Source organism: Ramlibacter cellulosilyticus (assembly GCF_014297465.1).
Lineage (GTDB): Bacteria > Pseudomonadota > Gammaproteobacteria > Burkholderiales > Burkholderiaceae_C > Ramlibacter > Ramlibacter cellulosilyticus.
Genome location: NZ_JACORT010000001.1, coordinates 109,578 through 219,530 on the forward strand (window position 1 = coordinate 109,578; position 109,953 = coordinate 219,530).

A 109,953-nucleotide genomic window follows, 5' to 3' on the forward strand; every position below is an offset into this window, starting at 1 on the left:
CTCCTCGCCCAAGCGCTTGTCCCGCCTGGCCAACGTGCCCACCGTCGCCGAAGCGGCCATCCCCGGCTACGAGGTCTACGAGTGGAACGGGATGTTCGTGCCCGCCGGCACGCCGGCGGACATCGCGGCGAAGCTGCAGAAGGCCGTCGCCGAGTCGCTGCAGGACGAGGACGTGAAGAAGCGCTTCACCGACGTCGGCGCCCAGCCGATCGGCTCGACGCCCGCGCAGTTCGCCGACTACCTGAAGAAGGAAGACGCGAAGTGGGGCGAGGTGGTGCGCAAGGGCAACATCAAGCTCGATTGACGGCAGCGGGACCCGCCGTGAGCCTCGCGCCGCTTTCCGAGCCCGTCCCGCATTCGGCCGGCACCCGCCGGCCGCGTCGCGCGCTGCCCCCGGGCGCGTGCGACGCGCACATGCACATCTTCGATCCGCGCTTCGCGCCGTCGCCGCACTGGCACCGCAAGCCGCCGGAAGCGGACGTCGCCACGTACCGGCGCCTGCAGCAACGCATCGGGACGGAGCGCACCGTCGTCGTCACGCCGTCCACCTACGGCGTGGACAACGCCTGCACGCTGGACGCACTCGACCAGATGGGCGACAGCGCCCGCGGCGTCGCGGTCGTGGATGCGGACGTGTCGCAAGCCCAACTCGAGCGGCTCGCCGCGCGCCGCGTCCGCGGCCTGCGCGTCAACTTCGTCTCGCCGCAGTCCTGGGGCGAGACGACGCCGGACATGCTCGCGACGCTGGCCCGCAAGGCGGCGCCGCTCGGCTGGCACATCCAGGTGTTCGCGCATCCCGAGCAACTGCTCGCGATGGAGCCGCTGCTCGCGTCGCTGCCGACGCCGCTGGTGATCGACCACATGGGCCGCATCGATCCGGCCGATGGCGCCGCGGGCCCCGGCCTCGCCGTGCTGCGCCGGCTGCTGGATGGCGGCAACACGTGGATCAAGCTCTCCGGCATCTACATGCGTTCGCGGGAAGGCGCGCCGGGCTACGGCGACACTTTCGCGGCCGGCGAGGCACTGGTGCGCCACGCGCCGGAGCGGCTCGTGTGGGGCAGCGACTGGCCGCACACGACGGAGACGCCGGGTTCCGTCGACGACGCCGACCTCGTGGACGTGCTGCTGGCCTGGTGCGGAACGGGCGACACGCTGCAGCGCGTGCTGGTCGACAATCCGCGCCGCCTCTACGGATTCGAATAGCCATGTTCTTCCTGCAAGCTCCCCAGGTGCGCGAACTCGCGCGCTTCACCTCCCTGCCGGAACGCTTCCGCACCCGCACGACAAGCGTGTGGGCCGACGCCAACCGCGCAGGCCGCCCGACGGACTCCTTCCTGGAAGGTCCGGTGTTCGACCGCCAGGGCAACCTCTACGTCTCCGACATCCCGTTCGGCCGCATCTTCCGCATCGACGCCGCGGGCGAATGGACGCTGGTGGCCGAGTACGACGGCGAGCCGAACGGCATGAAGTTCCTCGACGACGCCACGCTGCTCATCACCGACTACAAGAACGGGCTGATGCAACTGGACGTCGCCAGCGGACAGGTGCGCGGCTTCCTGGAGCGCCGGAACACGGAACGCTTCCGCGGCGTGAACGACCTCGTGTTCGACCGCGGCGGCAACCTGTACTTCACGGACCAGGGGCAGACCGGGCTGCACGATCCGACCGGCCGCCTGTACCGCCTGCGTCCCTCGGGCCAGCTGGACCTGCTGCTCGCCAACGTGCCGAGCCCCAACGGCGTGTGCCTCTCGCCGGACGAGTCGGTGCTGTACCTCGCGGTCACGCGCGGCAATTGCGTCTGGCGCGTTCCGCTGCTGGCCGACGGCAGCGTCGCCAAGGTGAGCCAGTTCTTCACCTCGTACGGGCCCAGCGGCCCGGACGGCCTGGCCGCCGACGCGCAGGGCCGCCTGGTCGTCGCGAATCCCGGCCTCGGCTACGTGTGGGTGCTCAACGCCCGCGCGGAGCCGGTCTGGGTGCTGCGCGGGCCGGAAGGGGCGTCGACGACGAACATCGCCTTCGGCGGCCCGGATCGCCGAAGGCTGTTCGTCACCGATTCGACGCACGGCGACGTGCTGTACGCCGACCTCGAGTCCGCAGGTTTGCCGCTGCACGGCAAGCAGAAGCTGTAGGGTGGCGCGGCGAAGCCGCGGCCGGTGAGCGATAGCGAACCCCACCGGCGGGCGTTCGCCAGCGCATGCGCCTAAGGCCTTCGCGCGATCGGCCGCAGCTGCGCGGGCCCCAGCTCCCGCAGCGAGTTCAGGCCCAGCAGCCCCAGGTCCCGTTGCACTTCGTCGGCGAGGATCCGCAGCGCGTGGCGCACGCCCGGCTCGCCCGACACGGCGGCGGCGTACTGGAAGGGACGGCCCACGAAGACCATCCTCGCGCCGAGCGCGACCGCCTTCAGGACGTCCGTGCCGCGGCGGATGCCGCTGTCCATCATCACGGGGAAGTCCGGTCCGAGGGCGGCAACCACTTCCGGCAGCACCCGCAGCGGCGCCACCGCGCCATCGAGCTGGCGGCCGCCGTGGTTCGACAGGATGATGCCGTCCGCGCCGCCATCGCGTGCCGCCCTGGCGTCGTCCACGCTCATGATGCCCTTGACCACCAGCGTGCGCTTCCACAGGCGCCGGATCAGCGCGAGGTGTTCCCAGCTCAGGTGGTCCTTGGCGCCGAAATCGCGCGTCACGCGCGACGACAGGATCGGTGCGCCGCGCGTCGCATAGGAGTTCTCGAAGTGCGGCATGCCGTGCCGCACGAGCGTGCGCAGCGCCGTTCCCAGGAGCCAGCGCGGATGCGTCACGCCATCGAGCGCCAGCCGCAGGTTGGGGCGCAGCGGCGTCGAGAAGCCCGCGCGGATGTTGTTCTCGCGGTTGGCGAGCACGGCGGTGTCCACCGTGAGCACCAGGGTCTCGACGCCCGCGCGGTCGACGCGGGCGATCAGCGGCTCGATCTTCTCCACCTCGCCGGGGAGGTAGGCCTGGAACCAGGTGGCGGGCGACTGGGCGACCACGTCCTCCAGCGCGATGAGCGAGGAGCCGCTCATGATCATCGGCACCTGCGCGGCGGCTGCCGCGCTCGCCAGCACGAGGTCGCCGCGGTAGGCGGACAGGGCGCTGATGCCCATGGGCGCGATGCCGAAGGGCGACGCATGCGTGCGCCCGAACAGCTCCACCTGCTGGCTGCGCGCCGACACGTTGCGCAGCACGCGCGTGACGAAGCCGATCTCCGCGAAGGCCGCGCGGTTGTCGTGCAGCGACGCGCAGTCCTCCGCCGCGCCCGACACGTAGCCGAAGATGGGGCGCGGCAGGTGCCGGCGGGCGGCATGCTCGAAGTCCTCGAGCGAAAGGTAGTGCCGGAGCGCACCCGGCGGCTGCACCCGGGCCACGGCCTTGCTGCTGGCCATGCCTCAGTCCAGGGTGATGTTCGCGGCGCGGATCACCTTCGCCCACTTCTCGGTGTCACGCGTGGTGATCGCGGCGAGCTCGTCCGGCGTGCTCTCCCGCAGTTCCACCCCTTGCGCTTCCAGCTTGGCCACGAGGGCGGGATCCTTCAGCACCTTGGCCAGCGCGGCGTGGATGCGGTCGACGACCGGCTTCGGCGTCGCGGCCGGCGCGTACACGCCGTACCAGGTGGTGAACTCGAAGCCCGGCACCACCGTGCCGATCACCGGCAGCGAGCGGGCCGCGCCGGTGCCGCCAGGCGCGCTCATTCCGAGGGGCTTCACCAGGCCCTTGTCGATGACGGCCTGCAGCGAGGGCGGGCTGCTGAAGAGGGCCTGCACCTGGCCCGAAGCCAGGTCGTTGATCGCCGCCGCCGTGCCGCGGTAAGGCACGTGCGTCATGTCGGTCTTCGTCAGCGCCTGCAGGTACTCCATGCCGAGGTGCGCGACGCCGCCGACGCCGGCCGACGCGTAGTTGACCTTGCCCGGATGGCTGCGCGCGTACTCGATGAACTCCTTCAGGTTGTTCACCGGCAGCTTGCTGGAGACGACGAGGACGTGCGGGCCGGTGGAGACCAGGCCGACGGGCCGCAGCTTCGCGACCAGCTCCTTGCCACCCGTCCTGCTCACCTGCGGCTGCAGCACCATGTTGCCGGAGGCGGCGAACAGCAGCGTGTGGCCGTCCGCGTCGGAACGCACGACCGTCGACAGCGCCGTGACGCCGGCACCCCCGCCCTGGTTGTCCACGACGATGGGCTGGCCCAGCTCGGTGCCCAGCTTCTGGCCCACTTCGCGGGCGACGACGTCGGCCGGCCCGCCGGCCGCGAACGGCACGACGAACTTCACCGGCTTGCTCGGGAAGGCCTGCCCGGACGCGGGCGCCATGAACCCGGTGGCGAGCGCGAGGAGGGATGCGAGGACGTAGTTGCGCATGATGGGTGTCTCCTGGAGGAAATGCGATCGGGCACTCTAGGAGCGGGGCGCGCTGCCTACAATCGCGTTTCATTCTTCGAAATGCGATGCCGAGGACGACGAAGGCCGTGATCGCGGGCCGCGATGGCGGGACTGCGGTGGAGGGCGAGCACGGCGTGCTGGCGGTCGAACGGGCGGCCCGCATCCTGCGCGCGTTCCACGCGGGCGAGCCCTACCTGGGCCTGGCCGCCCTGAGCGAGCGCGCGCAGTTGCACAAGACCACCGCGCTGCGGATCGCACGCACGCTCGCGGGCGCCGGCTTCCTGGTGCAGGGGGCGGACGGAAGCTGGCGGCTCGGGCCCGCGGCGGGCTGGCTGGGCGCGCAATACCAGCAGACCTTCGACGTCAACGATGCGGTGACGCCCTTGCTGCGGGAGCTCGCGCGCGAGACGGGGGAGAGCGCTTCGCTGTTCGTGCGCGAGGGCGATGTGCGCACCTGCCTGCTGCGGGTGGAGAGCGCATCGGAAGAACGCCCCGCGGTCCATCCGGGGACTTCCTTTCCCCTGGCCAAGGGCGCGCCCGGCCGCGTGATCCTCGCCTTTTCCGGACAGCCCGGCGCCTTGTACGAGGAGATCCGCCGCCGGGGCTACCACCTCGCCATCCGCGAGCGCGCCGCCGAAGCGGCGAGCGTCGCGGCGCCGGTGTTCGGCACGAACTGGCAGTTGCTCGGCGCCGTCAGCGTCTCCGGACCCGCATCGCGCCTGTCGGAAGCAAGGCTGCGCTCCTGCGCCGGTGCAGTGGTCACCACGGCGCGGCGGGCCTCGCAACTGCTGGGCGGAACCTACGTGCAGTCGCTGGCGCGACGCAGGCCGTAGCTACTGTCGAGGGCGTCGGCCTGCATCGAATGCAAGGCGCGCTGACGGGCGGCCCCCTCGGCAAGGCCCGCCGCGTGTCCGGCGGTGCTATCGTGAAGGCTTCTCCGGGTCGGCACCTCTCGTGCCTTCTGCCGACCGCATCCCGGGCGTGACAGCGCACCTCGTTCGAAAGGTGCGCCATGCCACCCTCGGAAGACACCTCCACTCCATCAGCGCTCGCGTTCCAGCTCATCGCGGCCCTGGACCTCTACAGGACGGATCTGGACGCGCTCGAGAAGCGCGGGACCGAGGCGTCGTCCGAGTGCCTCGCGGCCCTGCCCCTGGGCCTGACCGTCATCCGCTTGAAGTGCGCGCCGTTCGCCGCCCTGCGCGCCTGCTACGTCGAGTTCCTGATCGGCCACTCGGAGCTGGTGTTCCTGCTCGGGGAGGGTGGCGGGCATGCGGACGCGAGTCGCGGCAAGCACGGGTCGCTCCTGGTCGCGGCCCAGCGCAGGCGGGCAGGGAACCTGATGCGCCTCGCGCTGGAGCCGCTGGCAGCCCACGACGCGGCCAACGATGCCACGCTCGCCCGGGACGTCCCCGGCGAGCAGCACTGAGTGCGCGGCGAGGCCGGCCCATGGGAGATTCCGTGTCGCGGGACGTCGAGCTTCTTTACCTCGCGCAGGCCGACGAGCACGTACGGCACGCGAAGGAGGGCATCGCGCGCCAGCAGCGATGGGTGGACCTGCATGCCCGGGACGACCCGGACGAACTGCTGCGCGGGCAGCGGCTGCTGCAGGCGATGCGCGAAACGCTCGGCGAGTTGCTGGTGCATCGCGATGGGATCGTCCAGAGGCTGGGCAGCCCCTGACGCCGTCCCGTGCGGCACCGCGACAATCCTGATCGAAGCTGTCGATGCGGTTGGAAAGCCTAGGGTTTACCCGTAGACTGCCGTTTTCCACCGCTGTACCCCCATGACCCGCTTCTCCCTCCGGGCGCCGGCGCTCGCCGCGTGCGCCTCGGTCGTCCTCGTTTCGTCCGCCTTCGCCCAGGCGCCCGCCGACACGCTGGCGCGCGTCAAGGAGACGCGGTCGATCACGCTCGGCGTGCGCGAGGCCGCGCGCCCGTTCTCGTACCTGAACGAGCAGAAGCAGCCGGTGGGCTACTCCGTCGACCTGTGCCTCGCCGCCGTCGACGAGATCAAGCGCTCGCTGAAGCTCCCCGAGCTGAAGGTGAACTACAAGCTGGTGGCCGGTGCCGAGCGCATCCCGAAGCTGGAAAGCGGCGAGATCGACCTCGAGTGCGGTTCGACCACCAACACCAAGGCGCGCCAGGAGAAGGTGGCCTTCAGCTACACGATCTTCGTGGCCGGCATCCGCGTGCTCGTGCCCAAGGGCACGAAGGTCGAAACGGTGAAGGACCTCGGTGGCCTGCCGGTGGCCTTGAGCAAGGGCACGACCTCCGAGAAGCTCTTCACGCAGCTCCATGCGAGCGAGGTGAAGATGCAGCTCACCACCTTCGCGAGCAACGGCGAGGCTTACCAGGCGCTGAAGGAAGGCAAGGTGCGCGCGTTCCCGCAGGACGATTCGCTGCTCCTCGGCCTCGCTTCCCACGACAACGCGCTGGACCGCCTCGACCTGAGCAGCGCGGTGCTGTCCGTCGAACCGTACGCCATCATGATGCGCAAGGGCGACACCGCCCTGGCCGCCGTGGTGGACCGCACGCTGGCGCGCCTGTATGCCGGCGGCGAGATCGACGCGACCTATCGCAAGTGGTTCGCGACGGATCGGTTGAACATCGCGATGAGCCGGCTCACGCGCGACAGCTTCACGCGTCCGAACAAGGAGTCGGGCGTGGCGATGTTGCTGGGGTATTCGCTCTAGCATGATCCAGCTGAAAGCGCTGGCCGCGGCCCACATGCCCGACGTCCTGCGGATCCAGGATGGCTGCTACGTCGAGATCGAGCCGGAATCGCGCGAGTCGCTGCAGGCCAAGATCCTCGCGTCGCCGGGCACCTGCCTCGTCGCCGAATCGGCCGCCGGTGTCGTCGGTTACGTCATCGCGATTCCGGTGCGCTACCCGGACCTGCCTGCACTCAACGCCCCGACGTTCCAGCCTGCGACGGCTGCGGACACGCTGTACATCCACGACCTCGCGGTCGCCGATGCAGGACGAGGAACGGGTGCGGGGCGCGCGCTCGTGCGCTCGGCGATCGATGCTGCGAAGGGGCGCGGCCTGGCAAGCGCGTGCCTGGTGGCGATCCAGGGTTCCGTGCCGTACTGGGAACAGTTCGGGTTCGAGAAGGTCGCGGCGCCACCGGATCGCGTCGCAGCCAAGCTGGCCAGCTATGGTCCTGCCGCGCAACTGATGCGCGCGTCGCTCTGAGCGGCGCGTCGGCGTCGATCCACCAAAGGTCCGGCGGCCATGCCCGCTGCCGATGGCCCACCCCGCCGTCCTGCTCCTGCGCTACGCTTCCTCCTTTTGGGAGGAACTCCATGACACAGCCCAGCGAGGGAACCCCGGTCACCTTCGGCATGCTCCAGCAAGCCCTCGACGAGTGCGGCCAGGCCACGGGGTTCGCGCTGGCGGGGGCACTGAACACCGCCGGCACCGACCGCAGCCGGCTGCTCGCCATTGCCGAGAGCCTGCAGACGCTCACCATGGAAGGCCGCTTCCCCGGTGCCTCCGGCCACTGCATGGGCGGCATCGTGCACGGCATGCAGTCCTTCCTGATGGCCGGCGAGAAGGAAGAAGGCGCGCCGCTGCTGTAGCTGCCATGCAGCCCGACGCGCCCATTCCCTACCTCCAGCGCACGCGCGACTGGTACCTGGCGCTCGGCTACGAGCATCCTTACCGCTGGGCGCACTTCGAGGACGTGCCTTTCGCGCCCTTGCGCAAGCCTCTGGCGGATGGCGTGCTGACGCTGGTCACCACCGCCGCGCCGTTCCAGCCGGACAAGGGACCGCAAGGCGCCGGGGCGCCGTACAACGCCGCGGCCAAGTTCTTCGTGCCGTACACCGGCGACACGGCGCGGGACCACGACCTGCGCATCGCGCACGTCGCAGTCGACCGCAAGCACGCGAACATGGAAGACGCGAACTGCTGGTTCCCGCTGCCCCTGCTGCGCCGCTGGGCAGGGGAGGGGCGCCTGCGCCTCGCGCCCCGCTTCCACGGCGCGCCCACGAACCGCAGCCAGCGCCACACGATGGAAGTGGACGCTCCCCTCATCGTGCAGCGTTGCCAGGAGGACGGCGTCGACGCCGCCGTGCTGGTGCCCAACTGTCCGGTGTGCCACCAGACGCTCGCGCTCACCGCACGCGCGCTGGAAGCGGCGGGCATCGCCACCGTGATCCTCGCCTGCGCGCTGGACATCGTGGAGCACGTCGGCGTGCCGCGGCTGCTGTTCTCCGATTTCCCGCTGGGCAACGCGGCAGGCAAGCCGCACGATGCCGGATCGCAGCAGGCGACGCTGGCGCTGGCGCTGGACCTGCTCGCCAACGCGCACGCGCCGCGCACCACCTGGCGTTCGCCGCAGCGCTGGAGCGCCTCGGACGCATGGAAGCTGGATTACTGCAACCCGCAGCGCGTCGCGCCTGAGGAGCTCGCACGATTGCGCGCGGAGTTCGATGCGGGACGCGAGACCGGCCGCCGCTTGCGCGAACAAGGGCCGCAGTAAGCGCACACGGTGCTGCCCGACCGGGGCGCACTTCCCGGCGGCCTGTCGCCGCATTCCTACAAGGCGTAGCGCGAGCCGGCGACAGCCGGGCCGGCCCCACTGCGATGAAATGGTCGCAGCGGGCAGATCCTGCCCCATAACGACAGAGGACCGAGGATGGTGACGGAGACGAAAGCCCGCGTGGTGCTGGTGGAAGACAGCCCGCGCATCCAGGCGGAACTGCGCGAAGCGCTGGGCATGGTGTTCGACGTGGTGGCGGTGATCGCCACCGCGCAGGAAGCAGTCGAATGGCTGCAGGCGCATCCGCGCGGATGGGACCTGGCCGTGGTGGACATCTTCCTGAAGCAGGGCCACGGGTTCCAGGTGCTGCGCCACTGCGCGCCGCAGGCCCACCAGTCCGTGGTGGTGCTCTCCAACTACACGCGCGAGCCGGCGCGGTCGTCCGCCCTGGAGCAAGGCGCGTCCGCCGTTTTCGACAAGGGGCTCGAGATGGAGCAGTTCCTGGCGTACTGCGCCGCGCGGGCGGAAGTGCACGCGCGCCACCAGGCCAGGGCCGCCGCCGCGGAAGCGAAGGCTTCCTTGCCGCGCCGCATGCCCGTCGCGCGATCCAGCGGCATGTTGCACGAGGCGGCCTGAGCGGCGGGCTTTCCGGGAAACCGGCATGATGCCCGGGCACGACTCGGAGAACCCGCACGCATGAACTTCCCCGCAGTGGACGCCGCCTTGCAGGCGGCCCTGGCTGGCGAGCAGCTCGCCGGCGTTTCGTACACCGTCTTCCGCGGCAGCGAGGTGCTGGCCCGCAAGTGCCTCGGCTGGGCCGACCGGGAGGCGGAGGTGCCCCTGCGCGAAGACCATCTCTTCCGCGCGTTCTCCAACACGAAGCTGGTCACGAGCTGCGCCGCCCTGCAGATGCTGGAGCAGGGCCGCTGCCGCCTCGACGACCCGGTGGGGCAGTACATCCCCGCCCTCGCGAACCTGCGCGTGCTGCGCCCCGGCGCGACCGCGATCAACGATACCGAGCCCGCGCGCGAGCCGGTGCGCATCCGGCACCTGCTGACGCACACGGCCGGTTTCACCTATGCGTTCACGCAGCCCGATGCGCCCATCGCGAAGGCGTATCGCGATGCGCGCATCCTCGATCCGCAGCGCGACCTCGCGCAGACGATGGAAGCGCTGGGGACCCTGCCGCTGCTCTTCCAGCCGGGCAGCGCCTGGAACTACTCGGTGGCAACCGACGTCGTCGGACGCCTGGTGGAAGTGCTCTCCGGGCAGAAGCTGGACGACTACTTCCGCGCGCACGTCTTCGCGCCGCTCGGCATGCGCGACACCTTCTTCGCCATTCCCCCGGAGAAGCAGGAGCGGCTGGCCGCGCTCTACATCGGCAGCCTCCAGGAGCCGCTGCGCCCCGGGCTGCGCCGTGCGGACAACCTGCCGTACGAAGGCGCGTGGCTGCGGCCCATGGCTTTCCTCGGTGGAGGCGGCGGGCTGGTCACCTCGCTCGGTGACTACGCCGCGCTGGTGCGCGCGCTGCTGCAAGGCGGCGCGCCGCTGCTGCGCCCCGAGACGATGGAGCTCGTCACGCGCAACCAGTTGCCCGAAGGCATGTGGATCCAGTTCCCGGGCCTGCCGGTGCAGCAAGGGCGCGGCCACAGCCTGGCCGGGGCCGTCGTCGTGGACGGCTCGCACGCCGTCTCGCTGGGGGAAGGGCAGGTGGACTGGGGCGGCCTCGCAGGCACGAAGTGGGCCTTCTCGCCCCGGGAGGGCGTCGGGGCGGTGCTGATGACGCAGCGCTACATGGGCAGCGACCTGCCGTACTGGCCGGGCTTCCTGCGGGCGCTGCGCGAGGACTTGCGCAGTGCCTAGGCGTCCTGCACCACGATGCCGGAGAGGTTTCCGTGGTGCGCCAGTTCGCGCAGCAGGATGACGTCGGCCACGGCTTCGCGATCCGACACCTGGTCGCGCACGACGGCATCGTGGACGCGCGAGAACGCTCGTTCCACTGCATCCGTCGTGAACGAGGCCTGCGGGCCGAGGTGCCTGCGCAAGCGGCCCGTCGTGTCCCGGACCTCCAGTTGCAGCCCATCGAACGCCTTGCTGAAGCGCATGATCCAGTCTTCGGTGCGCTCGATGGCGACCTCGATGTCGATCTCCCGCAAACGCATCCCCGCGTCGGGTAGGAGGGCTGCCGCACCACGTTCGAGCCGGGCCAGGGGCGTCCCATCACGCCGGAGCTCGTAGGCGTCGGAGGCAATGATCAACCGGAGATCGGGCATCACGGGAACTCCACGGTGTCGGGGAGGGGCATCAGGCTTCGGGCGCTTCCAGCCACTTCATCGCGGCGCCCAGGTCGTTGTAGAAGACCCGGCAATGGTCCTCGCCGACCTGGCCGAACGCAATCCGTGCCAAGTAGGCGCTGCGCGTGTCGGCGACCAGGATGGCGGTGCGCAGCGATGCGGCACCCAGGCTGGCCCCGCGCTCGGCGGCCAGCTGCTGGTGCAGCAGCACCAGTTGCACCTCGGGCGCGACCAGTTCCAGCGCGTCGTACAGCACGCGCACGTGCTTCGTGTCCCGGGCGAGCTCCACCACGCGCTGCTCGCATTCGCGCAGCATCTCCGCGGTGGGGGCGCCGCGCAGGCGCGCGACGATGGTGGAGCCGACCGGCTCCACCCACAGGTTCGGGTCGCGCGCCGCGCGGGCCTCAGGCCGGCTGGCCATCGGCGCCTCAGCGCACGATGCGCGAGCTGGCCGTGGCGGCGAACGTCTCGCCTGCCGCGGCCGGACGGCCGGACAGGTAGGCCGAGCCGCTGTCCTCGCCGGTGAAGGCGGCGACCCGCTCGCGGTCCTCGATGTACTCGGACTGCACGGCCCGGCGGCCGCGGTCCGTCTGGAAGCCGGCCAGCGGGTTGTAGCTGGTGGACGAAGGGTTGTTCACGGACGAAGTCGCGGGAACGTCCTTGGCCAGCACCGCGACCGGGGACGCGGTCGACACGAAAGGCGTGTTGTATTCCGTGTAGCTCTCGGCGGAGACGGAAGCGGCGGCGGCAGCGATGGACAGGCCGAGGATCAGGGACTTGTGGTTCATGGTGGCTCCTTGGTTGGTGGTGCAGCGGTTTGCTGCGTCCGTGTAGTGAATGTATTGGCTGGGGATGAATAGATAAACAGCCGATGAATTGACTTACTGTTCATCTGGCGTGAACAATGGAGGGAAAGAGGGTTCCCCATGGACCGATTCCAGGAAATGCGGGTGTTCGCTGCCGTCGTGGACGCGGGCAGCTTCGTCGGCGCGGCGGATGCGCTGGGCCTGTCCAAGGCCGCGGTGTCGCGCATCGTTTCCGAGCTCGAGGCGCGCCTGGGCGTGCGCCTGCTCCACCGCACCACGCGGCGGCTCTCGCTGACCGCCGAAGGCGAGGTGTTCGTCGTGCGCTGCAGGGACGTCCTCGCTTCCGTCGAAGAAGCGGAGGCGGAGATCACGGAGCGCAGCGGCGATGCGGTGGGCCTGCTGAAGGTGAGCGCGCCCTTCTCCTTCGGCGTGCTGCGGCTCGGGCCGCTGTGGGGCGGTTTCCTGGCCGCGCATCCCCGCATCGAGCTGGAGATCACGCTGTCGGACCGCTTCGTGGACCTGGTGGACGAGGGCTTCGACCTGGCGGTGCGCATCGCGCGCCTGCAGGACTCGTCCCTGGTGAGCCGCCGGGTCTCCTCCACGCGCATGGTCCTGTGCGCCTCCCCGCGCTATCTCAAGGCGCATGGCAAGCCGAAGCATCCGTCGGAGCTCGCGAGCCATGCCGTGCTGGCGTACAGCCTGCTCGCCGCGGGCGACACGTGGGAGTTCGAGGGCCCGGACGGCACCGTCCCGGTGAAGGTGCATCCGCGGATGCGCACCAACAACGGCGACACGTGCCGTGCCGTCGCGCTTTCGCACGAAGGCATCGTGCTGCAGCCGGCGTTCATCGTGGACGAAGACCTGCGTGCCGGCACGCTCGTCGAGCTGTTGCCGCAGTACCGCGCGCCCGATCTCGGGGTGTACGCGATGTACCCCTCGCGCAAGCACCTGCTGCCCAAGGTGCGGGTGCTGGTCGACTACCTCGCCGCGGCCTTGCAGCGGGACGCGCCGGCAGCCCGGGCACGCTAGGCCGGCGCGGGCGACGCCAGCGGGGCGAGCCCGTGCAGCAGCGTCGGCAGCAATTCGGAGACGGTCGGATGGATGGGCACGGCCTTCTCGAGGGCGGTGCAGGGAACGCCCGCCGTCATCGCGTTGAGCAGGCTGTGCACCACTTCGTCGCCGTTCAGCCCGAGGAGGGACGCTCCCAGGATCTGCCGGCTGTCCGCGTCCACCAGCACCTTCATCAGGCCCTGCGTCTCGCCCGATTCCTTCGCCCGCCCCACGCGCCGCATCGGCAGCGTCGCGAGCAGCGCGCGTGTACCGTCGGCGCGCACCTCCTGTTCCGTCTTGCCCACGCGCCCCAGCGGCGGGTCGATGAAGAGGGCGTAGCACGGGATCCGCTGGCCGAGGCCACGCGTGCGGCTGCCGAACAGGTGGTCCACGACGATCTCGTGGTCGTTCCAGGCCGTGTGCGTGAAGCCGCCGCGGCCGTTGCAGTCGCCCAGTGCCCACACCCCTTCCACGCTCGCCCGGCACTGGTCGTCCACGACGACGTGGCCGCGCGTGTCGGTGGCGATGCCCGCGGCATCCAGCCCGAGGTCGTCCGTGTTCGGCGTGCGGCCCATCGCCAGCAGCACGTGGCTGCCTTCGACGGCCGGCTCGCCCGCCTGGCATTCCAGCAGCAGGCGCACGCCGGCGCCCGCACGCTCGAAGGCCATGCACTCGGCGCCCAGCCGGAACCGCACGCCCTCGGCCTCGAGGATGGCGCGGATCTCCGCCGCGATGTCCTCGTCCTCGCGCGGCAGGAAGCGAGGCGAGCGCTCGACCACCGTCACTTCGGCGCCGAAGCGGCGCAGGACCTGCGCGAACTCCAGCCCGATGTAGCTGCCGCCGACGATCACGAGGTGGCGCGGCACTTCCTCGAGTTCGAGCGCCGACACGTTGTCGAGCGTGGCCACGTCGGCGATGCCGGGCAACGGCGGATGCGCGGGCCGGGTGCCCACGTCCAGGAAGATCTTCGGGGCGGCCAGCAGGCGCTCGCCCACGCGAAGCTGGCCGGGCGCTGCGAAACGCGCGTGCCCGGTGATCCATTCCAGGCCCTGCAGGCCGCGCACCCAGGATTCCAGCCCGGTGCGCGCGGCGTCGACGATTTCATCCTTGCGCGCCTTCACGCGGCGCATGTCGACCTGCACGTCGCCGCAGGCGAAGCCGAACTCCGCGCCGCGCCGCGCGAGGTGCATGGCGCGCGCGCTGGCGTAGAGCGTCTTGGTGGGGAAGCAGCCGGTGTTGACGCAGGTGCCGCCGAGCCGGTCGCGTTCGACCAGGGCGACCCGCAGGCCTTCCTTGACACAGCGCGCCGCGAGGGCCGGGCCGGCCTGGCCGGCGCCGACCACGATGGCGTCGAAGTGCTCGGGTGCTGGCATGGTGGTGCCCCTAGGAAGCGCGCGCGCCACGGTCGGGGCCCAGCCACGCCGAAGCGGCGGCGAGCATCGCGCGCAACCCCGTGGCGAGCGTCGGGTGGATCACCGGCGCGAACATCGGCGAATGGTTGCTCGGGATGCGGTTGATGGCCTTCTCCTGCACGGCCCTGGCGTACACGTCGGGATCGGTGCCGCCGACGAACCAGAACACATAGGGCACGCCCCACGCACGGCCGAAGAGGCTGAAGTCCTCGCTGGCCGATGCGGGGTTGGGCGCCAGCGACGCGGCCCCGCCGAACTCCGCGTGGAAGGCATCCGCGAGCTTGCGGGTGGCCTCCGCGTCGTTCACCGTCAGGGGATACCGGTTCAAGGGCGTGAACTCCGGCGGCCGCTCGGCGCCCGAGGCTTCGCTCTCGGCGCAGCAGATGCGGTGGATCGCCTTCAGCATGGACTCGCGCGTGTCGTCGCTGAAGGTGCGCATGTTCAGCTTGATCGTCGCGTCGTCGGGGATGATGTTCTCCTTGGTGCCGGCCTGCAGCGAGCCGATGGTGAGCACCGCCGGCTCCGAGGGCGCGATCTCGCGCGACACGATGGTCTGCAGGCGCAAGGTGGTGGCCGCTGCCATCACCACGGGGTCGACGGAGGTCTGCGGCTGCGAGCCGTGCGCCCCCCGCCCGAACAGGCGGATCTTCAGGCTGTCGCCCGCCGACAGGGTCACGCCGGGCCGGAAGGTCACCGTGCCCGTCGCGCCGACCATCACGTGCTGGCCCAGGATGATGTCGGGGCGCGGGAACCGGCCTTCGCCCCAGTCGGCGACCATGCTGGCGGCGCCCTGCGCCGTCTCCTCGCCCGGCTGGAACACGAGCATGGCCGTTCCGGACCAGGCCTCGCGGTGCTGCGCCAGCACCCGTGCGGTCCCGAGCAGCCACGTCACGTGCATGTCGTGGCCGCACGAGTGCGCGACGCCCACGGTGGCGCCGTCCTCGTCCTTTGCCGTCTCGGTGCTCGCATAAGGAAGCCCGGTCTTCTCCTGCATGGGCAGGGCGTCCATGTCCGCACGCAGCATCACGGTGGGGCCCGCCCCGTTGCGCAGCACGGCCACCACGCCAGTCACACCGACGCCGCGCGTCACTTCGTAGCCGAGGTCCTGCACGTGGTCGGCCACGATCTGCGCGGTGCGGACTTCCTGCATCGACAGCTCGGGATGGCGGTGGAGGTCGGTGTAGATCGCGGCGAGTTCGTCCAGCAGCGGCTGCCCGAGCTGCTGCAGGGCTTCGGTCCATGGGCTCATGCGCTCTCCCCGAAGAGGATGTCAATCGCGCGGTGCCGACGTGCGCCCCGCCGGCAGCGACCAGCCGCTCAGCAGGGCGGCCGCCCGGAGGCCCGTGGCGCTGCCGGCCGCGAGCAGGAAGCCGGTCGCGGGCGGCACCTCGAACCGCACGGCGAAAACATACACCCACCCGCCCACGAACGCGCAGACGGCATAAGGGCGCCGGTCGCGCAGCGCCGTCGGGATCTCGTTGCACACCACGTCGCGCAGGATGCCACCGAACGTGGCGCTGATCACGCCCATCAGCACGGCCGGAAGCGCAGGCGTGCCGGCCGCCAGGGCGAGCTGCGTGCCGCTGGCCGTGAACAGCCCCAGGCCCAGCGCGTCCGGCCACTGGATGGCGCGCTCCGTGAATTCGTAGTGGGTGGTGCGCAGGAGGTAGATGGCAGCCACGGCTGTGCCTATCAGCACCCAGAGCCAGCCGGGATGGTCGACCCAGAAGAAGGGACGGCGGTCCAGCAGCACGTCGCGCAGCGTGCCGCCGCCGAACGCGGCGAGGCCCATCACCACGCAGATGCCGACCACGTCCAGCTGCTTGCGGATTCCCGCCAGCAGGCCGGACAACGCGAAGGCGACGTTGGCGCCGGCCTCCACGGCGGTGTGCACCCAGGTGAAGATCTCGTCCTGGTTCGGCATCATGGTTGCGCCCTTCGCTGCTCGTCGGTCGTGGCCACGGGCGTGACCAGCACCTGGTCGATGCGCAGGCTGTCCACGTCCAGCACCTCGAAGCGGAAGCCGCCCCATTCGGCGCGGTCCGTGCGGCGCGGCATGCGCCGCAGCAGCGCCATCATCAGGCCGGCCAGCGTGTCGTACTGGCCGCGCTGCGGCAGCGTGTCCCCGTCTGCCCCCAGGGCACGCAGGACGTCCCCCACGGGCGTCATGCCGTCCATCAGCCAGGAGCCGTCGTCCCGGCGCACGATCTGCTCCTCGTCCTGCGGGCCGACCAGGCTGCCCATCACCGTGCTCATCACGTCGTTGAGCGTGATCACGCCCAGCACGAGGCTGTACTCGTTGACGATCACCGCGAAGTCCTCGTGCGCCTGCCGGAACTCGCCGAGCACTTCCGACAGGGTCAGGCGGTCGGGGATGAACAGCGCCTTGCGCAGCAGGCCCTGGGACTCCTCGCCCTGCAGGCGGATCGGCTGCTGCCGCACCATGCGGGCGAACAGGTCCGCGGTATCCACGTAGCCGACCACGCGGTCGATGTCGCCGTCGCAGACGAGATAGGTGGAGTGGGGCTCCTGCGCGATGCGGGCGCGGATGCCTGCCTCGTCGTCGGAGGCGAGGAAGTACACGACGTGCTGGCGCGGCGTCATCGCGCTTTCCACGATGCGGGTGTCGAGCTCGAACAGGTTCTCGATCACCTGCTGCTCGCGCGCGTGCAGCACGCCCGCCTTGGCGCCCGCCGCCGTCATCGCCAGGATGTCCGCGGACGTGATCTGGTCGTGGCGCCTTTCGGGGACGCCGGCCGCGCGCATGAGGACGTCGGTCGTCCGCTTGAACACCCAGACGACGGGCCGCAGGATGCCCGTGAACCAGTGCATGGGGCGCAGCACGCGGATGGCCAGGCGCTCCGGTTCCGCCATGGCGAGCCGGCGCGGGAACAGGTCGGCGAAGAGGATGAAGCCCGTCGTGATCGCCGCGAACGAGAGAACGGAGGCCACGGGGGCCACGTTCGCCGCGGGCAGCACGCGGACCAGCGCCGCGGTGAACAGTGGCGACAGCACCCCGTCCCCGACGACGCCGGCCAGGATGGCCAGCATGTTCTGGGCGATCTGCACGACGGTGAAGTAGTTGCCGGGCTGTTCCTGCACCGCCAGCACGCGTTCGGCCCGTGCATCGCCCTGGTCGGCCAGCTGGCGCAGCCGCAGGCGTCGCGAGGAGGCGAGGGCGATCTCCGCCACGGAGAAGAAGGCGCTGCACGCGATCAGCAGCAGGATGACGAGGAGTTCGGCACCGGGCCCCATGCGGCCGAGTCTAGTGCAAGCGCCGCGGCGCGGGCCTACGACGCCATCTGCATGTCGTTGTCGATCGGGAACATCTGGCCCGAGATCGACTTGCCTGCATCGGAGGCGAGGAAGAATGCCAGCGCCGCGATGTCCTTCGGGTCGACGAAGCGCTGCAGCGACTGGATGGTCAGTGCCTCCTTGCGCTCTTCTTCGACGCTGCGCCCGGACAACTTCGCGCGCGCGGCGAGCACGTTCTCGATGCGGGCGCCCTCCACCGCGCCGGGCAGGATCGCATTCACGCGCACGCCGGCTTCGCCGAGTTCGCGCGACAGCGTCTTGGTGAAGCCGATCAGGCCCCACTTGCTGGTGGCATACGCACTGCGGTTGGGATAGCCGAAGCGGCCCGCGACGGACGACATCACGATGATCGAGCCCGCGCCCGACTTCTTCAGGTGCGGGATGGCCAGCCGCGTGACGTTGAACGTGCCGGTGAGGTTGATCTGCATGACCAGATCCCACGCTGCGGGATCGAAGGATTCGACCGGCGCCGTGGGGCCGGAAATCCCCGCGTTGTTCACGAGGACGTCCAGGCCGCCGAGCGTCTCGATCGCGGATGGAATCGCACGCTCGATCTCGGCGGACTTCGACAGGTCGCAGGCGGCGGTGCGGATGCCGGGCGTTTCGCGCTCGAGCGCTGCCAGCGCCTGGGCGTCGACGTCCACGACGAAGACGCTGCCGCCCGCCGCGGCAAACGTGCGCGCGATCTCGCGCCCGATGCCGGACGCGCCGGCGGTGACCAGGACCTTCTGTTGTGCGTTCATGTCGGCCTCCTGTCAGGGGCACGAGCATGCTCCTTTTTCGCGATCGCGAACTGCCGGTAGCGCTCGCTCTGCGCCCCACTGGCCACCGCCGCCCTCGAACTGGACGCCTGGGGTTTGTCCGGAGGCATGCGACAATCGACGGCACTGCGGGAGAGCGGGGCTGCGTGCCCCCGCCGAAGGCGCAAACTCCTATCATCGCTCAGGCACCCGGACCGCAGCCCGATCAATCGCCGACTGGAGAGCGGCCGTCCCCGCGACGGCCCACCGAAGGGGCTGGCTGCGACCGCAGCCGAAACTCTCAGGTTCAAGGGACAGGGGGAGAGGCGCAGCAGGTTTCGCGTTCCGCGTGGACGCGGGCCGCGTGCAACCCGTGGAGTTCCCTTGCTCAGCATCGTCTACCTCGTCGCCATCGCTGCCGAAGCGATGGCCGGCGCCCTCGCTGCCGGCCGGCGCCGCATGGACGTCTTCGGCGTCTGTGTCATCGCCTTCGTCACCGCCCTCGGGGGCGGCACCCTGCGGGACATCGTCCTGGGCCGTTTCCCGATCGGGTGGACCCAGCATCCCGCCCACGTCTACCTGGTGGTCGGTGCAGGCCTGCTCACGGTGCTGCTGGCGCGCCACCTGCATCGCGTGCGGCGCCTGTTCCTCGTGCTCGATGCCATGGGGCTGGTGGCGTTCTCGCTGATCGGCAGCGACGTCGCGCTGCGCATGGGCTACGAGCTGCCGGTCGTGGTGATGGCCGGCATGATGACCGGCATCTTCGGCGGTGTGCTGCGCGACGTGCTGTGCAACCAGGTGCCGGTGGTGTTCCGGCAGGAGCTCTACGCGGTCGTGTCGCTGGCCGTGTGCCTGCTGTTCCTGGCGCTGCGCGCGCTCGGCGTGCCGCCGGACGTGAACACCGCGATCAGCTTCGTTGCGGGCCTTGCCCTGCGCCTGCTGGCGATCTGGCGCGGCTGGCGGCTGCCGACCTTCTCGCATCGCGCTGCGTGGGACTGAGGCCATGGCGATGCGAAACCCTCTCGCCGCCCTGCGCTTCGTGCTCGGCCTCCTCTTCGGGCTCGCCGTCGGTGGCCTGGCCGGCGGCGCCTTGGTCGTCCACCGCCTGTGGCAGGAGTTGCCGCCCGTGGACCACCTCGCCGACTACGAACCCAAGCTGCCGCTGCGCATCCACGCGCGTGACGGCACCCTGCTCGCCGAGTTCGGCGAGGAGCGGCGCGAGGTCGTGCCGCTCGAGGCGATCCCGCCGCACCTGCGGCAGGCGCTGCTGGCCATCGAGGACAGTGCCTTCTACGAACACGAGGGCGTGGATTACCGCGGCATCGCGCGGGCCGCGTGGAGCAACATCGTGGCCGGCGGGCATGCGCAGGGCGGCAGCACGATCACCATGCAGGTCGCGCGCCTGTTCTTCCTGAGTTCCGAGAAGACCTATCGCCGCAAGATCCTGGAGGTGCTGCTCGCGTACAAGCTGGAGCAGGCCTACGACAAGGACAAGCTGCTCGAGCTGTACATGAACCAGGCCTACCTGGGCCAGCGCGCCTACGGCTTCGCGGCGGCCGCATCCGTCTACTTCGACAAGCCGCTCGCGGAGCTCACGCTCGCGGAGGGCGCCATGCTGGCGGGCCTGCCCAAGGCGCCCTCGGCGTACAACCCCGTCGTCAACCGCGAGCGCGCCGTGCAGCGCCAGCGGCACATCCTCTCGCGCATGCGCGCGCTCGGCTGGATCGGCCACGCCGCGTACCAGGAGGCGCGGGCCGAGCCGCTGGTGTTGCGCGGCGCGCCGGGCCCCGGCGAGTTCGCAGCCGGCCATCCCGTGGAGCAGGCACGCAAGATGATTGTGGAGCGCTTCGGCGACGAGGCGTACACGCGCGGCCTCGACGTGACGCTCTCCATCGACCTCGAGCAGCAGCGTGCCGCGATGGCAGCGCTGCGCGACGGCCTGCTGCGCGCGCAGGAGCAACGCGGCTGGGCCGGCCCCGAGGCCCGGCTGCCGCTTCCGCTGCCGACGCAGCGATCGGCCCTCCGGCGCGCCCTCGCGCCGCACGCCGACAGCGACACGCTCCGTGCCGCGGTGGTCCGGAGCGTGACGGCCGGGGGCATCGAGGCCGTGCTGCGCGACGGCACGGTGCTGACGCTGGCGCGCGCCGGGTTGCCGGCCACCGCGGCGGCGGCCGTGGGTCCCCGGGCCGACGCGCGCAAGCGGATCGACGCGGGCGCGGTGATCCGCGTGGAGCGCGAAGGCGCACGCTGGCGCTTGCGCCAGTTGCCCCGCATGGAGGGCGCGCTGGTGGCGCTCGATGCGTCCAGCGGCGAGGTCCTGGCCCTGGCGGGCGGCTTCGATGCGCGCCTCGGCCAGTACGACCATGCCGTGCAGGCACTGCGCCAGCCGGGGTCCACCTTCAAGCCCTTCGTCTATTCGGCGGCGCTGGAGCAGGGCTTCTTTCCCGGATCGCAGCTCGCCGACGTGCAGCGGGTGGTGACGCCGGCCGCGCGCGGGCGCAAGGCCTGGGTGCCGCAGAACTACGGCGGGCAGTACGACAGCATGACCACGGCGCGCCGCGCGCTCGTGCGCTCCAGGAACGTCGCGACGGTGAACCTGATGGAAGCGGTGGGGCCGGAGGAAGTGCAGTCCTTCGCGGCGCGCTTCGGCTTCGATCCGCAGCTGAATCCCGCGCAGCTCCCGCTGGCCCTGGGCTCCGGGTCCATCAGCCCGCTCGGCCTCGCGGCCGCCTACGCGGTCTTCGCCAATGGTGGCGAGCGCGTGGCCCCGCGCCTGGTGCTGCGCGTCGCCGAGCGCGACGGCCCGGTGCTCTACGAGGCCGGCGAGCCGCTGCGGCAACGCGCCATCCCGCGCCGCAATGCCTACGTGATGGACAGCCTGCTGCGCGACGTGGTGCGCGAAGGCACCGGCCGTGGCGCATCGGCGATCGGGCGCGAGGACGTGGCCGGCAAGACCGGCACCTCCAACGACGCGCGCGACGTCTGGTTCGCCGGCTACTCCTCGGGCCTGGCCACGGTGGCCTGGATGGGGTACGACCAGCCGCGCAGCCTGGGCCGCGCCACCGGCGGCACCCTGGCCTTGCCGGTGTGGACGCAGTTCATGAAGGCTGCGGTGGCGGGCCGCGAGGCCGTGCAGCGGCCGCTGCCCGAGGGCCTGGCGCTGTTCGCCGGTGACTTCATCTATCCGGAGTACCTGGGGCGCGGCTGCGTCGACGACGGCCATCCGCATGTCCGCGCCACGTTCGACTGCGTGGAACCGGCATGAGCTTCGTCGTCACCGAAGCCTGCGTCCGCTGCAAGTACACCGACTGCGTCGAGGTCTGCCCGATGCACTGCTTCCTCGAAGGCCCCGAGATGCTGGTGATCGACGCGGACGCGTGCATCGACTGTGCGATGTGCGTGCCGGAATGCCCGGTGGACGCGATCGTGCACGAGAGCGAGGCCACGCCGGCGCAGGCGGAAGTCGTCGCCCTCAACGCGCGGCTCGCGCGTGCGGCGGGCTGGCTGCCGATCACGCGCAAGAAGGTACTCGCTCCAGGCCCTACTTCAACGAGTAGCTCTTGAGGATCGTCGCCTGGTAGCTCCAGCGCTTGCTGTCGGCGGCGCGATGTTCCCTCTCCAGGCGCACGAAGCGCTTCACTTCGGGCACGTACCAGACCGTCGTGTACCAGTGGTCCGGGAAGACGCCGTCGCCGGCCTGCCAGAGGCGGCGGTCCTTCATTTCGACGCGCAGCGCCCGGAATGTTCCTGCGGGAACGCTCACCGTTTCCCACCCAACCACCTTGGCCCAGCGCTCGACCTTGTTGGTGGCCCGCCCCTGCGCCTGGTTGATGAAGTCGAATTGCCAGGTCTTGCCGGGCTGCAGCGGGAAACCGAGGAAGAAGTACGCAGGCTGGACCGGGTTGAACTCCGTGAGCGTGCGCGTGTCGACCGACACGCCCCGCTTGCGGGGTCTTTCCTCGTCGACCCGCTGGCTCTCGAACAGGATGACGGCCGTATCGCCCTGGACGTCGATCACCCGGGCGAGCTGGCGCGACAGCGGGCTGCCTTTCCAGAGATCCACGATCTCGTATTCCCAGGTGTCATCGACCTGCAATCGTGGTGCGGGAACTTCCACCGGCTCCTGCTGCTGCGCGCCCACGCCGGACGCGACGACCAGGGCGACTGCCAGGATCGCGGCTCGCATGCATGTGCGCATCGGGACCTCCTTGGTGGCCGCGGCTCTTCGCCGCCGTCGTCGCCGCGTTGTACATCCGCAGCCGTTCTGGCGGAAGTCGGCCAGAAGGAGGACTAGCGTCCCGACTTCCCCACGGCGCGCAGGATGTCGTCCAGCGGATTGCCGTCGCCGTTCGCATCCAGCATGCGGCCGAGCCCACCCAGCCCGCCGAGCCCCGAGCCGCCAGCGCTCCCCCCGCCGAGGATGCTCCCGAGCATTCCGCCCAGGCCGCCGCCGGCACTGCCGGCCGAGCCCTGGCCCTTGGCCATGAGTCCCGTGACCACCATCGCCAGCAGCGGCAGCATCTTCTTCAGCAACTCCGGGTCGAGCCCGCTCCTGCCCGCGGCGTCCTGGGCGACGGCGCGGCTGACGTCCTTCGAGCCAAAGATCTCCCCGAGCACGTCGTTGCCGGCGGAGACATCCGTGGGGCGCGGCGACAGCACCTGCTCCAGCAGGCCGCCCCCGCCCAGCGACGACAGCAGGTCGGACAGGCCGCCACCCCCTGCCTCCTGCGTGCGCTTCTGGAAGCCGCCCAGGACCGCGGGCGCGAGCGCTTCCGCGCCGGCGGAGGCCTGCTGCGGACTGATGCCCAGCTCGTTCGCGATGGAGGCCAGGCCGCCGGACTGCGCCAGCAACTCGCCGATGTTCATGGCAGCCTCCTCCTCAATCGAGCAGTTCGGCGGGCACCTTGCCGCCGTTGGCCGCGAGCTTCTGCATCAGGGCCTTGTGCAGCCACACGTTCATCTTCGCGGAATCGTTCATCAGCTCGGGCGGGCAGCGCAGCTCGGTCGCGAGCTCCTTGCGGGCCTGCACGCTGCTGTCGAGGTCCAGCAGCTTGAGCAGGTCGACGATGGAGGTGCGCCAATTGAGCTTCTGCGGGTTCGCGGCCGCCTTCTGTTCCAGCATCGCGGTGACGTCCACCGTCGGCGCGGGCGTTGCAGCCGCCGCCGCGGGGGCAGCGGCGGTGGGCGCCGGGCCTGCACCCGCCACGCTCGTCGGCGACCGGGCCGGCACGGGCGTGTTGAGCATCTCTTCCACCTTCTTGTTGCCCGCATCGAAGCCCAGCTTGTCGAGGATCTTCCCGAAGAAACTCATGTCCGCTCCTTTGTTGTCCGGTGGCGCGGTGCGCCACGGGAAGCCATCCTAGTGCCGGCGCTGCAGCGCGGGGTGACCGAACGTTGCGATGCTGGACCGTACGAATTTTTTTTCGATGCGCTGCATCCAGGCGCGCCGCGCCTCCGTTCTGGATCCAGGCACGCAATGGTGCGGGCCGACCCACCGGAGGATCCCCTCATGAAGCAAAGCACTTTCGCCGCCGCCTTCGCGCTGTCGTTCTTCGCTGCCGTCGCTGCCCAGGCGCAGCCGGTCATGCGCGACGGCGTGCTGGCCGACGCCGCCGGCCGCACGCTCTACACCTTCGACAAGGATGCCCCGGGCAAGAGCAACTGCACCGGCGGCTGCCTGGCCGCCTGGCCCGCGTACATCGCCAAGGCCGACGCCGCGGCCACGGGCGAGTTCGGCCTGATCGCCGACACGCGCCAATGGACCATGAACGGCAAGCCGCTCTACTACTACGGCGGCGACGCCAAGCCCGGCGACCGCAGCGGCGACGGGCAAGGTGGCGTGTGGCATGCGGTGACTTCCAGGCCGGTCGCCAACGCGCGACCCACGGCCAAGCCAGGTGGTCCCAATCCGGACTACTGAGCTCCCTCCCGGTGCTTCGCGCCCAGCGGACGTGTGGCCGGGCATGCCGCGAATCGGTATGCTCCGGCCCACTGCATGGGGGAGGGCCCCGCGATGGAAGACCGTGACGAGGTCGGCGAGTTGCTGGCGCGCATCGGCTTGCGCGATGCACAGGCGTTCGAAACGCTGTACCGGCGCGTCGCGGGCCGCCTGATGGCGGTGGCCCTGCGCGTGATGCAGGACCGCGCGGCGGCCGAAGACGTGCTGCAGGAAGTGTTCGCGGCGCTCTGGAACCGCGCCGACCGCGCCGCGCCCGGGCAGCACCGCACGCTGGCCTGGCTGTGCGTCGTGACCCGCCATCGCGCCATCGACCTGCTGCGCAAGCGTCGCCCCGAGGAGCCGCTGCACTGGCGCGGCGACGACGGCGAGGAGCGCGTGTACGACGTGCCGGCCGACGACGCCTCGCCCATCGACCAGTTGCTCGCGCTCGAAGGCGACGCGCAGCTGGCGCGCTGCATGGGCGAGCTGGAGCCCGAGCCCCGGCGAGCCCTGCTGCTGGCGTTCCACGACGGGCTGACGCACCCCGAGATCGCCGAGCGCATGGCGCGTCCCCTCGGGACCGTGAAAGCCTGGACGCGGCGCAGCCTGATGCGCCTGAAGGGCTGCATGGAGGCCGTGGCATGAACTGGTACCGCAACCCGTCGGCCATCGAGCAGCTGGCCGCGGCCTACGTGGCGGGCACGCTGCGGGGCCGGGCACGGCGCCGGTTCGAAGCGGCGATGCAGACGACGCCGGCACTGGTGGACGAAGTGAACGACTGGACGCGGCGCCTCGCGCCCTTGCACCGGGCCTTGCCGGAGCAGGCGCCGAGCGATGCGCTGTGGACGCGCATCGAGAAGGCGACCACGCGGCGCGACGCGCCGGCACCCAAGCCCTCGTGGTGGCGCCGGCTGCTGGCGCCCGCGCCCGCGGGTGCGCTGGCCGTCGGCTTGCTGGTGGGCTCGCTCGTGCCCGTTCTCTGGCAGGCGCAAGTGGGTTCGCGCCGCGACATGGAACTGCCGGACAGCTACGTCGGCGTGCTCGCCACCGCGCAGGGCCAGCCGGGACTGATCGTCTCCAGCCTGCGCCAGGGCCGCAAGGTCGACATCAAGCAGTTGACGCCCGTGCCCGTGCCGGCGGGGCGGACGCTGTATCTCTGGCGCATCGACAAGGCAGGGGCGGTCGCGCCGGTGGGGCCGCTGCCGCAAGGCAAGTTCACCCACGTCACGCTGGACGCGCCCGCGGAGCAGGTGTTCTTTCCGGCGGTGGAACTGGCGGTGAGCATCGAGGCAGCAGGCGCTCGGCCTGCGGCACCCAGTTCGCCGTTCGTGTACCGGGGGCTCTGCGGGAAGCTCTGGCGCTGAGGCTCCGGGCTTCTCAGGCCGTGCGCGTCACCGCTGCGCCGCGTGACCAGCGGCCCGCAACGCGCCGCAGCAGCATGTGCCCGCCTGCCGATGGAAGAGTGCGCGTCGCCGAAAAAGCAGGAAGGGACGAGCGCTCCTTCAGGCTGGAGCGAAGCTGAGCGATTGCCGGTCAGGCTTGCGGGACGAGCAGTTCGTCGTAGCCGCGACCCTTGAATTCCAGCAGGTCGAGGCCGTGGCCGAACGGGTCGGCCAGGCTGGCCATGCGCCCCCAGCGGCGGTCGGCGATCGGCCGCTCGAGCGTCGCGCCCAGCGCCACCAGCCGCTGCGCGACCTCGTCGATGCGTTCGACGACGAAGTCCAGGTGCACGGGCGTCCAGTGCCGCGCGTAGTCGCGCCGCTGGGGCCGCTCGGGCCCGAGGGGTGACGTGCCCGGTTCGTTCGCGAGGAGGTCGATGGGACTGGAGCCGCCGACCAGCTCCGCCCAGTCGTCATTCAGGCGCCGCGCGAGGTGCAGCCCGAGACCTTGCGTATAGAACGCGATCCCTCGCTCCAGGTCGGGAACGTCGATACAGATGCGGATGTCCATGACGGCTACCTCGAAGTGGGGAGCTGTAGGAGCGCTCTATCACTCGGGACGACGCACTACGGCGTGGGGGCGGCGTGCCTTCAGTACCATCGGCGGCAGAGGGGAACGCATGCGCAGATTGAAGCACGTCCTGAGGGTTGTTGGTCATTGGACATTGTGGCTGGCAGGTTCCCAGGCCTTGGCACTGTTCGTCTTCTGCAATGCTGCGTTCGCTTGGGCGGCGAGCCTCAGCCATGGCCCCATCTAGAATCATGCCGATGAACACTCCCGCCACCGCCCACCCGTGATCGCGCGCGTGATCGCCCGCTGCGTCACTGGCGTCCTGGCGTCGGCCATGTTCATGGCCTTCGCGGCGGCGCAGCCGCTGCCCGACGCCAGCACGGAACAGGCGCAGCAGGTGCCGTCGGAACTCGGTCGCGGCAAGGCCACCTGGTACGGCGCGAAGTTCCACGGGCGACGCACGTCGAGCGGCGAACGCTTCGACATGCACGCGTTCACCGCGGCGCACGAGACGCTTCCCTTCGGCACTCTGGTGCGCGTGCGCAATCCCGCGAACGGGCGCGAGGTGGTGGTGCGCATCAACGACCGCGCCCCGCGCCTGCGCGATCGCATCATCGACCTGAGCCGCGCCGCGGCCTCTGCCCTCGGGTTCGTGAAGGCCGGCCAGGCGCAGGTGGTGCTGGTCGAGCGCTGAGCCAGCGCGGAATTTCCCTTCCGCGCCCGGAACACACTTTCCCTGGCACGCGCGCGGCGCCGCACGCAAGATGCGTGCATTCGCGAGGGAGGTTGCCCATCGGCTAACCTTCGCGCCGGAGGGATCGATGGACAACAAGAAGAGCATGCGCCGTGCCCTGGTGGCGGCGTTTTTCGTCGGCCTGGGCGGCGCCGCCCAGGCGCTCCAGCTGACCGCGGTGTCGCCGCAGGGCGAGGTGGCGCAGGTGCGCCGGGTCGTCGCGAAGTTCGACGAGCCGGCCGTCAACTTCGGCGATGCCAGGGCGCCCGCGCCGCTGGCGCTTTCCTGCAGCGACGCGCAGGCCACCCGCGGCAGCGCGCGCTGGAACAGCGACCGCGAGTGGGTGCTGGAGTTCGACGCCGACCTGCCCCCGGGCATCACCTGCACCGTGCAGGCCCGTGCCGGCTTCCAGTCGCCGAAAGGTGCCGCGCTCGCGGCCGGCAGCTGGCGCTTCAGCACCGGCGGCCCCTTCGTGCAGCGCATCCTTCCTTCCGGCGGCACGATCGACGAGGAGCAGTTCTTCGTCCTTCGCCTGAACGGGCCGGCGACGACGGCCAGCCTCCAGCAGTACGTGACGTGCGCGGTCGAGGGCCTGGGCGAACGCGTCCCGGTGCGCCTGCTGCAGGGGCGCGAGCGCGAGGAGCTGCTGAAGGCCGCGCACCTGGACAAGGAGGCGGCGAAGGAGCCGCTGCGCTTCGCCACGCTGGCCTGCAACCGCACGCTGCCGCCCGATGCGCGCGTGCAGGTGGTCTACGGCAAGGGCGTGGCCACGCCCTCGGGCGTGCCGAACTCGGTGGAGCGCCGCTTCGGCTTCCGCGTGCGCCAGCCCTTCGCCGCCACCTTCAGCTGCGAGCGCGAGAACGCGCATGCCGCCTGCCTGCCGATCCGGCCGATGACGCTCGCGTTCAACGCGCCCGTGCCGCGCAAGCTGGCCGCGCAGGTCCGCCTGAGGTCGGACCAGGGCAGCATCGCGCCCACCTTCGACGCGAACGAGGGCGACGGCGACGCGGTGGTGAACGGCGTGACCTTCAAGCCGGTGTTCGCCGAGCGCACGCAGTTCCGCATCGAGCTGCCGCGCGACTTCAAGGATGCCTCCGGGCGCACCCTGCGCAACGCCGACAACTTTCCGCTCGCCGTCGCCACGGGTGCCATGCCGCCGCTGGCCAAGTTCGCCGCGGCGCCGTTCGGCATCGTCGAGCGCTACGCCGAACCGGACGGCGCGGCGCTGCTGCCGGTGACCCTGCGCAACGTGGAGGCCAGCTTGCGCACGCAGGCGCTCACGGCGGGCAAGGTCGGCGACCTCGCGCCCCGCACCGACGCCGAGATCGTGCGCTGGCTGCTGAAGGTGGCGCGCTACGAGAGCTTCTACGTGGACCGCGACGATGCCGCGCGCGACGTGAAGCAGCCGCTGCCGCGGCCGCTCGCGCCGCACGAAACCACGCGCGTGCAGGCCCGCATGCTGTCGCTGCTGGCGGGGGCGCCGGGCGTGCGCAGCCTCGACCTGCCGCGGCCGGCGGGCAACGAGCCGCGGCCCTTCGAGGTGGTCGGCATCCCGCTCGCGCCGGGCTTCCACGTCGTGGAGATCGCGTCGCCCGCGCTCGGCCAGTCGCTGCTGGACGCGCGCCACGGCCAGCCCCGCGCCATGTACGTCCGCACGACGGCCCTGGTGACCAACCTCGCCGTGCATTTCAAGCTGGGGCGCGAGAACGCCGTGGCCTGGGTGACCACGCTGGACAAGGGCGCAGTGGTGGCCGGCGCGAAGGTGCGCGTCTCCAGCTGCGACGGCAAGGAGCTCGCCACGGCCGTGACGGACGCGCAGGGGGTCGCCCGGTTGCAGGGCCTGGACCCGCGCGCGCCCTGGTGCGGCGGGGACGACGAGGACGGGCACCGCCGGGCCTATTTCGTCAGCGTGCGCGCCGGGGACGGCAAGGGCGGCGAGGAGCTGGCCTTCACCTTCAGCGACTGGCAGCGCGGCATCGAGCCCTGGCGCTTCAACGTGCCCACCAGCAGCGAGCCGCGGCCGGACCGCCGCTACCACACGGTGCTGGACCGCCCGCTGCTGCGCGCCGGCGAGACCGTGTCCATGAAGCACCTCGTGCGCACCGAGACGGGCCGGGGCTTCGGCGTTCCCGATCGGCTGCCCAGCGAACTCGTCGTGACGCACGTGGGCAGCGGCCAGCAGTTCACGCAGCCGCTGGCCTGGCGCAAGACGCCCACCGGCGGCGTGAGCGCGGAGAGCCAGTTCCAGGTGCCGCCCGCGGCGAAGCTCGGGGTGTACGAGGTCTCCATGCGCGGCAACCACGAAGCGGGCACCGGTGGCAGCTTCCGCGTCGAGGCGTTCCGCCTGCCGGTGCTGGAAGGCCGCATCGCGCCCGTGGACGCCAGGCCGCTGGTGAACGTGTCGTCCGTGCCGACGGCGGTGCAGGTGAACTACGTTTCCGGCGGCGGTGCGGCCAACCTGCCCGTGCGGGTGTCCGCGCTGGTGCGCGGCAAGGGCGTCAGCTTCTCCGACTACGAGGAGTTCAGCTTCCTGCCGCCGCGCGGCGACCGGCGTGCCGGCGGCGAGGGCGACGAGGATCCCGCGTCCGCCGACGACCAGCGCGTAGTGGCGGACAAGCTGCCGCTCACGCTGGACCGCAACGGCGCCGGCCGGCTGACGGTGCCGGAGCTGCCCACCTTGCGCCGACCGCAGGAGCTGGTGCTGGAGGCGAGCTATGCCGACCCCAACGGCGAGGTGCAGACGCTGCGGCACGTCACGAGCCTGTGGCCGGCAGCCGTCGTCGCGGGCCTGCGCACGGAGGGTTGGGTGTCTGCGGCGCAGAAGATCCGTTTCCAGGCGATCGCGCTGCATCTCGATGGCAAGCCGGCCGCCGACGTGCCGCTCGAGGTCAAGGCGGTCGCGCGCGTCACCACCACCAGCCGCAAGCGCATGGTGGGCGGCTTCTACACCTACGACAACAAGACGGAGCGCAAGGACCTGGGCACCGTGTGCAGCGGCAGGAGCGACGCGCGCGGCCTGCTGCTGTGCGAGACGAAGCTGGGCGAGGCCGGCGAAGTGGAGCTCGTCGCCACGGCGCGCGACGCGCAGGGCAACACGAGCGAGGCGGGCAGCTCGGTGTGGGTCACGCGGCAGGGCGAGCTGTGGTTCGGCGGCGCGGACCACGACCGCATCGACGTCCTGCCGGAGAAGCGCTCGTACCAGCCCGGCGAGACGGCGCGCCTGCAGGTGCGCATGCCGTTCCGCTTCGCCACGGCGCTCGTCGCCGTCGAACGCGAAGGCATCCTCGCGACGCAGGTCGTGAACCTCCGCGGCGACGACCCGACCGTGACCGTGAAGGTGGAGGAGGGCTGGGGCCCGAACGTTTACGTGAGCGTGCTCGCCCTGCGGGGACGCCTGCGCGAGGTGCCCTGGTACAGCTTCTTCACCTGGGGCTTACGGGCGCCGCGCGAATGGTGGACCGCCTTCTGGTTCGAGGGCCGCGAGTACGTCGCGCCGACCGCGCTGGTGGACCTGTCGAAGCCCGCCTACCGGCTCGGCATGGCGGAACTGCGCGTCGGCACCCGGGCGCACGAACTCGCGGTGGACGTGAAGGCGGACCGCGACAGCTACCCGGTGCGCGGGCAGGCGCGCGTCACGATCCAGGTGAAGCGGCCCGATGGCCAGCCCGCGGCGAATGCGGAAGTGGCGCTCGCCGCCGTCGACCAGGCGCTGCTGGAGCTGATGCCCAACGAGAGCTGGAAGCTGCTCGATGCGATGCTGCAGCGCCGCCCCTGGAGCGTGGAGACCTCGACGGCGCAGATGGAGATCATCGGCCGCCGGCACTACGGCCGCAAGGCCGTGCCCGCCGGCGGTGGCGGCGGCAAGGGCGCGCAGCGCGAACTGCTCGACACGCTGCTGCTGTGGAACCCCAAGGTGCTGCTCGATGCCCGGGGACAGGCCGTGGTGACCGTGCCGCTCAACGACGCGCTCACCACCTTCCGCATCGTCGCGGTCGCGGACCACGGCACGGGGCTGTTCGGCACGGGCCAGACGACGATCCGAGCGACGCAGGACCTGCAGATCATCAGCGGGCTGCCGCCGCTGGTGCGCGAGGACGACCAGTTCCGCGCCCAGCTCACGCTGCGCAACACCACGGCGAAGGCGATGAAGGTGGAAGTCGCCCCGCGCGCGACGCTGCTCGCGCTGCAGCCGCAGGTGGTGGACATCCCGGCCGGCGAGGCGCGCGAGGTCGCATGGACGGTGACGGCGCCCGCGTCCCTGGCGCAGGCGCGGCCCGAGGCGATCCTGTGGGAGATCGATGCGCGCGACACGCTCTCCGGCGCCCGCGACGGGCTCAAGGCGCGCCAGCGCATCGTGCCCGCCGTGCCGGTGACGGTGCAGCAGGCCACGCTGGTGCAGCTGGAGGCGCCGTACACGCTGGAGGTTGCCCCTCCTGCGGACGCGCTGCCCGCCACCGGCGGCAAGCGCGGCGGCATCCGCCTCGCGCTGCAGCCGCGCCTGGCCGAGGGCCTGCCCGGCATACGCGACTGGTTCGCGGCCTATCCCTTCGTGTGCCTGGAACAGAAGGCGAGCAAGTCGGTCGGCCTGCGCGACGCGAAGATGTGGCAGGCCGTCGTGGCGACGCTGCCCACGTACCTCGACGCCGACGGCCTGGCCAGCTACTTCCCGCCGCGCGACGGCGAGGCGAACCGCGGCAGCGATGCGCTCACGGCGTACCTGCTCGCGGCGACGCACGAGGCCTCCTCGATCGCGCCCGGCTTCGCCTTGCCGGACGACGTGCGCGCGCCGATGGAGCGCGGCCTCGTCGCCTTCGTCGAGGGCCGCATCCAGCGCGACTTCTGGTCGCCGCGCAAGGACCTGGACGTGCGCAAGCTGGCCGCGCTGGAAGCGCTCTCCCGCTACGGCAAGGCGCAGGGCCGCATGCTCGCCAGCATCACCATCGCGCCGAACCAGTGGCCGACGCACGCGGTGATCGACTGGCTGGCCATCCTCAAGCGCGTGAACGACGTGCCGCAGCGCGAGCAGCGCATCGCCGAAGCGAACCAGGTGCTGCGCGCGCGGCTCTCCTTCCAGGGAACGAAGCTCGTGTTCAGCACCGAGCGGGACGACTACTGGTGGTGGCTGATGGCCAATGGCGACGTGAACACGGCGCGCCTGATCCTCGCCGTGATCGACGACCCGGCCTGGATGGACGACATGGGCCGCCTGGCTTCGGGCTTCATCGCGCGCCAGCAGCGCGGCGCGTGGCACACGACCACCGCGAACCTGTGGGGCGGCCTCGCGCTGGAGAAGTTCTCGCGCAAGTTCGAAGCCACGCCGGTGGCGGGCGCGACGCGCGCCACGCTGGCCGGAGGCAGTGCTGCCGTGGACTGGGCGAAAGTGGAGCGGATGCAGCCGATGCTCCTGCCGTGGCCGGCGGGCGGCACGGCGGCGACGCTGGATGTCGCGCACCAGGGCAGCGGCAAGCCCTGGCTCACGGTGCAGTCGCTGGCCGCCATCGACCTGAAGGCGCCGTACGCTGCCGGCTTCCAGGTGAAGAAGACCATCACGCCCGTGGAGCAGGCGGTGGCCGGCCGCACCAGCCGCGGCGACGTCCTGCGCGTGTCGCTCGAAGTGGTGTCCGCCACCGACATGACCTGGGTGGTCGTCACCGATCCCATCCCCGGCGGCGCCACGCTGCTGGGCAGCGGCCTGGGCCGCGATTCGCAGATCGCCACCAGCGGCCAGAAGGCGGCGAGCGGCGCGTGGCCTGCGTTCGAGGAACGCAGCTTCGAGTCGTACCGCGCGTACTTCGAGTACGTGCCCAAGGGCACGTTCAGGATGGAATACACGGTGCGGCTGAACAACGTGGGCGAGTTCGCGCTGCCGCCCACGCGCGCCGAGGCGATGTACGCGCCCGAGATGTACGGCGAGCTGCCGAATGCGCGCCTGAAGGTGGAGGCAGGGCGGTGATGCGCGCGATGGCTGCCGCGGTGCTGATCGCCTGGGCCGGCGCCGCCGCGGCCGTGCCGGCCTTGGACGAAGTGCGTGCGGCGTACCAACCTTCGGACGCGCTGGTGCTCGATCGCCACGGCGAGCTGCTGCAGCGCGTGCGCGACGACTCCACGGTGCGGCGCGGGCAGTGGACCTCGCTCGCGGACGTGTCGCCGGCGCTGCGCACGGCGCTCGTGCTGTCGGAGGACAAGCGCTTCTACGAACACAGCGGCGTCGACTGGCGCGCCGTCCCCGCCGCGGCGTGGGGCAGCCTGTGGAACAAGCGCACGCGCGGCGCGTCCACCATCACCATGCAGCTCGCCGGCCTGCTCGACGAGGACTGGCGGGCCGGCCCCGGCGGGCGCACCGTGACGCAGAAGCTGGGGCAGGCGTGGAGCGCGCAGTCGCTGGAGCGCAGCTGGCGCAAGGACCAGATCCTGGAGGCGTACCTCAACCTCGTGCCTTTCCGCGGCGAGGTGGTGGGCATCGACGCGCTCTCCCGCACCTTGTTCGGCAAGGCCAGCCAGGGACTCGACGCGCGCGAGGCGGCCGTGGCGGCGGCCCTGGTGCGCTCTCCCAATGCGGCGGCCTCGCAGGTGACGCGCCGCGCCTGCGGCGTGCTCAAGCTGGCCGAGCCGGGCACCGGCTGCGAAGGGCTGGACATGGTGGTGGACGCCTCGCTGCAGCGCAAGGCGTATGCGGCGAACGAGGGCATCGCGCCGCACCTGGCGCGCCTGGCCGTGCGGCAGGCGAAGGGGCAGGCGCGGGTCGTCACGACCCTGCGCGCGGACGTGCAGCGCGTGGCGGTGCAAAGCCTGCAGCAGCAACTGCGCGAGCTGAGACAGCGCAACGTGGAAGACGGCGCGGTGGTGGTGCTGGACAACGCCACCGGCGAAGTGCTCGCCTGGGTAGGCTCCTCCGGCGAGTTGAGCCAGGCGGCGGAAGTGGACGGCGTGACGGCGCAGCGCCAGCCCGGCTCCACGCTGAAGCCCTTCCTGTACGCGCAGGCGATCGCGGAACGGCGGATCACGGCGGCGTCGCTGCTCGACGACTCGCCGGCGCACATCCCGACGGCGGCCGGCCTCTATATCCCGCAGAACTACGACCACGACTTCAAGGGCTGGGTCAGCGTGCGCACGGCGCTCGGCGCGTCGCTCAACGTGCCGGCCGTGCGCACGCTGGTGATGGTGGGGCCGCAGGCCTTCCACCGGCAGCTGCGCGCGGCGGGCCTGCCCCTGAAGGAGAGCGGCGACTACTACGGCTACAGCCTGGCGCTCGGCAGCGCCGAGGTCCCACTGCTGTCGCTGGCCAATGCGTACCGCACGCTGGCCAACGGCGGCCGCTTCGGCGAGACGCGCTGGCTGCCGCGGCGTGCGGGCGAACCGGCGACGCCGGGCCGCGTCGCGATCGACCCCCAGGCCGCGTTCATCGTCGCGGACATCCTGGCCGACCCGAACGCGCGCTCGCGCACCTTCGGCACCGACAGCCTGCTCGCCACGCGCTTCTGGACGGCCGTGAAGACCGGCACCAGCAAGGACATGCGGGACAACTGGGCGATCGGGTTCTCCGAGCGCTACACCGTTGGCGTGTGGGTCGGCAACGCCGGCGGCGCGCCCATGCACGACGTGAGTGGCATCAGCGGCGCCGCGCCCGTGTGGGCCGCCGTGATGCGGTACCTGCACGCCAGCGAGCGCTCGCGCGCGCCGCGGCCGCCGTCGGGGCTCGTGCAGCAGGCGGTGCGCTACCCGGACCGGCTGGAGGCTGCGCGTACGGAATGGTTCCTGCCGGGGACGCAGCAGGCTGCCTTCGCCATCGATCGCGAAGGCAGCAGCGATGCGCCGCTGGCCGGGCGCATCGTGTCCCCCGTGGGCGGCACGATCATCGCGCTCGACCCGGACATCCCGCCGCTGCGCCAGCGCGTGACGCTGCGCGCCGAAGGCGGCGCCCACCTGCGCTGGCGCGTGGATGGCCGCGAGTTCGCGCGCGGCGCCAGCGCGAGCTGGCAGCCCTGGCCGGGGCGCCACGTGCTGCAACTGGCCGATGCGAGCGGCCGGGTGCTCGACGAGGTGCGGATCGAGGTGCGCGGGGCGGGGGTGAAGGCGGGACGGCGCTGAGCGCCGCGCATCAGCCTACGCGCGCCCGCCCGGTGCCATGAGCTTTGCGTTCACGGGGAGACATGCCGCCTCTTCGTCGGAGAAGATGGCCAGCAACCAGAAGGTCGCGTCGCCGCCGGCCGGTGGGCTGGCTGCGCCGCTCGCAGGATTCGCCACTTTCGCCTTGATGTCCGAGGGGAGGGTCGAGGAGAGCAACTCTTCTCGCGCGAACGCCCGCACCGGGTACTTGGAGTCGCCCACGGCGTAGATCAGGACCAGGTCCGTCGTCTTGTAGTGCTCGACCGCTTCCCAGTAGGCGCGAATCAGCTTGTCGTCGACCAATGCTCTCGCACGGGTCTCGAGGTCAGGATGGCTCATTTCGGGATTCTGCCGTGGGCAGGGGAGTGATTGTCGGATGGCCGTTATGGGGAAGAGCCATCACGCTGCTACTGCGGGTAGATCCTTTCAGGTCAGCCTCGGTGAATGACCGCTTCAGACTGGGGGCCGTCGGTCGGCTTGGGCCTCCTCGATGACGGCGGCCGCCGATAGCTGACATTGGTCGACGTACGCGGAGACAGATTGCGTGTGGCATCTGGGAGATCAAGACCGGTCTCGACGTGGGCGGATTCACCGGCTGGAACAGCAACAAGGACGAGATTGGAAGGGGTTTGCCGCGCGTGGTCCCGCCGAACATGCGCAACTTTCCACCCAACACGAAATGGCCCGAATGGCGCCAGCGCCTGGTGAACGCCGGAGTCAAGGACCCGTCATGGGGACCGACGCCGTCCTACTGCCCGATCGGAAACAGCACGGAGCTTCCGGGCTGAGACCCCTACCGGAACTCCCCGCACTTCTTCCCCTCCTCCGTCGTCTTCCGCACCTTCGCATTGCCGCACACGGCCCGCGCCTGTGCCACGCAGGCCGCCGCTGCCTGGTCCTGCTCCTGCCTGTTCTGCATCCGCAGCCCGGGAATGACGAAGGGCCGGAATGTCCTGCCGCATTCGCCGCTGAGCGCCGGGTCGCCGTTGCTGCGCGCGAGCTCCGTCACGACGTCCCACGCGCGGTAGGCAACATCGAAGGGCGGCGCAGGTGGCGCCTGCTGTGCTTGCGCAGCGAGCGCCAGCAGCGCGAACAGGGTCGTGGCGCTGGCGCGCGGGAAGTTCATGCATGGATCAGGGCGTCGCACGTAACGCAGTCTAGGACAATGCCGCCATGCCTCGCCGCCCCGTCAACATCCACTCCGCCTACCACGCGCACGTCTACTTCGACGCCGACACGGTCCCACAGGCACGTGCGCTGTGCGAAGAGGCCGGACGCCTGTTCCACGTGGCGGTGGGCCGCGTGCACGAGAAGCTGGTGGGGCCGCATCCGCGCTGGAGCTGCCAGCTCGCTTTCTCCGCGGCGGAGTTCGACCGCATCGTGCCGTGGCTGGATGCGCATCGCGGCGGGCTCGACGTCTTCGTGCACGGCCTGAGCGGCGACGCGCTGCGCGACCACACCGACTACGCCTACTGGCTCGGCAACGAGTGGCCGCTCGACCTGCGGCAGTTCCAGGAGCGCGCGTCGTGATCGTCGACCTCGTCGACGGCACCTACGAGCTGTTCCGCCACTTCCACGGCCTGCGCCGCTTCACGAAAGGCCAGGACCGTCCCTTCGGCGCGGTGGCGGGCGTGCTGAACGGCATCCTGCAGATCATCGAGAACCGTGCGACGCACGTCGCGGTCGCGACCGATCACGTCATCGAGTCCTTCCGCAACGAACTCTGGCCCGGGTACAAGACCGGCGAAGGCATCGAGCCCGCGCTGTGGGCGCAGTTCCATCCGCTGGAGGAGGGGCTGGCGGCGATGGGCGTGGTCACCTGGCCGATGACGGAGCTCGAGGCCGACGATGCGCTCGCCAGCGGGGCGCGGCTCGCGGAAGCGGATCCTCGCGTGCAGAAGGTGCTGATCTGGACGCCCGACAAGGATCTCGCGCAATGCGTGCGCGGCGACCGCGTGGTGCAGGTGCACCGCAGGGCCGACAAGATCTTCACCGCCGCCGACGTGCGCGCGAAGTTCGGCGTGGAGCCCGCGCTGATCCCCGACTACCTCGCGCTGGTCGGCGACGCGGCCGACGGCTACCCCGGCATTTCCGGCATCGGCGCCGTCGGAGCGGCGCGGCTGTTGAACCAGCACGGCCCCATCGAGTCCTTCCCCGCCAGCGTACTGGGCGCGCAGAGGGAGGCGGCGCTCCTGTTCAAGCGCCTCGCGACGCTGCGCACGGACGCGGACCTGTTCTCCGACGTCGAATCCCTGCGCTGGCAGGGCCCCACCGCCGCCTTCGCTGCATGGGCCGAGGGCATAGGCGCGCCGCAGCTGGTCGAGCGCGCCACGCGCGCCGCCATTGCACGTAAAGTCGGCGCATGAACGACACCTTGCTCTGGTTGCTGAGTGCCGCGCTCATCGTCGCGGGGCTCGCGGGCATCGTCCTGCCCGCCTTGCCGGGAACGATCCTCGTCCTGGCGGGCATCGTGCTCGGCGCGTGGATCGACGACTTCACCCGCGTGGGCGCTTTCGCCGTCGGCACCGTGACGGTGCTGGCCATCCTGGCCTGGCTGATGGACTACGTCGCCGGCATCCTGGGCGCGAAGCGCGCCGGCGCGAGCCGCCAGGCCCTCATCGGGGCCGCCATCGGCACCGTCGCCGGCATCTTCATGGGGCTCGTCGGCGTGCTGTTCATGCCGCTGGTGGGCGCCGCGGTGGGCGAATACATGGCGCGGCGCGAACATGGCCAGGCCGTGCGCGTCGGCATCGCCACCTGGCTGGGGCTGATGGCCGGCATGCTTGCGAAATTCGTCCTCGCCTTCATGATGATCGGCATCTTCGTCGTCGCGCTCATCTTCTGAGCGCGGGAGGAGCCGCCATGAGGCATTCGCGCGTGGTCGTCACCCGCTTCGGCGGGCCCGAGGTCCTGCAGGTCGTCGAGGAAGAGGTTCCCGAGCCCGGCGCGGGCGAAGTGCGGGTGCGCGTGCTGGCCGCGGGCGTTTCGCTGCCGGACGTCATGATGCGCGAGGGCATCCATCCGGAGCACCACCAGCCGCCTTTCACGCCCGGATGGGACCTGGTGGGCGTGGTCGACGGGCTCGGCGCCGGCGTCACGGGCTTCGCGCCAGGCCAGGTGGTTGCGGCCGTGCCCATCATCGGTGCGTACGCGGAGTACGTGTGCCTGCCGCAAGCTGAACTCGTGGACGTGCCACCAGGGCTGGACGCCGCCGAGGCCGTGAGCCTCGGCCTCAACTACGTCACGGCCTGGCAGATGCTGCATCGCGCTGCGCGCGTGCAGCCGGGGCAGCGCATCCTCGTCCACGGCGCCTCGGGCGGCGTGGGCAGCGCACTGCTGCAGCTGGGGCGGCTCGCTGGTGCCACGATGTACGGCACCTGCTCGGCGCATGCGGCGGAAGTTGTCAGAGGCGAAGGTGCGACGCCCATCGATTACGCGCAGCAGGACTTCGTGCAGGAGATGCGCAAGCTGCCCGGCGGCGGCGTGGACGTGGTCTTCGACAGCGTGGGCGGCGCGCACATCTGGCGTTCGCGCCGGGCGCTGCGCCGCGGCGGCAAGGTCGTTGCATTCGGGCTCACGGGTTCGCTGCGCGGCGGGCGTGTCGCGGGCGGCAAGCCGCACCGGCTGCGCGGGCTCGCCATGTTCGGCCTGTCCCTCGCCGCGAGCCGGCTGCTCCCCGGCAACAGGCATGTCGTCCCCTACAGCATCCAGTGGATGAAGCGGCACCACCCGGACTGGTTCGCCGCCGACCTGCGTGCGCTCCTCGAGCTGCTGCGCGAGGGGCGCATCCGCCCGATCGTGGCGCAGCGTTTTGCCATCACCGAGGCGCGGCAGGCGCAGGAGCTGCTCGGGCGGGGCCGCGTGGTCGGGAAGATCGTGCTGGTGGGGCGTCCTGCGCCCAGCAAGACCGGAGACGAGACGCAGCGGACGTAGGGTGTGCAGCTTTGCTGCGCACCATTGGAGCGCCGACAGTGCGCAGCGAAGCTGCACACCCTACCTTTCGCCAGGGAAGCTCATCCCCTGGCGGCGGCGTCGTCCCGCAGCCGGACGTGCACGCGAGCAGCCGTCCGACGCGAACTTGCACGACAGTCGACGTTGCCCGGCTCGCCCATGCGTCAGGATGCGATCCATCGGCCTGCCACGCAGGCCTCAGCATTCAGGAGCATTCCATGTTCGGCAAGAAGGACAACTCTTCCATCAAGACCCTCATCGCGCACGGCACGCGCATCGACGGCGACATGAAGTTCGAGGACGGGCTGCGGGTCGACGGCGAGGTCTACGGCATGATCCAGGCCGGTTCCGAGCGTGGCAGCCTGCTGGTGATCTCGGAAGGCGCGGTGGTGGAGGGCGGCGTGAAGGCCGACCACATCATCATCAACGGCACGGTGAAGGGGCCGGTGGAAGCCGTCGAGGTGCTCGAGCTGCAGGCGAAGGCGCGCATCGAAGGGGACGTCCAGTACCGGGCCCTGGAGATGCACCAGGGCGCCACCATCCTCGGCCAGCTGCGCCCCATGGCCACCGCCGCGGACGTGCAGGACGACAAGCCCCTGTTCAGGCTCGCCGCCAAGCGCGCCTGACCGGGCGCGTCACCACCGCCGCCGCTGGAAGGCTTCGCGCGAGGTCATCCCGAAGCCTTCCTGGCGCAGCAGTTCGCGTTCGATGTAGCGGCTCAGCTGCGAGCGCAGCTCCGGCACCGCCTCGCCGTCCCGGTACACCTGCGGAAACTTGTACGAGAGCCACGCGTAGAGGCTCACGTCCTTGCTCAGGAACTCGGCTTCCTCCAGGAAGCCGGGCAGCCCTTCCTGCAGCCAGCCGGCGGCGCGGGGCAGGGGCAGCGTGCGGCCCTTCACGAAGGCAAGCAGGCAGGTCTCGAAGAAGGCGAGCTCCTGTTCGCGGTCGTGCGCGATGGGCGCGCAGCTGAAGGTGAACTTGTCCGCGAGCGACAGCCTGCCCGCCATGCGGTCGACCACGCGCGCCAGGCCGATCTGGTCTTCCAGCCCCGCGGTCTCGAACAGCGAGCCCTTCGCGGCGATCCGCGTGGCGAAGTAGGAGAGGATGGGCGCGACCTGCTGGGTGCCCAGGAGCTGGGCCAGCGATTCCACGTGCCACGGGCTGGGCGCGATCGCAAGCGCGGACCGCATCTTCGGCTGCGGCTCGGCGAGCATGCGGCGCACGTGCGGCAGGTCTTCGCGGTCCAGCGTCGTCACGCGGCCCTCGTCGTGCATTCCGAAGCGCCCCGCGCGGCCGGCGATCTGCTGCACCTCGGATGCGTTCAGCGGGCGCGTCTCCACGCCGTCGAACTTGTGCACGGTGGAGAACACGACGCGGCGCACGGGCAGGTTCAGGCCCATGCCGATGGCATCGGTGGCCACCACGATGTCCGCCTCGCCACTGGCGAAGCGCTCGGACTCCGTGCGCCGGACTTCAGGGGCGAGGGCGCCGTAGATCGTGGCGACCGACAGCCCTTGCGAGCGGTAGCGGGCGCTGAGCGTCAGCACGTCCTTGCGCGAGAAGGCGATCACCGCGTCGCCCGGCTGCAGGCCGGCCTCGCCGCGCGTGCGCCCGCGGCGCGATCCCACGGGCATGTCTTCCATCACGAGCGGGGTCTTGCGTTCGAGGTGCACCGTCTCGTGCTTCTCGCCGATGGCTTCCAGCACTTCCACGCAGCGCCTGTGCACCGTGTCCGCGCCGCACACGTACACGTCGCGTGCGGGCGCCCCGACGAGGGCCGAGGTCCAGGCCCAGCCGCGCCCCGGGTCCTGCAGCATCTGGATCTCGTCGATCACGGCGACATCGACCTCCTGCTCCGGGTTCATCATCTCCACGGTGCAGGCGGTATGGCGCGCGCCTTCCATGCGGTCGTGCTCCTCGCCCGTGAGCAGGTTGCAGGGAATGCCCTGGGCCACGAGCCGGTCGCGGATCTCCATGGCCAGCAGCCGCAGCGGCGCGAGATAGAGGCCGCTGGACGCCTTCTTCAGCGCCTCGAGTGCCTCGTGCGTCTTGCCCGAGTTGGTGGGCCCGAGCCGGAAATGGACGGTGCGCTGCAGCGAGCGCGCGAGCGGGAAGGCCTGCGGATAGTCCTTCAGCCGCACGAGTTCCTGCGCGCGCTCTTCCTCGATGCGCCGCAGCAGCTGGCTCACCGAAGCGACCAGCGTGGTCTTGAGGTCGTCGCCCAGGTCCCGCTGGCGCAGGCCCCTGGCGAGGGCGGATCGCAGGCCCGCGAGCAGCTCCTGCCGCTGCCCTTGCGAGAGCGCATTGCCGTATTCCGCCACCAGGTCTGCCACCGCATCGGAAATGGCCTTGCCGATGCCGGCGAGCTTTTCCGGCGCGAAGAACGCACCGACGCGCGCGGACAGGTTGCCCACCTCGCCGGGATTCTTCGGAGCGGGCACGCCGCCCTGCAGCGCGACGACTGCCGTCCACGTATGTACGTCTTCGGGCGACACGGCGAAGGCCACGGGCACCGACGCCTGCTTCGTGAAGACGAGGAAGCCGTCTTCCTCCTCGCGCACGTCGCAACCGTGTTCTGCCCGGACCGCGGCGAGGGCGGTCGCCAGGCGACGGCGCGCCTGGATCTTCGCGACGCTGCGCGCGCGGGCGGACCGCTGCTCCGGCGGCAGCGTCTCGAGGTCGGCGGCGCGCCAGTGCGCGACCTGGTCCTCGGGAATGGCCTGCAGCACCGCGGGGTCGAACAGCATCTGCACGCTCTCCTGGCCCGCCTTGCGCGAGGTCCGGCACAGGGCGACCGGCACGCGCTGCAGCGCCGTCCATTCGTCGAGCTCCGCCTTCGTCACGTACAGCAGTTCGCGCGCCTCGTCGTAGCCGACGAGGGTGCGCTCCCATTGGTGCTGCGCCAGCTTGCGCTCGCGCGCCTGGCGTTCCCGCTCCAGCTGGTGGGCCGCCAGCGCTTCGTGCACCGCCGGCGAGAGATCGAAGATCCTGCGCAGCGCCGTCGGCGTGGGGTGCGTTCCGTGCACGTCCTGGAAATCGCCCAGCAGCGGGCCGGATTGCAGCTGGTCGAAGCTCGCGGGCTCGAAGCGGTCCGGGCCGACGTCCTCGGCCAGCAACCAGGCCTGCAGCGACGCCGCAGCCTGCGCGAGCCGTGCTTCTTCCGCCGCGCGCTGCTGGGCCAGGCGCAGTTCCTTGCGTTCTTCCTTGCCCGGAACCGGCGCATCGCCTTGCACTTGCCGCAGGCGCTCGGCACGCTCTTCCGGCCGCCACAGCCGGGGCTGGACGATGTCGCCGCGGGCCAGCGCGGCGGCCAGCTGCTCGCCGGCGCTGCCAAGCTCTTCCAGCAGTTCCTCCGGACGCGCAGCCTCCGTCCACGCGGCCAGCGCATGCAGGAGCTTCAGGCACGCAGCGACGAGGGGCTCGCCGCCCTGGCGCACGAACGCCGCGCCGAACCCTGCATCGGCCACGGACGCGGCGATGCGCGCTTCCAGCTCAGGTAGCGGCGGCGTGCGCCAGAGCCCGCGGAGGCTGGATCGCAGCTTGGGAGAGACGTCGCCCGAATGCGCCACGGCACGGGCGAGGAACGCGACCTGCTCGTACACCACCCAGTTCGGATGGGCGAGAGGCAGCTCGGAGGCGAGGGAGGCGGGTCGTTCGTCAGGGAAAGTGAGGGACATCGATTCTTCTGGGACCTACCGAACTGCGTCCGGCAGCGCGATTTTCAAGCATGGCGGCGCATGCGCCCTATGATCCTGCGTACTTTGACCTTCGCATCGTTGGGACTCTCGCCGGCACTCGCGCATGCATGCGCCGAAGCCGGCTTCATGGCGCCGTCGCCGATCCAGGTGGAGGCCATCCCGCCCCTGCTGCGCGGCCAGGACCTGCTGGGCCTGGCGCCCACCGGCTCGGGCAAGACCGCCGCCTTCGTGCTGCCGCTGCTGCAGCGCCTGCTGGCCAGCCACCCGGGCGGCTACCGCAAGGTGCGCGTGCTGGTGCTCGTGCCCACGCGCGAACTGGCCGCCCAGGTGGGCGACGTGTTCCTGCGCCTCGCGCCTGCGTCCGACCGGCCGCTGAAAGTCGCGGTGCTCCACGGCGGCGTCTCCGTGAATCCCCAGATGCTGCGGCTGCGCTCCGGGGCCGACATCGTCGTCGCGACGCCGGGCCGCCTGCTGGACCTGCTCGATCGCAACGCGGTGCGGCTGGACGCCGTGCAGGTGCTGGTGCTCGACGAAGCCGACCGCCTGCTGGACCTGGGCTTCGCCGCCGAACGCGAGCGCGTGCTGGGCGTGCTGCCCGGGCGGCGGCAGAACGTGCTGTTCTCGGCGACCTTCCCGCCGGACGTCGAGGACCTCGCCGGCGCGCTGCTGCACGACGCGGTGCGCGTGGAGGCGGAGACCCAGGTCGAGGCCGCGCCGGACATCGAACAGCGGACGATCGCCGTCGACGCCGCGCGCCGCACGGAGCTGCTGCGCCACCTGGTGCAGCAGGGCGGGTGGCGCCGCGTGCTGGTCTTCGTGGCCACGCGCCACGCCACCGAGCACGTCGCGCGCAAGCTGGCCGGCCGCGGCGTGCCGGCCGCGCCGCTGCACGGCGAGCTGAGCCAGTCGCAGCGCACGGGGGTGCTGCGGGACTTCCGCGAAGGCGGGCTGGACGTGCTCGTGACGACGGACCTGGCCGCCCGCGGCATCGACGTGCCCGGCCTGCCCGTGGTCGTGAACTACGACCTGCCGCGCTCTCCCGACGACTACGTGCACCGCATCGGCCGCACGGCCCGCGCGGGCGCGCGCGGCACGGCGGTGAGCTTCGTGAGCGCGGCCTCCGAGGCGCACATGCGCCTGATCGAGAAGCGGCAGGGCGTGCGCCTCGCGCGCGAGCAGGTCGCCGGCTTCGAGCCCGTGGAGGTGGAGCCGCCTGCGCCGCCCGACGCGGGCGTCGGCGGCATCAAGGGCAGGCGGCCGAGCAAGAAGGACAAGTTGCGGGCCGCGGCGGCGAAGGCGCAAGGGAACGGCGGCTAGCGCAACTTGGCCGGAATTCGGGGATTCCGGGCGGATCCGCGCATTGCGGCCCTGGCGCGGCCGTGCCCACAATAGCCGCCATGGACGCTTCCCGCCCCGCCCACCCCGGCAACTCGATGGCCACCCAGTGGCTGCTGAACATCGGCCATGCCATCGACCACATGTTCCTGCTGATCTTCGCCACGGCGGTGACCAGCATCGCCAGCGACTTCGGCATCGCGCGGTGGGAAGACCTCATGCCCTACAGCGTGGGCGCGTTCTTCTTCTTCGGCATCGGCTCGCTGCCTTCCGGCCGGCTGGGGGACCACTGGGGCCGCCGCAAGATGATGGTGGTGTTCTTCTTCGGGATGGGCGCCGCCGCGCTGCTGGTCAGCGCCACGCAGTCCCCGCTGCAGATGGCGCTGGCCCTGGCGCTCCTGGGTTGCTTCGCCTCCATCTACCACCCGGTCGGCATTCCCATGCTCGTGCAATCCGCCGTCCGGCCCGGCCTGACCATCGGCATCAACGGCCTGGTGGGCAACCTCGGGGTGGCCGTCGCGGCCGTCACGACGGGCTTCCTCGTCAAGTACGTCGGCTGGCGCATGGCCTTCGCGGTCCCGGGCGTCCTCTGCCTCGTCTTCGGTTGCGCCTTCGCCATCCTGGCGACGCGCGAGCAGGCCGCGCCCGCGAAGAAGAAGGCGGGTGCCGCCGTTTCCGCGCCGGGCGTGTCGATGGCCAGGCTGCTGCTCGTGATGACGGTGGCCGCGACCAGCGGCAGCCTGCTGTTCAACTTCTCGACGAACAGCAACTACGAACTGCTCACGGACAAGCTGCGCAGCATCCTGGGCGATCCCGCCCGCATCGGCGCGCTGCTGGCCGGCGTCTATGCCGCCGCGTCGCTGGCGCAGGTCATCGTGGGCCACCTCATCGACCGCATGCCGCTCAAGCGGCTGTACCTCGGGATCGTCGGCGCGCAGGCGATCCTGCTCGCCCTGGCAACGGTGACGGACGGCTGGGTGTTCTACGGGCTGCAGTTCCTGTTCATGGCTGCGATCTTCGGTGCCATCCCCTTCACGGACGCGATGATCGTGCGCTTCGTCGACGACAGCATGCGCTCGCGCGTGTCGGGCATGCGCCTGGCCGTGTCCCTCGGGGCGAGCTCGATCGCGGTCTGGATGATCGGCCCCGTGGTCAAGCAGGCGGGCTTCGCGACCCTGCTCGGGGTGATGACCGCAACCGCGGTCCTTTCGCTCCTGGTCCTGACGCAGCTGCCCGCCACGCCTGCGCCCAGGCGCGCGGATGCGTCACCGGTCCCGAAGCCGGCCTAGCCGAGGAGCTTCTTCGCTTCCTTCGGGTCCAGCCCGTACATCTCGGCGAACTCGGCCACCGTCTTGCCGCTGGCCTGGAAGGCGTTCTGCAGGGCCTGGCGGCGCGCGCCCCTCTCCGCCACGAGCGACAGCGCGTCCTCCAGGATCGCATGCACGTCGTCGTCGTGCGACGTGAAACGCTCGCGGTAGGCTTCGCGGCTCATCCCGGACGCCTCGATGGCGGCGGCCAGCTGCGCGACGGCTCGCTCGCGCGCCTGCTCCGGCGCCTTGCCGCTGCGGCGGCGGTACAGCTCCAGGACGGCGTGGTGCACGTGCTCGGGCGCGACGGGCTCCACCGGCTTCGCCTGCAGGTCGTGGCGGGGCAGCCCGGAAGCCACGGCCTCGATGTAGCGCGTGGAGCGCGTGTGCAGCCCCAGCGCCACCTTGAGCTCGGCCGCCGGCAGCGCCTCCGGGTGCGCCGCCACGAGGTCTTCGAAGACGCCGAGCTTGAGCGGCAGGAACCGGGCACCGAACAGCCGCGGATACAGCTCGAAAAGTTTATGGAGGAGCGGATGGACGGGCCGGGGAGGCTTGCGGGTCGTGTTCATGGCAGGGTCGGGTATTCTGCCGGCTTTCGTACCAGGGAAACCGAATGTCGACCTCCGAAGCACCCAAGAAGAATTCCGCCTTCATGAAGGCCCTGAAGCCCAGCCCCCAGCTGGCCGCCGTGATCGGCCCGGACCCCGTGCCGCGCACGGAGGTCACCAAGAAGCTCTGGGACTACATCAAGCAGAACAACCTGCAGAACCCCGCGAACAAGCGCAACATCCTCTGCGACGACAAGCTCAAGGCCGTCATGGGCAAGGACGAAGTCACGATGTTCGAGATGACGGGCCTCGTGGGCAAGCACCTGAGCGAGTCCTGAGCCCGTGCTTTCCGGAAGCTGCGCCTGCGGCGCCGTCCGCTACGCCTGCGCCGGCGAGCCCGTCGCGATGCTGAACTGCCATTGCGGCGACTGCCAGCGTGCGAGCGGGGCGCCGTTCGCGTCGGGCGTGGTCGTGCGGACCGCGGACCTCGCGATCTCCGGCACGCCGAAGGCCTACGCGGTGCGCGCCAGCAGCGGCAGGATGACGACGCGCGGCTTCTGCGGGGACTGCGGCACGCCGCTGTTCACGCAGGGCGAAGCCAACGCGCAGTTCACGTCGATCCGCTTCCCCACGCTGGACGATGCCTCCGGCTTCGCGCCGATGCTGGACATCTGGACGTCGCGCGCGCAGCCCTGGGTGTGCCTCGACGAGAAGATCCCCCACTTCCCCGAGTCGCCGCAGCCGCCGGCGTGACGACACGGGGACGCAGGACGCGGGTTTCTCCGCTTTCTCCGTCGCGGCCCCTTGTCTACCTTCGGCCGCATGAAGAAGCTCATCGTCGCGGCCGCCCTCGGCCTCTCCTGCGCTGCCGCCTGGTCGCAGCAAGTCAACGTGATCTGCTCGGTGCAGGCCGAGTGGTGCAACATGCTCGCCACCGTGTACGCCCGCACCACGGGCGTGAAGGTGAACATGTCCCTCAAGGGCTCGGGCGAGGCGCTCGCGCAACTGCTGGCGGAGAAGGAGAACCCCAAGACGGACGTGTGGTTCGGCGGCACCGGCGACCCGCACCTGCAGGCCGCGGAGCAGGGCCTGACGCTCGAATACAAGTCGGCCTCGCTGCCGCAGCTGCACGACTGGGCGCAGCAGCAGGCGAAGCAGGCGGGCTACAAGACCGTCGGCATCTACTCGGGTCCCCTCGGCTTCGGCTACAACCCCGAGCTGCTCGCCAAGCGCAAGCTGCAGGCGCCCAAGGCGTGGTCCGACCTGCTGAAGCCCGAATACAAGGGCGACATCCAGGTGGCGAACCCGGCGTCCAGCGGCACCGCGTACACGATGATCGCCACGCTGGTGCAGCTGATGGGCGAGGACAAGGCCTTCGACTACCTCAAGGGCCTGCATCGCAACGTGAGCCAGTACACGCGCTCCGGCACCGCGCCCATCAAGGCAGTGGCGCGCGGCGAGACGGCCGTCTCCATCAGCTTCGTGCATGACGGCCCGCAGGAGCGCATGGCGGGCTTCCCCATCGAGACGGTGACGCCCGCCGAAGGCACCGGCGCCGAGATCGGCTCCATGAGCATCATCAAGGGCGCGCGCAACCTCGAGGCCGCGAAGAAGTTCTACGAGTTCTGCCTCACCCCCGGTGCGCAGGAGCTCGCGGCCGCCGCCAAGCAGTACCAGTTGCCCAGCAACAAGGCCGCGAAGGTCGACGCCAACGTGCCGGACTTCAAGAAGATCCGCCTGATCAACTACGACTACGCGAAGTACGGCGCCAGCGCGGAGCGCAAGCGCCTCATCGCCCGCTGGGAGAAGGAAGTCAACTCGCTCCCGCGCTGATGCGCCGCGACGCGGGGCTCGCCATCCGCGCATGGGTGGTGCTGGGCCTCCTGGGCTACGTGGCCCTGCCCTGGTACGCGATCCAGGATGCCGGCTGGTGGGAAGCGGTGCCGCGGGTGTTCGGCGGTCCCGAGACGGCCAACGGCGTCGTGCAGGCGCTGCTGCACGGGCGCAAGTGGCTGCTCCTGGGACTGATCGGGCTGGTGGTCGCCGCCAGCGGCCTGGGCCAGCCCGCCGGCCGCAAGCAAGGCAGGTGGCTGCTGGCCGGCGGCCTCATCGGCCTCGTCGGCCTGGTGGCGAGCGGCTTCGCGATCGGTGCCAGGGGCTGGTCCTTCGGTTTCCTGGAGCGCGCCTTCGGCGAGCTTGCCATGCAGCAGTACGGCATGGGCGCCGGCGCTTTCGTCGCCCTCGTGGCGCTCACGGTGCTCACCGGCTTCGGCATCGCGCGCCTGGGATTCTTCCGCGGCGATCCCTTCGTGGCGGCGAGCGTGCTGGGGGCGGGCCTGTTGCTGCTGCTGTTCATCGCCTACCCGGTGGCGCGCGCGCTCTCGTCCGCCTTCCTCGACGACGAAGGGCGGCTGTCGCTGCTGGCGATCCACGCACGCATCGGCAACGAGCGCGTCTGGGGCCTCGGCTGCCTCGCGGGCGGCACGCGCTGCGGCGTCGCCTGGAACACGCTGCTGCTGGCGGTGCTCACGGCCGCGGGGACCACGGTGCTGGGCACCTTGCTCGCGCTGCTGGCGGAGCGCGGACCGGGCCGCTGGCAAGGGCCGCTGCGCGTGCTGGCGCTGCTGCCGATCATCACGCCGCCCTTCGTGGTCGGCCTGGGGCTGATCCTGCTGTTCGGGCGCGCGGGCATCGTCAACCAACTCCTCGAACACGCCTTCGGCGTGGAGCCCACGCGCTGGTTCTACGGCCTGCCGGGCCTGTGGATCGCGCAGCTCTTCGCCTTCACGCCCATCGCCTTCCTGATCATGCGCGGCGTGGTGCAAGGCGTGGCGCCCAGCCTGGAGGAAGCGGCCCAGACGCTGCGCGCGGACCGGTCGCGCACCTTCTTCACCGTCACGCTGCCGCTGCTGAAGCCCGGGCTGGCCAACGCCTTCCTCGTGGGCTTCATCGAGAGCGTCGCGGACTTCGGCAACCCGGTGGTCGTCGGCGGGCAGTACGCGGTGCTCTCCACCGACATCTTCTTCGCCATCGTCGGGGCGCAGAACGACCCCGGTCGCGCTGCTTCGCTGGCCTGGGTGCTCACGCTGTTCGCGCTCGGCGTGTTCGCCCTGCAGCGCGGGCTGCTCGGTCGCACGACCTTCACCACCGTCAGCGGCAAGGGGGACGCGGGCCTGGCGATGCCGCTGCCGGACAACGTGCGGCGCGCCGTGTATGCGGTGGCCATTCCCTGGCTCACCTTCACCGTCGTGATCTACCTCTTCGCCTTCATGGGCGGGCTCGTGCAGACCTGGGGCCGCAACTACACGCCGACGCTGCAGCACTTCCGCACGGCGTTCGCGCTGGAGTGGGGCGCCTACGGCATCGTGTGGGCCGGCACCGCGTGGAACTCGCTGTTCACGACGCTGAAGCTCGCCGCGATCTCGGCGCCGCTGACCGCGGGGCTGGGGCTGCTGATCGCGTGGCTGCTGGCGCGCACGCAGTTCCGCGGACAGGGGCTGTTCGAGTTCGCGGCGCTGCTCGCTTTCGCCATTCCGGGCACGGTGCTCGGGGTGAGCTACATCCTCGCCTTCAACGTGCCGCCTTTCGAGCTCACGGGCACCGGCCTCATCATCGTGCTGTGCTTCCTCTTCCGGAACCTGCCGGTGGGGGTGCGGGCGGGCACGGCGGCGTTCAAGCAGCTGGATCGCTCGCTGGACGAAGCGTCGCTCATGCTGCGCGCCTCGACGGCACAGACGCTGCGGCACGTGGTGCTGCCGCTGCTGAAGCCGGCGCTCGTCGCCGCTCTCGTCTACAGCTTCGTGCGGGCGATGACCACGGTCTCCGCCGTGATCTTCCTCGTGACCGCGGAGAACGACCTGGCCACCACCTACATCATCAGCCGCGTGGGCAACGGCGACTACGGCGTGGCGCTCGCCTACTGCACCGTGCTCATCGTGCTCATGTCGCTCGCCATCGCGCTGATCCAGTTCGCCGTGGGCGAGAGGCGCCTCGGCCGGCGCAGGATCCCCGTCGCACGGCAGGCCATCGCATGAACGGCATCGAATTCCGCAACGTCAGCAAGCGCTACGGCGACGATCCTTCGGCGCCGCTGGCCGTGCGCGACATCAGCTTCGCCGTGCCGGAGGGCACGCTCACCACCATCCTCGGCCCTTCGGGCTGCGGCAAGACGACCACGCTGCGCATGATCGCGGGGCTGGAGTCGCCGACCGCGGGCAGCATCTTCATCGCCGGCCGCGACGTGACGACGCTCGGGCCCGCGGAGCGCAACGTCAGCATGATGTTCCAGAGCTACGCCCTGTTCCCGCACATGAACGTGCTGGAGAACGTGGGCTACGGCCTGCGCATGTCGGGCGTGGCGAAGGCGCGCGTGGCGGAGCGGGCGCGCGAGGCGCTGGCGAACGTCGGCCTGGTGGGCTTCGACGATCGCGCGCCCGGCGAGCTCTCCGGCGGCCAGCAGCAGCGCGTGGCGCTCGCGCGGGCGCTGGTGCTCGAGCCCGCGGTGCTGCTTTTCGACGAACCGCTCTCCAACCTCGACGCGCGCCTGCGCCGCGAGATGCGCGAGGAGATCCGCGCGCTGCAGCAGCGCCTGCGGCTCACCGTCGCCTACGTCACGCACGACCAGAGCGAGGCGCTCGCGGTCAGCGACCAGATCATCGTGATGGACCACGGCGTGATCGCGCAAGCCGGCACGCCCGAGGAGTTGTACGAGCGTCCCGCGACCGAGTTCGTGGCCGGCTTCATGGGCGAGGCGATGCTGTTCGATGCCGTGGCTTCATCGGATGGTGGCGTGCGGCTCGGCCCGCTGCAGGTCGCGCCCCGCACCGGCGTGGCCGCGGGGCCGGTGAAGGTGGCCGTGCGGCCGGAGGCGTGGCTGATCGTTCCCGCGGAAGGCGCTGCGCTGGAAGGCACGGTGAACAAGGCCGCGTATCTCGGCAGCGTCTACGAGTACGTGGTGGAGACCGCGCTGGGCAAGCTGTTCGTGGTGTCGCCGGACCTGTCGCAGCGGCGCCGCGCGGGCGATCGCGTCGGGCTGCGGCTGGCGGAGCACGGCGTCTCCGTGGTGCCTGCGGCGGGCGCACGCTGACCGGCGCTCCTCCCCGCCGCGGGGCCGGGTGTCCTACTGCGCCGCCGCCCACGCGGCCTGCGGGATGGCGTCGGGGCACGGGTTCGCCGGCGTGGTTGCGATGGAACGCAAGGCCGACGCCGCCTGCAGCAGTTGCGCCTGGCCGCCCCCGGTCGCACGCGACATGGCAGCGAGGCTGCAGAAGGACCAGGCCTGGGTGTTCGCCGGTTCCGTCCGTGCGCGGTCCGCGTAGCTGCGGGCGATGCGCTCCAGGCGGTCGCGCTCGCCGGACGGAACGCCCGCGCCATCGCCGGCCAGCGTCAGGCGCGTGCCCATGCCCGGCGCCTGCCCCGGCTTGCACGCCTCCAGCGTCCTGGCGTCCACGACCCGCATGCAGTACGCGATGCCGTTGGTGGGATTGGTGAACTCGTAGAAGTTCGGCCCGGTCCGGCGGTAAGGCGACTCCTTGTTCGGCTCCTTGACTACCAGGACGTCGCCGCGGAATTCGACGTTGAGGGTGTAGCCGCTGCTCGTGGTGTACCGGCCATCGGCGGCGGGAGCCGCCGGTGCCTTCGCGGCGGCCGCGGGCGGCGCGGCCCGGGCGACGCGTTCCGCTTCCGCCGCCTTGCGCGCATCCTCCCTGGCCTGCCGTTCCTCGGCGGCGCGCCGCACCTCGGCCTCCCTGGCCTCGGCGATCGCGCGCTTCTGCGCCTCGGCCGCCGCGCGCTTTTCCTCGGCGATGCGCGTCGCCTCCGCGCGCTTTTCCTCGGCGAGGTGTTTCGCCTCCGCAGCCTTCGCTTCGGCTTCGCGCCGCGCGCGCTCCCGCGCCTCCGCGCGACGCTCCGCTTCCTCGCGCGCCTTCGCCTGCGCGGCCAGGCGCTTTTCTTCCGCCGCCTTCGCCTGGGCTTCGCGCTGGGCGCGGCGCTCGGCTTCGCGCGCCTGCGCCGGCGTGAGCCTGGGCTGCCGTTCTTCCTCCGCGGAGGCCTGCTGCTGCTCCACCTGCTTGCTGAGCGCCTCCACCTTCGCCTTCATCGCCGCCAGCTCCGCCCGGAGGTCGGCTTCGGAAGCGGCCTGCGGCGCCTGCACGGCGGGGGCCGCCACGAAGCCGTGCGTGGCCGCGGCCAGTTCCGCGGGCGTCGCCGCCCGCAGCGCATGCTTCTCGGCATGGAGCACGTTGGCGGCTGCGTCGAAGCGCAGCGTTTCCGCCGTGAGCACGCCCAGCAGCCCCGTGCCGGTCATCCGCACCGAGCCGTCCTCCAGGATCCGGCCCAGGTACTGCACGGCCCCTTGCTCCACGAATTCGAGCTGCTTCGCGGCGGCGTCGTAGCGCACGAGGTATTCGGTGCCCTGGCACTTCGCGGCGAGGCAGAACCCGCGCTGGAAGCGCATTGCGGCGCCGGGCACGATCCACTGCACGTCGCGCCAGACGCTCGCCAGCTCGCCGGGCACCGCGCTCAGCCAGGGTTTGCCGGCCACTGCGGCAAGGTCGCCGAAACGTTGGCGCTGGAGCGCGGCGTCTTCGGTCGCCAGGCGCTGGATGGCGTCCGTGATCTCCGGGCGTGCGGCGACCCCCTGCGCCGAGGCTTGCGACAGCGTGATCGCGAGGAGCGCGCCGGCGCGCGCGAGACCGGAGAGCAGGGGACGACGTGCGTGGGCCATGCGGTCGAGTTTACAACCCGTCACATCCGGCGGCTCGTGCTGCCCGCCGCAGGTCCCAGGGGCGCTCAGCCGAACTGAACGCAGCGCATGCTGAGCGTGCCGGACTGGAAGGACGCGTAAGCCGTCTTCAGCTTGTCGGTGCGATCCGCCGCACCCAGCGCGTAGAGGAAAGGCCAGTAGTGGTCGGGCGTCGGCACCGCCATGCGGGCGCCGGCGTCGAGGCGCTCGTAGTCCACCAGCGCCTTGTCGTCGCGCGCTTCCAGCGCGAGGCGGATCGCATCGTCGAAAGACTGAGCCCACGGGGCGCCGGCGCGCGCCGCTTCCGGCACGCCGCGCTGCGTGGCGCGCAGGTTGTGGACGACGTTGCCGCTGCCCATGACCAGCACGCCGCGATCGCGCAGCGCCGCCAGCCTGCGTCCCACCGCATGGTGGAAATCCGCAGGACGGTCGTAGTCGATCGAGAGCTGGAACACGGGGATGTCCGCGCGCGGGAACATGTGGTGCAGCACCGTCCACGTGCCGTGGTCGAGGCCCCACTCGGTGTTCTCGCGGGCGCGCAGCGGCGCGACGGCGGCGAGCGCCTGCCGCGCGAGCTCCGGCGCGCCCGGTGCGGGATAGCGCATCTCGTGCAGGGCGGCCGGGAAGCCGCCGAAGTCGTGGATCGTGCGGGGCTGCGCCTGCACGTCCACGAGCGTCGCGCCGGGCGTGAGCCAGTGGGCCGACACGGACAGGATGGCCGTAGGGCGCGGCAGCTCCGCCCCCCAGGTGCGCAGGCGGCGGGTGAATGCGTTGTCCGAGATGGCGTTCATGGGGCTGCCGTGGCCCACGAAGATGACCGGCATGCGCACCGGCTTGGCGCCGGTGGCCGCGAGCACGGCGGAAGCCGCGGTGGAGAGCGCGGCGATCGCGGAAGTGGCGGAGGCGAGCCGCAGGACGCGGCGGCGGGTCGGAAGGAAGGATTCGGTCATGGAACGGGCGGAGCTCGATGGCTGAGCTTGGCGGGAACCGAAAGTTCCCGTGCCCGTGCCGCTCAGAGATCCAGCACCAGCGTGGGCGAGCGCCCGCGGGACACGCAGATCATCATCGACTTGTTCGCCGCCTGCTCCTGCTTCGTCAGGATGCTGTCGCGGTGTTCGACATCGCCACAGAGCACGCGCGTTTCGCAGGCCCCGCACATGCCTTCGCGGCAGCTGTGGTCGGGATTCACGCCGGCGGCAAGCACCGCGTCCAGGATGGACACGTCGGGCACCACCTCGATCACGCGCCCCGAGCGGCGCAGTTCCACCGAGCAGGTGCCCGTCGCGGTGGAAGGAGCCTGCTCCACCGGGCTGAAGCGTTCGAGGTGCACGTTCTGCTGGCCGAGGTCGGCGCAGGCCGCCTCGAAGGCCGTCAGCATGGGCGCGGGCCCGCAGCAGTAGAAGTGCGTGTCCGCCGGCTTGCCGGCCAGCAGCTTGCGCAGGTCCGGCGGGCCGCCCTGCGCGTCGTCGAAGTGGTGGCGCAGTTCCACGTGCGGGTGCTGCGCCGCGATGGCTTCCACTTCCTCCAGGAAGGCGGCGTCGGCGCGGCTGCGCGCGCAGTGCAGGAACTCCACGCTGCGGCCCAGCGAGGCAAGCCGGCGCAGCATGGCCAGCAGCGGCGTCACGCCGATGCCGCCCGCCACCAGCACGCTGCGGGGCGCGTCCTCCACCAGGCGGAAGTTGTTGCGGGGGGCGGAGATCTGCAGCTCGGTTCCGAGCCGCAGCTGCTCGTGCACCTGGCGCGAGCCGCCGCGGCTGTCGCGCGCCTTCAGCACGCCGATCACGTAGCGGCGGTCGTTGGCGCCATTGAGCAGCGAGTAGCTGCGCACGAGGCCGTTGGCGAGATGCAGGTCGATGTGCGAGCCCGGCTCGAAGGCGGGCAGGCTGGCACCGGCCTCGGCCGGCTGCAGTTCGACGCTGATCACGTCGCGCGCCTCGATGCGCAGCGCGTGCACGCGTGCCTTCAGGAGAGCTTCGCCCATGGCGTCCCCTACATGATGTGCAGGCCGCCGTCGACCATGAGGGTCGTGCCGGTGATGAAGGAAGCCTCGTCGGAGGCGAGCCAGAGGATCGGGTTCGCGATCTCCTCCGGCGCGGCCCAGCGGCCGATCAGCGAGGTGGTGGAACGCTCGGTCTTGAGCTTCTCCACGTCCTTGCCGCCCGCCTGCGCGCGGCCGATGTGGAAGTCGGTCAGCGTGGAGCCGGGGCACACCGCGTTGGCGCGGATGCCGTGCGGCGCCTCCTCGAAGGCGAGCGTGCGCGTCAGCGCCAGCTGGCCCGCCTTGGTGGCGTCGTAGATCGGCATGCCCTTGCGGCCCGTGACGGCGTAGCAGGAAGAGACGTTCACGATGCTGCCGCGGCCCGACCTGCGCAGCGCGGGCAGCGCGGCGCGGCAGTAGTTGGCCGTGCCCACGAGGTTCACGTTCACCACTGCCTGCCATTCCTGCGCGCTGGCGTCGGCCACCGCGCTGTAGCTGCGCGCCGCCGCGTTGTTGACCAGCACGTCGATGCCGCCGAAGCCTTCCAACGTGTGCGCGACGGCCAGGGCCGCGAGCGATTCGCTGGAAACGTCGGCGGCGAAGTACGCGACGCGGGCGCCCCGCACTTCCGCGCGGATGCGCTCCGCGGTCGCGCGGAGCGCGGCCTCGTCGCGATCGACCAGGCTCACGGCCGCGCCTTCACGGCAGAAGAGGGTGGCGGTGGCGGCGCCGATGCCCGCGCCGCCACCGGTGATCAGCGCCGTCTTGCCGGCGAGGCGGGGCGCGCTCATTCGACCTTCGCCCCGGTGGCCTTGATCACCTTGCCCCACTTCGGGATCTCGGTGGCTATCCAGCCGGCGAACTGCTCCGGCGTGCCGGCGACGACCTCGAACTCCATCTCGTGCAGCTTGGCCTGGATGTCGGGCATCTTCAGGATCTTCACGATCTCGCGGTTGTAGCGGTCGATCACGTTGCGCGGCGTGCCGGCCGCGGCGAGGAAGCCGATCCACGACGTCGCCTCGAAGTTCGTGTAGCCGGACTCGGCCAGGGTCGGCACCTCGGGCGTGCTCGCGAAGCGCTTCAGGCCCGTGGAGGCGAGCAGTTTCAGGCGGCCTTCCTTCGCGAAGCCCTGCACGTTGCCGGGAACGAAGAAGCCCATGTGGATCTGGCCCGCCACCATGTCGGTGAGGGCCGGGCCGGCGCCCTTGTAAGGCACGTGCGTCACGTTGATGCCCGCCGCCTCCTTGAACATCTCCATGGTCAGGTGCGAGGCGCTGCCGACGGCGATCGACCCGTACGAGTACTTGTTCGGATCCGCTTTCGCCTTCGCCACGAGGTCCTTGATGCTCGCGATGCCCAGCTTCGGGTTCACCACGAGGTACTGCGCCGACTTGACGGCCAGCGTGATCGGCGCGAGGTCCTTCACCGGGTCGTAGGGCATCCGGTCGAACAGCGACGGGTTGATCGCCAGCGGCCCGTTGTAGCCCGCCAGCAGCGTGTGGCCGTCGGCCGGCTGCTTGGCGACGTAGTCGGCGCCGATGTTGCCGCCGGCCCCCGGCTTGTTCTCCACCACGACGGGCTGGCCGAGCGCGTCACCCAGCTTGCTGGCCACGAGCCGCGCGAGCACGTCGTTGGTCGTGCCTTGCACCGGCACGATGATGCGCACCGGCTTGGAAGGGGCCCATTCCTGCGCGTAGGCGCCCTGGCACACGGCGGCGGCGCCGAGCAGGCCCAGGATGACGCGGCGGTTCAAAGCGATCATGGTGTCTCCTTGTGGTTTGTTTCGTCAGATCGAATGCACGGGGCTGGACAGGTCGTCGGCGAGGTGGTCCTTGGCCCACTCCACCGGATCCGTCTCCTTGGGCAGCAGCACGCCGGCGGCGCGCACGTGCTGCGACGTGGCGTTCAGCGCCGGCGGCTCCGCGCCTTGCGTCAGGCCCACCGCCGCGTCCACCAGCATGCGGCGCGCCATCACGATGGCCTTGTCGGTCGGGAGCAGGTTCTCCGCCGTGTGGTCCTGGATCGCGCCCATGCTCTCCTGCAGCGAATAGTCTTGCGCCGCGAAACCGAACACGCCGGAGTAGCTGCGCTTGTCCTTCTGCGCGGTGCGGTCGATCAGGTAGTCGTTGTCGCGGTTCGCCGCGGGCACGAACTGGCCGGGCTTGCTCTCGTCGTAAGGCACGTGGATGCCCTGGCCGGCGCGCAGCGCGGCGAGCTCCTCCTCGTCGAGGGGACGGTCCGGGCGGAAGTTGATGCTCCAGGCCCAGCAGTTCTCGTCGTCGATCGGCACCCACACGTGGCCGGCCAGCGAGTGGTCGCCGAAGGGCGGGATCAGCGTGAACCAGGGGAACAGGAACTGCGTGACGCGCCAGTAGTAGGAGTCCGGGTCGCCGTTGCGGCGGCCGAAGAGCGTCAGGCCGAAGTCCTGCTTCTCGATCGTGAAGATCACGTTGCCGTCGGCCTTGATGTAGTCGAGGGCCTTGCAGTCCTTGTGGAAGGGATCGTTGTCCACCTCGTGGCGGTGCACGAAGGAGACGTGGCTGGTGTCGATGCCGCCTTCCATGGCCTGCAGGTAGTTGGAATACTGCAGGCGCTTGGACACGAACACGTGGCTCTCGGGCAGCAGGCACCACTCCAGCTCGGGCGGCGCCGGCTTCTTGTCCTCCGGACCCATGTAGGCCCACACGATGCCCGCGCGCTCCACCGTGGGATACGCCTTGATGTGCATGCGCGCGCAGGACTGCGGGGACGAAGGCACATCGACGCACTTGCCGTTGCGGTCGAACTTGACGCCGTGGTACGCGCAGCGGATGCCGTTTTCCTCGTTGCGGCCGAAATATAGCGACACGCCGCGGTGCGAGCAGAACTCGGAGACCAGGCCCACCTTGCCTTCGGTGTCGCGGAACGCCAGGAGCTTCTCACCCAGCAACTGCACGCGCACCTGCGGGCCGTCGGCCTCGGCGATCTCGCTGGAGAGCAGGGCCGGCACCCAGTAGCGGCGCATCAGGTTGCCCATGGGCGTTCCGGGCCCGGTGCGGGTCAGCAGTTCAGAGGTTTCCTTGTTCATCGCGGCTCCTGGGTGTGACGGCGGAAAAGCTGGAACGTGTCCGCCTGGTGGTCAGTGCGGCTCATTATACGGACACCTTGCGCCAGATCAAACTCCTTGTCCGCAGGTCGGACATAATGCGGAGGGGCTTCCGATGCCCTGATTCCAGAGGGGAAAAGGGAGACGGACATGGCGCAGGAACTGGAGAAACAGGGTGAAGGTGTCCGGGCGGTGGACAGAGCGCTGGACATCCTGGTGGCCTTCACGGCGGAAGACACGCAGCTGAGCGCGGGCGAGCTCTCGCGCCGCACCGGCCTGAGCCGCCCCACGCTGTACCGGTTGCTGCACACGCTGGGGCAAAAGGGCTTCGTGCTCGCGGAAGGCGAGCCGCAGCGCTTCCGGCTGGGGCCCGCCGTGGGCCACCTCGCACACGTGTGGAGTTCGGGCATCGACCTCACCACGGTCGCGCAAGAGGGCATGAAGCGCATCCAGGACGAGACCGGCGAGACCGTGGCCTTGTTCAGCCGTGTCGGCGGCGAACGCGTGTGCGTCGCCGAACTCCCGAGCCGGCACCCCTTGAGCTTCAAGCGCGGCGTCGGTTACCGCGAGCGCATCGCCCTGGGCGCCAGCGGCCGCGTGATCCTGGCCTACGTGGACGACGAGACGGTGCAGGCCGCGGTGCGCGCGGGGCCGCTGCCGTTTGCGCGCAAGCGCTTCGACGAGGACCTCGCGAAGATCCGCGAACGGGGCTGGGGTGTGAGCCGCGACGAGCTCATCGAAGGTGCCGTGGCCATCGCCGCGCCCTTCTTCCGCGCCGGCGGCGTGGTGGCGGGTTCCATGGCGGTGTTCGGCCCCGCCGTGCGCATCGACGAGACGCGCGCGGCGGAATTCGGCCGCCTGCTCGCCCGCGAGGCGCAGCAGCTGTCCGCCACGCTCGGATGGAAGCCCGCCGCGGACTAGTTCAGTGCTTCGGGTGCGCGGCAACGTCGCCGCGCCCGGTGCCCGGGGGAGCGCCCGCGAGCAGCAGCTGCTCCAGCTCGTCCCGGTCCACCGGCTTGGTGAGGTGGAAGTCGAAGCCCGCTTCGCGCGTGAGCTCGCGGTCGCGGGCCTGCCCCCAGCCGGTCACGGCGATGAGGCGGACGTCCCGGCCGACCCGGGCACGCAACGCGCGCGCGACCTCGAGCCCGTTCATGCCCGGCATGCCGAGGTCCAGGAGCACGATCTCCGGCTCGAGCTCGAAGGCGATGCGCAGGCCTTCCTCGCCGCTGTGTGCCACGCGCACGTCGTGGCCGTCGTGCGCCAGCAGCGACGCGAGGCTGTTGGCCGCGTCCTCGTTGTCGTCGACCACCAGCACGCGGCGCGGCTGCGTCGTGCGATCGCGCTCTTCCACGGGCTGCTCGGGGCGCTGCACCCCTCCGGCCAGCAGCGGCAGGCGGATCGTGAACTTGCTGCCCCTGCCCGCGCCTTCGCTCTGCGCCTGCACCGAGCCGCCGTGCAGCTCGACGAAGCCGCGCACCAGCGCGAGGCCGATGCCCAGGCCGCCGTGGCTGCGCTCGCGGGCGCTGGCCACCTGCGAGAACATGCCGAAGATGCCGGCCAGGTGTTCGGCCGGGATGCCGATGCCCGTGTCGGCAACGGAGATGCACGCGTGCTGCCCCTCGCGCCAGGACGACACCGTGATGTGCCCGCCCCGCGGCGTGAACTTGGCGGCATTGTTCACCAGGTTCACGACGGCCTGCGTGATGCGCGTGGTATCGGCATGGGCCAGCAGGGGATCGGCATGGGAGTGCAGTTCCAGGTGGTGGCCCGCTGCCTCCAGCGCCGGCCTGGCCGCATTCACCGCGTCGTGCACGCAATCCTGCAGCGAGACCTTCTCCTTGTGCAGCATCAGCTTGCCCTGCGTGATGCGCGAGACTTCGAGCAGGTCGTCCACCAGGCGCGCGAGGTGGCGCGACTGCCGGTCCAGGATGTCGCGGCTGCGCGTGACCAGGGGCGGCAGCGCACCGGCGCGCTTCATCAGCTCCACGGCGTTGCGGATCGGCGCGAGCGGGTTGCGCAACTCGTGGGCCAGCGTGGCCAGGAATTCGTCCTTGCGCCGGTCCGCGGTGCGCAGCGCTTCCTCTTCCGCGTGCTGCTGGCTGATGTCCGTGTTGGTGCCGAACCAGGCGAGCACCTGGCCCTCCGCATCCTTCAGCGGCGTCATGCGCGTGAGGAAGGGGCGGAACCCGCCGTCGGCAGCGCGCAGAGGGAACACCATCTCGAAGGTCTCGCCGGTGTCGAAGCTGCGGCGGATCTGTTCCACCACCGCCGGCAGCACTTCGGGGTCGTGCACGCGCCGCCAGCCCCAGCCTTCCACTTCCTGCAAGGTCGTGCCGGTGTATTCGTACCAGCGCCGGTTGTACCAGTAGACCCAGCCGTCGGGCCGCGCCATCCACGCGAGCTGGGGCATGCCGTCGGCGAGTGCGCGGAAGCGCGCCTCCAGTTCCGCGGTGGCCTGCGCGCTCTGCTTCTGCACGGTGATGTCCGCGGCCACGCCGAACAGGCGCGTGGCGCCGCCTTCCTCGTCGCGGATGGCCTGGCAGCGCGCCTCCAGCCAGCGCCAGCTGCCATCGGCGTGGCGCAGGCGGAATTCCACCGCGAGTTCTTCCTCGGAGACCGCGGCGGCGTCCATCATGCCGCGCAGGACGACGCGGTCCGCGGGATGCACCCGTTCGAAGATGAAGGCGTCGGACCCGCCCAGCGCCGCGGCCGGCCAGCCGGTCAGCTCCTGCACTTCCGGGCTCCACCAGGTCGTCTTGTGCGCGAGGTCGCGCGTCCACGCCGCCATGCGGCCGCCGTGCATGGCCAGGCTCAGCACTTCGCGGCTTTCGCGCAGCGCCGCTTCGGAGCGCGCGGTCTCCTGCGCCGCGGCCAGGTCGCGGTAGATCTTCCAGTGCTCGCCGAGCAGCATCACCAGCACGACGGAGGACGCGATCGTGGAGTACACGCGGCCCGCGTAGAAGCCGAGGTCGTAGCGTCCGGCGTTGAAGATCGAGACCAGGGCGATCTCGAAGAAGGTGGTGCACAGCATCACCATCAGCCAGAGGTCGAGCACGGAGTGCGGGCCGCGGCGCTGCCACAGCACGGCGAGCGCGAGGGCGGTCACCACCCAGGCGCCATAGCGGCCGATGTTGAAGGCCGACGAGTAGTGGATGCCGGCAAGCATCGGCGGCAGCAGGTCGTTGCCGAGCGTCGTGAGCAGCGTGCACGCCGCTGCGAGGCCGAGCACCACGAGCAGCGCGCGCACGATCGCCCGGCCGGCCGGGGCGGCGAGGGGGGCTGCGCGGCCCCGCAGCACCGCGTAGGCGATCACGGCGAGCGGCATGCCCATGTGCCAGAGCACGTGCAGGTAGCCCGTCGTCTGCGCTCCACCGCCCACGATGCCAGTGCGTGCGAAGACGTCCGGGAAGCTCAGGAGGTGCACGCTCGCCATCACCGCGGCGAAGACGTAGCCGCTGGCCAGCACCAGCACCGCCTTGTCGCGCGTGAGGCGCAGCTGGCCGAACAGCAGGGCTGCCGTCACCAGGTCGTTGATGATCAGCACCGACTGGAACAGCGGGATGAACCAGGCGGCCGGCGCGAGCGGCAGGGCGGCCAGCGGGGCGAGCCCGAGGAAGACACCCGTGGAGAGCGCCACCATGACGAGCGCGGCGCGGCGCGAAGACGCGTCGGCCGGACGGTCGGTCAGGGTGGCCGGTGCGTTCCGGCCCGAGGCGAACCGGAGCGGGGCGGGCGTCGCGGGAGGCATGGATGGGGCAGGGGCGTCCTGTTGCCATCCATGCTATCGACGCTGCGCGCCGGTGGGGCGTCAGCTTGCGGCTCGTGCGGCCGCCGGGACGGTCTTGCAGCCGTCGGCGTCATGCGACACCGCCGGGGATCAAGCCGCGACCAGCTCCAGCACGTCGCGGCCGGCCTGGCGCCGGCCGAGCTCCATGTCCTTCACCAGCGCCCAGACGCGCTCGTTCCAGGGCACCGGGCGGCCCAGGCTGCGGGCCTTGCGCACGACGTAACCCGTGAGGTGGTCCACCTCGGTGCGGCCGCGCGACTCGAAGTCGGCGACCATCGACAGGCGCCGCGTGCCCAGCGTCTCGCCGTGCGCGCGCAGTGCCTGGTGGAGCACCTGCGCCCGCGGTGCCCCGTCGGCCAGCCACTGGTCCGCCGGCACGCCGAGCACGGGTTCCGGCTCCACGCCACTGTCGCGTGCGGTGGCAAGGATCTCCTGCGTCAGGCCGATGATGACGCGGCGCGCATCGGCATCCGCATGCAGGCCGTGCGCGTCGAGTCCCGTCAGCAGGAGCAGCGGGTTGCCGGTGGAGTTGAGCACCAGCTTCATCCACCGGTACCCCAGCAGGTTGGCGGTGGCGGAGGAAGTGCCGCAGGTGCCGAACAGTTCCACCAGCCGGCGCAGGCGCGGCGAGTCGCCGCCCGCGTATTCGCCGGTGCGCAGCTGGTCGGGGCCAGGCAGCACGCGCACGCGGCCGGGACCGGCCAGGCGAGCGCCGAAGATCAGCGAGCAACCCAGCGTGCGCTCCGCACCCACGGCCGCGGCGATCAGGTCCTCGTTCAAGCCGTTCTGGCACGACACCACGCAACCCTGGTCGTCCAGCAGCTTCCGCACGAGAGGCAGGACCGCCTCCGTGTCGTCGCTGCGGACGGCCAGCAGCACGACGTCGAACGCCGCGGCCGGCGCCGCGTCGTCGTAGCCGTGGGCCGCGACGGCGAAGCGCTGCTCGCTGCCATCCGCCGCCTCCAGCACGAGCCCGCCGGCCTGCAAGGCCTGCACGTGCTCGCGCCAGCCGTCGAACAGCGTCGTGCGGATGCCGTGCTGCGCCAGGTGTGCGGCGATGCGGCACCCGATCGCGCCGGCACCGACGATGGCGATGCGCAGGGGGGCGAGGTCCTGCACTCAGTCCGCCTTGATGTTCGCGTCGCGGATCAGCTTGCCCTTGTTCTCGTAGTCGCGGCGCTGGATCGCGATGAGGTCGGCGGGGCTCCCGGCGACGACGACGAGGCCGCTCGCGACGAGCTTCGCCTTCACTTCGGGGTCGCGCAGGGCCTTGTTGATCTCGTCGCTCAGGCGTTTCGCGATCGGCTCCGGCAGGTTGGCCGGGCCGAAGAACGCGAGCCACGAAGGCATGTCGAAGCCTTCGAGCGTCTCGGCCATCGTGGGCACGTTGGGCAGGCCCTCGTAGCGCGAGGTGCTGGTGACGGCGATTGCCTTGAGGCGCCCTTCCTTCACGTGCGGCAGCACCGTGATGACGCTGGCGAACAGCATCGGGATCTGGCCGCCGATGGCGTCGTTGAGGGCCGGGCCGCCGCCGCGATAAGGCACGTGCACGAAGGGCACGCCGGTGCGCTGGCGCAGCAGCTCGCCGGAGAGGTGGTGCGGCGAGCCCGTGCCGGAGCTGCCGTAGCCGCCCTTGTCGGGGTGCGCCTTCACGTAGGCGATCAGTTCGCGCAGGTTGTTCGCCGGCACCGAAGGGTGCACCACGAGCGCGATGGGGTTCAGGGCGGCGAGGGACAGGGGCGTGAAGTCCTTCAGCGGCTGGAACGACGGCTTGGCGGCCAGGTGCACGTTGGCGGCGTGCGTCGCATCCGTGCCGAGGCCGAAGGTGTAGCCGTCGGCGGCGGACTTCGCGAGCAGCTCGGTGCCGATGTTGCCGCTCGCGCCGCCGCGGTTGTCGACCACCACCGGCTGCCCGAGGGCGGCGCCGACCTTCTGGGCCACCAGGCGGCCGAGGGCATCGGTGGACGCCCCCGGCGGATAAGGGACGATGAGCTTCACGGGCTTGTCGGGCCAGGCCTGCGCGAGGGCGAGGCCGGAAAAGGACGACAAGGCGAGGGCGGCCAGCGCCAGGCCGGCTTCACGACGTTTCATGGTGTCTCCAGGGAGTGGGGGCCGGCGCGAGGGGGGATCAAATGTCCGGACTTTCGTATGTTAGGGCCTGGGACGACCTTTCGTCAACGAAAAGGGCCCGTTTCCGCGCGCGGAGGATGGGCGTTCGCGCGTTCCTTCCGTATCATCGGGCCACTCCGAAAACGCGCGCATGACTCCCAGAAAAACCGCTGCCGCCGCACCCGCCACGGGTCCCCGTTCCGTCCGTTCGCTGGCCGCGCACGCGGCGCCGCGCTACATGCGCGTGGCCGACGCGCTGATCGCCGAGATCGAGCAGGGCACCTACCCGGTGGGCGAGATGCTGCCCCCGGAGCTGGAGATCGCGGAGCAGTACGGCGTCTCGCGCTACACCGCCCGCGAGGCGATCCGCAAGCTGACCGAGCTGGGGCTCATCACGCGGCGCGCCGGCATCGGCACCACGGTGACCTCGGCGACCGCGCAGTCGAACTACAGCGCGCGCATCTCGGACATCGACGAACTGATCCACTACGCCAAGGAAACGCGGCTCAAGATCCTCGGCGAGGAATGGGTGAAGGTGGAAGGCCCGCTCGCCGAGGTGCTGAAGCCCGCGAAGGGGCAGACCTGGCTGAAGGTGACCGCGCTGCGCTACCCGCAGGGCAGCCGCAAGCCGTTCTCGCACACCACGATGGTGGTGCAGCCCGCCTATGCGCGCATCCGCGAGCGCATCCGCGAAAGCGGCGCCGCCGTGTACCGGCTCATCGAGGAGATGTACGGCGAGCGCATCTCGGAAGTGAAGCAGGAGATCACCTGCCTCGCGCTGGACAAGGAGCAGGCGACGCTGCTCGGCGAGAAGGCGGGCAACCCGGCGCTGCTCGTGTACCGGTACTACCTGGGCAAGGACTCCAACCTGCTGTCGGTGTCCATCAACATCTATCCGCCGGACCGCTTCAAGCTCGTCACGAGCTGGCGCCTCGACTGGAAATAGAAGAAGGGACGGCGCGATGCGCCGCCCCCCGGTGCGTCACAGCGTGACGATCACCGTCTTCAGCTGCACGTAGTGCGCCAGGGCTTCGCGGCCCTTCTCGCGGCCGATGCCGCTCTGCTTGTAGCCGCCGAACGGCGTCTCGACGCCCCCCGAGGGGTACTCGTTCACGTACACCTGGCCGGCTTGCAGGCGTGCGGCCACGCGGTGCGCGCGGGACAGGTTCTGCGTCCACAGCCCCGCGGCCAGGCCGTAGTTGGTGTCGTTGGCCATGCGGATCGCATCGGCTTCGTTCTCGAAGTCCAGCACCGCGCAGACGGGCCCGAAGATCTCCTCGCGCACCACGCGCGAGTCTTCCGGCAGGCCTGCCAGCACGGTGGGCTCCACGAAGTAGCCCTTCGCATCCTTCACCTTGCCGCCGGTGACGACCTGCGCGCCTTCCTCGCGCGCGATGCCGAGGTACTCGCCGACTTTCGCGAACTGCGGGGCGGTGATGATGGGGCCGACCTGGCAATCGTCGCCCGCGCCGACCTTCAGCTTCTCCACCTCCGCCTTCAGCAGCGCGACGAAGCGGTCGCGCACGCTGCGATCCACGAGGATGCGCGTGCCGGCGATGCAGGCCTGGCCCGCGTTGACGGTGAAGCCGCGTGCGGCGCCGCGTGCCGCGGCTTCGAGGTCCGCGTCGGCGAACACGATGTCGGGCGACTTGCCGCCGAGTTCCAGCGTGACGGGCAGGATGCGGCCCGCCGCCTTGATGCCGATCTCGCGGCCCGCACGCAGCGAACCGGTGAAGGCGATCTTGGCCACCAGCGGATGGTCGACGAGGGCGGCGCCCGCTTCGAGGCCCGTGCCGGTGACGACGTTGAGCGCGCCCGCCGGCAGGCCGCACGCGACGGCGATCTCCGCCAGGCGCAGGCTGGACACCGAGGTGAACTCCGAGGGCTTCACCACGACCGCGTTGCCCGCAGCCAGGGCCGGTGCCGCGGCCCGGGCAGCCTGGTTGATGGGCGCGTTCCAGGGGGTGATCACGCCGATGACGCCGTAAGGCTCCTTCAGCGTGTAGCACAGCTTGCCGGAGCCGATGTCGATCGTCTCGCCTTCGATGGCCGGCGCGAGGCCGCCGTAGAACTCGAAGTACTGCGCGGCGATCTCGATGTCCACGCGCGCCTGCGGCAGGGGCTTGCCGGTCTCGACCTGCTCGATGCGGGCGAGTTCGTCCGCGCTCGCGCGGATGGCGACGGCGATCTTCTGCAGCACGCGGGCGCGGTCCAGCGCCTTCACGCTGCGCCAGCCCTCCACCGCTGCCGCGGCGGATTGCACCGCGCGGTCGATGTCGGACGCGTCGCCACGCGCGATGCGGAACGAAGCTTCGCCCGTGCGCGGATCGATCTCGCTGAGATGCTGGCCGCCGGCGGGCGCCACGAAGGCGCCGCCGATGTGGTGGTTCCAGGGCGTCTGCGTCATGCGAGCGGCTTGAAGTCGATGCGCTTGGCGATCTCGCCCCACTTCTTGTACTCGTGGGCGATCATGGCGCTGAACTCGGCGGGCGTGGCGGTGGCGCTCACGTTGAGGCCCAGGCTCTCCAGTCCGGCGATGACCTTGGCATCCTTCAGCGAGGCGAGCACGGCGCGGTTCATCGCGTTGGCGGCCTCGTTGGAGCCGCTGGCGGGCAGGAAGAACCCGAAGAAGTCGTCGGTCACCAGCTCCGGGCGGCCCAGCTCCTTGAAGGTCGGCACGTCCGGCAGGTTCTTCAGGCGCTCGGCGCTGGAAACGGCGATGAAGCGGGCGCGGCCGCCGCGCACGTGCTCGATCAGCGAGGGGATGGTGGCCATCTGCGCCGGGATCTGGCCGGCGATCAGGTCGTTCACGGCGAGCGAGGCGCCGCGGTACGCCACCATGGTCAGGGGCGTCTTCGTCAGGCGCGCGAGGTATTCGGCGGTGAGGTGGATGCCGGTGCCGGCGCCGCTGGTACCGTAGGACGCGTTCTTCGGGTCCTTGCGCGCCCAGGCCAGGTACTGGTCCAGCGTCTTCACTTCCGCGGGAACCGCGGGGCCCACCGCGAGGCCGAACGACGCGGTGGCGATCTTCGTCACCGGCTTCAACTCGGTGAGCGGGTCGTACGAGAGCTTCTCGAAGACGTGGGGGAACAGCACGATCATCGCGCCGGGCGTGAACAGCAGCTCCGAGCCGTCTGCCTTGTACTTCGTGAACTGCGTGATGGCCATGCGCGCGGCGGCGCCCGGCTTGTTGTCCACGATCATCGCGTCCGCGTAGTTGCCGCGCACCTGCTCGAGCACGAGGCGGGCCACGCTGTCGGCCATGTCGCCGGGCGGGAAGCCCACGGTGACGCGCGCGTTCTTGTGCAGGTTCTCGGCGAACGCGCCGGGCAGCGCGAAGCCCAGGGCGGCGGCGGCTGCCCCGCCCAGGACGTGCCTGCGATGGATGGATTGCATCAGGGTCTCCTTCGGTGGTGGATGGTTGTTCAGGGGATGAGGGCGGCCGCCTTCTCGCCGACGACGAACGACACCGCGTTCGTGTTGGCGGAGACGATGTTCGGGATGACGGAGCAGTCGGCGACGCGCAGGCCGCGCACGCCGTGGACGCGCAGTTCCGCGTCGACGACGGCATCCGCGTCGCGGCCCATCCTGCAGCTGCCCGCCCAGTGGTGCATGGACTGCGCCGTGTTGCGCACGTAGTCGAGGATCTCGTCGTCGCTCTGCGCACGCGGGCCGGGCGCGAGCTCCGCGCTCACGCGCTGCTTCAGCGGCTGGTGCTGGAAGATGGAGCGCACGTGGCGCACGGACTTCACCGCCACGTCCCGGTCCCAGGACGTGCTGAGGTAGTTGGCGTGGATCTTCGGCGCGGCGAACGGGTCGCCGCCGGCCACCGTCACGCGCCCGCGCGACTTCGGGCGCAGGTTGCACACGGAGACGGTGAGTTCCGGGTTGCGGCCGATCTCCATCGTGCCGTTCGGCGTGAATGCCCAGCTCACCGGGCGGAAGCAGATCTGCAGGTCGGGGCGGGTCACCGCGTCGCTGCTGCGCATGAACACGCAGGCCTGCGAGGCGCCGGTGGTGAGCGGCCCCTGCTTGGCGAGCAGGTAGCGCACGCCGTGCATCATCGCCCGCACGCCCCGGAAGTCGGCGTTCAGCGAACTCTCCGCGTCGCAGCCGAAGGTGTGGTGGATGTACATGTGGTCCTGCAGGTTGCGGCCCACGCCCGGCAGCGCGTGGCGCACCGGGATGCCGGCCTGCTGCAGCGTGTCGGGCGCGCCGATGCCGGAGTTCAGCAGGATCTGCGGCGAACCGAAGGCGCCGGCGCTGAGGATCACTTCGCGGCGGGCGTTGACCTGCGCGAGGCGGCCGCCGACGCGGATCTCCAGCCCCGTCGCGGTGCGCTGTTCATCGAGCAGCACGCGGGCGACCTGCGCGTCCGTGAGCACCGTGAGGTTGGGGCGCTTCCCGAGGACCGGGTAGAGGAAGGCCTTGTCGGCGCTGTGCCGCACGCCGGCGGCGATGTTGAACTGGATCAGGCCCACGCCATCCGGGCCGCCGTCGTTGAAGTCCGGGTTGAAGGGGATGCCGAGGGCCTGCACGGACTGCATGAACTCCCGCGTGGAGCCGTGCACGTACAGCGGGTCGCAGATCTGCAGCTCGCCGCTCGTGCCGCGCTGCGCCGAGCGGGCGGCGTCGCGCCGTTCCAGCTTCTTGAACAGGGGGAGCAGGTCGTCCCAGCCCCAGCCTTCCAGCCCCATCGCGCGCCACTCCTCGTAGTCCTGCGGGTGGCCGCGGAAGAAGGCCATGCCGTTGATGAGGCTGGAGCCGCCGAGGCCGCGGCCCCGGGGCGCATACACGCGGCGGTTGCGGAGTTCGGGTTCCGGCTCGGTGTGGAAGCCCCAGTTGTGCGGGCCCGGGAAGATGAGCCTGGACACGCCGGCGGGCATGTCGACCCACAGGCTGCGGGGACGCGGGCCGGCCTCGAGCAGCAGCACCGTGCGGTTCGGGTCTTCCGAGAGCCGGTTGGCGAGCACGCATCCCGCGGTGCCGGCGCCCGCGACGATGTAGTCATACGAGGGGAGCATGTTGTGGCTGTTCTATCGAATGTCCGTACATTCAGTGTAACCGGGTTCGACCGCGCGGCGGAATACCCCGCGGCGGCGCTCCGGTTCCCTCGGGTGGCGCTAAAATGTCCGGACATTATGTGCAACCCAGGTCCGGCACCCACCCGGCCCATGCGAGAAGCCCTTGACCACTTCCTCCACCGCGCCGCAGGCGCCCGCCGTCCCCTCGCTCGACGACCGCTTCCAGCTGCTGGAGGGGCGCGTCTTCCTCAATGGCAACCAGGCGCTGATCCGCATGATGGTCGACCAGATGCGGGCTGATGCCGCCGCCGGCCTGCGCACGCGTGCCTACGTCACCGGGTATCCGGGCTCCCCGCTCGGAGGCATCGACATGGCCTTGCACCGGGCGCAGCCGGTGCTGGACGCGCACGGCATCAGGCACCAGCCGGGGCAGAACGAGGAGCTCGCCGCCACCGCGCTCATGGGCACGCAGATGCTGGACGAGTACCCGCACCCGGACGTGGACGGCGTGGTCGGCTACTGGTACGGCAAAGGCCCAGGCCTCGACCGCTCGGGCGACGCGCTCAAGCACGGCAACTTCGCCGGCACCAGCGAGCACGGCGCGGTGGTGATCCTGAGCGGCGAGGACCACGAGGCCAAGAGTTCCACGGTGCCGTACCAGATGGAGTTCGCCTTCGAGCACCACGGCATCCCGGTGCTGTACCCGTCCTCGGTGCAGGAGTTCGTCGACTACGGGTTGCATGCGGCGGCGCTCTCGCGCTTCAGCGGCTGCTGGGTGGCGCTGAAGCTCGTGGGGTCGCTCTGCGACGGCGGCGAAGTGGTGCACCTGTCGGCCTCGCGCGTGCAGCCGCGCCTGCCCGAAGTGCAGTTCGACGGGCTGCCCTTCCGCAAGACCACCAACCACAAGTTCTTCCCCGGCACCAACATCGTCACCGAACGCGAGCTCTACACGCAGCGTCACGAGGCCGTGCTGGCGTATGCGCGCGCCAACCGCCTGGACCGCGTGACGGTACGGGGCAACCACGACCGCATCGGTATCCTGGCGGCCGGCAAGAGCCATGCGGACGCGATGCAGGCGCTGCACGACCTCGGCTTCGAGGACGACAGCGACCTGAACGCCGCCGGCATCCGCGTCGGCAAGGTGGCGCTGCTGTGCCCGCTGGACGACGTCTTTGTGCGCGAGTTCGCCCAGGGCCTGGACCTCGTGATCGTGGTCGAGGAAAAGCGCGACTTCCTGGAGCGGCAGGTCGGCCGCGCGCTGGTGGGCACCGGCTCGCTGCGTCTCGTAGGCAAGCGCGACACGGATGGCAGCGAGTTGTTCCCGATCGCGGGCGGCATGAACGCCGACATCGTCACCGAACGCCTGGCCCGCGTGCTGGCCCGCGAAGGCGTGCTGCCGGCGCAGGCCGAGGACCGCCTGGGCTGCATGGCGGCGGGGCATGCGCGCAACCTGCCCGCGCAGCCGGGCCGGTCGGTCAACTTCTGCTCCGGCTGCCCGCACAACGTGTCGACGCGGCTCGCACCCGGCCAGGTGGCCTGGGGCGCACCGGGCTGCCACATCATCGCCGCTGTGATGGACCGGCCGGAGCGCAAGATCGTGAACGTCACGCAGCTCGGGGGCGAGGGCCTGCCCTGGATCGGCCTGGCACCGTACACGAGCCGCCGGCACATCGTGCAGAACGTCGGCGACGGCGCGCTGTACCACTCCAGCTACCAGAACATCCGCTACGCCATCAGCAGCGGCGTGAACATCACCTTCAAGCTGCTGCTCAATGGCGTGATCGCCAACACCGGCGGGCAGGAATCGGTCGCCGCCTTCTCGCTGCCGGTGCTGCTGAACCACCTGGTGCAGGACGGCGTGAAGCGCATCGTCCTGATCACGAAGGAGGTGCAGCGGCACGGGAAGGGCGCGCTGCCGGCAAGCGTGGTCGTGCGCGGCCCCGAGGAGCTGGAATCGTCGCTGGTCGAACTCGAGAAGATCGACGGCGTGACCGTGCTGGTGTACGACGGTGAATGCGCCAACGAGCGGCGCCGCCGGCAGAAGCGCGGCAAGCTGCCGCCGCCGCAGCGCTTCACCTTCGTCAACGAGGACGTGTGCGAGAACTGCGGCGACTGCGGCCAGAAGGCCAACTGCATGTCGCTGCAGAAGGTGGACACGGAATTCGGCCGCAAGACGCAGATCCACCAGTCCTCCTGCAACCAGGACCAGAACTGCGTCAATGGCGAGTGCCCCTCCTTCGTGTCCGTGGACGTCGTCGGCGGCGCCAGGCCGCGCAAGCCGAAGAAGGTGGAGATCGACGCGAGCGGCCTGCCCGCGCCGCAGGTCGCGCCGCTGGAACGTCCGTACCACGTGTACGTGCCCGGGCTGGGCGGCACCGGCGTGCTCACCGCCAACGCGATCCTCGCGCAGGCGGCGGCGCTCGACGGCCTGGAGGTGAAGACCTACGACCAGACGGGCGCGGCGCAGAAATGGGGCGCGGTGCTCTCCAGCCTGATCCTCGCGCCGGCGGGCCGCGCGCCGCACGGCAACCGCGTCGGCGCCGGCAAGGCGGACCTGTACCTCGCGCTCGACCTGATGGCGGGCGTCGACAAGGCCAACCTGGCCTGCTGCGACGCGGGACGGACGGCGGCCGTGATCAACAGCAACGTGCTCCCGAACGGCAGCATGATCCGCGACCCCAAGCTGGTGCTGCCTACGATGCAGATGGTCGAGGCCATCCGCGGCGCTACGCGCGGCGACCGCGCGATCACGCTGGACGCACGCGCGATCTCCGAAGGCCTGTTCGGCGACTACATGATGACCAACATGGTCGCGATCGGCGCGGCCTGGCAGGCCGGGCTGCTGCCGATCTCCGCGGCGAGCATCGAGACCGCGATCAGGATGAACGGCGCGCAGGCGCACGCGAACATCCAGGCGTTCCGCGCCGGGCGCCTCGCGCAGCACGACGCCGGTGCGCTGCGGAAACTGCTGCCGCGCAAGCCCGCCACCCTGGCGGACCGCCGCGACGAGACGCTGCAGTCGCTTTCGCAGGACGACCACGCGTGGGTGCGGCAGGCCGTGGCGGCGGCGGAGGGCCTCCCCGCCGAGGCGAACCGCCAGTTGCACGTGCGGACGGTGGACCTGCTCGGATACCAGGGACGCCGGCTGGCGAAGGCGTACGTCGATACCGTCGCCCAGGTCGCGGCGCGCGAGCGGGCCGTCGCCGGCGTGGGATCGAACATGCCCGTCACGCAGGCCGTCGTGCGCAACCTGCACAAGGTGCTCGCGTACAAGGACGAGTACGAAGTCGCGCGCCTGCTGACGCAGCAGACCTTCGACGCGCGCGTCGCGGAGTCCTTCGAAGGCAGCACGCGGATCAGCTACAACCTGCAGCCCCCGCTCGCGCGCGTCTTCGGCATGAAGCGCAAGATGCGCCTCGGCCCGTGGTTCCGCCCGGCGCTGGTCGCCCTGGCGAAGCTGCGCTTCGTGCGCGGCACCGCGTTCGACCCGTTCGGCTACATGCACGTGCGCCGCGCCGAGCGCGCGTGGGCCGACTGGTACCGCCAGCTCGTGGCCGACGTGCTGCCGCGCCTCACGCTCGCCAACTGGGAAGCGGTCGCGGAACTGCTCGCGCTGCCGGACCAGGTGCGCGGCTACGAGGACATCAAGCTGCGCGCCATCGACGAGGCGAAGGCAAAGGCGCCGGCCCTGCTGGCGAAGCTGTCGCAAGCTGCCGCAGAGCCTGCGCCGCTGCCCGTTGACGTCGCCCGTGCAGTGAGCGCGTAGGGTCTTCGTCGACAAATGTCCGGACATTACGGATAATCCCTTCCCGAAGCAGGAGAGACACCATCCAAGCCGCTACCCAACCCCATGCCCCGCTGGCCGGCATCACCGTCGTCGAGATGGGCCACAGCGTGGCCGCGCCGTTCGCCGGGCAGGTGCTCGCCGACCTGGGCGCCGAAGTGATCAAGATCGAGAAGCCCGAAGGCGACGACGCCCGCAAGTGGGGTCCTCCCTTCGTGGATGGCGCCGCCGCCACCTTCCAGGCCCTCAACCGCAACAAGAAGTCCGTCGTGAGCCGCCTGCGCGACGACGCCGACCGCGAGCAGCTGCTGCGCCTCATCGACGAGCGTGCCGACGTCGTGCTGCAGAACCTGCGCCCCGGCCAGGTCGACGCGCTGGGCATCGGCGCGGCCGCCATGCTGGCGCGCAAGCCCTCGCTGGTCTACTGCAACATGGGCGCCTTCGGTGCCCGCGGGCCGCTCGCGGAGCGCCCGGGCTACGACCCTCTGATGCAGGCCTTCGGCGGGATCATGAGCGTGGTGGGCCACGAAGGGGGCGCATCCGTGCGCGTCGGCCCCTCGATCATCGACATGGGCACCGGCATGTGGGCCGTGATCGGCATCCTCTCGGCGCTGATGCGCCGCAAGGAGTCGGGCGAAGGCTCCGTCGTCGACGTGTCGCTGTTCGAGACGGCGACCAGCTGGATGACCATGCACGCCGCGCAGTACCTCGCGTCCGACGAACTGCCGCGCAAGGTCGGCTCGGGCCAGGTCGGCATCGTGCCGTACCGCGCCTACCAGACTGCCGACGGCGAGCTCGTGGTCGCGGCCGGCAACGACAAGCTGTTCAAGGCCTTCTGCGATGCGATGGGCCGTGCCGACCTCGCGGAAGACGCGCGCTTCACGAGCAACCCCGAGCGCGTGCGCAACGCCACCGCGCTGTATGCACAGATCGAGGCCGAGATGCTGCGCCGGACCAACGCCGACTGGCAGGCCCTGCTGGATGCGCGCGGCGTTCCCTGCGCTCCCGTGCAGAACGCCAGGCAGATGCTGGAGCACGAGCAGACGCGCGCGCTCGGCATCGTGCAGCAGGTGCCCGGCTCCAGCATCCCGCTGATCGGGCTGCCGGTTTCCTTCAACGGCCGCCGGCCGCAGGCGCGCAGTGCGGCTCCTTCGCTGGGCGAGCACACCGACACCATCACCGCGCAGGAGGAGGCGCGCCAGGCATGAGCTTCGAAATCCGGAACTACGAGACGCTGCAGCTCGCGCAGCATGGCGACCACGTGCTGCAGGTCACGATCAACCGCCCCGAGGCGATGAACGCGATCACCACGCAGATGGGGCACGACCTGCTGGACGTGTGGACGCGGCTGACGGTGGCTCCGCAGAACATCCGCTGCGCCATCCTCACCGGCGCCGGCGAGCGCGCCTTCTGCGCCGGCGGCGACCTGAAGGAACGCAACGGCATGAGCAACGAGGCGTGGCAGGCGCAGCACGAGCTGTTCGAGCGCGGCTTCCTCGCGCTGCTCGAATGCACGGTGCCCGTCATCGCCGCGGTGAACGGCTATGCCTACGGCGGCGGCTGCGAGACGGTGCTGGGTTGCGACTTCGTCTACGCCTCGGCCAACGCGCAGTTCGCGCTGTCCGAAGTCAAGCTGGGCATCATGCCCGGCGGCGGCGGCACGCAGACGCTGGCGCGCGCCGTCGGCGAGCGCCGCGCCAAGGAGCTGATCCTGTCCGCGCGCCCGTTCAGCGCGCGCGAGGCTTGCGAGTGGGGCATGGTCAACCGCGTGCTCGACACGCAGCAGGAGCTGCTGGCCGAAGCGCTGAAGACGGCCGAAACCATCGCCGGCAACGCGCCGTTGTCCGTGCGCCAGGCGAAGAAGTCCATCCACTTCGGCCTGCAGTCCGACCTGCAGACCGCCTACCGCTTCGAGATCGAAGCCTACAACCGCCTGGTGCCCACGCAGGACCGGCTGGAAGGCGTGCGTGCCTTCGCCGAGAAGCGCAAGCCGGTGTTCCAGGGCCGCTGAAGGAGACGCACATGGACAACAAGGACATCGACGTCGTCGTCACCGAAGTCGGCCTGCGCGACGGCCTGCAGTCGCTGGAGACCTTCTTCCCGACCGAGGGCAAGATCGACTGGATGCGCGCGGAGTTCGCCGCGGGCATGCGCGAGATCGAGGTCACCTCGCTCGTCCCGCCCAAGCTCGTGCCGCAGTTCGTCGACGCGCAGCAGGTGGTGGAGGCCGCGCACCAGGTGGAGGGCCTCACCATCGTGGCGCTGGCGCCCAACATGAAGGGTGCCGAGCGTGCCTTCGAGCTGGGCGTGCACAAGGTCAACTACGTGCTCTCCGTCAGCCGCACGCACAACCTGAAGAACGTGCGCCGCGAGCGCGAGGAGTCGGTGGCCGACTTCGCGCGCATCGTCGAGGCGGCGCGCGCCCGCGAGAACCGGCCGTGGCTGGTGGGCGGGCTGTCGTCCGCGCTCGGCTGCTCCTACGAAGGCGCGGTGCCGCTGGAGGACGTGGTGCGCTGGGGCGTCGCCCTGGCCGAAGCGGGCGCCGACGAGATCATGATCGCCGACACCGTGGGCCATGCGGATCCGACGCTGGTCCGCCGCACCTTCAAGGCGGTGCAGGAAGCCGTCGGGCCCGTTCCGGTCAGCGCCCACTTCCACGACACGCGCGGCCTCGGCCTCGCCAACGTGGTCGCCGCGCTGGAGACGGGCGTGCGCCGCTTCGAGGCCTCCCTCGGCGGCCTCGGCGGCTGCCAGTTCGCGCCGGGCGCCACGGGCAACATCGTGATGGAAGACCTGTGCTTCCTGCTCGAGTCCATGGGCCTGCGCACCGGCGTCGACATCGAGCGCCTCGTGCACGTGCGCGAGATCATCGCGCGCCACCTCCCCGCCACGCCGCTGTACGGCGGCGTCGCCCGCGCCGGCCTGCCGCGCCAGTACGTCCCGGCCGCCGCCCGCGGCATCGTCCAACACGCATCCAACCTGAGCACCGCAGCATGACCCAAGACACGAGCACCGCCCACGTCAGCATGGACCTGGGCGAGGACTATCCCGAGATCCGCGAGAGCGTGCGCCGCATCTGCGCCGACTTCCCCGGCAGCTACTGGCGCGAGAAGGACGAGAAGGAGGCCTACCCCTCCGAGTTCGTCCAGGCCATGACGGAAGCCGGCTTCCTGGCCGCGCTGATCCCGGAGGAGTACGGCGGCGCCGGTCTCCCGCTGCGCGCGGCCGGCGTGATCCTGGAAGAGATCCACGCTTCCGGCGCCAACGCCGGTGCCACGCACGCGCAGATGTACACCATGGGTTCCGTGTTGCGGCACGGCACGCCCGCGCAGAAGGACAAGTACCTGCCCAGGATCGCCAGCGGCGAACTGCGCCTGCAGGCCTTCGGCGTGACCGAGCCGACCTCCGGCACCGATACCACCAAGCTCAAGACCCGCGCCGTGCGGGAGGGCGACGAGTACGTGATCAACGGCCAGAAGATCTGGACCTCGCGCGCGCTGTACTCCGACCTGATGCTGCTGCTGGCGCGCACCACGCCGATCGAGCAGGTCGCCAAGAAGAGCGAAGGCCTGTCCGTGTTCCTGGTGGACATGCGCAAGGCCGTCGGCAACGGCATGACCATCCGCCCGATCAAGGCGATGATCAACCACAACACGACCGAAGTGTTCTTCGACAACCTCCGCATCCCGGCCGACAGCCTGGTGGGCCCGGAGGGCAAGGGCCTGAAGGTGATCCTGGACGGCATGAACGCCGAGCGCATCCTGGTCTCGCACGAGTCGCTGGGCGACGCCAAGTGGTTCATCAGGACGGCCACCAAGTACGCCAACGAACGCGTGGTGTTCGACCGCCCGATCGGCAAGAACCAGGGCATCCAGTTCCCGATTGCCAAGTCGTACGCGCAGACGCAAGCCGCGGAGCTGATGCTGCGCAAGGCCGCCGCGCTGTTCCAGGCCGGCCAGCCCTGCGGCGAATTCGCCAACCTGTCCAAGCTGCTCACCGCCGAAGCCGCGTGGGAAGCGGGCGAGGCCTGCATGCAGACGCACGGCGGCTTCGCCTTTGCCCGCGAGTACGACGTGGAGCGCAAGTGGCGCGAAGCGCGCGTGCAGCGCACGGCGCCGATCTCCACCAACCTGATCCTGTCGTACGTGGCCGAGCACGTGCTGGGCCTGCCGCGGTCGTACTGAGCATGGCAGGACTCACTGCGCAGATCGCGGAGTTCGTCGCCGGCCCGGCGCCGGCGCTCTCGCCCGAAGTGCTGCGGACGGTGCGCACCGGCTTCGTCGACACGGTGGGCGTGATGCTCGCCGGCGCCGGCGAACCGGTGACGGGCGTGGTGCGGGGCTTCGTGCAGGCGGCCCGGTCGCCCTTGCACGATGCCTCCGTCCTGCTGGGCGCGGAGCGCGCGTCGGCGCGCGACGCCGCGCTGGTGAACGCGACGGCGGCCCACGCGCTGGACTACGACGACGTCGGCCTCATGGGCCACCCGAGCGTGGTGCTGGTGCCCGCGCTGCTGGCCGAAGGCGAGCGCCTGCATGCCGGCGGCCTGGCGCTGATGCAGGCCTACGTGAAGGGCTACGAGGTGTGGGGCGAGCTGATCGCCCGCGACCAGGACCGGCACCACGGCAAGGGCTGGCATCCGACGGCGGTGTTCGGCGTCGTGGCCGTCGCGGCGGCTGTCGCTGCGTTGCGCGGCCTGCCGGCGGCGCAGGCGCAGCATGCCATCGGCATCGCGGGCAGCCTGGCCAGCGGCCTCATCGCGAATTTCGGCACCATGACCAAACCCTTCCACGCGGGGCAGGCAGCGGCGCACGGCATCGACGCGGTGAACCTCGCGCAGGCGGGGATGACGGCGGCGCCGGATGCGATCGAGCACCATGCCGGCTTCCTGGCGGCGCTGTCGCCGGCCGGGCGGGTGGACCGCTCGCCATGCGAGCGCCCGCTGCGCGAGCTGTCGCGCGTGGCCACGCTGGGGCTGACCGTCAAGAAGTACCCGATGTGCTTCGCGACGCACCGCGTGATCGACGGGGTGCTGGACCTGGCGCGCGAGCACGCGCTGGACCCGCAGCGCGTCCGCGAGGTGCGTGCCGCGATCGGCGTGACGCAGGACTCGATGCTGCGCAACCACGATCCGCGCACGGGGCTGGAAGCGAAGTTCAGCCTGGAGTTCGCGGTGGCCGCGGGGTTGGCGGTGCGCAAGGTGGGGCTGGCGGAACTTCAGGACGCCTTCGTGCGCCGCGCGGACGTGCAGGCCCTCATGCGCAAGGTGCGCATCACGACGGTGGACACCGTCTGCCCGCACGAGCCGACGCTCTCGCTCAGCGATCGCGTGGTCGTGGAGATGGACGACGGCCGCGTGTTCGACAGTGGCGACATCGAGGAGACGCGTGGCGGGCTCGCGCGGCCGCTGCTGCCGGGCGAGCTGGAGTCCAAGTTCATGGACTGCACCGCGGCCTCGGGCGTCGACGGCGCCACCCTCTACGGCCGCCTGCAGCGGCTGGAAACCCTGGACGACGTAGCCCGGCTGGCCGCCGCGTCCGCGCATTGAACAGCGAAGGAAGAAACGAATGAAGGTCCTGGTCCCGGTCAAGCGGGTGGTGGACTACAACGTGAAGGTCCGCGTCAAGTCGGACAACACGGGTGTGGACATCGCGAACGTCAAGATGAGCATGAATCCCTTCGACGAGATCGCGGTGGAAGAAGCCGTGCGCCTGAAGGAGAAGGGCGTGGCGACCGAAGTGATCGCCGTCTCCTGCGGCGTGCAGCAGTGCCAGGAGACCCTGCGCACGGCGATGGCCATCGGCGCCGATCGCGCGATCCTGGTGCAGACCGACGAGGAGCTGCAGCCGCTGGCCGTGGCCAAGCTGCTGAAGGCGCTGGTCGACAAGGAGCAGCCCGGCCTGGTGATCCTGGGCAAGCAGGCGATCGACGACGACTGCAACCAGACCGGCCAGATGCTGGCGGCGCTGGCCGACCTGCCGCAAGCCACTTTCGCCTCCAAGGTCGAAGTCGAAGCAGCAAGTGGCGCAAGCGCCAAGGGCCAGGCGAAGGTCACGCGCGAAGTCGACGGCGGCCTGGAGACGCTGGAAGTCTCGCTGCCCGCGGTGGTCACCACCGACCTGCGCCTGAACGAGCCGCGCTACGTGACGCTGCCCAACATCATGAAGGCGAAGAAGAAGCAGCTGGACACGGTCAAGCCCGAGGACCTGGGCGTGGACGTCAAGCCGCGCCTGAAGACGCTGAAGGTCACCGAACCCGCCAAGCGCGGCGCCGGCGTGAAGGTGCCCGACGTGGCCACCCTCGTGCAGAAGCTCAAGACCGAAGCGAAGGTCATCTAACAGCCGAATACGGACATCCGAACGCAAAGGGCGCAAAAACTACGCAAAGAACGCAAAAGATTCAAAGGAAAACTTCATAGGTTTTCTTTTGCGTCCTTTGCGAATCCTTTGCGCCCTTTGCGTTCGGATGTCCGCCCCCGACTTCAAGGACACCCCATGACCTCCCTCGTCATCGCTGAACACGACAACGCGTCCATCAAGGCCGCGACCCTGAATACCGTCACCGCTGCGGCTGCCTGCGGCGGCGAAGTGCACGTGCTGGTGGCCGGCGCCAATGCCGCCGAAGCTGCCAAGGCCGCCGCGCAGATCGCCGGCGTGGCCAAGGTGATCCACGCCGACGGCGCGCAGTTCGAGCACGGGCTGGCGGAGAACGTCGCCGCCCAGGTGCTGGCGCTCGCCGGCAACTACTCGCACATCCTGTTCCCGGCCACCGCCGGCGGCAAGAACGTCGCCCCGCGCGTGGCCGCGAAGCTGGACGTCGCGCAGATCTCCGACATCACCAAGGTCGATGCGGCCGATACCTTCGAGCGCCCGATCTACGCCGGCAACGCCATCGCCACGGTGCAGAGCGCCGACCAGGTGAAGGTGATCACGGTGCGCACGACGGCCTTCGATCCCGCTGCCGCCACCGGTGGCAGCGCTTCGGTCGAGGCGGCGGCTGCCGCAGCGGATGCGGGCAAGTCCAGGTTCCTCGGCCAGCAGATCGCGAAGAACGACCGTCCCGAGCTCACCGCCGCGAAGATCATCGTTTCCGGCGGCCGCGCGCTCGGTTCTTCCGAGAAGTTCCAGGAAGTGCTCACCCCGCTCGCCGACAAGCTCGGCGCGGCGATCGGTGCCTCCCGCGCCGCGGTGGATGCGGGTTATGCGGCGAACGACCTGCAAGTCGGCCAGACGGGCAAGATCGTCGCGCCGCAGCTCTACATCGCAGCCGGCATTTCCGGCGCGATCCAGCACCTCGCGGGCATGAAGGACTCGAAAGTGATCGTCGCGATCAACAAGGACCCCGAAGCGCCCATCTTCAGCGTGGCCGACTACGGCCTCGAGGCGGACCTGTTCACGGCCGTCCCGGAGCTGCAGAACGCGGTCTGAGGCGGCACGGGCGGCCTACTTCCCCACGGCCGCCCGGATCGGCTCCACGGCTTCCTGCAGCGCCTTCAGCAGCTTCGCCTTCTCCTTCGTCACCTCGCCCATCGGCCCGCCGACGCTCAGCGTCATGGGCTTCTCGCCGCGCGGCACCGGCAGCAGGATCGCCAGGGCGGCCGCACCCGCGACGGAGGTGCCCAGCGAGAGGGCGTAGCCGTTGCGCCGGGTTTCCTCGCGATCGCGCAGCACCTCCTCGAGCGTGAGCACGCGCTGCGGGTCCGTCTCGGTGGCGTTCACGCGGCGCAGGAGCAGGGCGATCTCGCGTTCGGCTTTCAGCGTCAACAACATCTTCCCCGGCGCGCTGCGGAACAGCGGCCGCAGCGACCCCGTCTTCGCGGTGAAGCGGCCTTCCCGCGTGGCCTGCAGCACGTGCAGGTAGCGCACGTGCAGGCCGTGCTGCGCGCCGATCATCACCGTGTGGCCGGTCTGGCCGTGCACCTTCTCCATCAGGTCCAGCAGGCTCTTGTCGCTGAACAGCTGGTCGCCGATCCACTCGGCCGCCAGCAGGATGCGCACGCTGGGCGAGTACATGCCGGTGCGCGCGTCCTGGTCGTAGAAGCCCGCGTCCGCCAGCGACCGCAGCAGCACCGAGGTGCTGGATTGCGGCCAGCCGAGCGACTGCGACACTTCCTTCACGCTGGCCGGCCGCCGCCATTCCGCGAAGAACTCCAGCAACTCCATGGCGCGGCGCGCCGACTTCACCGACGGCTCGGGCATTCACACTCCTGATCTTGCATCACATACGTGATTCTGCCCCGGCCGGACGCTGCGGCGCCTATGCTGCGGCCATGAGCACCCCCGCCCCCGACTCGCGCCCGCCGCAGCTGCAGGTGGCGCAGGGCGTCGCGCGCATCACGCTGCGCCGCCCCGCCCACCGCAACCGCCTGCACAACGAGGACCTCGCCTTCCTCATGGAGAGCTTCCGCAGGATCGATGCGGACCCCTCCGTGAGGGTGCTGGTCCTCGATGCGCAGGTGCTGCCGGATCGCCCCGTCTTCAGCGCCGGCTACAACATCGGCGATTTCCAGGCCGGACCGCCGGAAGTGCCGTTCGAGCAGGTCGTCGACGCGCTGGAACAGCTGCGCGCCGTCACGATCTGCGTGCTGGAAGGCAGCGTGTACGGCGGCGCCACCGACCTCGTGCTCGCCTGCGACCTCGCGCTCGGCGCCGAAGGCATCGAGATGCGCATGCCGGCCGCCGCGCTGGGCATGCACTACTACGCGAGCGGGCTGCGCCGCTACGTCTCGCGCCTGGGCGTGGCCGTGGCCAAGCGCGCGTTCCTCACCGCGGAGGCGATCGATGCGCAGGCGCTGCTGCGCGCGGGCTACGTGCAGGAGCTGGTGCCGCGCGCGGAGCTGGCTGCCCGCGTGGACGCATTGGCGGCACAGGTCGCATCGCTCTCGCCGCTGGCCCTGGACAGCCTCAAGCAGTCGCTCAACGAACTCGCCCGCGGCGAATGGAACGAGCAGAAGTTGCGCGATCGCGCCGCGAGCACGATGGCCAGCGAGGACTTCGCCGAGGCGCAGCGCGCCTTCCAGGAGAAACGCAAGCCGCAGTGGAAGGGTCGCTGAAATGCCGCGCATCCAGGCAGGCCAGGCGCTCGCACCCTACCGCGTCCTCGACCTCTCCCGCGTGCGCGCGGGCCCCACGTGCGTGCGCATGCTGGCGGACTTCGGCGCCGACGTGATCCGCATCGAGCCGCCCCCGGGCGTCGACGCCAACGACAACATGTTCGTGGACAACCGCGAAGGCGGCGACTTCCAGAACCTCAACCGCAACAAGCGCTCGCTGACGCTCAACCTGAAGAAGCCGGAAGGCATGGCGGTGCTGCGGCGCCTCGTCGCGTCGGCCGACGTGGTGGTGGAGAACTGGCGGCCCGACGTGAAGCAGCGCCTCGGCCTCGACTACGAGTCGCTGAAGGCCATCAACCCGCGCATCGTGCTGGCCAGCATCTCCGGCTTCGGCCAGGACGGGCCGTATGCCTGGCGCCCCGGCTTCGACCAGGTGATCCAGGGCATGGGCGGCTTGACCTCGGTCACGGGCTTCCCGGGCCAGCCGGTGCGCGCCGGCATCGCCGTCGCCGATTCCAGCGCGGGCCTGTACCTCGCCCTCGGCATCTTCGCCGCGCTGCTGGAGCGCGAACGCTCGGGCGAGGGGCAGTGGGTCCATGCCTCGCTGCTGCACACGCTGATCGCGATGATGGATCTCCAGGCGGCACGCTACCTGAACGAAGGCGCGGTGCCGCAGCCTTGCGGCAACGACCATCCCACGGCCAGCCCGATGGGCCTGTTCCGCGCGCAGGACGGCAGCCTCAACCTGGGGGTCGCCGGCAGCGGCAACTGGCGCCGCTTCTGCGAGGCGCTGCAGCGCCCGCAGTGGCTGCAGGACGAGCGCTTCGCCAGCGAGCGCGCGCGCATTGCCAACCGCGCTGCGCTCACCGAGGAGATCGAAGCCCTGTTCGCAACGCAGCCCGTGGCGCACTGGGTCGAACTCCTCAACCGCGCCGGCGTCCCGGCGGGGCCGCTGTACACCGTGCCGCAGGTCTTCGAGGACCCGCAGGTGCGCCACATGCGGGCCACCGCGCAGGCGACGACGCGCGCGGGAAAGACCTGCACCTTCGTCACGCAGCCCGTGCAATTGCAGCGCACACCGGCCTCCGTGCAGACTGCCGCGCCCGAGTGCGGCGAGCACAGCGACGAGGTGCTGCGCGAGGCCGGCTACGGCGAAGACGAGATCCGGCGCCTGCGCGAGCAGGGCGTCGTGTAGAAACGCGAACCAGGCGAAACAAAGGAGACAAGGAAATGACGTTCGATTCCCGTTCGGGCCGCATCGGCCGCAGAAGCGTGCTGGCCCTCGGCCTCTCGGCCCTCGCCGCGCGCGGCGCATTCGCACAGTCCTGGCCGGAGCGGCCCATCAAGATGATCGTGCCGTTCCCGCCGGGCGGCGGCGCCGACAACGCGGCGCGTGCCTTCGGCGAGAAGCTGGCGACGCTGCTGGGCCAGCCGGTGGTCATCGACAACCGTCCCGGCGCCTCCGGCAACATCGGCGCCGAACTCGCCGCGCGCGCGGCCGCCGACGGCTACACGCTGCTGTTCGGCAACGAGTTCCTCGCCACGAACCCCGCCTTGTTCAAGTCGCTGCGGTTCGACTCGATCCGCGACTTCGTGCCGGTGGCGCGCGTGGCGAGTTCCGCCTCGGCGATCGCCGTGCATCCCTCGGTGCCGGCCAAGACGCTCAAGGAGCTGATCGCGCTCGCGAAGACGAAGTCGCTGAACTACGCCTCCCCCGGCGTCGGCACCGGTCCGCACCTGTACGGCCAGCTGATGGCGCTCAACACCGGCGCCAAGCTGAACCACGTGCCTTACAAGGGCACCGCGCCCGCGATGGCCGACACCGTGGGCGGGCAGGTGGACTTCATCATCTCCACCGCGGCGCCCATGGTGCCGTACGCGCAGTCCGGGAAGCTGCGCGTGCTGGCGGTGACGGGCGCGCAGCGGACCAACGACCTGCCCGACGTGCCGACCGCGATCGAGAGCGGCATCGTGGCCGACCCTTACGAAGTCTGGTACGGGGTGCTGGCGCCGTCCGCCGTGCCGAAGCCGGTGCTCGCGAAGCTGCAGCAGGTCTCCGAGCAGGCGATGCGCGACCCCGAGCTGGTGGGACGCCTGAACAAGGCAGGCTACGACGTGCGCGTCGTCGCGCCCGACCAGTTCGGCGCCGAGATCAGGCGCGACATGGAGCGCTGGACGCGCGTGGTGCAGCAGGCCCGGATCGAACGCGAATGAGCGAGGCCGGCATGCGGTCATGGTGGATCCGCACCGAAGCGGGCGCCATGAAGCTCGAGATGCGCGAGGTGCCGGTGCCCCGGCCCGGCGCCGGACAACTGGCGGTGCGCATCCGCGCCGCGGCGCTGAACCGCGGCGAGTTCATCGCGGGGCACGGCCTGCATGCCGCCGGTGCGGCGGCGCGGCCGGCGGGCTTCGAAGCATCGGGCGAAGTGACGGCCGTCGGCGAAGGCGTGGCCGGCTTCGCGGTGGGCCAGCGCGTGATGGGCCGCTGCGACGGCGCCTTCGCGGAGCACGGGCTCATGCAGGCGGGCGAAGCCTTCGTCGTGCCCGAAGCGCTATCGTGGGAGCAGGCCGCCTGCGCCTACGTGACCTACCTGACCGCCCACGACATGCTCATCGCGCAAGGACGCCTGCGCGCCGGCGAGTGGATGCTGGTCACCGGCATCTCCTCCGGCGTGGGCGTCGCGGCCTTGCAGGTGGCCAAGGCGCTGGGTGCACGCGTGATGGGGACCTCCGGCTCGCCGGCCAAGCTGCAGCGGCTGCAGGCCATGGGGCTCGACGTCGCGCTCGCGACGCGCGCGCCGGACTTCGTGCCGGCGGTGCTGGAGGCGAGCGGCGGCCGCGGCGTGGACCTCGTGGTCAACACCGTCGGCGGCTCGGTGTTCGCTGCGTGCGTGGAGGCGCTGGGCTTCGAAGGGCGGCTCGCGACCGTGGGCTACGTGGACGGCGTCGTGCGCGCCGAACTCGACCTGATGGCGCTGCACAAGAAGCGGCTGCAGCTGTTCGGGGTGTCGAACAAGATGCGCACGGTGCGGCATCGCGTCGATGCCGCGGCGGAATTCCGGCGTGACCTGCTGCCGCTGATGGAGGCGGGACGCGTCGTTCCGCTGGTGGACCAGGCCTATCCCTTCGAGGCGCTCGACGAGGCGCGGCGCGCGATGGAGGCGGGCGCGCACCTGGGGAAGATCGTGCTGCGGGTGGACTAGGACGTCACTTCGGCGTCGTCCTCTTCTCCCCGTGCTTGTTCGGCCCGGTCGGCGATGCGCCCGACCGCCCGCCCTTTTTCGCTGCAGCCTTCTCCGAAACGGCGCCGCTGGAGTGCGTCTTCTTGCCGGCGTGGGTCTTCCCACCCTGGTTGTCCTTGCTCGACTGGGGCATGTGGCTTTCCTTGCTGAAGTTTTCCAGCAAGGTAAAGCCCGCCCCCGCACCGCCCTGTGAGATTCGAAGGCAAGTTCCGGTAGGAGCGCGCTCCTGAGCCGCTACTTGCCCGAAGCCCGCGCCTGCCGCTCGGCCCGCACCGCGAGCGCGAAGATGCCCAGGCCCGCGATCCCCAGCAGCGCGCCCACCCAGCCCGTCGAAGTCCAGCCCAGCCCCGCGCTGATCGTCACGCCGCCCAGCCAGGCGCCCAGTGCGTTGGCCATGTTGAAGGCGGAGTGGTTCAGCGCCGCCGCGAGCGTCTGCGCCTCGCCCGCGACGTCCATCAGCCGGATCTGCAGCGCCGGCCCGATGGCCACGATGGTGCCGATCAGGAAGGTGCCCGCCGCGGCGGTGACGACGTGCTCCGCCGCGAAGGTGAAGGCGCCGAGCACGACCACCGCCCACACCAGCAGCCCGCCGATGGTGCGCATCAGCGAGTGGTCCGCCAGCCGCGCGCCGGCGATGTTGCCGGCCACCATGCCGGTGCCGAACAGCGCCAGCACCAGCGGCACCTGCGCGAGCGGCAGGCCGGCCACTTCGGTCAGCGTCGGCTTGATGTAGCTGAAGACGGAGAACATGCCGCCGAAGCCGATCGCGCCGATGCCCAGCGTGAGCCACACGTGCTTGTTGCGCAGGGCCTGCAGCTCGCGCCAGGCGCCCGCACCCGGCTCCGCCGGGATGTGCGGCACGCCGTAGCGCAAGAGCACCACGGCGAGCGCGGCGATCAAGCCCACGAACACGAAGGCGGCGCGCCAGCCGAAATGCTGGCCCAGCGCGGAGGCGATCGGCACGCCCACGAGCGTCGCGCCCGTGAGTCCCAGCATCACGAGGCCCACGGCGCGCGCGCGTCGCCCCGGTGGCGCCAGCGATGCAGCGACCAGTGCCGCCACGCCGAAATAGGTGCCGTGCGGCAGGCCGGAGAGGAAGCGCAGCACGTTGAGCGACAGGTAGCCGGGCGCGAGCGCCGAGCCGATGTTCGCCAGCGCGTAGGCCGCCATCAGCGCGATGAGCAGCGCACGCCGTCCCCATCCGGCGGCGAGCACGGCCAGCGCGGGCGCACCGATCACGACGCCGAGCGCGTAGGCGCTGATCACGTGGCCGGCTTGCGGGATGCTGACGCCGATGTCGCGCGCGACCTCGGGCAGCAGCCCCATGATCACGAACTCGCCCGTGCCGATGGAAAACCCGCCGACGCCGAGCGCCAGCACGGCGCGCAGCAGGCGCGCGTCGCTGGAAGAAGGGGACGAGGGAACTGCCGTGCCGCCGTCCAGGGCAGGGCCCTGGTCCGGCTGGAGCCGAGGTGAAGTCATTCGTTGTTCTGCGGGAGGCGCCGCGGGACGCGGGCAGGAGGCGGGAAGCAAGTCCCGTGCGGCGATCTTGCCAGCCGGGCCGTGTCGGTGCTGGCGTGGGGCCATGGTAGGTGTTCAGGGTTAAAGCGATCGCCTTCTTTCCCGGGTGGCAACTCGACAGTAAGCTTCGCCCAAGGTTGTCGCGGACGTGATCCGGCGTCCGGGGGGCGACCGCCTGGAGTCATCGGGATGAATCAAGCAGTACCGGCCACCCTGGCCTTCTTCCCGGGAGCAGCGTCGTGACGATCGCATCGATGCAGCGCTGCGCCCAGGCCGCCGAAGTGTGCGCGGCCGCATGCGACGCCGCCCTTGCGGCGGACGATTCCTATACGCGCCCGGGCACCGAACCTTATGCGGCGGGCCACCTGGCCCTGGTGTCCTGCGGCGCGGTCTGCAGCCTGGTGGTTGCCGCCGTGCGCGAGGGCGATGGCGACCTGGAGTTGCTGCGCTGGTGCGCGGAGACCTGCTCCCAGTGCGCCAGCGGAGAACGCCCGGAGCACATGCCGCCGGCAGCCTGGAGCCTCGTCACGCGCGCGTGCATGCGGTGCGCGATCGCGTGCCAGGCCGTGGTCGACCACGTCGCGCACTTCGCCCGGCAGGCCATCGAGGCCAGCCGCGACACGGACTTCCACAACCTGGAAGCATGACGCGCGTCTTCATCCATTCCTGGCACGGCGACTTCGCGAAGACCGCCTTCGCGGAGGAGCCCGATTCCGCGAAGCGCGCGGCCGGTGACGGCTACCGTCGCCTGAAGCTGATCGCTTGCGGATGCGGCACGCGCCACCTGCAGCGCATCCGCCGGCCCCTGTGGATGCGCCCCGTGTTCCTCTTCCGGCTGTATCGATGCGGGAGATGCGGCGCCGACGTGTTCCGCCCGCGCGGCGGGCAGCGCAAGTACTACGCCGCGTTCTAGCTTCGGCGCCTCAGTGCGTGGCCGCCACCACGGACCAGCGCGCCGACAGCCGCTGCAGGGCGTCGAGCCAGAGCGGCGCGTCCATGGATTGGAGCTGGTGCCAGGAGAAGGTGCCCCGGCGCGAGCGGCCGGCGGGATCGACCCACGCGCAAAGCAGCAGGTTGCCGACCAGCAATTCGACGGACATCGTCGGTCCGCCGGCCTTCAGCCGGACCTGGTCGCCTGCCTTAAATCCGTGGTCGTACTGCATTTGTCTGATCACCCTGACAGTCCAGCAATTGTCATGCAGTGTGCGTTGCGTGTGTGCTCATCCGGAAGGAGTTACATCACCCCGTGACATCTTCCACACACCGCCCTGGTGCCATCACCGCGGCAGCGGCCGGACGACGCCGGCGGCGGGCGCGGGTTCGCGCTCTTCCGGCCTGTCCGCGTCGGCGACGCTGAACCCCGTCCAGCCCGCCAGGGCCCGCTCCACGGCCGCGATGTCCACCGGCTTGGTGAGGTGCAGGTCGAAGCCGGATTCCAGGCACATGCGCTTGTCGTCCTCCGTTCCCCAGCCGGTGAGGGCGACGAGGAACGCGCCGGCCAGGGCCGGGTCGCCGCGGAAGCGCCGGGCGACGTCCAGCCCGCTGATGCCGGGCAGGCCGATGTCCAGGAACACGACGTCCGGCAGGAAGTCGCGCGCGACTTCGATGGCCGCGTGGCCGTCATGGGCGGTGCGCGTGGCGTGGCCGGCCAGCGCCAGCATCGTCTCCAGCGTCTCGGCCGCATCGACGTTGTCGTCGACGACGAGCACGCGCCGCCCCGCCACCTGCGCCTGAGCGTCGGCGGCGGCCGCGGGCGCGATGGCCGCGCGGGGGAAGGCCGCCGCCTGCGGCAACGTCACGAAGAACGTGCTCCCGTGGCCGATGCCGGCGCTCTGCACCGTCACGGAACCGCCATGCAGTTCGACCAGCCGCCGCACGAGCGCGAGCCCGACGCCCAGCCCGCCCTGCGAATGCCGGCGCGTGCCCTCCACCTGCATGAAGAGGTCGAAGACGCGCGGCTGCACCGCGGCGTCTATGCCGGAGCCGTTGTCCGCGACGTAGATCTCCACCTGCTCGCCGCGCCGGCGCGAGCCCACGCGGATGCGCCCGCCGGGCGCGGTGTACTTGGCGGCGTTGTTCACCAGGTTGCCGACGACCTGCGCGAGGCGCGTGAGGTCGCCTTCGACCCACAGCGCCTCCGTGTCCAGCTCGAGCTCCAGGGTGTGCCTCTTCGATTCGACGAGCTGGCGCGAGCCCTCCACCGCATGCGCGACGACGGTGCCCACCTCCACCGGGTCGTGCCGGATCTCGATGTGGCCGCGGCTGATGCGCGAGATGTCCAGCAGGTCGTCGACCAGCCGCACCATGTGTCCCAGCTGGCGCTCCATCATGGCGCGTGCCTGCTCGACCGGCGCCGAACCGGGCTTGCCGCGGCGCAGGATCTCCAGCCCGGTGCGCAAGGGCGCCAGGGGGTTGCGCAATTCGTGCGCCAGGGTCGCGAGGAACTCGTCCTTCATGCGGGCCGCGCTGCGCAGCGCTTCCTCGGCAGCCTGCCGTTCGGTAACGTCGCGGATCGTGCCGGCGAGCCTGCGTCCGGGGCCGGCGGAAACGGGCACCACCTGCGCCTCCGCTTCCAGCCAGAGCATGGCGCCGTCCGGGTGCACGACGCGGTACACCTCGTGGAAGCGGCCGCTCTCCCAGGCTGCCGCGAGGCCGGCCTCGATCTGGGGCACGTCGTCCGGATGGAGGGCGTTGCCCCAGACCTCCGTAGGGATCGCTTCGAGCTTTTCCGTCGCCACGCCGAGGAGCTTGGCCACTTCTTCGCTCCAGACCGCGAGCCCGGTGCCCTCGTCGAGTTCCCACACGCCGATGCCGCCCGCGCGCTGCGCGCGCACGAGCCGGTCGCCCGCGGCCTGCAGGGCGGCCTGCGTCTCCTTCAGCGCATGCACGTCCACGGCCATGCCGAGCCAGCTGGCGATGCGCCCGTCGGTGTCGCGGATGGGCGTGCCGCGCGCCTGGAACCAGCGGTACTCGCCGTCGTGCCGCCGGATGCGGTATTCGATGTCGTAGAAAGTGCCCTCCGCGACGGCCTGCTGCCAGCCGGCCAGGGACGCTGCGCGATCGTCCGGGTGCAGCACGAGCGGCCAGCGGTCGCCCATCAGGCGCTCGCTCGGAACGCCGGTGAACTCCTGCCACTGCTCGCTCAGGTAGTCGACGGCGCCGTCCGCGCCGCAGGTGAAGGTCAGGCCCGGCAGCGACTCGAGGGCCTGGCGGTAGAAGGTTTCGCTGCGCCGCAACGCGAGCTCGGTGCCCTTGCGGTGCGTGATGTCGACGCAGGCCCCGGTCATGGTGACGGGGCGTCCCTGCGAGTCGCTGAAGGTCCGGCCGCGGTCGTAGAGCCAGCGCAGGCTGCCGTCGGGCCGGACCACGCGGAACTCCATCTCGAACGCCGCGCCTTCGGTGCGGCAGCGCTCGCAGCGTGCGATGACGCCCGCGCGGTCGTCGGGGTGGACGAGCGCCACGAACTGCGCGAGCGATTGCACGACCTCGCCCGGCCGCAGGCCGAAGAGGCGGTCCAGCGCGGCGTCCCACCGGAGCGAATCGCTGCGCATGTCCCAGTGGAAGGTGCCGGCGGCGCTGGCTTCCAGCGCGGCCTGCATCGCCTGCTCGGTGCGCTTGGGCGCGGAGATGTCGGCGATGGTGCCGATCATGGCGAGCAGCCGGCCGTCCTCCGCGTAGCGGCCGCGGCCGCGCCCTTCCACCCACACCACTTCGCCGCCCGGCCGCAGGATGCGGAATTCGCACTCGTACAGCGCGTTCCGGGCCAGCGCGGAGCGCACCGTGGCTTCCATGTGTTCGCGGTCGGCCGGATGGACCAGTTGGAAGAAGGCCGTGCCGGTCAGGGCGAACTGCCCCGGCGCCATGCCGTGGATGCGATAGCTCTGGTCCGACCAGGTGACCGCGTCGGTCGCGAGGTCCCACGTCCACACGCCGACGCCCGAGACGTCGAGGGCTTCCTTCAGGACGGAAGGGTCCGTCAGGTCGGCTGGGGGAGGGTTCGAGGACATGGACAGCGCGGAATGGACGCTGTCACTCTACAGGATTGCATGCTCGACCGTAGCGGGACCCGTCAGGTGCCGCAATTTCACGAACGCCATCGCCGCCATCACCGCGTCGCCCAAGGCGTCGTGCGCATCCTCCATCGGCAGGTCCAGCTCCCGCAGGATCGTGGCGAAGCGCAGGTCGATCTGCGCGGCTTCCTCGTACGGCGGCAGCTGGCGGCGCTTCCAGTCGTAGAACATGGAGGAGACCTCGATCTTCGGCTGGGGCAGGCCGACGCCGAGCAGCGGGAAGATCGCGCGGTCGATCATGGCCACGTCGAATTCCAGGTAGTAGCCCACCAGCGGACGGCTGCCGATGAAGCGCATCAGCGCCATCATGGCCTCGTCCGGGTCCACGCCCGCCATCACGTCGCGCTCGCGCAGGCCGTGCACGCGCACGCTGCTTTCCGAGACGCGGCGCTTGCCGGGCCGCACCAGGAGTTCCAGCCGCTGGCTGGTGAGGATGCGGTCGCCGGCGATGCGCACGGCCCCGACCGACACGATCTCGTCGCGGTGCACGTTGAGCCCCGTCGTCTCGCAGTCGAGCGCGACCCACTCGCCGGGCGGCGGCGGATCCCACATGAAGCGGAAGCGCGGGTCGCCCAGGTGGTACAGCAGCCAGGCGCGCTTCAGCGCGCGCAGTCCGTGCAGGGGAGACAGGCCCGTCACAGCATGTCCAGGCGGTAGCGGTGCCGCAGCAGGGCCTGGAAGCGCTTCACCGCGGCGAGCGCGTCCTTCAGCAGCCCGCGCTGCAGGCTGGAGAGGGAGGTGAGATGCACGACGCGGCCGTTGCCGGTGCTCCCGCCACCCGCGGCCAGCGCGTCCAGCCCCGCCTGCAGCTTCAATCCCATCAGGAAGTGCAGGCTGTCGACCAGTTCGGCGCCAAGCTCCCGGGGCAAGCGCCCCATCTCGCAGAGCGCGTGGATGCGTTCCACGGTGCCGGTGCATGCCAGCCGCGCTTCGAGCGCCATGCTGCGCACGCCGTGCACGAGCGGAAAGATCCCGGCCTTCTTCAGGTCGATCGCATCGTCGCTCTCGCCCAGCCCGAGCAGCCGCACCCACCAGCCGCTTTCGTGCTCGAAGGCATCGATGGCCGCGGCGAAGCGCGCGATGAGCACGTCGTCGTCGGCGAGCAGCCGGTCGACTTCGCCGCGCACCTGGGCGAGCAGCGACGCGTCGCCGCAGACCGGCTGCGCGTCGAGGAAGATCGCCAGCGCCATCAGGCTCTCCGCGTCGGGCATCAGCAGCCACCGGCGCACCGTCTCGCCGAACGCGCGCGCGGGCTGGCGCCACTGCGGGTTGCTCACCATGATCCCTCCCGGACACTCGGGATAGCCGAAGGCGGCCAGCGCTTCGGAAAAGCGGCGGCAGGTCGCCTCCAGGTCGTGCGGGGGCTCGTAGCCGTCGCGCAGCACGAGGCCGTTGTCCTGGTCGGTCTTCAGCAGCTGTTCGCCACGCCCCTCGCTGCCCATCACGAAGAGGCAGCTGTTGGCCACCAGGTCGGCGGGCGCGACCAGCCGCCAGGCGCGCTCGAACAGCTTGGCGTTCAGCTCGCCCACCAGCCGGGCGATGGCACCCGGCTTCGCGCCGCCGCGCCACAGCAGCGCGATCAGGCGCGTGACTTGCGCGGCGCAGCGGGCCAGGGCGGCGACGTCTTCCGCCTGCGCGACCTGCATCGAGATCAGCGAAGACGGATTCGACAGGAAGCCGAGCAGGTCGAGGTGCTCCAGGAAGCCGGTGACACGCTCGCCGTCCACCACCACGACGCGCTGCACCTGGTGGCGGATCATCAGCGCGAGCGCATCCACCAGCGCGTCCTGCGGACGCACCGTCACCAGGTCGAAGCTCGCGAACGCCCGCACCGGCAGCTGCGCCAGCGGCGTTCCCTCCAGCACCGCGCGCTGCAGCCCGGTGGTGGTGAACACGCCGGTACGCGGCGGGTCGCTGCGCGCATCGTGCACCAGCACGTTGCCGGTGCGCCGGGACTGGAACACGCGCACCACCGACACGATGTCGTCGTCCGCATCCACCACGTGCGCGGGGCGCAGGAAGGCTTCCTCGACGCGCCCCACCGACAGCGATTGCCGCTCCTGCGCGTGCGAGCGTTCGGCGAGCGCGGCGAGCTTCTGCGACAGGTCGGCGAACAGGAGCGCGGCGAACGTGGCGTTGCGGGCCACCAGCTCGCGCACGGCATCGCGCGCGACGAGATGCGCCAGCACTTCCTCGTGCGCGACGAAGCGGCTGCTCGCGCGGCCGGTCACGAACGCGCGGCCGTCGAAGCAGTCGTCCGGCCCGTACGTGGCCACGCGCTCGTCGCCGTCGAACTGGTGCACCGCGCCCTTGATCACCACGAACAGGTGCGCGGGCTCCTCGCCGGGCGCGAGCAGCGTCGCGCCTTCGCGCCAGTAGCCCACGTCGACGTGGTCGCGCACCAGCCGCTGCTCCTCGAGCGAGAGGCAGTCGAACGGCGAGACGGAGAAGTCGAAGGACGCAGGCACGGCGACCGATGATGGCGCCGCGTGCGCGTCGCGACTTGCGCTGCATCAAGCGATGGTGCGCGGTCAGTTTGGCGTCAGTCGTGCGCCCGCGTCAGAGACCGGTCAGACTCGCTCCAGACACTGGCCCCCTTTCGCAACCGAGGGGACAACCCGTGACCGATGCAGCCATCGCCCACAGGCCCGGCGCGCGCACGACGGCGGACACGCCGCAGCAGCTCGACGCCGTCACCGCGCGCATCCGCGCCAATCCGAAGTACCAGGAGCTGCGCCGCAAGCGCAACGGCTTCGGCTGGGCGCTGTGCCTGGCGATGCTGGTCGTGTACTACGGGTACATCGCGCTGATCGCGTTCAACAAGCCCTTCCTGTCGCAACCGATAGGCGCGGGCGTGACGACGCTCGGCGTGCCGATCGGCATGGGCGTCATCGTGTTCACGGTCGTCATCACCGGCCTGTACGTGCGCCGCGCCAACGCGGAGTTCGACGCGCTCACCCGCGCCATCCTGGAAGAGGAAGTGAAGCAATGAAGCGCATCGTCCGCCCCCTCTGCGCCGGCGCCGTGCTGCTGGCGCCTTTCGCGGTGCTCGCCGCCGGCGACGGGCCTGGCCAGGCCGCCAAGCAGGCCACCAACTGGACGGCCATCTCGATGTTCGCGGCCTTCGTGCTGCTGACGCTGTGGATCACCAAGTGGGCCGCGGCGCGCACGCGCTCCGCCGCGGACTTCTACACCGCCGGCGGCGGCATCACCGGCTTCCAGAACGGCCTCGCGATCGCGGGCGACTACATGTCCGCCGCGTCCTTCCTCGGCATCTCCGCGGCCGTGATGGCCACGGGCTACGACGGCCTGATCTACTCGATCGGCTTCCTCGTGGGCTGGCCCGTCATCACCTTCCTGATGGCGGAGCGGCTGCGCAACCTCGGCAAGTTCACGTTCGCGGACGTCGCCGGCTACCGCTTCAAGCAGACGCCGATCCGCGCCTTCGCCGCGTCGGGCACGCTGGTGGTGGTGGCGTTCTACCTGATCGCGCAGATGGTCGGCGCGGGACAGCTGATCAAGCTGCTGTTCGGCCTGGACTACTGGATCGCCGTGGTGCTGGTCGGCGGGCTGATGATGGTCTACGTACTGTTCGGCGGCATGACGGCGACGACCTGGGTGCAGATCATCAAGGCGATCCTGCTGCTGGCCGGCGTGAGCTTCATGGCGTTCATGGTGCTGGCGCAGTACGGCTTCAGCCCGGAGGCGCTGTTCGCCAAGGGCGTACAGGTGAAGACCGCGCTCGCGCAGAACGCGGGCAAGTCCGCGGAAGAGGCGGGCCAGGCAGGCCTTTCCATCATGCAGCCGGGCGGCTTCGTGAAGGACCCGATCTCCGCCATCAGCTTCGGCATGGCGCTGATGTTCGGCACGGCGGGACTGCCGCACATCCTGATGCGCTTCTTCACGGTGCCGGACGCCAAGGAAGCGCGCAAGTCCGTGTTCTGGGCGACGACGTGGATCGGCTACTTCTACGTGCTGATCTTCATCATCGGCTTCGGCGCCATCGCGCTGGTGCTCACCAACCCCGAGTTCGCCGACGTGTCCAAGGGCGTCATCAAGGGCGGCGCGGGCACGGCGAACATGGCGGCCGTGCTGGTCGCCAAGAGCGTGGGCGGCGACGTGTTCTTCGGCTTCATCTCCGCCGTGGCCTTCGCCACCATCCTCGCGGTGGTGGCGGGCCTGACGCTGTCGGGGGCTTCGGCGGTGTCGCACGACCTGTACGCCACCGTGTTCAAGAAGGGCAAGGCCGACAGCGCCAAGGAGCTGAAGGTCTCGCGCATGACCACGCTCGCGCTCGGCGTCGTCGCCGTGGTGCTGGGCATCGCCTTCGAGAAGCAGAACATCGCCTTCATGGTGTCGCTGGCCTTCGCGATCGCCGCGTCGGCCAACTTCCCCGTGCTGTTCATGTCGGTGCTGTGGAAGGACTGCACGACCAAGGGGGCCGTGATCGGCGGCTTCCTCGGCCTCGTGTCCTCGGTCGCACTGACCGTCGTGTCGCCGTCCGTGTGGGAAGTGACGCTCGGCAACCCGAAGGGCAGCGCCTGGTTCCCCTACACCTCGCCCGCGCTGTTCTCCATGGCGATCGGCTTCGCCGGCATCTGGCTGTTCTCGCTGCTGGACCGCAGCGCGCAGGCAGCGAAGGAGCGCGGCCTGTTCCCGGCGCAGCAGGTGCGCTCGGAGACCGGCCTCGGCGCGGCGGGCGCGTCGGGCCACTGAGCGGAGGGCAGGCGCGCGCGCCTGCCTATTCCAGCGTGAAGCCCACTTTCAGGGTGACCTGCCAGTGGGCGACCTTGCCGTCCTGGATGTGCCCGCGCGTCTCGATGACCTCGAACCACTGCAGGTTGCGCACCGTCTCGCTGGCCTTGGCGATCGCGTTGTTCACGGCGTCTTCGATGCCCGCGGGCGACGAGCCGGTGAGCTCCAGGCTCTTGTAGACGTGGTTGGACATGGGGGCCTCCTGGGTGTTGGCGGCCCCATTGTGTGCCAGCGGGTCGCTTCTGTAGCGGCCGCACCTCACCGCGCGGCCGTTCGGCGCGACCTGGGGAGCCGCCCGTCGTGGTGGCGTGCCGGCAGGGGCGGAGCGGCGGGGCGATCCCCTGTAATTCCCTCGCAAAACGAAGAAGGGAAGACAAGCCATGACCAAGTCCGCCATCGCGCTCGCCTGCGTCGCCGTCCTCGCCGGATGCGCGCAAATGCCGCAGACCCGTCCGGAGTTCCAGGAAGCGGTGCGCAGCGGGGCCTCGCTCAGCCTGACCGACACCCACGTGGCGAAGCGTTCGCTCGACGAAACCGTCCGGCTGCTGCGGCCCAAGCTGTCCGAATGCTTCGACTACAACGTGGCCTGGTCGCGTACCGAAGGTGCGGCGGTGGGCATGTTCAAGGAGAAGTGGCAGTCCAGCGTGCGGGCCATCGACCGGAACCGCGCCGAGGTCACGGTGCAGCGCACGATGAGCGGCGCCGTCCAGAAGCAGCCGGAGGGCGGGTACTACGTCGTCGCCCTCGACCTGGAACGGATCGATGCCACGACGACGAAGCTGACCTATTACGGGGCCAGCACGTCGTTCGGGACTTCCACCTGGAACTCGCTGAAGCAATGGAGCGAGGGCAGGGCGGCGGCTTGCCCGTCGGGGATCGTCTGATCGAGGGCGAGCGCCCTAAGCCGGCCGCAGGCCCTTCGTCTTCACGAAGTGGCCCCAATGCTCCAGTTCCCTGCGCACGAGGGCATCGAACTCCTCGCTGCTGTTCGGCGCGGCCACTGTCATGCCGATCTGCGCAAGGCGGGCGCGGACGTCCGCCGAGCCCATCACGCGGAACAGGTCGCGGTTCCATTGCTCGACGATCGCCTTGGGCGTGCCTGCGGGTGCGACCATGCCCTCCCACTCGCGCAGTTCCATCCCCTGCATGCCGGCTTCGGCGAGCGTCGGCACGGAGGGCAGGGCAGCCATGCGCTCGGGGCTGGTGACGGCCAGCGCCCGCAGCTTGCCGGACTCCACCAGCGTCGTCGCGACGGAGGCCGTCGCGAACATCGCCGTGACCTGCTGGCCCATGAGCGCCGTCACGGCCTCGGACGGGCCGCGGAACGGCACGTGCCGCATGCGCGCGCCCGAGGCCTGGCAGAAAGTCTCGGCGAGCAGGTGCGCCGGCGAGCCGTTGCCGCCTGACGCATAGGTCAGCGCCTCCGGCTGCTTGCGCGCGCCTTCCAGCAGCTGCTGCAGCGTCTGCACGGGCGAGGCAGCCGGGACGACCAGCACGTTGTACAGCCAGACGAGGTTGCCGATGGGCGCGAGGTCGCGGCTCGTGTCGTAGGGCAGCGGCCCCATCAGCGAGGGCAGCACGGTGTGCGTGAGGAACAGGACACCGACGGTGTGCCCGTCCGGCGCGGCGCGCGCCACCGCCTGCATGCCGATCATGCCGGTGGCACCCGGCCGGTTCTCCACGATCACGGGCTGCTTCCAGAGCTTGCCCAGCCCCTCGCCGGCCACGCGCGCCAGCACGTCGGGCGGGCTCCCCGGCGGCAGCGGCACGATGATCTTCACCGGCTTGTCCGGAAAGCCCGGCTGGGCGAAGGCCGGGGCGCCGGCCAGCACGGGGAGTGCGGCGCTGGCGCCCAGGAAGTGTCGACGGGTGATCATGTCTCGCTCCAGTCTGGCCCCGGGGTGGTCCCGGTGTGGAGGCCATGCTAGTGGCCGGCCCGCGGTGCAGCCAATGGCCAATGTTGATGTCGATTACCATGGGTTATCGGCCGGCCGGAGCTCCGCACATGCGCCTTCAACACCTGCACCTGCTCCTCACCCTCGCGGAGACGGGAAGCCTGCGCGCGGCGGCGGAGACCCTCAACGTCACGCAGCCCGCCCTCACCAAGTCGCTCAAGCAGCTCGAGGAGGAGTTCGGGGCCACGCTCGTCCTGCGCACGCCCAAGGGGGTGCGCCTCGCCCCGGCGGGCGAACTGCTCGCGGTGCGGGCGGCCACGGTGGTGCGCGAGCTCGATCGCGCGCGCGAGGAAGTCGCCTGGCACACGCAGAACACGCGCGGCACGGTGACGGTCGGGGTGTCGCCGGCGGCGGGCCTGCTGCTCGCGCCGCCGGCGCTCTCCCGCTTCCAGGCGCGCTGGCCGAACGTGATGGTGCGGCTGGTGGACGCGCTGTATCCCAAGGCGTTGCAGCAACTGCGTTCCGCCGAACTGGACATGGCGCTCGGCCCGATGCCGGCGGCGGGCATCGCCCGCGACCTGCAGGCGCAGCCGCTGGTGCAGAGCGCCTCGGTGATCGTCGCGCGGCGCGGCCATCCGCTCGCGCGGGCGCGCCGGCTGCAGGACCTGCAGCAGGCCGCCTGGATCCTCACCGGGCCGCGGCAGGGTCCGGGCGACCCGATCCACCTCGGCTTCGAGGAGAAGGGGCTGGCGCCGCCGCGCGTGTCCCTGGAGTGCGAGTCGTTCTCCACCTTGCTCGCGATGCTCCCGACCGTCGACATGCTGGCCCTCGTGCCCAAGCGCTTCTTCGACAGCCATGGGCCGCGCATCGGCCTGGCCGCGGTCGCCATCGAGGACCCGCTGCCGCCGACGACGATCCATCTCTTCACGCGGTCCGATGCGCCGTTGACGCTGCATGCGCAGCGGCTGCTGGAAGCGTTCGTGCACGAGGCGCGGCTGGCGCAGCGGGCGGATTAGGCCCGTCCCAATCGCTTGACGGTGAATTTGTAGGGTGGCCGGCGAATGCCGGGAAGGTGAGCGAAGCGAACCCCACCGAAGGGCGCGCGTCACGGCCGCTCGGTGGGGTTCGCTGCGCTCACCTGCCGCTGGCGCGCCACCCTACAAGGGGTTGCCAGGCGGCGAAGGCATCGTCCCAGCCGCCAGTCCCGTCAACCCATGCATCCAGCACCGTGAAGTGGTCCGCCTGCGGCACGACCAGCTCGCGGCTCCAGTGGCCGGTGGCACTCCACGCAGCGTGCATGCGGGCGTTCTGCGCGAGGAAGGCGCCGGTCTCGTCGCCGCCCACCACCCACAAGCCCGGGATGCGACCGTCGCGGACCCGCGCCGTCACGTCGCAGGCAGCGGCCGTGCGCGCATCGAGGTTCAGCTTCGCGTTTAACGTGGTCGCGAGCAGCGGCTGCGGGTCGTAGACACCGCTGATCCCGAGCACGCCATCGATGCGGGCATCGCCGGCCAGCGCGAGTTCCACCGCGAGGTGCGCGCCGGCCGAGTGTCCCGCGACCACCAGCGGAAGCCGGTCGTTCCCGAGGTGCTCGCGCACCGCGCGCACGCAGGGCCGGACCGCCTGCACGAGGTCCGGCAGGGACACCTCCGGACAGAGCGGATAGTTCACCAGCACCACATGGAAGCCGCGCCGCTGCAGCCCAGGCGCCACGAAGCGGAACTGCGACTTGTCCCGCGATTGCCAGTAGCCGGCGTGCAGGTACAGCAGGGTGCCGCAGGCGGGCGCGATGGCCGGAAAGTGGTCGAACCGCTGCCGCGGGTGCGGACCGTACGGCAGGTCCAGCGCCGTACCCGGCGAAGCCGCGGCCTCGTCGCTCTCCGCCTGGAAGCGCGCCAGCAGCGCGGGGAAGTGCGGGCGCATCTGCCCTTCCACGTACGCGTGTTGCAGGTCCATCCCTGCATTCTCCACCGGGGGGCCGCCTTGCGATAACCGGCGGTAATGGGATTCCAAAAATGGCACTGGCCCTGGCGGCGCCCCGCTCCTAGGATGCCCTTCATCGCCGCACGAGACGAGACAAGCCATGAGCCGACGCACCAGGAACATCCTCTTCATCATGTGTGACCAGCTGCGCGCTGACCACCTCTCCTGCTACGGCCACCCGAAGCTGCACACGCCGCACATCGACGCGCTGGCCGCCCGCGGCGTGATCTTCGACAACGCCTACGTGCAGTCGCCCGTCTGCGGGCCCTCCCGCATGAGCTACTACACCGGCCGCTACATGCACTCGCACGGCGTGAGCTGGAATTTCGTGCCGCTCAAGGCGGGCGAGATGACCATCGGCGACCACCTGCGGCCGCTGGGCGTGCGGTCCGTGCTGGTCGGCAAGACGCACATGCGTGGGGACGCTTCCGGCATGTCGCGCCTGGGCATCGATCCCGATTCCCAGGTGGGCGTGCGCATCGCCGAGTGCGGGTTCGATCCCTACGAGCGCGACGACGGCATCCATCCGTATTCCGGCCACGACCCGGACCCCAGCTACCACCGCTACCTGCGAGAGCACGGCTTCCAGGGCGACAACCTGTGGGAAGAGTGGGCCAACACCGTCGTCGACAAGGACGGCACATTCCGGTCCGGCTGGTACCTCAGGTACAGCAACCTGCCGGCGCGCATCCCGGCGGAGCACTCCGAGACCGCCTACACGACCGGCCGCGCGATGGACTTCATGCGCGAGGCGGGCGACCAGCCGTGGCTCTGCCACCTCTCGTTCATCAAGCCGCACTGGCCTTACGCGGCGCCGGCCCCTTACGCCGGCATGTACACGCCAGAGGACGCGCTGCCCGTGGTGCGCTCGGACGAGGAGCTGCGCGACCCGCATCCCGTGTATGCCGCGATGACGCACCACCGCGTGTCGCGCACCTTCGCGCAGCCCGGCATCCGCGACGCGGTGATGGTCGGCTACATGGCCCTCGTCAAGCAGATCGACGACGAGATGGGGCGCCTCTTCGCCTTCATGCAGGAGCGCGGCCTCCTGGAGAACACCATGATCGTGTTCTGCGCGGACCATGGCGACTTCCTGGGCGACCACTGGCTGGGGGACAAGGAGCTGTTCCACCAGCCGGTGATCCGCACGCCGCTCATCATCTGCGACCCGGATCCGCGCGCGGATGCCACGCGCGGCACGCGTTGCCAGGCGCTGGTGGAGGCGGTGGACCTTGCGCCGACCTTCCTCGACGTCCACGGCGGCAACCCCGTGCCGCACGTGATGGACGGGCGCTCGCTGCGGCCGTGGCTGTTCGGCAAGCCGCCGGCGCAATGGCGCGACATCGCCGTGTGCGAATGCGACTATTCCTTCCAGGACGCGCGCATCGAACTGCAGCAGCCGCCGATCGAGTCGTGGATGCGCATGGCCTTCGACGGGCGCTGGAAGTACGTGCTCTGCGAAGGCTACCGGCCGATGCTGTTCGACCTGCAGTCCGATCCGCAGGAACTCCATGATCTGGGAGCGTCCGAAGCGCCCGAGCACGTCGACCAGCGCCGGCGCCTGCACGAGGCCTTGTTCCAGTGGGCACGCCGGCCGCGCCAGCGCGTGACGGTCTCCGACGAACTGATCGAGAGCACCGAGGTGCAGGCACGCATCTCCGAGAACGGCATCCTCATCGGCTATGCCGACGAGGCGGACCTCGTGGCGCAGCGCAAGCTGTTCAAGCCGCGCTACGCGAGCCACAACCCGCTGGTGAAGGAAACACTGGACCGGCTCACGCGCGAGCCGTATCTCGCCCACGCACAGGAAGGGACAGGAGCATGAGCAAGCAACCGCGGCTGCCCGATTGCGAGCACGACCCCGCCGGCATCGACGGCGTGACCTGGAACATCATGGGCCAGGTCTACACCCCCAAGCAGTACGACGAGCGCCAGTTCGTCTGGCACGCGACCTTCCCGGAAGAAACCTTCGTGCCGCCGCACACGCACCCCGGGCAGGACGAGTACCTGAGCCCGCTGGACGGCGACATCGACGTCATCATCGACGGCCGCCGCGGCACGGTGCGCGCCGGGGAGATCGGCCACCTGCCGAAGGGGAAGCCGCACGCCTTCTTCAACAACAGCGGCAAGGTGGTGCAGGCGATCTTCTGGGCGGAACCGGCAGGCGAGTTGCCCGCGCTGTACCGGCGCATCCACAACATCGCGAGCCCGAAGCGCGTGACCGAGATCGCGCCGGAGTACGGCGTGGTCTTCGCGCCGCCGGTGTCGGCGGCGGCGGAGCCGAAGCCGGACTGACGCGCCCGCCCGGCCCGTTGCGGGCCGGAAGCGACCGTCATTCGCCGGCAGGAGCGGACGCCGCGTGCAGGAACCGTGCGTAGCCGATCTCCGCCGCGTTCTTCGCGAGTTCGGTATTCGCCCATGCGAACAGATCCGCCAGGGGGCGCTGCTGGAACGGCCACCGCACGCGCACCGGCGAAGCGAGCTCTTCGTCCGTGGTGTCGTGCAGGGCCGCGGCCCACCGTTGCTGCAGTCCCGAGATCCAGGCGCGGACCTGGTCGGCTTCGCCCGGCCAGGCAATGGCCTCGCGCGTGAGCGTCCCGCCGCCGAAATTGTGGTCGAGCGCCATGGACCACCAGAATCCCAGGTGCCACGTGAGCCAGCCGATGCTCGAAGGACCCAGCGTGTAGTCCTCGGTCGTCGGCCAGTCCGCCTGCCAGTGGCCCTGCGCGTCGCGGTGCACGTGAAGGCCCCGGGCAGCCGGGCGCCAGAGGCATTCGGCCGTGGTGAGTCCCTCGAGGTGGTAGCCCGTGAGTTGCCAGGCGACGGCGAACTGTCGCTCCAGGCAGCCGCGCACCGGGTGTTGCGAGGCATCGGGCGGCGTGGGTGCTTCCATGCAATGCTCCTTGGCTGCATGGTACGGCGTGCCGACACGGCTCGACTAAGCTCGCACCATCGCCCCAACCCGCCCGCCATGTTCAAGCTCCTCGCGCTGGTCCTCCTCGCCGTGCCCCTCTACTTCGGCGGCAAGCTCGCCTACGAGCGCTACACCTTCGTGAGCCGTGCCCGCGCCTGGCTCGCGGAAGCGGAGGATCCGCGCTGCCGCCCCGAGGACCTGGCGCGGCTGCTCCAACGCGTGGAGCGTGACCTGCGCGACGACATGAAGCCGGCGGCGGGCCCCGCGCCCGCCGACCGCCTCGCCGCCATGCAGTTCGCCGTGCGGCCTTTCCGCGCGCCCGAGGTCGTCGGCATCACGCCGCAGCGCCTTTGCACCGAGGCCCATTTCCCGTGGAAGCCGTCGAAAGGCATGCCGACGATCCTCCACTGCACCATGCCCAAGTACGTGCGCTGCGAGACCGAGGTGACCGTGACCGTTCCCGCGGACATCCTGCGCGACGCGGAGATGACGGCGCGGTACGGCGGCCGCGGCTACGTGCCGGGGTCGCCACCGGCCGGACTGGACGCAGCCGGCAATGCGGTGTTCCGCTTCCCCGCGATTCACGCTGCGCTGTTCGAGCACTACCGCAACTCCAACGCCTACGTGCACGACCGGCAGGAACGCATCCCGTTCCACGAAGTGCAGCACTTCGGCGGGGGCGTGCGGGCCACCTTGGCCAACTGGTCCTACTTCCACCAGAACAGGGCCCGCATCGAGCACCTGCAGCTCGTGTCGGAAGACATCGGCGGTGCCGTCACGGGCGGCGGTTATGCCGGCGGCATCCGGAAGATGCGGGAAGAGCAGCTCAGCTCTTCTCCACCACCACCTCGCTGATCCACATCACCGGCTGGACGTCCGTGTAGTTCACGATGTCCGCCATGATTTCCTTCCCGTGCTGCCCGAGCGCCTTCTGCAGGCCGTCGACGGATTCGCAGGCAATGCTGCATGCCCCCAGGTAAGGGGAGGGCGCTCCCGGCGCGCCGCCCGCCAGCCCCTTGTCGATCGTGTAGTACAGGCAGGCGCCGCCCAGCCGGCTGGCCACCATCGGCATGTGCTTGTCGCGGTAGTAGGCGTGGTCGAACCGCGCGCCGGGCGCACCGGGATAGAGGACGTTCAGCTTGATCATGGGGCGCTCCTTCGTCAGTTGGGACGGAACAGGTTCTGCGGGATGCCGGCCGCGTGGAACAGGTAGTCGCGCGAGGATTCCAGCTCGCGGCGCAGGCGGCGCAGGTCCACGTCGAGCAGCTTGCCCTTCCACTTGCGCACCTTGCCCGCGACGATCACCGTTTCGACGTTGGACCGCTCCATCAGCGACACCACCGCGCCCGGCACGACATTGAGCGGCGCCACGTTGATCGCCTCGGCATCGAGGATGATGATGTCGGCCTCCTTGCCCGGCGTGAGCGAGCCGGTCTTGTGCGCCAGCCGCAGGTCGCGCGCGCCCTCCATCGTGGCGAAGCGCAGCACGTCGCGCGTGGTCAGGAGTTCGGGCAGGCCCGGATGGTTGCTCTGCTCCAGCGCCATCTGGTTCACGAAGGCCCGCTGCAAGGCCATGGCGCTGCGCATCTGGGTGAACATGTCCGCCGTCAGCGTGCATTCCACGTCCACGCTCAGCGAAGGCTGGATGCCCATGGACAGCGTCTTGAGGATGGGCGGCATGCCGTGCCGCATGTTCATCTCGATCGGAACGGCGAGCGAGACGCCGGCGCCGGCGTCCTTCACCTTCTGCCAGCTCATGTCCGACATGCCCGTCATGTGGATGAACAGGTTGTCGGGGCCGAACTTGTTGGCCGCGGCGAGCGCATCGAAGGTCGGCCCCATGCCGAAGCTGCCGACGATGTGCGCCACCACCTGCAGCCCGAGCTGGCGCCCGAGCGTCCAGGCCGCCTCGAAACCCGGAAGGTAGATCTCGCCGCCCATGGTCATGGACAGCAGCTGGTCGTCGGAGCTGAAGTACTGCGCCTTGAGGCGGGCCGCGTCCGCCGGATACTGGTTGCCGGGGACGTTGCCCGCGCTCTCGAAGTAGCCGAACACGCTGCGGCGACCGGAGTCGGCCAGGGCCTTGACCGCCGCATCGGAGTGCTGCCGCGAGTGGTGGATCTGCGAGATGTCGTGCACCGTCGTGACGCCGGCGTCGATCTGGCTCAGCGCGCCGAACAACTCGTTGATGTAGACGTCCTGCGGCCGGTACACCGGCGCGAACTTGCCGAGGATGTACTCGAAGTAGTTGATGGCGCCGTGCGGCTTGCCGTCGTTGAACAGCAGGCCGTCGGCGAGGAAGCTGCGCAGCGCGGTCTCGAACTGGTGGTGGTGCGTGTCCACGAACCCCGGCATCACGATCTTGCCGCGCGCGTCGATCGGCGTGCCGTACGAGGGCAGGTGCGGTCCGACGGCGAGGATCTTCTTGCCATCCACCAGCACGTCGGCCTGGACGAAGTCACCCACGTTCGGGTCCATGGACATGACGTGCCCGCCCTTGATGACGTAGCGCCGACCCTGGCGGCCGCTGTCGCCGGGAGGATCGTCGTCGTCCGGACCCGCGGCAGCGCGCCCGGTGAACAGGCCCAGTCCCGCCGCCAGGGCAGCGGTCCCCATCGCCCCGGACTTCAGGAAATGGCGTCGCGACGAGCCCGGGGAAGCGGAATGATCCTGCGGATTTCCTTGATCGCACAGATGGCACATGAGGCTTGCCTCCTCCGAAGTGGAGTCGTCCGGGATGGCGGCTCCCGGGCTCATTCATAGGTGGAGTGCCTGGTGCTGTAAAGCGGTGTTACATCGCGTTGGAGGAGGGCGGGTCGCCCGGCGTCCCGGCAGGCTGCGGGCCGTCCGGCTCCAGCGGGCTCGCCGCCGGCACCAGTTCGCGCAAGGTCTGCTGCATGAGATGCGAGTCGGGGACCGTCTGCATCGACGCGAGCAGGACCTCGCGCGTGATGGTCCCGGGTACGCACAGCTCCACGTCGATGACGCCGGTCACCGGGTCCGGCGGGCCGGGGTGCACGTCGATCTCGTCCGGCACGTCGCACGCGAGACCCAGCATCTGCGTCAACGCCAGCACCTCGATCGGACACTCCGCGCGGAAGGTGAAGAACCTGGCGGGGACTCCTGGGAGGGGCGTCATCGGTGGGGCGTTGGAGGCGGAGGGCCCATTATGGCGGGAGCTCCCGGTACCGGCACAATGGCGCGAGGGAGGCCCCCCTTGATCGCAAAGCTCGCACAACGCCTGCCGTTCTTCTACGGGTGGATCGTCGTCGGCGTCGTCTTCGTGACGATGGCGATCAGCGTCAACGCGCGCACGGCCTTCTCGCTGCTCTTCCCGCCGATCCTCGACGAGTTCGGCTGGGAGCGCGGCGTGACCGCCGGCGCGTTCTCCTTCGGTTTCCTCGTCTCCGCGGTGCTGAGCCCGCTGCTCGGCCGGCTGATGGACCGCCACGGGCCCCGGTTCGTGATGGAGGTCGGCATCGCCGCCACCGCCGCCGGCCTGCTGCTCGCCACGTTCGCCGGCCAGCCCTGGCACGTCTACGTCACGCTGGGCATGCTGGTGGGCGCGGGCACGACGTTCACCGGCTACACGGGGCAAGCCTTGTTCCTGCCCAACTGGTTCGTGCGCCGGCGGGGGCTTGCGATCAGCGTCGCCTTCGCCGGCGTGGGCTTCGGCTCGATCGTGATGCTCCCCGCGCTGCAGGCCTTCGTCGAGCGGCATGGGTGGCGCGCAGGGTGCACGCTGCTGGGCGTGACGGTGCTCGTGGTGCTGGTGCCGCTGAACCTGCTGCTGCGCAAGCGGCCGGAGGAGATCGGCCTGGCCCCGGACGGAGACCCCGATACCGCCGCCGCCGCACAAGCGCGCCGCGTGAACGTCGTCGACACGGCGTGGGCTGCCATCGACTGGACGCTCGCGCGCGCGATGCGCACCGCCCGCTTCTGGTGGATCGCGGTCGCGTACTTCACCGCGCTCTTCGCCTGGTACGCGGTGCAGGTGCACCAGACCAAGTACCTGGTGGAGACGGGCTTCGGCCCGCAGGAGGCGGCCTGGGCGCTCGGCGCCGTGAGCCTCGCCGGCGTCCCCGGGCAGATCGCGCTGGGCTGGCTCTCCGACCGGATCGGGCGCGAGATCGTGTGGGCGATCGGCAACCTGGGTTTCTGCCTCACCTATCTCGCGCTGCTCGCATTGCCGGCATATCCCGGCGCTCCGCTGCTGTACGCGATGGTGATCGCGCAGGGGCTGCTCGGCTACGGCATGACGTCCGTCGTCGGCGCCATCCCCGTCGAGATCTTCGAGGGCAGGCACTACGGGCCGATCTTCGGCACCCTGATGCTCAGCGCGCTGGCAGGCGGTGCCGCGGGCCCGTGGTTCATGGGGTTCGTGCACGACACGACGGGCAACTACACGCTCGCGTTCTGGGTCGCGATCGGCTGCACCGTGGTGTCGACTTTCGCGATCTGGCGGGCTGCGCCTGGCGAGGTGCGTGCCGTGGCCGGACGCGTCGGGCAGCACGGGGCGAAGCCCGAACCTCTCAGGCCGCACCTGCCACGTACGTGAGCAGGTGCAGCAGGAGCCCGATCGCGCCGCCCACGATCGTGCCGTTCACGCGGATGGCCTGCAGGTCCTTGCCGATGTTCAGCTCGATCTGGTCGGCCATCTCGCGTCCGTCCCACGCGCGGACGGTGTCGCGCACGTGGCGCGTGAGGAAGTCCGCGAACTCCGGCGCGAGCCGGCGCGCGGCTTCCTCGAGCTGCGACCGCAGGGACTGCCGCAACTCCGCGTCCTGCGTGAGCTGCTCCCCGAGCCACCTGGCGCCGGCAGCGGCACCCTGGTGGATCATCGAATCCGGCTTGCGCAGGTCCTCCGCCAGCGAAGCCTTGAGGGATTTCCAGAGCGTGCCGACGTAGGTGCCGAACGTCTCGTCGTTCAGCAGGTACTGCTTGATCTCCTCGCCGCGCGCGTGCAGGACCGGGTCGGATTGCAGCCGCAGCACGAAGTCGTGCATCCACTCGTCGAAGAGCTGCCGGTACGCGTGTGCCGGGTTCGCCCGGATGCTCTCCAGCCGGCGCGCGACGGCGTCCGCCAGGGCGGCCGCCACGTTCTGCGCGATCCACTGCTTCGGCAGCAGCTTCTGCTTGCGCGGGTGCTCCTGCGCGAGCCAGTCGATCACCTGCGCCGCGATCCATTCGCGCGTTTCCGCGCGCTCCACCACGCGCAGGGCCCGTTCCACCGCCTGGTCCAGCAGCTGGCCGTGGCGGCCGTCGCTGGTCAGGCTCTCGAGCAGGCCCCGCAGCGAGCCGGTCAGGTCCGCGCGCTGGAACACCTCGCGCACGGCATCGCGCACCAGCTGCTCGATGCGGGCGTCCTCCACGAGGTGCAACACGCCCTCCGTGGCGCGCGCCAGGTAGGAGCCGACCCGCTGCGCGTTGGCCGGGTCGGTCAGCCACTGCGCGACGTACCGGGAGGGATCGTGCGCGCGCATCAGTCCCACGAGCGTGTCCGGCGCGAGGAACTCCTCCTTGACGAACAGCGAGAGGTTGTCCGCGATGCGGTCCTTGCTGCGCGCGATCACGTCCGTATGCGCCGTGATGAAGGGGATGCCGGTGGGAATGCGCCGGAAGAGGGCGCTCACCGCGAACCAGTCCGCGAGCCCGCCCACCATGGCCGCCTCGGCGATCGCGCGGATGGCGAGCACCCACGGGTTGGGCGGCACCAGCATGGTGGCCGCGAAGATGAAAGCCGCCGCCGCGAGCAGCAAACCGGCCTTGCGCTTGGCGGACGCGAGTTCCTGCCGTTTGTGCTCCACGACGTTCCCCTTCGGTCTGGGCGGATTCTGGCATCGCATGTCCGCAATGGGCGCGTGGCGCACTCGCGCCTATAGTTCCGCATGGCCGGCACCACCATCACCACCGAGCTCTACAAGCTGTACCCCTCGCCGCGCAACCGCCATCGCGAGGTCTTCCTGCACCAGGTCTTCGTGCCGCATCCGTATGCCCTCGTCGACCCGCCCAGCTATGACCCGCAGGGCCGCTGGACGCTGTTCGCCGCGCACCGCCTCGAGGACGGGAAGAACGGACAGCTGGTGACTTTCGAACTGGAGGAGGACGCGGCGAAGTTCAGCTCGCGCTTCGTGCCTGACTGAGCGCAAGCCGCAGGCCCGCCCCGCCTGCTCGTCCACGCGCAGCGGACACCGGGCGTTCAGGCCACCGGATCACAAGGCCGGCCGGTTCTTCCGGTACGAATTCTTCACCGCGATCCTGCCGTCGCGGAAGGTGAACAGGTCGCACCCGTTCACTTCGACCCGGCTCCCGTCGGCGCGTGTCCCCGTGAACGTCCACTCCGACACGCCGCGGTCTCCCGCCACGAAGTGCCGCGGCGAGCGCCACTGGGCGTCCGGGAAGGTCTTCCACACTTCGCTGAAGCCGGCCCGCACGGCTTCGGCGCCGGCGTACCGCGTCCCGCAGACGTCGGGGCCTGCCGACGCCTCGAACACGCAGTCGTCGGTCATGAAGCGCATCAGCGCCTCGATGTCGTGCCGGTTCCAGGCGTCGGCAAAGGCCTGGAGGTCTGCAACGGATGGGCTCATGCGCAGTCTCCCGCAGGACGTGGGGAGCCGATTCTGCGACGCATGCCGCAATCCCGCCAGCAGCCAGCACAATCGGCGTCGCCACGGGAGCCCCGCATGCCCACCTTCGTCACCATCGGCTACGGCGATCGCGCCGGCGACGACCGCACCCCCGAGCCGCTCCTGTGACGCCGGCGGGCCCGCGGTAGGCTTGCTGCATGGACGCCCTCATCGCCGCCTCCGCACGGGCCCTCGCCACGGGTGACGCCCTCGGCGCGCTCAAGCGCGTGGCGCTGCGCGACGACCCACCGGCGCTGGCGCTGCGGGGCATCGCGATGGCGCAGCTGGGTGAGCATGCGACGGCGCGAGACCTGCTGCGGCGCGCCGCGCGCACGTTCGGCCCGCGCGAGGAGGTCGCGCGGGCGCGTTGCGTGCTGGCGGAAGCGGAGGTCCAGCTCGCCATGCGCGAGCTGGAAGGCACCTCGCGGGCACTGCTCGCCGCGTCGGCCACGCTCGAGAGGCACGGCGACCATGCCAATGCGCAGCATGCCCGGCTGCTGGCGGTGCGTCGCTCGCTGTTGCTGGGACGGCTGCAGGAGGCTGCGTCCACGCTGCAGGAGGTGGACGTGCCACGGCTGCCGCCGGCGCTCGGCGCGATTGCCGAACTCGCGGCCGCCGAACTCGCCTTGCGCTCGCTGCACTCCGCTGCGGCACGCGCTGCCCTGGCGCGCTCGGACCAGGCGGCGTACCGCGCGGGTATTCCTGCGCTGATCGCGGAAGTCGCGGAGGCACGCACGGCGCTGGCGCGTCCGGTGGCCCAGCGCATCACGCAAGCCGGCGCGCAGCCCCTGCGGCTGGAGGACGTGGAGGCCCTGCTCGCGGAAGGCACGTTGGTCCTGGACGCATGCCGGCGCGGCCTGGCGTCCGCCGGCGCCTGGGTGCTCCTGGCGCGCCGTCCCATCCTCTTCGCGCTGGCACGTGCACTCGCGCAGGCGTGGCCGCATGACGTGGACCGCGAGGCCCTCATCGCCACGGCCTTCCGCACGCGCCACCCCGACGAGACGCATCGCGCGCGCCTGCGGGTGGAGATCGGCCGCCTGCGTGCGCTGGTGAAGGACATGGCGGCGATCGAGGCCACGCCGCGCGGTTTCGCGCTACGCCCGCGCGGCGCGCGCGAGCTCGTCGTACTGGCGCCGCCGATAGCCGGCGAGCAAGCCTCCCTGCTGGCGCTGCTCGCCGATGGCGCCGCCTGGTCCACCTCCGCCCTGGCGCTCGCGCTGGACGCGAGCCAGCGCACCGTGCAGCGCGCCCTCTCGGAGCTGGAGGCGGAGGGCCGGGTGCGCTCCATCGGGCAGGCGAGGGCGCGGCGGTGGCTGGCGCCCCCG

The 109,953-nt window shown here is 70.6% G+C and carries 107 protein-coding genes and 1 riboswitch (2 of these 108 running past the window's edge); of the genes, 61 read left to right on the forward strand and 46 right to left on the reverse strand.

The window, feature by feature from the left end:
- The 3 genes in view from H8N03_RS00550 to H8N03_RS00560 are tightly spaced (at most 17 nt apart) and all read left to right on the forward strand, a layout consistent with a single transcriptional unit that may run on beyond the window.
- Positions 1-304, forward strand: partial view of a Bug family tripartite tricarboxylate transporter substrate binding protein gene (locus tag H8N03_RS00550; protein WP_187074173.1) — the end only. It extends 671 nt beyond the left edge of the window; the window shows 304 of its 975 coding nt (coding positions 672-975); its start codon lies off the left edge, out of view; its stop codon occupies positions 302-304.
- 17 nt (positions 305-321) lie between these two features.
- Positions 322-1,203 (forward strand): amidohydrolase family protein, encoded by an 882-nt coding sequence (locus tag H8N03_RS00555; protein WP_187075171.1) that lies wholly within the window; start codon positions 322-324, stop codon positions 1,201-1,203.
- Between the two features lie 2 nt (positions 1,204-1,205).
- On the forward strand, positions 1,206-2,129 hold the full coding sequence (locus tag H8N03_RS00560; protein ID WP_187074174.1) for an SMP-30/gluconolactonase/LRE family protein: 924 nt from the start codon (positions 1,206-1,208) through the stop codon (positions 2,127-2,129).
- 71 nt (positions 2,130-2,200) lie between these two features.
- On the opposite strand, the gene H8N03_RS00565 is transcribed toward H8N03_RS00560, so the two are convergent.
- Positions 2,201-3,403: an alpha-hydroxy acid oxidase gene (locus tag H8N03_RS00565; protein WP_187074175.1), complete on the reverse strand. Its 1,203-nt coding sequence runs from the start codon at positions 3,401-3,403 to the stop codon at positions 2,201-2,203.
- A 3-nt stretch (positions 3,404-3,406) separates the two neighbouring features.
- Positions 3,407-4,372 (reverse strand): Bug family tripartite tricarboxylate transporter substrate binding protein, encoded by a 966-nt coding sequence (locus tag H8N03_RS00570; protein ID WP_222622783.1) that lies wholly within the window; start codon positions 4,370-4,372, stop codon positions 3,407-3,409.
- Positions 4,373-4,458: 86 nt separating this feature from the next.
- Between H8N03_RS00570 and H8N03_RS00575 the strand changes: the two genes are divergently transcribed.
- From H8N03_RS00575 to H8N03_RS00615, 9 genes are all read left to right on the forward strand, one after another.
- Positions 4,459-5,226: an IclR family transcriptional regulator gene (locus tag H8N03_RS00575; RefSeq protein ID WP_187074176.1), complete on the forward strand. Its 768-nt coding sequence runs from the start codon at positions 4,459-4,461 to the stop codon at positions 5,224-5,226.
- Positions 5,227-5,405: 179 nt separating this feature from the next.
- Entirely contained in the window at positions 5,406-5,822 is a 417-nt protein-coding gene (locus H8N03_RS00580) for a hypothetical protein (RefSeq protein WP_187074177.1), read from the forward strand.
- Positions 5,823-5,842: 20 nt separating this feature from the next.
- A complete protein-coding gene (locus H8N03_RS00585) occupies positions 5,843-6,076 on the forward strand; it encodes a hypothetical protein (RefSeq protein WP_222622784.1) in 234 nt (77 codons plus the stop codon).
- A 103-nt stretch (positions 6,077-6,179) separates the two neighbouring features.
- Entirely contained in the window at positions 6,180-7,088 is a 909-nt protein-coding gene (locus H8N03_RS00590) for an amino acid ABC transporter substrate-binding protein (RefSeq protein ID WP_187074179.1), read from the forward strand.
- Between the two features lies 1 nt (position 7,089).
- Positions 7,090-7,590 carry a GNAT family N-acetyltransferase gene (locus H8N03_RS00595; RefSeq protein WP_187074180.1) on the forward strand — a complete coding sequence of 167 codons (501 nt, stop codon included), beginning with the start codon at positions 7,090-7,092 and terminating at the stop codon, positions 7,588-7,590.
- Between the two features lie 110 nt (positions 7,591-7,700).
- Entirely contained in the window at positions 7,701-7,976 is a 276-nt protein-coding gene (locus H8N03_RS00600; protein ID WP_187074181.1) for a hypothetical protein, read from the forward strand.
- Between the two features lie 5 nt (positions 7,977-7,981).
- Positions 7,982-8,881: a glycine reductase gene (locus H8N03_RS00605; protein WP_187074182.1), complete on the forward strand. Its 900-nt coding sequence runs from the start codon at positions 7,982-7,984 to the stop codon at positions 8,879-8,881.
- Between the two features lie 159 nt (positions 8,882-9,040).
- Positions 9,041-9,517 (forward strand): response regulator, encoded by a 477-nt coding sequence (locus H8N03_RS00610; protein ID WP_187074183.1) that lies wholly within the window; start codon positions 9,041-9,043, stop codon positions 9,515-9,517.
- A 60-nt stretch (positions 9,518-9,577) separates the two neighbouring features.
- Positions 9,578-10,744 (forward strand): serine hydrolase domain-containing protein, encoded by a 1,167-nt coding sequence (locus H8N03_RS00615; RefSeq protein WP_187074184.1) that lies wholly within the window; start codon positions 9,578-9,580, stop codon positions 10,742-10,744.
- Here the strand turns inward: H8N03_RS00615 and H8N03_RS00620 are convergent.
- Genes H8N03_RS00620 through H8N03_RS00630 form a run of 3 tightly spaced genes read right to left on the reverse strand, consistent with a single transcriptional unit; the run spans position 10,741 to position 11,963 of the window.
- Positions 10,741-11,157 carry a hypothetical protein gene (locus tag H8N03_RS00620; protein WP_187074185.1) on the reverse strand — a complete coding sequence of 139 codons (417 nt, stop codon included), beginning with the start codon at positions 11,155-11,157 and terminating at the stop codon, positions 10,741-10,743. The genes H8N03_RS00615 and H8N03_RS00620 overlap by 4 nt on opposite strands.
- A gap of 28 nt (positions 11,158-11,185) precedes the next feature.
- Positions 11,186-11,596 (reverse strand): hypothetical protein, encoded by a 411-nt coding sequence (locus H8N03_RS00625; protein WP_187074186.1) that lies wholly within the window; start codon positions 11,594-11,596, stop codon positions 11,186-11,188.
- 7 nt (positions 11,597-11,603) lie between these two features.
- Positions 11,604-11,963, reverse strand: a complete 360-nt coding sequence (locus tag H8N03_RS00630) for a hypothetical protein (RefSeq protein ID WP_187074187.1) — start codon at positions 11,961-11,963, stop codon at positions 11,604-11,606.
- A gap of 138 nt (positions 11,964-12,101) precedes the next feature.
- On the opposite strand from H8N03_RS00630, the gene H8N03_RS00635 reads away from it, so the two are divergent.
- The gene (locus H8N03_RS00635; RefSeq protein ID WP_187074188.1) at positions 12,102-13,010 is read left to right on the forward strand and encodes a LysR family transcriptional regulator; all 909 of its coding nucleotides are present in this window, start codon (positions 12,102-12,104) and stop codon (positions 13,008-13,010) included.
- On the opposite strand, the gene H8N03_RS00640 is transcribed toward H8N03_RS00635, so the two are convergent.
- The 5 genes from H8N03_RS00640 to H8N03_RS00660 are packed head-to-tail and all read right to left on the reverse strand — an operon-like array spanning position 13,007 to position 18,501.
- Complete coding sequence (locus tag H8N03_RS00640; protein WP_187074189.1) at positions 13,007-14,404, reverse strand: FAD-containing oxidoreductase; 1,398 nt, start codon at positions 14,402-14,404, stop codon at positions 13,007-13,009. The genes H8N03_RS00635 and H8N03_RS00640 overlap by 4 nt on opposite strands.
- Before the next feature lie 10 nt (positions 14,405-14,414).
- Positions 14,415-15,692, reverse strand: a complete 1,278-nt coding sequence (locus H8N03_RS00645; protein WP_187074190.1) for an amidohydrolase — start codon at positions 15,690-15,692, stop codon at positions 14,415-14,417.
- Between the two features lie 21 nt (positions 15,693-15,713).
- Positions 15,714-16,370: a trimeric intracellular cation channel family protein gene (locus H8N03_RS00650; RefSeq protein ID WP_354005054.1), complete on the reverse strand. Its 657-nt coding sequence runs from the start codon at positions 16,368-16,370 to the stop codon at positions 15,714-15,716.
- On the reverse strand, positions 16,367-17,698 hold the full coding sequence (paeA, locus tag H8N03_RS00655) for a polyamine export protein PaeA (protein WP_187074191.1): 1,332 nt from the start codon (positions 17,696-17,698) through the stop codon (positions 16,367-16,369). Before paeA ends, H8N03_RS00650 begins: the two co-directional genes overlap by 4 nt.
- Before the next feature lie 35 nt (positions 17,699-17,733).
- Complete coding sequence (locus H8N03_RS00660) at positions 17,734-18,501, reverse strand: SDR family oxidoreductase (RefSeq protein ID WP_187074192.1); 768 nt, start codon at positions 18,499-18,501, stop codon at positions 17,734-17,736.
- Between the two features lie 137 nt (positions 18,502-18,638).
- Positions 18,639-18,726, forward strand: a riboswitch (glycine riboswitch).
- 156 nt (positions 18,727-18,882) lie between these two features.
- Between H8N03_RS00660 and H8N03_RS00665 the strand changes: the two genes are divergently transcribed.
- From H8N03_RS00665 to H8N03_RS00675, 3 genes are read left to right on the forward strand one after another with little or no spacing between them, the layout of a single operon-like run.
- Entirely contained in the window at positions 18,883-19,497 is a 615-nt protein-coding gene (locus H8N03_RS00665) for a trimeric intracellular cation channel family protein (protein WP_187074193.1), read from the forward strand.
- Positions 19,498-19,507: 10 nt separating this feature from the next.
- Positions 19,508-21,763 (forward strand): penicillin-binding protein 1A, encoded by a 2,256-nt coding sequence (locus H8N03_RS00670; protein WP_255428004.1) that lies wholly within the window; start codon positions 19,508-19,510, stop codon positions 21,761-21,763.
- Positions 21,760-22,062, forward strand: a complete 303-nt coding sequence (locus H8N03_RS00675; RefSeq protein ID WP_187074195.1) for a 4Fe-4S dicluster domain-containing protein — start codon at positions 21,760-21,762, stop codon at positions 22,060-22,062. The genes H8N03_RS00670 and H8N03_RS00675 overlap by 4 nt, the downstream gene beginning before the upstream one ends.
- On the opposite strand, the gene H8N03_RS00680 is transcribed toward H8N03_RS00675, so the two are convergent.
- The 3 genes from H8N03_RS00680 to H8N03_RS00690 form a co-directional block, all read right to left on the reverse strand.
- The gene (locus H8N03_RS00680; RefSeq protein WP_187074196.1) at positions 22,040-22,684 is read right to left on the reverse strand and encodes a DUF3108 domain-containing protein; all 645 of its coding nucleotides are present in this window, start codon (positions 22,682-22,684) and stop codon (positions 22,040-22,042) included. The two genes, H8N03_RS00675 and H8N03_RS00680, sit on opposite strands and share 23 nt — an antisense overlap.
- A gap of 104 nt (positions 22,685-22,788) precedes the next feature.
- A complete protein-coding gene (locus H8N03_RS00685) occupies positions 22,789-23,364 on the reverse strand; it encodes a DUF937 domain-containing protein (protein ID WP_187074197.1) in 576 nt (191 codons plus the stop codon).
- A 13-nt stretch (positions 23,365-23,377) separates the two neighbouring features.
- Complete coding sequence (locus H8N03_RS00690) at positions 23,378-23,809, reverse strand: DUF3597 domain-containing protein (protein WP_187074198.1); 432 nt, start codon at positions 23,807-23,809, stop codon at positions 23,378-23,380.
- A gap of 198 nt (positions 23,810-24,007) precedes the next feature.
- Between H8N03_RS00690 and H8N03_RS00695 the strand changes: the two genes are divergently transcribed.
- From H8N03_RS00695 to H8N03_RS00705, 3 genes are all read left to right on the forward strand, one after another.
- Positions 24,008-24,418 (forward strand): COG4315 family predicted lipoprotein, encoded by a 411-nt coding sequence (locus H8N03_RS00695; RefSeq protein WP_187074199.1) that lies wholly within the window; start codon positions 24,008-24,010, stop codon positions 24,416-24,418.
- 93 nt (positions 24,419-24,511) lie between these two features.
- A complete protein-coding gene (locus tag H8N03_RS00700) occupies positions 24,512-25,081 on the forward strand; it encodes a sigma-70 family RNA polymerase sigma factor (RefSeq protein WP_187074200.1) in 570 nt (189 codons plus the stop codon).
- On the forward strand, positions 25,078-25,800 hold the full coding sequence (locus H8N03_RS00705; protein ID WP_187074201.1) for an anti-sigma factor: 723 nt from the start codon (positions 25,078-25,080) through the stop codon (positions 25,798-25,800). Before H8N03_RS00700 ends, H8N03_RS00705 begins: the two co-directional genes overlap by 4 nt.
- 169 nt (positions 25,801-25,969) lie before the next feature.
- On the opposite strand, the gene H8N03_RS00710 is transcribed toward H8N03_RS00705, so the two are convergent.
- A complete protein-coding gene (locus H8N03_RS00710) occupies positions 25,970-26,386 on the reverse strand; it encodes a VOC family protein (protein WP_187074202.1) in 417 nt (138 codons plus the stop codon).
- 283 nt (positions 26,387-26,669) lie between these two features.
- Between H8N03_RS00710 and H8N03_RS26570 the strand changes: the two genes are divergently transcribed.
- From H8N03_RS26570 to pbpC, 3 genes are all read left to right on the forward strand, one after another.
- Complete coding sequence (locus tag H8N03_RS26570) at positions 26,670-27,080, forward strand: septal ring lytic transglycosylase RlpA family protein (RefSeq protein ID WP_354005055.1); 411 nt, start codon at positions 26,670-26,672, stop codon at positions 27,078-27,080.
- A gap of 127 nt (positions 27,081-27,207) precedes the next feature.
- On the forward strand, positions 27,208-33,072 hold the full coding sequence (locus H8N03_RS00720) for an alpha-2-macroglobulin family protein (protein WP_435531645.1): 5,865 nt from the start codon (positions 27,208-27,210) through the stop codon (positions 33,070-33,072).
- The gene (pbpC, locus tag H8N03_RS00725; RefSeq protein WP_187074203.1) at positions 33,072-35,207 is read left to right on the forward strand and encodes a penicillin-binding protein 1C; all 2,136 of its coding nucleotides are present in this window, start codon (positions 33,072-33,074) and stop codon (positions 35,205-35,207) included. The genes H8N03_RS00720 and pbpC overlap by 1 nt, the downstream gene beginning before the upstream one ends.
- 15 nt (positions 35,208-35,222) lie before the next feature.
- Here pbpC and H8N03_RS00730 read toward each other — a convergent pair whose 3' ends face one another.
- Both H8N03_RS00730 and H8N03_RS00735 read right to left on the reverse strand, forming a co-directional pair.
- Entirely contained in the window at positions 35,223-35,564 is a 342-nt protein-coding gene (locus H8N03_RS00730) for a hypothetical protein (RefSeq protein WP_187074204.1), read from the reverse strand.
- A gap of 454 nt (positions 35,565-36,018) precedes the next feature.
- Positions 36,019-36,351, reverse strand: a complete 333-nt coding sequence (locus H8N03_RS00735; protein ID WP_187074205.1) for a hypothetical protein — start codon at positions 36,349-36,351, stop codon at positions 36,019-36,021.
- A gap of 47 nt (positions 36,352-36,398) precedes the next feature.
- On the opposite strand from H8N03_RS00735, the gene H8N03_RS00740 reads away from it, so the two are divergent.
- The 5 genes from H8N03_RS00740 to H8N03_RS00760 all read left to right on the forward strand — a co-directional run bounded on the left by H8N03_RS00740 (position 36,399) and on the right by H8N03_RS00760 (position 39,802).
- Entirely contained in the window at positions 36,399-36,755 is a 357-nt protein-coding gene (locus tag H8N03_RS00740) for a DOPA 4,5-dioxygenase family protein (RefSeq protein ID WP_187074206.1), read from the forward strand.
- Positions 36,752-37,591 (forward strand): 5'-3' exonuclease, encoded by an 840-nt coding sequence (locus H8N03_RS00745; RefSeq protein WP_187074207.1) that lies wholly within the window; start codon positions 36,752-36,754, stop codon positions 37,589-37,591. The genes H8N03_RS00740 and H8N03_RS00745 overlap by 4 nt, the downstream gene beginning before the upstream one ends.
- On the forward strand, positions 37,588-38,070 hold the full coding sequence (locus H8N03_RS00750; RefSeq protein WP_187074208.1) for a DUF456 domain-containing protein: 483 nt from the start codon (positions 37,588-37,590) through the stop codon (positions 38,068-38,070). Before H8N03_RS00745 ends, H8N03_RS00750 begins: the two co-directional genes overlap by 4 nt.
- Before the next feature lie 17 nt (positions 38,071-38,087).
- Complete coding sequence (locus tag H8N03_RS00755) at positions 38,088-39,158, forward strand: medium chain dehydrogenase/reductase family protein (protein ID WP_187074209.1); 1,071 nt, start codon at positions 38,088-38,090, stop codon at positions 39,156-39,158.
- A gap of 236 nt (positions 39,159-39,394) precedes the next feature.
- On the forward strand, positions 39,395-39,802 hold the full coding sequence (locus H8N03_RS00760) for a bactofilin family protein (RefSeq protein WP_187074210.1): 408 nt from the start codon (positions 39,395-39,397) through the stop codon (positions 39,800-39,802).
- Between the two features lie 9 nt (positions 39,803-39,811).
- Here the strand turns inward: H8N03_RS00760 and H8N03_RS26115 are convergent, their stop codons facing one another.
- Positions 39,812-42,853, reverse strand: a complete 3,042-nt coding sequence (locus H8N03_RS26115) for a helicase-related protein (RefSeq protein WP_255428005.1) — start codon at positions 42,851-42,853, stop codon at positions 39,812-39,814.
- An 84-nt stretch (positions 42,854-42,937) separates the two neighbouring features.
- On the opposite strand from H8N03_RS26115, the gene H8N03_RS00770 reads away from it, so the two are divergent.
- A complete protein-coding gene (locus H8N03_RS00770) occupies positions 42,938-44,191 on the forward strand; it encodes a DEAD/DEAH box helicase (protein WP_187075177.1) in 1,254 nt (417 codons plus the stop codon).
- Positions 44,192-44,271: 80 nt separating this feature from the next.
- Positions 44,272-45,498, forward strand: coding sequence for an MFS transporter (locus tag H8N03_RS00775; protein ID WP_187074211.1), 1,227 nt, complete (start codon positions 44,272-44,274; stop codon positions 45,496-45,498).
- Here H8N03_RS00775 and H8N03_RS00780 read toward each other — a convergent pair.
- Positions 45,495-46,085, reverse strand: coding sequence for a ProQ/FINO family protein (locus H8N03_RS00780; RefSeq protein WP_187074212.1), 591 nt, complete (start codon positions 46,083-46,085; stop codon positions 45,495-45,497). The two genes, H8N03_RS00775 and H8N03_RS00780, sit on opposite strands and share 4 nt — an antisense overlap.
- A 44-nt stretch (positions 46,086-46,129) precedes the next feature.
- Here H8N03_RS00780 and H8N03_RS00785 point away from each other — a divergent pair, with 44 nt between their 5' ends.
- The 5 genes from H8N03_RS00785 (at position 46,130) to H8N03_RS00805 (ending at position 51,150) form a co-directional block, all read left to right on the forward strand.
- A complete protein-coding gene (locus H8N03_RS00785) occupies positions 46,130-46,402 on the forward strand; it encodes an SWIB/MDM2 domain-containing protein (protein WP_187074213.1) in 273 nt (90 codons plus the stop codon).
- A 4-nt stretch (positions 46,403-46,406) separates the two neighbouring features.
- Positions 46,407-46,817: a GFA family protein gene (locus tag H8N03_RS00790; protein ID WP_222622785.1), complete on the forward strand. Its 411-nt coding sequence runs from the start codon at positions 46,407-46,409 to the stop codon at positions 46,815-46,817.
- A gap of 69 nt (positions 46,818-46,886) precedes the next feature.
- Positions 46,887-47,897, forward strand: coding sequence for an ABC transporter substrate-binding protein (locus tag H8N03_RS00795; protein ID WP_187074214.1), 1,011 nt, complete (start codon positions 46,887-46,889; stop codon positions 47,895-47,897).
- On the forward strand, positions 47,897-50,098 hold the full coding sequence (locus H8N03_RS00800; protein ID WP_187074215.1) for an ABC transporter permease: 2,202 nt from the start codon (positions 47,897-47,899) through the stop codon (positions 50,096-50,098). Before H8N03_RS00795 ends, H8N03_RS00800 begins: the two co-directional genes overlap by 1 nt.
- Entirely contained in the window at positions 50,095-51,150 is a 1,056-nt protein-coding gene (locus H8N03_RS00805) for an ABC transporter ATP-binding protein (protein ID WP_187074216.1), read from the forward strand. The genes H8N03_RS00800 and H8N03_RS00805 overlap by 4 nt, the downstream gene beginning before the upstream one ends.
- 33 nt (positions 51,151-51,183) lie before the next feature.
- On the opposite strand, the gene H8N03_RS00810 is transcribed toward H8N03_RS00805, so the two are convergent.
- The 6 genes from H8N03_RS00810 to H8N03_RS00835 all read right to left on the reverse strand — a co-directional run bounded on the left by H8N03_RS00810 (position 51,184) and on the right by H8N03_RS00835 (position 57,851).
- The gene (locus tag H8N03_RS00810; RefSeq protein WP_187074217.1) at positions 51,184-52,788 is read right to left on the reverse strand and encodes a hypothetical protein; all 1,605 of its coding nucleotides are present in this window, start codon (positions 52,786-52,788) and stop codon (positions 51,184-51,186) included.
- A gap of 65 nt (positions 52,789-52,853) precedes the next feature.
- A complete protein-coding gene (gene ygiD / locus H8N03_RS00815; protein ID WP_187074218.1) occupies positions 52,854-53,756 on the reverse strand; it encodes a 4,5-DOPA-extradiol-dioxygenase in 903 nt (300 codons plus the stop codon).
- Between the two features lie 62 nt (positions 53,757-53,818).
- Positions 53,819-54,787 (reverse strand): PDR/VanB family oxidoreductase, encoded by a 969-nt coding sequence (locus tag H8N03_RS00820; protein ID WP_187074219.1) that lies wholly within the window; start codon positions 54,785-54,787, stop codon positions 53,819-53,821.
- 8 nt (positions 54,788-54,795) lie between these two features.
- Positions 54,796-55,575, reverse strand: coding sequence for an SDR family NAD(P)-dependent oxidoreductase (locus H8N03_RS00825; RefSeq protein WP_187074220.1), 780 nt, complete (start codon positions 55,573-55,575; stop codon positions 54,796-54,798).
- The gene (locus H8N03_RS00830; RefSeq protein ID WP_187074221.1) at positions 55,572-56,546 is read right to left on the reverse strand and encodes a Bug family tripartite tricarboxylate transporter substrate binding protein; all 975 of its coding nucleotides are present in this window, start codon (positions 56,544-56,546) and stop codon (positions 55,572-55,574) included. Before H8N03_RS00830 ends, H8N03_RS00825 begins: the two co-directional genes overlap by 4 nt.
- Before the next feature lie 24 nt (positions 56,547-56,570).
- Complete coding sequence (locus H8N03_RS00835; protein ID WP_187074222.1) at positions 56,571-57,851, reverse strand: aromatic ring-hydroxylating dioxygenase subunit alpha; 1,281 nt, start codon at positions 57,849-57,851, stop codon at positions 56,571-56,573.
- 210 nt (positions 57,852-58,061) lie between these two features.
- Between H8N03_RS00835 and H8N03_RS00840 the strand changes: the two genes are divergently transcribed.
- Positions 58,062-58,790: an IclR family transcriptional regulator gene (locus tag H8N03_RS00840; RefSeq protein ID WP_354005056.1), complete on the forward strand. Its 729-nt coding sequence runs from the start codon at positions 58,062-58,064 to the stop codon at positions 58,788-58,790.
- A 1-nt stretch (position 58,791) separates the two neighbouring features.
- Here H8N03_RS00840 and H8N03_RS00845 read toward each other — a convergent pair whose 3' ends face one another.
- The 3 genes from H8N03_RS00845 to H8N03_RS00855 form a co-directional block, all read right to left on the reverse strand.
- Positions 58,792-61,617 (reverse strand): PAS domain-containing protein, encoded by a 2,826-nt coding sequence (locus H8N03_RS00845; protein WP_187074224.1) that lies wholly within the window; start codon positions 61,615-61,617, stop codon positions 58,792-58,794.
- Between the two features lie 129 nt (positions 61,618-61,746).
- Positions 61,747-62,775, reverse strand: a complete 1,029-nt coding sequence (locus H8N03_RS00850) for a ketopantoate reductase family protein (RefSeq protein WP_187074225.1) — start codon at positions 62,773-62,775, stop codon at positions 61,747-61,749.
- A complete protein-coding gene (locus H8N03_RS00855; protein WP_187074226.1) occupies positions 62,776-63,747 on the reverse strand; it encodes a Bug family tripartite tricarboxylate transporter substrate binding protein in 972 nt (323 codons plus the stop codon).
- A 169-nt stretch (positions 63,748-63,916) separates the two neighbouring features.
- Here H8N03_RS00855 and H8N03_RS00860 point away from each other — a divergent pair, with 169 nt between their 5' ends.
- A complete protein-coding gene (locus H8N03_RS00860; RefSeq protein WP_187074227.1) occupies positions 63,917-64,711 on the forward strand; it encodes a GntR family transcriptional regulator in 795 nt (264 codons plus the stop codon).
- A 36-nt stretch (positions 64,712-64,747) separates the two neighbouring features.
- Here the strand turns inward: H8N03_RS00860 and H8N03_RS00865 are convergent, their stop codons facing one another.
- Genes H8N03_RS00865 through H8N03_RS00875 form a run of 3 tightly spaced genes read right to left on the reverse strand, consistent with a single transcriptional unit; the run spans position 64,748 to position 68,789 of the window.
- On the reverse strand, positions 64,748-66,172 hold the full coding sequence (locus H8N03_RS00865) for an aldehyde dehydrogenase family protein (RefSeq protein WP_187074228.1): 1,425 nt from the start codon (positions 66,170-66,172) through the stop codon (positions 64,748-64,750).
- Positions 66,169-67,161 (reverse strand): tripartite tricarboxylate transporter substrate-binding protein, encoded by a 993-nt coding sequence (locus H8N03_RS00870; RefSeq protein WP_187074229.1) that lies wholly within the window; start codon positions 67,159-67,161, stop codon positions 66,169-66,171. Before H8N03_RS00870 ends, H8N03_RS00865 begins: the two co-directional genes overlap by 4 nt.
- Before the next feature lie 29 nt (positions 67,162-67,190).
- Positions 67,191-68,789: a GMC family oxidoreductase gene (locus H8N03_RS00875; protein WP_187074230.1), complete on the reverse strand. Its 1,599-nt coding sequence runs from the start codon at positions 68,787-68,789 to the stop codon at positions 67,191-67,193.
- Between the two features lie 163 nt (positions 68,790-68,952).
- On the opposite strand from H8N03_RS00875, the gene H8N03_RS00880 reads away from it, so the two are divergent.
- The 8 genes from H8N03_RS00880 (at position 68,953) to H8N03_RS00915 (ending at position 79,997) form a co-directional block, all read left to right on the forward strand.
- On the forward strand, positions 68,953-72,555 hold the full coding sequence (locus H8N03_RS00880) for an indolepyruvate ferredoxin oxidoreductase family protein (protein ID WP_187074231.1): 3,603 nt from the start codon (positions 68,953-68,955) through the stop codon (positions 72,553-72,555).
- Between the two features lie 101 nt (positions 72,556-72,656).
- On the forward strand, positions 72,657-73,781 hold the full coding sequence (locus tag H8N03_RS00885; protein ID WP_354005079.1) for a CaiB/BaiF CoA transferase family protein: 1,125 nt from the start codon (positions 72,657-72,659) through the stop codon (positions 73,779-73,781).
- Positions 73,778-74,584: an enoyl-CoA hydratase/isomerase family protein gene (locus H8N03_RS00890; RefSeq protein ID WP_187074233.1), complete on the forward strand. Its 807-nt coding sequence runs from the start codon at positions 73,778-73,780 to the stop codon at positions 74,582-74,584. Before H8N03_RS00885 ends, H8N03_RS00890 begins: the two co-directional genes overlap by 4 nt.
- A gap of 11 nt (positions 74,585-74,595) precedes the next feature.
- Positions 74,596-75,570, forward strand: a complete 975-nt coding sequence (locus tag H8N03_RS00895; RefSeq protein WP_187074234.1) for a hydroxymethylglutaryl-CoA lyase — start codon at positions 74,596-74,598, stop codon at positions 75,568-75,570.
- Positions 75,567-76,757, forward strand: coding sequence for an acyl-CoA dehydrogenase family protein (locus H8N03_RS00900; RefSeq protein ID WP_187074235.1), 1,191 nt, complete (start codon positions 75,567-75,569; stop codon positions 76,755-76,757). Before H8N03_RS00895 ends, H8N03_RS00900 begins: the two co-directional genes overlap by 4 nt.
- A 2-nt stretch (positions 76,758-76,759) precedes the next feature.
- Complete coding sequence (locus H8N03_RS00905; protein WP_187074236.1) at positions 76,760-78,118, forward strand: MmgE/PrpD family protein; 1,359 nt, start codon at positions 76,760-76,762, stop codon at positions 78,116-78,118.
- Between the two features lie 19 nt (positions 78,119-78,137).
- Positions 78,138-78,908 carry an electron transfer flavoprotein subunit beta/FixA family protein gene (locus tag H8N03_RS00910; protein ID WP_187074237.1) on the forward strand — a complete coding sequence of 257 codons (771 nt, stop codon included), beginning with the start codon at positions 78,138-78,140 and terminating at the stop codon, positions 78,906-78,908.
- A 156-nt stretch (positions 78,909-79,064) separates the two neighbouring features.
- Positions 79,065-79,997, forward strand: a complete 933-nt coding sequence (locus tag H8N03_RS00915; RefSeq protein ID WP_187074238.1) for an electron transfer flavoprotein subunit alpha/FixB family protein — start codon at positions 79,065-79,067, stop codon at positions 79,995-79,997.
- A 15-nt stretch (positions 79,998-80,012) separates the two neighbouring features.
- Here H8N03_RS00915 and H8N03_RS00920 read toward each other — a convergent pair whose 3' ends face one another.
- The gene (locus H8N03_RS00920) at positions 80,013-80,768 is read right to left on the reverse strand and encodes an IclR family transcriptional regulator (RefSeq protein ID WP_187074239.1); all 756 of its coding nucleotides are present in this window, start codon (positions 80,766-80,768) and stop codon (positions 80,013-80,015) included.
- A 71-nt stretch (positions 80,769-80,839) separates the two neighbouring features.
- On the opposite strand from H8N03_RS00920, the gene H8N03_RS00925 reads away from it, so the two are divergent.
- Genes H8N03_RS00925 through H8N03_RS00940 form a run of 4 tightly spaced genes read left to right on the forward strand, consistent with a single transcriptional unit; the run spans position 80,840 to position 84,825 of the window.
- Positions 80,840-81,622 (forward strand): enoyl-CoA hydratase/isomerase family protein, encoded by a 783-nt coding sequence (locus H8N03_RS00925; protein WP_187074240.1) that lies wholly within the window; start codon positions 80,840-80,842, stop codon positions 81,620-81,622.
- A gap of 1 nt (position 81,623) precedes the next feature.
- Positions 81,624-82,817: a CaiB/BaiF CoA transferase family protein gene (locus H8N03_RS00930; protein ID WP_187074241.1), complete on the forward strand. Its 1,194-nt coding sequence runs from the start codon at positions 81,624-81,626 to the stop codon at positions 82,815-82,817.
- Positions 82,818-82,852: 35 nt separating this feature from the next.
- Positions 82,853-83,836: a Bug family tripartite tricarboxylate transporter substrate binding protein gene (locus H8N03_RS00935; protein ID WP_187074242.1), complete on the forward strand. Its 984-nt coding sequence runs from the start codon at positions 82,853-82,855 to the stop codon at positions 83,834-83,836.
- 11 nt (positions 83,837-83,847) lie between these two features.
- Positions 83,848-84,825 carry a quinone oxidoreductase family protein gene (locus H8N03_RS00940; RefSeq protein ID WP_187074243.1) on the forward strand — a complete coding sequence of 326 codons (978 nt, stop codon included), beginning with the start codon at positions 83,848-83,850 and terminating at the stop codon, positions 84,823-84,825.
- 4 nt (positions 84,826-84,829) lie between these two features.
- Here H8N03_RS00940 and H8N03_RS00945 read toward each other — a convergent pair whose 3' ends face one another.
- Positions 84,830-84,997 carry a hypothetical protein gene (locus tag H8N03_RS00945; protein WP_187074244.1) on the reverse strand — a complete coding sequence of 56 codons (168 nt, stop codon included), beginning with the start codon at positions 84,995-84,997 and terminating at the stop codon, positions 84,830-84,832.
- A 101-nt stretch (positions 84,998-85,098) separates the two neighbouring features.
- Positions 85,099-86,346 (reverse strand): MFS transporter, encoded by a 1,248-nt coding sequence (locus H8N03_RS00950; RefSeq protein ID WP_187074245.1) that lies wholly within the window; start codon positions 86,344-86,346, stop codon positions 85,099-85,101.
- Between the two features lie 278 nt (positions 86,347-86,624).
- On the opposite strand from H8N03_RS00950, the gene H8N03_RS00955 reads away from it, so the two are divergent.
- Both H8N03_RS00955 and H8N03_RS00960 read left to right on the forward strand, forming a co-directional pair.
- Complete coding sequence (locus H8N03_RS00955; protein ID WP_187074246.1) at positions 86,625-87,032, forward strand: four-helix bundle copper-binding protein; 408 nt, start codon at positions 86,625-86,627, stop codon at positions 87,030-87,032.
- A complete protein-coding gene (locus H8N03_RS00960; RefSeq protein ID WP_187074247.1) occupies positions 87,029-87,298 on the forward strand; it encodes a hypothetical protein in 270 nt (89 codons plus the stop codon). Before H8N03_RS00955 ends, H8N03_RS00960 begins: the two co-directional genes overlap by 4 nt.
- 10 nt (positions 87,299-87,308) lie before the next feature.
- Here the strand turns inward: H8N03_RS00960 and H8N03_RS00965 are convergent, their stop codons facing one another.
- The 4 genes from H8N03_RS00965 to H8N03_RS00980 form a co-directional block, all read right to left on the reverse strand.
- The gene (locus H8N03_RS00965) at positions 87,309-87,548 is read right to left on the reverse strand and encodes a DUF2158 domain-containing protein (RefSeq protein WP_187074248.1); all 240 of its coding nucleotides are present in this window, start codon (positions 87,546-87,548) and stop codon (positions 87,309-87,311) included.
- 114 nt (positions 87,549-87,662) lie between these two features.
- Positions 87,663-90,392 (reverse strand): PAS domain-containing hybrid sensor histidine kinase/response regulator, encoded by a 2,730-nt coding sequence (locus tag H8N03_RS00970; RefSeq protein WP_187074249.1) that lies wholly within the window; start codon positions 90,390-90,392, stop codon positions 87,663-87,665.
- Between the two features lie 27 nt (positions 90,393-90,419).
- Positions 90,420-91,094 carry a 3'-5' exonuclease gene (locus H8N03_RS00975; protein WP_187074250.1) on the reverse strand — a complete coding sequence of 225 codons (675 nt, stop codon included), beginning with the start codon at positions 91,092-91,094 and terminating at the stop codon, positions 90,420-90,422.
- Positions 91,091-92,923: a DUF294 nucleotidyltransferase-like domain-containing protein gene (locus H8N03_RS00980; RefSeq protein ID WP_187074251.1), complete on the reverse strand. Its 1,833-nt coding sequence runs from the start codon at positions 92,921-92,923 to the stop codon at positions 91,091-91,093. The genes H8N03_RS00975 and H8N03_RS00980 overlap by 4 nt, the downstream gene beginning before the upstream one ends.
- Positions 92,924-93,159: 236 nt before the next feature.
- On the opposite strand from H8N03_RS00980, the gene H8N03_RS26120 reads away from it, so the two are divergent.
- Together H8N03_RS26120 and H8N03_RS00990 are read left to right on the forward strand one after the other, a co-directional pair.
- Positions 93,160-93,447: a DUF485 domain-containing protein gene (locus H8N03_RS26120; RefSeq protein WP_354005080.1), complete on the forward strand. Its 288-nt coding sequence runs from the start codon at positions 93,160-93,162 to the stop codon at positions 93,445-93,447.
- Positions 93,444-95,171, forward strand: a complete 1,728-nt coding sequence (locus H8N03_RS00990) for a cation acetate symporter (protein ID WP_187074252.1) — start codon at positions 93,444-93,446, stop codon at positions 95,169-95,171. Before H8N03_RS26120 ends, H8N03_RS00990 begins: the two co-directional genes overlap by 4 nt.
- Positions 95,172-95,196: 25 nt before the next feature.
- On the opposite strand, the gene H8N03_RS00995 is transcribed toward H8N03_RS00990, so the two are convergent.
- Positions 95,197-95,403, reverse strand: a complete 207-nt coding sequence (locus H8N03_RS00995) for a dodecin (protein WP_187074253.1) — start codon at positions 95,401-95,403, stop codon at positions 95,197-95,199.
- Positions 95,404-95,590: 187 nt separating this feature from the next.
- Here H8N03_RS00995 and H8N03_RS01000 point away from each other — a divergent pair, with 187 nt between their 5' ends.
- Positions 95,591-96,094, forward strand: a complete 504-nt coding sequence (locus H8N03_RS01000) for a hypothetical protein (protein ID WP_187074254.1) — start codon at positions 95,591-95,593, stop codon at positions 96,092-96,094.
- Positions 96,095-96,109: 15 nt separating this feature from the next.
- On the opposite strand, the gene H8N03_RS01005 is transcribed toward H8N03_RS01000, so the two are convergent.
- On the reverse strand, positions 96,110-97,087 hold the full coding sequence (locus H8N03_RS01005) for a Bug family tripartite tricarboxylate transporter substrate binding protein (RefSeq protein WP_187074255.1): 978 nt from the start codon (positions 97,085-97,087) through the stop codon (positions 96,110-96,112).
- 128 nt (positions 97,088-97,215) lie between these two features.
- Between H8N03_RS01005 and H8N03_RS01010 the strand changes: the two genes are divergently transcribed.
- Positions 97,216-98,121, forward strand: a complete 906-nt coding sequence (locus H8N03_RS01010) for a LysR family transcriptional regulator (RefSeq protein WP_187074256.1) — start codon at positions 97,216-97,218, stop codon at positions 98,119-98,121.
- Between the two features lie 118 nt (positions 98,122-98,239).
- Here H8N03_RS01010 and H8N03_RS01015 read toward each other — a convergent pair whose 3' ends face one another.
- Complete coding sequence (locus tag H8N03_RS01015; protein ID WP_187074257.1) at positions 98,240-99,061, reverse strand: alpha/beta hydrolase; 822 nt, start codon at positions 99,059-99,061, stop codon at positions 98,240-98,242.
- 127 nt (positions 99,062-99,188) lie between these two features.
- Between H8N03_RS01015 and H8N03_RS01020 the strand changes: the two genes are divergently transcribed.
- Both H8N03_RS01020 and H8N03_RS01025 read left to right on the forward strand, forming a co-directional pair.
- The gene (locus tag H8N03_RS01020) at positions 99,189-100,913 is read left to right on the forward strand and encodes a sulfatase-like hydrolase/transferase (protein ID WP_187074258.1); all 1,725 of its coding nucleotides are present in this window, start codon (positions 99,189-99,191) and stop codon (positions 100,911-100,913) included.
- Positions 100,910-101,383: a cupin domain-containing protein gene (locus H8N03_RS01025; RefSeq protein ID WP_187074259.1), complete on the forward strand. Its 474-nt coding sequence runs from the start codon at positions 100,910-100,912 to the stop codon at positions 101,381-101,383. Before H8N03_RS01020 ends, H8N03_RS01025 begins: the two co-directional genes overlap by 4 nt.
- Positions 101,384-101,420: 37 nt before the next feature.
- On the opposite strand, the gene H8N03_RS01030 is transcribed toward H8N03_RS01025, so the two are convergent.
- Positions 101,421-101,981, reverse strand: a complete 561-nt coding sequence (locus tag H8N03_RS01030; protein WP_187074260.1) for a DinB family protein — start codon at positions 101,979-101,981, stop codon at positions 101,421-101,423.
- A gap of 78 nt (positions 101,982-102,059) precedes the next feature.
- Here H8N03_RS01030 and H8N03_RS01035 point away from each other — a divergent pair, with 78 nt between their 5' ends.
- Positions 102,060-102,857 carry a hypothetical protein gene (locus H8N03_RS01035; RefSeq protein WP_187074261.1) on the forward strand — a complete coding sequence of 266 codons (798 nt, stop codon included), beginning with the start codon at positions 102,060-102,062 and terminating at the stop codon, positions 102,855-102,857.
- On the opposite strand, the gene H8N03_RS01040 is transcribed toward H8N03_RS01035, so the two are convergent.
- The 3 genes from H8N03_RS01040 to H8N03_RS01050 form a co-directional block, all read right to left on the reverse strand.
- Complete coding sequence (locus H8N03_RS01040) at positions 102,829-103,149, reverse strand: EthD family reductase (protein WP_187074262.1); 321 nt, start codon at positions 103,147-103,149, stop codon at positions 102,829-102,831. The two genes, H8N03_RS01035 and H8N03_RS01040, sit on opposite strands and share 29 nt — an antisense overlap.
- A 14-nt stretch (positions 103,150-103,163) precedes the next feature.
- On the reverse strand, positions 103,164-104,618 hold the full coding sequence (locus H8N03_RS01045; RefSeq protein WP_222622786.1) for an amidohydrolase family protein: 1,455 nt from the start codon (positions 104,616-104,618) through the stop codon (positions 103,164-103,166).
- A gap of 175 nt (positions 104,619-104,793) precedes the next feature.
- Positions 104,794-105,141: a hypothetical protein gene (locus H8N03_RS01050; protein WP_187074264.1), complete on the reverse strand. Its 348-nt coding sequence runs from the start codon at positions 105,139-105,141 to the stop codon at positions 104,794-104,796.
- 78 nt (positions 105,142-105,219) lie between these two features.
- Here H8N03_RS01050 and H8N03_RS01055 point away from each other — a divergent pair, with 78 nt between their 5' ends.
- On the forward strand, positions 105,220-106,560 hold the full coding sequence (locus tag H8N03_RS01055; RefSeq protein WP_222622787.1) for an MFS transporter: 1,341 nt from the start codon (positions 105,220-105,222) through the stop codon (positions 106,558-106,560).
- Here the strand turns inward: H8N03_RS01055 and H8N03_RS01060 are convergent.
- Positions 106,535-107,809 (reverse strand): DUF445 domain-containing protein, encoded by a 1,275-nt coding sequence (locus H8N03_RS01060; protein ID WP_354005057.1) that lies wholly within the window; start codon positions 107,807-107,809, stop codon positions 106,535-106,537. The genes H8N03_RS01055 and H8N03_RS01060 overlap by 26 nt on opposite strands.
- 81 nt (positions 107,810-107,890) lie before the next feature.
- On the opposite strand from H8N03_RS01060, the gene H8N03_RS01065 reads away from it, so the two are divergent.
- Positions 107,891-108,145 (forward strand): hypothetical protein, encoded by a 255-nt coding sequence (locus H8N03_RS01065; protein ID WP_187074267.1) that lies wholly within the window; start codon positions 107,891-107,893, stop codon positions 108,143-108,145.
- A 69-nt stretch (positions 108,146-108,214) separates the two neighbouring features.
- Here H8N03_RS01065 and H8N03_RS01070 read toward each other — a convergent pair whose 3' ends face one another.
- Positions 108,215-108,589: a nuclear transport factor 2 family protein gene (locus H8N03_RS01070; protein WP_187074268.1), complete on the reverse strand. Its 375-nt coding sequence runs from the start codon at positions 108,587-108,589 to the stop codon at positions 108,215-108,217.
- Positions 108,590-108,631: 42 nt separating this feature from the next.
- On the opposite strand from H8N03_RS01070, the gene H8N03_RS26125 reads away from it, so the two are divergent.
- Positions 108,632-108,757 carry a hypothetical protein gene (locus H8N03_RS26125; RefSeq protein ID WP_255428006.1) on the forward strand — a complete coding sequence of 42 codons (126 nt, stop codon included), beginning with the start codon at positions 108,632-108,634 and terminating at the stop codon, positions 108,755-108,757.
- A gap of 29 nt (positions 108,758-108,786) precedes the next feature.
- On the forward strand, positions 108,787-109,953 hold the 5' portion of the coding sequence (locus H8N03_RS01075; protein WP_187074269.1) for a helix-turn-helix domain-containing protein. Its footprint extends 54 nt past the window's final position; only the first 1,167 of its 1,221 coding nucleotides appear in the window; the start codon lies at positions 108,787-108,789; its stop codon lies beyond the right edge, outside the window.

Bases quoted from the DNA above. Each gene is read 5' to 3' on its own strand.
- H8N03_RS00560 (WP_187074174.1), top strand. From the start codon at position 1,206: ATGTTCTTCCTGCAAGCTCCCCAGGTGCGCGAACTCGCGCGCTTCACC.
- H8N03_RS00565 (WP_187074175.1), bottom strand. From the start codon at position 3,403: ATGGCCAGCAGCAAGGCCGTGGCCCGGGTGCAGCCGCCGGGTGCGCTC.
- H8N03_RS00570 (WP_222622783.1), bottom strand. From the start codon at position 4,372: ATGCGCAACTACGTCCTCGCATCCCTCCTCGCGCTCGCCACCGGGTTC.
- H8N03_RS00575 (WP_187074176.1), top strand. From the start codon at position 4,459: ATGCCGAGGACGACGAAGGCCGTGATCGCGGGCCGCGATGGCGGGACT.
- H8N03_RS00580 (WP_187074177.1), top strand. From the start codon at position 5,406: ATGCCACCCTCGGAAGACACCTCCACTCCATCAGCGCTCGCGTTCCAG.
- H8N03_RS00585 (WP_222622784.1), top strand. From the start codon at position 5,843: ATGGGAGATTCCGTGTCGCGGGACGTCGAGCTTCTTTACCTCGCGCAG.
- H8N03_RS00590 (WP_187074179.1), top strand. From the start codon at position 6,180: ATGACCCGCTTCTCCCTCCGGGCGCCGGCGCTCGCCGCGTGCGCCTCG.
- H8N03_RS00595 (WP_187074180.1), top strand. From the start codon at position 7,090: ATGATCCAGCTGAAAGCGCTGGCCGCGGCCCACATGCCCGACGTCCTG.
- H8N03_RS00600 (WP_187074181.1), top strand. From the start codon at position 7,701: ATGACACAGCCCAGCGAGGGAACCCCGGTCACCTTCGGCATGCTCCAG.
- H8N03_RS00605 (WP_187074182.1), top strand. From the start codon at position 7,982: ATGCAGCCCGACGCGCCCATTCCCTACCTCCAGCGCACGCGCGACTGG.
- H8N03_RS00615 (WP_187074184.1), top strand. From the start codon at position 9,578: ATGAACTTCCCCGCAGTGGACGCCGCCTTGCAGGCGGCCCTGGCTGGC.
- H8N03_RS00625 (WP_187074186.1), bottom strand. From the start codon at position 11,596: ATGGCCAGCCGGCCTGAGGCCCGCGCGGCGCGCGACCCGAACCTGTGG.
- H8N03_RS00630 (WP_187074187.1), bottom strand. From the start codon at position 11,963: ATGAACCACAAGTCCCTGATCCTCGGCCTGTCCATCGCTGCCGCCGCC.
- H8N03_RS00635 (WP_187074188.1), top strand. From the start codon at position 12,102: ATGGACCGATTCCAGGAAATGCGGGTGTTCGCTGCCGTCGTGGACGCG.
- H8N03_RS00640 (WP_187074189.1), bottom strand. From the start codon at position 14,404: ATGCCAGCACCCGAGCACTTCGACGCCATCGTGGTCGGCGCCGGCCAG.
- H8N03_RS00645 (WP_187074190.1), bottom strand. From the start codon at position 15,692: ATGAGCCCATGGACCGAAGCCCTGCAGCAGCTCGGGCAGCCGCTGCTG.
- H8N03_RS00650 (WP_354005054.1), bottom strand. From the start codon at position 16,370: ATGATGCCGAACCAGGACGAGATCTTCACCTGGGTGCACACCGCCGTG.
- paeA (WP_187074191.1), bottom strand. From the start codon at position 17,698: ATGGGGCCCGGTGCCGAACTCCTCGTCATCCTGCTGCTGATCGCGTGC.
- H8N03_RS00660 (WP_187074192.1), bottom strand. From the start codon at position 18,501: ATGAACGCACAACAGAAGGTCCTGGTCACCGCCGGCGCGTCCGGCATC.
- H8N03_RS00670 (WP_255428004.1), top strand. From the start codon at position 19,508: ATGCGAAACCCTCTCGCCGCCCTGCGCTTCGTGCTCGGCCTCCTCTTC.
- H8N03_RS00675 (WP_187074195.1), top strand. From the start codon at position 21,760: ATGAGCTTCGTCGTCACCGAAGCCTGCGTCCGCTGCAAGTACACCGAC.
- H8N03_RS00680 (WP_187074196.1), bottom strand. From the start codon at position 22,684: ATGCGAGCCGCGATCCTGGCAGTCGCCCTGGTCGTCGCGTCCGGCGTG.
- H8N03_RS00685 (WP_187074197.1), bottom strand. From the start codon at position 23,364: ATGAACATCGGCGAGTTGCTGGCGCAGTCCGGCGGCCTGGCCTCCATC.
- H8N03_RS00690 (WP_187074198.1), bottom strand. From the start codon at position 23,809: ATGAGTTTCTTCGGGAAGATCCTCGACAAGCTGGGCTTCGATGCGGGC.
- H8N03_RS00695 (WP_187074199.1), top strand. From the start codon at position 24,008: ATGAAGCAAAGCACTTTCGCCGCCGCCTTCGCGCTGTCGTTCTTCGCT.
- H8N03_RS00700 (WP_187074200.1), top strand. From the start codon at position 24,512: ATGGAAGACCGTGACGAGGTCGGCGAGTTGCTGGCGCGCATCGGCTTG.
- H8N03_RS00705 (WP_187074201.1), top strand. From the start codon at position 25,078: ATGAACTGGTACCGCAACCCGTCGGCCATCGAGCAGCTGGCCGCGGCC.
- H8N03_RS00710 (WP_187074202.1), bottom strand. From the start codon at position 26,386: ATGGACATCCGCATCTGTATCGACGTTCCCGACCTGGAGCGAGGGATC.
- H8N03_RS00720 (WP_435531645.1), top strand. From the start codon at position 27,208: ATGGACAACAAGAAGAGCATGCGCCGTGCCCTGGTGGCGGCGTTTTTC.
- pbpC (WP_187074203.1), top strand. From the start codon at position 33,072: ATGCGCGCGATGGCTGCCGCGGTGCTGATCGCCTGGGCCGGCGCCGCC.
- H8N03_RS00730 (WP_187074204.1), bottom strand. From the start codon at position 35,564: ATGAGCCATCCTGACCTCGAGACCCGTGCGAGAGCATTGGTCGACGAC.
- H8N03_RS00735 (WP_187074205.1), bottom strand. From the start codon at position 36,351: ATGAACTTCCCGCGCGCCAGCGCCACGACCCTGTTCGCGCTGCTGGCG.
- H8N03_RS00740 (WP_187074206.1), top strand. From the start codon at position 36,399: ATGCCTCGCCGCCCCGTCAACATCCACTCCGCCTACCACGCGCACGTC.
- H8N03_RS00750 (WP_187074208.1), top strand. From the start codon at position 37,588: ATGAACGACACCTTGCTCTGGTTGCTGAGTGCCGCGCTCATCGTCGCG.
- H8N03_RS00755 (WP_187074209.1), top strand. From the start codon at position 38,088: ATGAGGCATTCGCGCGTGGTCGTCACCCGCTTCGGCGGGCCCGAGGTC.
- H8N03_RS00760 (WP_187074210.1), top strand. From the start codon at position 39,395: ATGTTCGGCAAGAAGGACAACTCTTCCATCAAGACCCTCATCGCGCAC.
- H8N03_RS26115 (WP_255428005.1), bottom strand. From the start codon at position 42,853: ATGTCCCTCACTTTCCCTGACGAACGACCCGCCTCCCTCGCCTCCGAG.
- H8N03_RS00775 (WP_187074211.1), top strand. From the start codon at position 44,272: ATGGACGCTTCCCGCCCCGCCCACCCCGGCAACTCGATGGCCACCCAG.
- H8N03_RS00780 (WP_187074212.1), bottom strand. From the start codon at position 46,085: ATGAACACGACCCGCAAGCCTCCCCGGCCCGTCCATCCGCTCCTCCAT.
- H8N03_RS00785 (WP_187074213.1), top strand. From the start codon at position 46,130: ATGTCGACCTCCGAAGCACCCAAGAAGAATTCCGCCTTCATGAAGGCC.
- H8N03_RS00795 (WP_187074214.1), top strand. From the start codon at position 46,887: ATGAAGAAGCTCATCGTCGCGGCCGCCCTCGGCCTCTCCTGCGCTGCC.
- H8N03_RS00800 (WP_187074215.1), top strand. From the start codon at position 47,897: ATGCGCCGCGACGCGGGGCTCGCCATCCGCGCATGGGTGGTGCTGGGC.
- H8N03_RS00805 (WP_187074216.1), top strand. From the start codon at position 50,095: ATGAACGGCATCGAATTCCGCAACGTCAGCAAGCGCTACGGCGACGAT.
- H8N03_RS00810 (WP_187074217.1), bottom strand. From the start codon at position 52,788: ATGGCCCACGCACGTCGTCCCCTGCTCTCCGGTCTCGCGCGCGCCGGC.
- ygiD (WP_187074218.1), bottom strand. From the start codon at position 53,756: ATGACCGAATCCTTCCTTCCGACCCGCCGCCGCGTCCTGCGGCTCGCC.
- H8N03_RS00820 (WP_187074219.1), bottom strand. From the start codon at position 54,787: ATGGGCGAAGCTCTCCTGAAGGCACGCGTGCACGCGCTGCGCATCGAG.
- H8N03_RS00825 (WP_187074220.1), bottom strand. From the start codon at position 55,575: ATGAGCGCGCCCCGCCTCGCCGGCAAGACGGCGCTGATCACCGGTGGC.
- H8N03_RS00830 (WP_187074221.1), bottom strand. From the start codon at position 56,546: ATGATCGCTTTGAACCGCCGCGTCATCCTGGGCCTGCTCGGCGCCGCC.
- H8N03_RS00835 (WP_187074222.1), bottom strand. From the start codon at position 57,851: ATGAACAAGGAAACCTCTGAACTGCTGACCCGCACCGGGCCCGGAACG.
- H8N03_RS00845 (WP_187074224.1), bottom strand. From the start codon at position 61,617: ATGCCTCCCGCGACGCCCGCCCCGCTCCGGTTCGCCTCGGGCCGGAAC.
- H8N03_RS00855 (WP_187074226.1), bottom strand. From the start codon at position 63,747: ATGAAACGTCGTGAAGCCGGCCTGGCGCTGGCCGCCCTCGCCTTGTCG.
- H8N03_RS00860 (WP_187074227.1), top strand. From the start codon at position 63,917: ATGACTCCCAGAAAAACCGCTGCCGCCGCACCCGCCACGGGTCCCCGT.
- H8N03_RS00865 (WP_187074228.1), bottom strand. From the start codon at position 66,172: ATGACGCAGACGCCCTGGAACCACCACATCGGCGGCGCCTTCGTGGCG.
- H8N03_RS00870 (WP_187074229.1), bottom strand. From the start codon at position 67,161: ATGCAATCCATCCATCGCAGGCACGTCCTGGGCGGGGCAGCCGCCGCC.
- H8N03_RS00875 (WP_187074230.1), bottom strand. From the start codon at position 68,789: ATGCTCCCCTCGTATGACTACATCGTCGCGGGCGCCGGCACCGCGGGA.
- H8N03_RS00890 (WP_187074233.1), top strand. From the start codon at position 73,778: ATGAGCTTCGAAATCCGGAACTACGAGACGCTGCAGCTCGCGCAGCAT.
- H8N03_RS00895 (WP_187074234.1), top strand. From the start codon at position 74,596: ATGGACAACAAGGACATCGACGTCGTCGTCACCGAAGTCGGCCTGCGC.
- H8N03_RS00900 (WP_187074235.1), top strand. From the start codon at position 75,567: ATGACCCAAGACACGAGCACCGCCCACGTCAGCATGGACCTGGGCGAG.
- H8N03_RS00905 (WP_187074236.1), top strand. From the start codon at position 76,760: ATGGCAGGACTCACTGCGCAGATCGCGGAGTTCGTCGCCGGCCCGGCG.
- H8N03_RS00910 (WP_187074237.1), top strand. From the start codon at position 78,138: ATGAAGGTCCTGGTCCCGGTCAAGCGGGTGGTGGACTACAACGTGAAG.
- H8N03_RS00915 (WP_187074238.1), top strand. From the start codon at position 79,065: ATGACCTCCCTCGTCATCGCTGAACACGACAACGCGTCCATCAAGGCC.
- H8N03_RS00920 (WP_187074239.1), bottom strand. From the start codon at position 80,768: ATGCCCGAGCCGTCGGTGAAGTCGGCGCGCCGCGCCATGGAGTTGCTG.
- H8N03_RS00925 (WP_187074240.1), top strand. From the start codon at position 80,840: ATGAGCACCCCCGCCCCCGACTCGCGCCCGCCGCAGCTGCAGGTGGCG.
- H8N03_RS00930 (WP_187074241.1), top strand. From the start codon at position 81,624: ATGCCGCGCATCCAGGCAGGCCAGGCGCTCGCACCCTACCGCGTCCTC.
- H8N03_RS00935 (WP_187074242.1), top strand. From the start codon at position 82,853: ATGACGTTCGATTCCCGTTCGGGCCGCATCGGCCGCAGAAGCGTGCTG.
- H8N03_RS00940 (WP_187074243.1), top strand. From the start codon at position 83,848: ATGCGGTCATGGTGGATCCGCACCGAAGCGGGCGCCATGAAGCTCGAG.
- H8N03_RS00945 (WP_187074244.1), bottom strand. From the start codon at position 84,997: ATGCCCCAGTCGAGCAAGGACAACCAGGGTGGGAAGACCCACGCCGGC.
- H8N03_RS00950 (WP_187074245.1), bottom strand. From the start codon at position 86,346: ATGACTTCACCTCGGCTCCAGCCGGACCAGGGCCCTGCCCTGGACGGC.
- H8N03_RS00960 (WP_187074247.1), top strand. From the start codon at position 87,029: ATGACGCGCGTCTTCATCCATTCCTGGCACGGCGACTTCGCGAAGACC.
- H8N03_RS00965 (WP_187074248.1), bottom strand. From the start codon at position 87,548: ATGCAGTACGACCACGGATTTAAGGCAGGCGACCAGGTCCGGCTGAAG.
- H8N03_RS00970 (WP_187074249.1), bottom strand. From the start codon at position 90,392: ATGTCCTCGAACCCTCCCCCAGCCGACCTGACGGACCCTTCCGTCCTG.
- H8N03_RS00990 (WP_187074252.1), top strand. From the start codon at position 93,444: ATGAAGCGCATCGTCCGCCCCCTCTGCGCCGGCGCCGTGCTGCTGGCG.
- H8N03_RS00995 (WP_187074253.1), bottom strand. From the start codon at position 95,403: ATGTCCAACCACGTCTACAAGAGCCTGGAGCTCACCGGCTCGTCGCCC.
- H8N03_RS01000 (WP_187074254.1), top strand. From the start codon at position 95,591: ATGACCAAGTCCGCCATCGCGCTCGCCTGCGTCGCCGTCCTCGCCGGA.
- H8N03_RS01005 (WP_187074255.1), bottom strand. From the start codon at position 97,087: ATGATCACCCGTCGACACTTCCTGGGCGCCAGCGCCGCACTCCCCGTG.
- H8N03_RS01010 (WP_187074256.1), top strand. From the start codon at position 97,216: ATGCGCCTTCAACACCTGCACCTGCTCCTCACCCTCGCGGAGACGGGA.
- H8N03_RS01015 (WP_187074257.1), bottom strand. From the start codon at position 99,061: ATGGACCTGCAACACGCGTACGTGGAAGGGCAGATGCGCCCGCACTTC.
- H8N03_RS01020 (WP_187074258.1), top strand. From the start codon at position 99,189: ATGAGCCGACGCACCAGGAACATCCTCTTCATCATGTGTGACCAGCTG.
- H8N03_RS01025 (WP_187074259.1), top strand. From the start codon at position 100,910: ATGAGCAAGCAACCGCGGCTGCCCGATTGCGAGCACGACCCCGCCGGC.
- H8N03_RS01030 (WP_187074260.1), bottom strand. From the start codon at position 101,981: ATGGAAGCACCCACGCCGCCCGATGCCTCGCAACACCCGGTGCGCGGC.
- H8N03_RS01035 (WP_187074261.1), top strand. From the start codon at position 102,060: ATGTTCAAGCTCCTCGCGCTGGTCCTCCTCGCCGTGCCCCTCTACTTC.
- H8N03_RS01040 (WP_187074262.1), bottom strand. From the start codon at position 103,149: ATGATCAAGCTGAACGTCCTCTATCCCGGTGCGCCCGGCGCGCGGTTC.
- H8N03_RS01045 (WP_222622786.1), bottom strand. From the start codon at position 104,618: ATGGGGACCGCTGCCCTGGCGGCGGGACTGGGCCTGTTCACCGGGCGC.
- H8N03_RS01050 (WP_187074264.1), bottom strand. From the start codon at position 105,141: ATGACGCCCCTCCCAGGAGTCCCCGCCAGGTTCTTCACCTTCCGCGCG.
- H8N03_RS01065 (WP_187074267.1), top strand. From the start codon at position 107,891: ATGGCCGGCACCACCATCACCACCGAGCTCTACAAGCTGTACCCCTCG.
- H8N03_RS01070 (WP_187074268.1), bottom strand. From the start codon at position 108,589: ATGAGCCCATCCGTTGCAGACCTCCAGGCCTTTGCCGACGCCTGGAAC.
- H8N03_RS26125 (WP_255428006.1), top strand. From the start codon at position 108,632: ATGCCGCAATCCCGCCAGCAGCCAGCACAATCGGCGTCGCCACGGGAG.